Raw genomic sequence first — 115,343 nt, forward strand, 5'->3', positions numbered from 1 at the left:
AGGCAGACGGCAGCCGTGGAGCGTAAGAACCTCAAGCTGTCATTACTCATGCTGAGTCTCCTTTAGCCGGACGAAGCGGGGGGGAGAATGCAGAGCGTTTAGCCCCACTCATAATGTCAGCATCAGGCTGACCCAAACGCTTTACTGCATCAATGCCGGCAGGGGTTTGCAGTCGAATATCATCACGCGTCGCTGCGACCGAACGGTATTGTTGAACAACACCATAAACCTGGCGAACCCAGTGCCCGCCCTGGCTCAGTAAATCATCACGTTTTTGACGGGAGATCAGCCCATAATGCCAGGCCTGGAAGGCTTTCATCGCCAGTTGGTCAAACCCAACAAGCAACCAAACGCAACGATAACCCAGTGGCGTTCGGCTAAAAACACCGATGTTCAGAGGAGAAACCGACGCCACCTCTGACATTGATACCTGTCCAGGCAAGCTGGACAAGGTTTTTTCCAGGTCGGCAACGGCCGATTGCAGCCGTCCGGTACCGCGCTCGATCGCTTCTTCAAGTAACAACATGGCATGGTCGGCGTAAGGGTTATCATCGTTTGAATCGGCATTGATTTTGCCGGCTCGCGCAATCACCTGCGGCATACCGACGATTTGGGGTTTATTGGCTTCTTTATCTCGCTGGCGCCCTTCCCACAGCAGGATGGCATATTGGGTGTGTAACTGTACCGTCAGCGTGGACTTGAGGGCCCCAGCCTTTGCCGGCGCGGGTTTGCGCTGTGCACTTTCGGTCGTGTCTGCCATTTGTGGCTCCTTCTCCTGTTGAGGATATATCTGGAATGTCTGGCTTGAGATAGTCTCGGCAGCACCTTATTCCAGCAATCCAAAACTCTTTTTGTTCTCTGAATAAAAACGGTTATGCATATCGCACATCACTGCTAACACTGTCAGTACCGAACGCTTTTAAACCACTGCTGACACTGTCAGCACTGAATACTTATTAACCACTGCTGACACTGTCAGCACCGAACACTTATTAACCACTGCTGACACTGTCAGCACCGAACACTTATTAACCACTGCTGACACTGTCAGCACCGAACACTTATTAATCACTGCTGACACTGCCAGCATCGAACGCTTATCGACCACCGCTGACACTGTCAGCACCAAAAGTCATCAAATCGCGCTCCAATGTGAAATTCACTTCCCGCTCCTGGCTCTGGCCATCCCCTGCCGCAGTTTTGCCACAAGGGCACTGACATGCTCGCGGCTTGCAACCTGGCCAGGCGCTTTTCGGGACGCTTCTGCAGGGCGCTGAGGACGTACAGGCTCGGTTTTAGCCGGTTTTGAAGGAGTTGTGGTGACAAACAGAGCCCCGTTACGGGCCCGTTTCATCATGCTGAACAGCCAGCCGGTCGGGTTACTCACCTCTCCACGGGTCAGGGCAACGCTCAGGCTTTCCAGCACCTGGCGAGCAACGTCAGTCGGTAAGGCTTGTAACTGGGCATGGATTTGCTGCAGGTCAGCTTCCGGTATGCGTTGCTGCAATGCTTCAGGCAGTCGCGGAACGTACGTTTTTTTATTCACACTTTGTGTGAAAGAACGTACGTTACAGTTCGGTTTCGCAGGATTGCTGTAACCTGTTGATTTTAGACTTGGTTCGGAATCCGAACTCTGTATTTTCTTACCTCGTATTTCACCCAGTTCGGATACCGAACTCGGCTTAAATTGACTGAGTTCGGTTTCCGAACCGGGGTATTTTTCACTGAGTTCGGTTACCGAACTGCCGGCATTTTCTTCACCCAATGCCATCTGCTCGGCCATCTCTTGAGGGGTTTGAGGAGCACCCAGACGCTGCGCCATCACATTCAGTTGCGAGTGATAATGACGCATCGTCGGGTCGTTTCGGATGTCAGACAACACTGACCAGGCCGTCTGACTGACAGCCCGATTCTTGTGCTGGCAGGCTGCCGCAACCGTATCAAGCCAGGTCGGATCAAGGCTTTCAGCATCACAGGCTGAGAGCGGCTCATCATGCTGAGAATAAATGTTCCCGCGTACCCGCCCTTTACTGTCACGTACGCGGCGACATAGGCTCAACCAGCCCGTCAGGCGCAACATCAATAAAACCCGGCTGACCGTTTCACGCGATGCCTTGCCCTTGAACGGTGACGCTAACTGCAGCTGCAGCTCGTCGTAGGTCGGGAACATGGCTCCCTGATTTTGTTGGTTCTGCTGGGCATAGAGGCGGATCATCATCCACGCCACTTTATCCAGGGGAGACAGGCGCGTGTCGAGCATCAACCGGCGCGGTACCGCATCATGGACGTTTCCTGTGAACAGCAGGCCACTACGCAGATTTGTTAAATCGGCAGAGCCTGCTGGGTTTTCGTCGCATATTCGCTCAGCCAGCCGGGCATTCATCTGCTCAATCGTATAAGTGATCAGGCTGTCATCGGGTCTTTTGCTTATGCTCATCGAATTTGCGCATCCTTATCCTTTCGCCACGCCCGATAAGCGTGGCAACAATCATTTGTCGTGCAGCTGTGCTACACATCGCCAAACGGCACTCAGGCCTGTGCCCGCCAGGCAGGCACAGGGTGAATGTCATCATTTCCATAATTCATTGTTGTAGCGTTCGTGGGTCAGCAGCTCCCAATCAACACCACTGTTTCTGCTAAGCAAACGCCAGCTGTCACTAATATTGATCTTCATCCAGGCACGGCCACTGCGGTGCTTACCCTTTACATGCAGTGCCTTGTAATTCCTTTCCCCCTGGCGAAAACGTCTCACCTGTTCCCGCGCTTTTTTCTGACAGGCAGGAGGGGCGGAACGCGGGGCATATAGCCCCGGCATCAACACTAACGGCTTCATGCTGACCTCCTTACAAGCTCCTCCCCGACACCTGCTTTGTTACGTACGGCCTGGATCGCTTTACGGACCGTGCGAGTCTGTGCTCCATCAAAACTCCGCACGGCGTGCCAGACCGCTGTTAACGACACATCCATCTGCTCGGCCGCGAGCATCATGACGTCCAGGCCGTCAGCGCTGGACGGATCATCGATGTCCGCTTTCTGCCACTGGCGCCACAGCGATGCATTGTCCTCATCACTGAGCGTCGAACAGCGTCCCTGGCGGATTTGGATCCCCGTCATACGCCGGCGTGCAGAGACCTCGACACTGGACAAGCCAAAAAAGTGCTGCATCATCTCGATAGAACCGCCCAGCGCCAGCGCACGGTCGATACGTTGCATCCGCTGCTGTTCTCGACGAGCCTGTTGCAGCATCAAAGCGAAATTCTCGTGATGGATCTGGAACGTGAGCACCGAGACGGAGCTGTTCAGCAGGTAATACAAATCATCGACGGTCAGACCGTTCAGCATCTGCATTTCCTCTGGCGTGAGTCCGAGAGACTCACAGCGGCGGATATAACCGGACTTGAGCTCCATGACGAGCTGCGTGAGCAGGCTGTTTGTTGCCTGTGACAAGCTGTTACTCATTAGTAGTACCCCCTGGTGAACAAATTAATAAGAGCCGCGACCAACACAAAAATCGCCGCCAGAAAAAACAATATAAGAGGCAGCAAAAATAAAAGAGGCTGCAAAAAAAGTTGTCCTTGTCCTTGATGCAACAACGCCACCAATTGCAACGAAAACACAGCACAACACGAACAAAAATACGATATCCATTAGTCCTCCCCGGCGCTGTAGCCAATACCAGCAGGTCCGCAACCGTCAACACCGTGATGCAGACGAGCGTTCTGTCCTGCCAGATAGCCCTGACTACGCGCTATGGCATCACCGCGACATTGTTTTGCCGAGCGGGTTTTCAGCGTGCTCATGCCCTGTTGTTCCAACCACGCAGACATCAGCTCTTGTTCATGCTCCGATACGCTGAAAACATCGACAATTCGGCGGACGCCTTCGACCCAACCCGCACGGAACTGTTCTGCTCGCGCACGGCGCGTCGCCATTTTCAGACGCTTATCCTGGGTTTTCAGGTAAGCTGCCGTAGCGTCCTTGAGCTGGCGACTCAGCACATCAAAGGCGTAAGCAGCAACGGCAGGACGTTCACTGAAGCCGTAGAACGTGACGTTGCGACGCTTTAACCCGGTTCGGCTTTCAAAGGAAGAAAAGTAGTGCCGGCAGCCGAACGCATTGGCGACGGTCCAGGTCAACAGGCTCATCCACTCCGGGATTTTGTCCCATGACTGAGATGGCGCCCCCTTGGTCGGCGCCTGTTGAATAGAGGAGATGTTCGCCTCGAGCTCCGTGATCCCGTACTTCGCCATAAGCTTCTGGGCGCGGGACAATGCCTGTCCTGCTTCATGGGCATTACTATTGCTCCGAGCAAGCTCAAGGAGCTTGCGGACCAGTTTCACCAGCCGATCCTGTCGTTGTGAATGACTCATTTAATTGTTCTCCCAGTTGGCCAAGAGCCCATGGGCTACGCGTGCAATCTCTCTGAGATTATCCGAGTAACCAGAGGTGTTTTTTCTGTTTATCAGGACGTTGCATGTTTCCAAAAGGACACTAAGGCCCTCTTTGGTATAACAGGCGGTAATCGCCCTGACAGCCAACAACTCCGCCGCCATCTCATACTCATCATGACCGGCAGCAGGATCTGCCAAAATGGCCTGCAAACGCTCAATAGTGACTCTCATACTTCCTCCTCAATACCTACATCACGCTGCAGCTCACGCAGACGGCGAAGAACGCGTACAAGACGCAGAAACTTCACAGCATGGATATCATCAAGTAACGGGAACCCGGCGCCATCAGCGGCGCCAATCAACGCTTCACTTAATGAACAGGTATCATTTACCGGTTTCGGCCCAGTCAGTGAGAGAAGCAGTGCAGTGAATGGAGACAACTGCTGTGTGGCCAGGCAGTACCCTGCCGCAGTCAGCGTTGCTTTATCGGCTTTAAGCTCAGTTTCGCAGCCAGCTTGTTCGGCCAGTTCGAAGGCAAGGCGATAAGCCATGCCCTGCAGGTGTTCAATGTCATCCTGCAGGGCCGGGATGGCCCAGACAGAAACCACTGGCTCAAGCCCTTCTTCAGCGAAGGCGACTTCCGATCCCTCAGCATTCGGGGTAACTTCCGGTGCTACAGGACCCGGTTGCGCAGATTGTCCTGCCCCAGCAGTCTTTGTCTCGGAAATGCCTGGTGAGGGTTGTACGTCAACATCTCCGGAAAGAACCGGGGGCGCGCCATATAAATCATCCTGGGTTTCAATCCGAGGTGTACTTGACGTACCTGGCCCAGCAGAAGATGAATCAAGTGTTCCTTCCTCTGCGTTTCCCTGTTCGTCCAGCGCGCTGCTCAACGTCAACGCTTGCGTACCCGGTTCCAGTACATCGGAGGAAAGAGGCGGGATAGATGATCCAACATCAACTGTTGACTCAACCATCGGCTGAGTAGCGAAACTGGAGACGCTTTTCAACGGCTCAATTTCCCCAAGCTGTTGCCGGCGATTTTGTTCTTTTGGATCCAGCTCGAGGAGCCAGCGATCGTAATTCAGAGATGGATGTGGGAGAGCTTTAACCAATGCACCAATCAGTTCATCCCTGAACATTTCAAGAGAATATGCATCAGGATCATCAAAATGTGCGCAAACAGCCCCAAATACTTCCTCAAAATCCTTAACGGGCGCGTTGTCTGAGGAAAAGTTATCCCATGTTTTATATGCATTAACTCGTAACGACAATAGATGTTGTATCTGAGGTCTCCCTAAACCCGATTTAAGAAGATTCGGCATATGAGGATACAAATATTGGATAGTATCTTCCATCCGGCTGATATTAGAGTTATGTACCGGGTAACCTTCTTGACCCAAAAGGTTGGAGAGTTCACGCAAAGAAACCTTCTTACCCAAGTTCTCTTCGAAAAACTCCCGCGCTTGTTTGATACCAAAAGCCTTTTCAATAAAGCTCAGTTCGCCTCGAACTTCATTCTCAGCCAGGTGACCAATCAAACACGAAAGTCGGCCGGGCCACGGTTTAAACATGCAGGAAATACGGAAAAACCGTTCATCTCCCGTTTCCTGCCACAGTTCCGACAAAATTTGAAGGCGAGTATTTCCCCCGTCACTAAAGAAGAAGCCCAGCTCAGGACGCTCAGGATCTGCCGTTATTTTAGGCACCGTATCCAGGCCACGCGCCCGCACTGAAGCTTTGATTTCCTCATACCGTGGATTACGGGAGGTTCTTGGGTTATCCGGGAAAGGACTGACTTCGTTCAGAGTCAGCACCATCGGCATTTCCGTGGCAGGTAAGGCCCCTTCAGCAGGAGCATTACTACTAGTGCCTACTGCAGTCTTGCCCTGCTGAAGCAATGCGCTCCCCAGGTCAATTTTTTTGGTATTGATACGTCCCATGATTAAGCTCCTCCCTCAAATTCAGGCAAGGCCAAATCACGGAATGCCGTGTATTGCTGTTCGTACTGGACGCGCACCATGCCGGTTGGCCCCTGGCGTTGCTTACCGAATATAATCTCAGCCGTGCCAGCATCATCAGAGTCCGGGTAATACACCTCGTCCCGGTAAATAAAGGCGATCACATCAGCATCTTGCTCCAGTGCACCGGAGTCGCGCAGGTCACTGTTCATCGGACGTTTGTCAGCCCGTTGTTCGAGCGTCCGATTCAGCTGCGACAGCGCCAACACTGGGCATTGTGTGTCTTTGGCCAGTGCCTTCAGATTGCGGGAGATTTCCGAGATTTCCTGTGTGCGGTTTTCAAAATCAGGCGCACGCATCAGCTGCAGATAATCGACCATGATGAGCGCCGGCCGGCCATACAAACGTGTATAACGGCGCACCAGTGAACGAAGCTGTGCTGGCGTCAGCGCGGACGTGTCATCAATAATCAGACGGTCATTCCAGGCCGTCATAATTCCCATGGCTTCGGAAATACGCGCCCAATGCTCATCATCAAGCTGACCGTTGCGGAACAGGGTCAAATCCACTCTGCCCAGCATCGCCAGAAAACGCTGCAGCAATTGCTCCCGCGGCATCTCCAGGCTGAAGCAGAATACCGGCCGATCGGTGCCTTCCAGCGCACCGACGCAACACGCCAGTGAAAATGCGGTCTTACCCATACTTGGCCGCGCGGCCAGCAGAGTCAGCTCCCCATCCTGCAGACCACAAGTGATCTCATCAACCAATGACAAGCCTGTTGGGGTTCCGGTCACACCGGTTCCTCCGGTGACGTTTTCCAGTCGGCTGACTACCGCATCCAGGCCATCTATCAGGCAGACGTTTTGCTGGGTATACACCTGTTCCGACAGTTCCAGCAGCTGCTTCTCTACCCGCTCTGTCAACAGTTCAGATTTTGCCTGAGGGGCTACGGCTTCGGCGCTTAACGCTCGCCCCAGATCCAGCAGACGACGTAGTCTGCTGCGCTCTGCGACAATGTTGGCATACGCTTCGATATTCGCTGCACTCGGTGTGTTTTTGGACATCTCAGCGAGATAAGCAAAACCGCCAACCTGCTTAAGTACATTGTTCTTTTCAAGCGACTCAGACAGCGTAATCAGGTCGATAGGCTGATTAACCGCCATCAGTTGCCCCATGGCCTGGAAAACACGGCGATGCGACGGGATATAAAAATCAGCGTCACGCAGGACAGAAACCACGTCATCCCAGCGCGCGTTCTCCAACATCAGCCCGCCCAGTACGGCCTGCTCGGCATCGACAGAATGAGGAATTTTCGTCTCAGCCATGACGCACCTCCGGTTTATCGCCGTCGGCAGTCAGGGAGTGATTAAGGAATGTCGGGCACGAAGAACAAACACCTAACCCTGTCTCGCGGTTGACTTTGAGCCAGCTGCAGGGCGTGCGATTTTCATCAACACAGGCATTGTGGTCGGTACAGCCGCAACCGACGCAGGTCGCTTCTTTCAGCTCAGCGTTCACCGTTTCATCGCCACAGACATACTCAAGCACTGCGGCCGCTTCCAGTGGCGCTTCCGCCATTTCCTGCAGGCATTCAGCATCATAAAAACTGGCTGCATGGTTGGCCTTTGCCATCATCATCTCATGCATTTCCAGCATACGACGCAGGGCATTCCCTGCGGCCACTACGTGGCGGTTGAGAACATGAATATGTGCCAGTAGCAGCGGTGCGGCGGCGGCTAATTGGGCATTGGCTTTTTGCTCCTCAAGGCTCACCTCACGGCTGCCACCTTTCTCCGACCAGTGTTCCAATCCGAGTTTTTCCCAGTCGGGGACTATCGCGACGTTGGGAATTTCCAGGTGCTCAAAACCATTGGCGTCAACCACCGTGGCTTCATCACCATAGATATCAAGAACCGCCCAGGGCGCTCGCGCAGTCAAGTGCTGCTGTTCAGTCAGCAAGACAATAAGTTGCTCGATATTCATTGGTTTGCCTCCTGACGCAGGACGTCGAAATCAGGGGTCCAGTCCGGGAACAGCTCACAGGCCAGGTCATACATCGTGTCTGCTGCCGCGGGCGTGGAGGTGCGCGTGGTGGTTTTTTCCAGGCGGTGAACAGGCTGTCCAGAGGCATGACCAAGTTTGTAGATTTCCAGCTTGGGAATGATGGTATTCAGGAGGGAGACGTCAAAGGCATCGGCCCGCAGATACTTGCCGTTATCAATAATTCCGCTCAGGCTTTTCAGTGTTTGCCAGTCCAGGTTGGTGTATTCCATGCAGTTGGTCAGTATTCGCACCTGAGGCATGGCAATACCGTAAACTGCCAGAGGCAGCAGCCCTTCCATCAGCCCCAGCGTGCCGCGTAAAAATTCACGGGTGTCTGGCAAGATTGGCTTGATGACACCAACAGCAAACGAGGAGCTGGCCAGCAGGATGAGCTCCAACATGATGGATGCTGCGCCTTTGGAGTCGATGATGATGACGTCGTAATTTTGGAATAAGGGATGCTGTAGAACATTGCGCAGACGCATGCGGCCGTCCGGGGCATGCAGCATAGCTGAAGAGAGGCGGTCATGCGGGTCGTTGGAAACGATAATGTCCAGATTGTTAATAACGGAACGGGAGATGATTTGGTCAGCCTGCGCCAAATCGACGGTCTTCATCAGGAGCTCATACAGACCGTTAGGCGCTTCGTATTCCAGGGAGAATATGCTGCTGGCGGTGGGCTGGGAATGGTCACCGTCGATGAGGAGGACTTTTTTGCCGGCGTCGGCCAAAAATCCGGCCAGATTGGCGCTTTGAGTGGATTTCCCTTCACCACCTTTAGTGGAAATGACAGGGACTACTCGTGCTTTATGTTGAGTCTTGGTTACAACGTTTTCCATGTGCACACTCGAATACATTTATTCGATATGCGCAGTCACAACAGACTAATTACAAACGTTACTATTTAACTTGCAATCAACGATCGGATTGAAAATCCCCGTGTCCTTGGTTCGATTCCGAGTCCGGGCACCAAATTCATATAAACGGACCTCCACGGAGGTCCGTTTTTCGTTTCAGGACGCCACGATTTAAGCGTTCTGCCTCCAAATCAATTCTCCCGAACTCAACCAGATTCTCCCCACATCACCAGCAATTTGCGGGCATATCTCAATTCGGGAAAATTTGTTCCTGAGCGATAGCACTAACTGACGTGAAATGTCGTGCGGCCCCGTGATGTTGTTGAACGTCAAATGACGTCATCAGGAGCGTAACGCATCCATAAAGCACAACACCGGTCTGAACGCCGACTGATGAGATTTTCTGAATGAGAACAAAGAGAAATGTATCAGTCCGCTTGCTCATGCAAAGACTAACAATCCATTAAAATAGTAAGCGCTCCGGACAATTTTCCATGGATTATTTTCTGAACATTTTTCTTTGGCAAAGATGATGAATTTTGATGGTAAGGAATATTACTTCTGGTTCTCAGTAAAATCCTTTCTTAATACCATGTAATCAAGAAGTTTATGGCTGGTAAAAATAACGTCTTGCATTCACCAATAATATGTAAATAAACCCATCTATAGATGGTAAAAATAGGTTGGGTGATGCTGCCAACTTACTGATTTAGTGTATGATGGTGTTTTTGAGGTGCTCCAGTGGCTTCTGTTTCTATCAGCTGTCCCTCCTGTTCAGCTACTGACGGGGTGGTGCGTAACGGCAAAAGCACCGCCGGACATCAGCGCTATCTCTGCTCTCACTGCCGTAAAACATGGCAACTGCAGTTCACTTACACCGCTTCTCAACCCGGTACGCACCAGAAAATCATTGATATGGCCATGAATGGCGTTGGATGCCGGGCAACAGCCCGCATTATGGGCGTTGGCCTCAACACGATTTTACGTCACTTAAAAAACTCAGGCCGCAGTCGGTAACCTCGCGCATACAGCCGGGCAGTGACGTCATCGTCTGCGCGGAAATGGACGAACAGTGGGGCTATGTCGGGGCTAAATCGCGCCAGCGCTGGCTGTTTTACGCGTATGACAGGCTCCGGAAGACGGTTGTTGCGCACGTATTCGGTGAACGCACTATGGCGACGCTGGGGCGTCTTATGAGCCTGCTGTCACCCTTTGACGTGGTGATATGGATGACGGATGGCTGGCCGCTGTATGAATCCCGCCTGAAGGGAAAGCTGCACGTAATCAGCAAGCGATATACGCAGCGAATTGAGCGGCATAACCTGAATCTGAGGCAGCACCTGGCACGGCTGGGACGGAAGTCGCTGTCGTTCTCAAAATCGGTGGAGCTGCATGACAAAGTCATCGGGCATTATCTGAACATAAAACACTATCAATAAGTTGGAGTCATTACCCGGTAAGTCTAAGCATTTGAGCCTGATTAAATCTTCGATTTCACTTGCGGCTAATGATGTCGTTATTGCGAAGGAATTTTCATTCAATTGTCGTGGTATCCCATATTCATCAGCCACGATAGAGGAGAAATTCATATCATACATCAATGATCTTAACCTTAAGAACACTGAGGAATAAGATGATGGATAATCAAAAGAAACAACATAAGTATTGAACTTGTTTTTACCTTCCATAATATGACTCCTATCAATATTGAACGCTCTGGGGACGCAAAACTTATTAACCCCGATTGATGATTCTCATATTGGAGATATTCTTTTTTTTGCTCAGTAAAGGGGATGACTTGGGACAAAAAAACGCGCTCTCTGCCCATTCTTTGTGCATCCCCCTACCCTTCAGATGCTCTCCTGCATCACACCGCGGAGAGCATGAAAAATATCGTGAATCTGTACTCTCCCATCAACTGCGAATATCATCATACTCCCGCGTTTTATCAAATTCGTGTTTCGCAAATGGACATAATGGGATAATTTTTCGTTTTTCCCGACGCATTTTTTCCACGACTTTCGCAACCAGCTGTTTACCAATCCCTTGCCCTTTCAGGCTTTCATCGACATCGGTATGTTCGATAATCGCTAAATTCTCTCCGGTCGGCACAAAGACAATTTCAGCGATTTGCTTGCCCTGTTCATCATTAATGTAAAATTTATTGTGGCCTTCGCGTATTTCCATTTTACCCTCGCTTATTTATGACGGTATTTCAGCGCGCCGCTCGGGCACGTATCAATCACTTTAACCACAGTGACGACGTCGACTTCATCCGGCATGATCCACGGCTTACGTTTGAGATTAAATAACTTGCCGTTGCCACGTACGCAATTGCCAGAATGCTGACATATCGCAGTGTTGAAATAGACATCGATCTTTTCGCCGGTATAACAGCGATAACCCCCGTCCAGTAGCGCCTGATCCATGACTTTCCCTCTCTCATCAGTATGATTATCGCTATAAGCATAGCCCTGGAATCTTCATACAGCACTGGCAGTTTCCGTTGCCAGAGTCTCTTCCCCTATATAGCCAATCATTCTTACTCCCTTTGAATTACCCGCCTCATCAGAGATAATGCTTAAGAAATTTGTCACACAAGGAAGCTGATGAGACATTCATTGCCCTACCGCATGTTACGCAAACGTCCGATGAAATTGAGTACCACAGTGATCTTAATGGTCAGCGCGGTACTGTTCTCGGTGCTATTGGTGGTGCATCTGATTTACTTCTCGCAAATCAGTGATATGACGCGAGACGGGCTGGCCAACAAGGCACTGGCAGTGGCGCGTACCCTCGCCGACTCGCCGGAAATCCGTCAGGGCTTGCAGAAAAAACCGCAGGAGAGCGGAATCCAGGCCATCGCGGAAGCCGTGCGCAAACGCAACGATCTGCTGTTTATTGTCGTTACCGATATGCAAAGTCTTCGCTACTCGCATCCTGAAGCCCAGCGTATTGGTCAGCCATTTAAAGGTGATGACATCCTTAAAGCGCTGAATGGCAAAGAAAATGTCGCTATCAATCGCGGTTTTCTGGCGCAGGCTTTACGCGTATTTACCCCCATCTACGATGAAAATCATAAACAAATTGGCGTGGTGGCGATCGGCCTTGAGTTAAGCCGCGTGACCCAACAAATCAATGACAGTCGCTGGAGCATTATCTGGTCGGTATTATTTGGCATGCTGGTCGGACTGATTGGCACCTGCATTCTGGTTAAGGTACTGAAAAAAATCCTTTTCGGCCTGGAACCCTACGAAATCTCCACGCTGTTTGAGCAGCGCCAGGCCATGTTGCAGTCTATCAAAGAAGGCGTCGTTGCCGTGGACGATCGCGGCGAGGTCACGCTGATCAACGATGCCGCACAAGAATTGCTGAATTACCGTAAGTCGCAGGACGATGAGAAACTGTCGACGCTAAGCCACTCATGGTCACAGGTGGTAGATGTCTCGGAAGTGTTACGCGACGGTACGCCGCGCCGCGACGAAGAGATTACGATTAAAGACCGGCTATTACTGATCAACACCGTTCCGGTGCGCAGTAATGGCGTTATCATCGGTGCCATTTCAACCTTCAGGGACAAAACTGAAGTTCGTAAACTGATGCAGCGACTCGACGGTCTGGTCAACTATGCTGATGCACTTCGTGAACGATCCCACGAATTTATGAATAAATTGCATGTGATTCTCGGATTATTGCATCTGAAGAGTTATAAGCAGTTGGAAGATTACATTCTCAAAACAGCCAATAACTATCAGGAAGAGATTGGCTCTCTGCTGGGTAAGATCAAATCTCCGGTTATCGCTGGTTTTTTAATCAGCAAGATTAACCGCGCGACCGATTTAGGCCATACGCTGATTTTAAACAGTGAAAGCCTGCTGCCAGACAGCGGCAGTGAGGACCAGGTCGCGACGCTGATTACCACATTGGGAAATCTGATAGAAAACGCGCTGGAAGCATTAGGGCCGGAACCCGGTGGCAAAATTAGCGTAACATTGCACTACCGTCACGGCTGGCTGCACTGCGAAGTTAACGATGATGGACCGGGGATCGCACCCGACAAAATCGATCACATTTTTGACAAAGGTGTCTCGACAAAAGGAAGCGAGCGAGGCGTCGGTTTAGCACTTGTCAAACAACAGGTAGAAAATCTCGGCGGCAGCATCGCCGTGGAATCGGAACCCGGGATTTTCACACAATTTTTTGTCCAGATACCCTGGGACGGGGAGAGGTCGAACAGATGATCAATGTATTAATTATCGATGACGACGCAATGGTCGCGGAGCTGAATCGCCGATACGTAGCACAAATCCCAGGCTTTCAATGCTGTGGAACAGCCTCGACGCTGGAGAAAGCCAAAGAGATTATCTTCAATAGCGATACGCCTATCGACCTGATATTGCTCGATATCTATATGCAAAAAGAGAACGGGCTCGATTTACTGCCTGTCCTGCATAACGCGCGTTGCAAAAGTGATGTGATTGTCATCTCCTCCGCAGCCGATGCGGCAACCATTAAAGATTCGCTGCATTACGGTGTCGTGGATTACCTGATCAAACCCTTCCAGGCTTCCCGCTTTGAAGAGGCGCTCACCGGCTGGCGGCAAAAGAAAATGGCGCTGGAAAAACATCAGTATTATGACCAGGCCGAGCTTGATCAGCTAATCCACGGCAGCAGCTCCAACGAACAGGATCCTCGTCGCTTGCCAAAAGGCTTAACGCCGCAGACGTTACGCACGCTGTGCCAGTGGATTGACGCGCATCAGGACTATGAGTTTTCAACCGACGAGCTGGCTAACGAGGTTAACATCTCGCGTGTTTCCTGCCGTAAATACCTCATCTGGCTGGTCAACTGCCACATCTTGTTCACCAGTATCCATTATGGCGTCACGGGGCGTCCGGTTTACCGTTACCGTATTCAGGCAGAACACTACTCACTACTGAAACAATATTGCCAATAACGGATCGCTGGTTATCTGTAAGTAATAATTATTACCGTAATGCAAAATACCCCTGGCACAAGTTACATCCTTCATCAGTAAAACTTGTGCCAGATCAAATATAATTATCCCTCCATCATCGCTAAAAATTAATATCTCTTCAGGTGAACGGTGTTTTTAATTTCAAAACGCTAACAAAAGTTAATTAACTATTATGTCACCCGCATTATGTGTATTTTTACCCACAAATGGGTAGATCAGATTAATCTTTAAACCTAATGATATCTGCCCTGAGAACAAAAAATAGACCGATAAATATCAATAAGATAACAGCAAACAAAACATTAACATCTGCGCAGTACAAACTATAAACCCATCGCCAGAGAGTTTTTCTCTCTGAAAAAGCCGCTTATCACAGTGCATAAATTTGCCGCTGCTTTAATCAGCCAATATTTACTGTGAGGTATTTGCTAAAGCCGGTAACGACCAAACGGATATTTAGTCAGGCTCTGAAAACAGTTCATACAAAACAGAACGTGACTGTGATCTATTCAGCAAAAATTTAAATAGGATTATCGCGAGGGTTCACACATGTTATTTACTATCCAACTTATCATAATACTGATATGTCTGTTTTATGGTGCCAGAAAGGGTGGTATCGCGCTGGGTTTATTAGGCGGTATCGGTCTGGTCATTCTGGTCTTCGTCTTCCACCTTCAGCCAGGTAAACCACCAGTTGATGTCATGCTGGTTATCATTGCGGTGGTGGCGGCATCGGCGACCTTGCAAGCTTCGGGCGGTCTTGATGTCATGCTGCAAATTGCCGAGAAGCTGCTGCGCCGCAACCCGAAATATGTCTCAATTGTCGCGCCGTTTGTGACCTGTACACTGACCATTCTTTGCGGTACGGGTCATGTGGTTTACACCATTCTGCCGATCATCTACGACGTCGCCATTAAGAACAACATCCGTCCGGAACGTCCGATGGCGGCAAGTTCTATCGGTGCACAGATGGGGATTATCGCCAGTCCGGTATCGGTTGCGGTCGTGTCTCTGGTTGCGATGCTGGGTAATGTCACCTTTGATGGCCGCCATCTTGAGTTCCTCGATCTGCTGGCAATCACCATTCCATCGACGTTAATCGGTATCCTGGCGATCGGTATCTTCAGCTGGTTCCGCGGTAAAGATCTGGATAAAGACGAAGAGTTCCAGAAATTCATCTCCGTACCGGAAAACCGTGAGTATGTTTACGGTGATACCGCGACGCTGCTGGATAAAAAACTGCCGAAAAGCAACTGGCTGGCGATGTGGATTTTCCTCGGGGCAATCGCTGTAGTCGCACTTCTTGGTGCTGATTCGGACCTGCGTCCATCCTTCGGCGGCAAACCGCTGTCGATGGTGCTGGTTATTCAGATGTTTATGCTGCTGACCGGGGCGCTGATTATTATCCTGACCAAAACCAATCCCGCGTCTATCTCAAAAAACGAAGTCTTCCGTTCCGGTATGATCGCCATCGTGGCGGTGTACGGTATCGCATGGATGGCAGAAACCATGTTCGGTGCGCATATGTCTGAAATTCAGGGCGTACTGGGTGAAATGGTGAAAGAGTATCCGTGGGCCTATGCCATTGTTCTGCTGCTGGTTTCCAAGTTTGTAAACTCTCAGGCTGCGGCGCTGGCGGCGATTGTTCCGGTCGCGCTGGCGATCGGCGTTGATCCGGCATACATCGTGGCTTCAGCACCGGCTTGCTACGGTTATTACATCCTGCCGACTTATCCGAGCGATCTGGCAGCGATTCAGTTTGACCGTTCCGGCACCACCCACATCGGTCGCTTCGTCATCAACCACAGCTTTATTCTGCCGGGGTTGATTGGTGTGAGCGTATCGTGCGTCTTCGGCTGGATCTTCGCCGCGATGTACGGGTTCTTATAAATGCACTTTGCGTGCCGCCCGTGACTACGCGGCACGCCATTTTCGAATAACAAATACAGAGTTACAGGCTGGAAGCTATGTCAAACAAACCCTTTATCTACCAGGCACCTTTCCCGATGGGGAAAGACAATACCGAATACTATCTACTCACTTCCGATTACGTTAGCGTTGCCGACTTCGACGGCGAAACCATCCTGAAAGTGGAACCAGAAGCCCTGACCCTGCTGGCGCAGCAAGCCTTTCACGACGCTTCTTTTATGCTCCGCCCGGCACACCAGAAACAGGTTGCGGCTATTCTTCACGATCCAGAAGCCAGCGAAAACGACAAGTACGTGGCGCTGCAATTCTTAAGAAACTCCGAAATCGCCGCCAAAGGCGTGCTGCCGACCTGCCAGGATACCGGCACCGCGATCATCGTCGGTAAAAAAGGCCAGCGCGTGTGGACCGGCGGCGGTGATGAAGAAGCGCTGTCGAAAGGCGTCTATAACACCTATATCGAAGATAACCTGCGCTATTCACAGAATGCGGCGCTGGACATGTACAAAGAGGTCAACACCGGCACTAACCTGCCTGCGCAAATCGACCTGTACGCGGTAGATGGCGATGAGTACAAATTCCTTTGCGTTGCGAAAGGCGGCGGCTCTGCCAACAAAACGTATCTCTACCAGGAAACCAAAGCCCTGCTGACTCCCGGCAAACTGAAAAACTTCCTCGTCGAGAAAATGCGTACCCTCGGTACTGCAGCCTGCCCGCCGTACCATATCGCGTTTGTGATTGGCGGTACGTCTGCGGAAACCAACCTGAAAACCGTCAAGTTAGCAAGCGCTCACTATTACGATGAACTGCCGACGGAAGGGAACGAACATGGTCAGGCGTTCCGCGATGTCCAGCTGGAACAGGAACTGCTGGAAGAGGCCCAGAAACTCGGTCTTGGCGCGCAGTTTGGCGGTAAATACTTCGCGCACGACATTCGCGTTATCCGTCTGCCACGTCACGGCGCATCCTGCCCGGTCGGCATGGGCGTCTCCTGCTCCGCTGACCGTAACATTAAAGCGAAAATCAACCGCGAAGGTATCTGGATCGAAAAACTGGAACACAACCCAGGCCAGTACATTCCACAAGAACTGCGCCAGGCCGGTGAAGGCGAAGCGGTGAAAGTTGACCTTAACCGCCCGATGAAAGAGATCCTCGCCCAGCTTTCGCAATACCCGGTATCCACTCGTTTGTCGCTCACCGGCACCATTATCGTGGGCCGAGATATTGCACACGCCAAGCTGAAAGAGCTGATTGACGCCGGTAAAGAACTTCCGCAGTACATCAAAGATCACCCGATCTACTACGCGGGTCCGGCGAAAACCCCTGCCGGTTATCCATCAGGTTCACTTGGCCCAACCACCGCAGGTCGTATGGACTCCTACGTGGATCTGCTGCAATCCCACGGCGGCAGCATGATCATGCTAGCGAAAGGTAACCGCAGTCAGCAGGTTACCGACGCGTGTCATAAACACGGCGGCTTCTACCTCGGTAGCATCGGCGGTCCGGCGGCGGTACTGGCGCAGCAGAGCATCAAGCATCTGGAGTGCGTCGCTTATCCGGAGCTGGGTATGGAAGCTATCTGGAAAATCGAAGTAGAAGATTTCCCGGCGTTTATCCTGGTCGATGACAAAGGTAACGACTTCTTCCAGCAAATCGTCAACAAACAGTGCGCGAACTGCACTAAGTAACCTCTTCGGCCCAGCGCCTGGCAGCATGCTGCCAGGTGATCCCCCTGGGCCACCTCTTTTGCGATTGTAATTTCACGCTTGCTGGTGAATAGTCAGTATTTTCCCTGATTTGCGAACTCACCATGACCCGCACACTCAAGCCGTTAATTCTTAACACCGGCGCACTGGCGCTAACATTAATCCTGATTTATACCGGCATTTCGGCCCATGACAAACTCACCTGGCTGATGGAAGTGACACCGGTGATTATTGTCGTGCCGCTACTGCTTGCCACCGCCAGACGTTATCCGTTAACGCCGCTGCTCTATACGCTCATTTTCCTTCACGCCATCATCCTGATGGTCGGCGGACAATACACCTACGCGAAAGTCCCCGTTGGTTTTGAGGTGCAGGAATGGCTGGGGTTGAGTCGTAATCCGTATGACAAGCTGGGGCACTTTTTCCAGGGGCTGGTGCCTGCACTGGTGGCACGAGAAATTCTCGTTCGCGGGATGTACGTGCGCGGACGTAAAATGGTGGCGTTCCTGGTCTGCTGCGTGGCGCTGGCGATAAGCGCGATGTATGAATTAATCGAGTGGTGGGCAGCGCTGGCAATGGGTCAGGGAGCGGATGATTTTCTCGGCACCCAGGGCGACCAGTGGGACACGCAATCCGATATGTTCTGCGCGCTGCTTGGCGCATTAACGACGGTGATATTCCTCGCTCGCTTTCATTGCCGCCAGCTACGGCGCTTTGGCTTGATAACCGGATAACAACTTGCGCTTTGTTGATGCCGGATGCGGCGTGAATTCCTTATCCGGTCTACAAAATTTGCAAATCCAAAGCATTACATTAAGACGTGGCCTGATAAACATATCGCATCAGGCCATTTTCGTTAGCTATTGTCCACGTCAGGCTTTCACATCACTCACTGCACCGACCGGAATATCAGCATGAACAGGCTCGGGCGGTACTTTGCGATATTTATCCAGCAGATGGATCTGGATCCTGCGCAGCGTGTCACCATTGAGGCGATAGAAACGGAAGTAGAGAATCAGCGTTACCATGAAAAACAGAGTTGGTAGAGCAATCATAATAAACTGCATACCTAATAGGGCTTGCGTAGACTGTTCAACATTCGGTACATAGCCAATCATCCCTAACACAACCGCAATGAAAAAAGCCGCAAAGGCTGAACCGCCCTTCACCACCATAGTCTGCACGGAGTAAGCGATACTTTCACAGCGTACGTGCAGTTTATATTCACCGTAATCAACGGTATCTGCCACCATGATGACCTGTAATACCCAGAAAAGCGCCGTTCCCACATTCAGCAAAATACCCGCAATCACAATGAGGACGACGTTGTGATAGCTCATTAATGCCATTAACAGGAGAACACCACAGCTTAACACCGGAAGAATAGATGCTCCGGCCCATAAAATGCGTCGGGATAATGATTTAACTAAGCGTGGGAAGAATACTAACGTCACCAGGTTAGCAGCTCCCGCATACGACAGATAATAGAGGAACAAATCCGCATCACCGATAACATATGAGAAATAATAGATAGCAAAGCCGGTAATAATGTTGCTGGCTACATTATAAGCAAGAGCCATACCCAAGAGGCATGAAAGCTGATCGTTTTTATAAATTAGCGCAACGATGGCTTTAAGTGTCAGATGGCTTCCTTCAGCAGACGGTTGATTGTCTGACGAAAAGACTTCATGCACATTGCGCAGAGTGATGATGGTTGAAACAATAAAAAAGGCGATCAGTACCAGAGTGAACATCTGAAAGCCAAATCCCCGATCGCCACCGCCGACATAATTAACAAATGGTAGCGTCACACCTGCCGTAACAAAGCCTGCCAGACTGGCAAAAAAACGCGGATAAGGAACCAGTTGTTCGCGCTCACGTTTATCGAGCGTTATGGTTGGAACCAGCGACCAGAAGGGAATATCCATAATAGTGTAAGTCATGCCCCAGAGGATGTAGGTCACGCAAACAAAGACAATCTGAGTAGTACCTTCAAACAGATGCGCACTAAAGAGGAGAAATAAGATTACAGAGTTTGCCAACGTACCGATCAGGATCCAGGGTTTGAACTTACCCCATCGCGATCGCGTAGCATTTACAATCCATCCCATAATCGGATCGTTAATAACATCCCAGATCCTCGCCACCAGAAACAAAGTACCGACCAAACCCACAGACAGCCCGACGACATCGGTGTAGTAATACATGAGGTACATATACACAATGCCGATCGCAAAATCCTTCCCGAACGCTCCAAATCCATAACTGAGTTTTGTAGTCATTGAAATGCTCATAGGGTATCGGGTCGCTGTTACCAACGCCCGCCTTCTGTTATTGGTATCGTCAGAGGTGTGCGCCGGAATAAATCCCCCGGCGCAGTAGCGTTTAGTCGCGTTTTAACGGTGCAACCAGCCTGGCAGCCAGTCGCCGTGGGCAGCAATCAGGTCGTCAACAAGAGCATATATTTCGTCAATGCCCAGCACGGCGGCAGTATGCGGGTCCATCATCGCGGCGTGGTAAACACGGTCGCGATTTTCCGTAAGAATAGCTTCGGTCAGCAGCGTCTGTACGTTGATGTTGGTTTGCATCAGGGCGGCCAGATGCGAAGGTAGCGTACCGACTTTGGTCGGCTGAATGCCATTAGCATCAACCAGACAGGCTACTTCCACGCAACATCCTTGTGGCAGGTTATCAATCAAACCATCGTTACGGACGTTGCCGTAAATCACACTCGGCTCGCCAGTCCAGATAGCGTTCATGATTGTGCTGGCATATTCCCGTGACGGTTTAATATCAATCCGGGAGGCTTTTTTATACTCCTCCAGCTCTTTATGCCAGTTCGCCAGCTGCTCGACGCAGCGTTTCGGGTACTCATCCAGCGGTACTTTATAACGCTCAATCAAATCCTCACGACCTGGCTTAATAAACCACGGTGTGTACTCAGCAAAATGTTCTGACGATTCCGTGACGAAATAGCCCAGCTTTTTGAACATTTCGTAGCGCACAATATTCTGGCAGCGAGTATTGCCATGAATATTCGGCTTCGGTGCCTGCCCTGCTTCATAAGCCGCCAGCAGTTCCGGGTAGAGATTCACATAACTGCCGTCGGCGGTTTTGCGCTCCAGCTCCAGGTAAAACGCCATATGGTTGATACCTGCGCAACGGTAACGCAGCGTAGCTGGGTCGATATTGAGGTCACGCGCCAACTCTTCCGCCGTTCCCTGCACCGAATGGCACAGCCCGACCTGTTTGATATGCGGATAGCGGGCATACATCGCCCAGGTATTCATCGCCATTGGGTTAACATAGTTGAGCATGGTGGCATCGGGGCAGACTTCCGTCATGTCCTCGCAAATTTGCCACAGATGCGGAATGGTACGTAGCGCGCGCATAATACCGCCCGGCCCCAACGTATCGGCAATGGTTTGTTCCAGACCATGCCGCTTACAGACCTCGAAATCAGTCACCGTGCAAGGTTCATAACCGCCAATCTGAAATGCCACCACGACAAAATCGGCATCCTCTAAGGCTTCTTTCTGTTGGGTGTGGCAGGTGATTTTGCCGCTGGCCCCTGCTGAATCCATCAGCTTACGCACCACAATATGCGACTCTTCCAGGCGGGTGGGGTCAATGTCCATCAGGGCAATATGCGCCGTTTTCAGCGCCTCGCGATGGAACACATCACCAAGAATATTTTTAACGAAAATCGTCGAACCAGCGCCGATAAATGTAATTTTGGGTGCAGACATCATGCAGATCTCCTGGCTTGCTTGAATAACTTCATCATGGCAGGCGAATCTGCAGAAAACCTCCGGCTTCCAGGTTGAGCATTCCCATAAACTCAGATCCTGCGTGAAGCAGCAGTAAATCTGAGTTTATGGGAATAAATTACCTGAAAAGCAGAGTTTTCGGCCTCATGATACTCGGAGAGTCCCCTCGCCCCTCTGGGAAGAGGGTGAAAACCGTGCTCCCACTCGCAGTCATCCTCCCTCACTCCTGCCATAATTCTGATATTCTAGGAAAGAGAGCCATCCATGAATACAGATACGTTTATGTGCAGCAGCGACGAAAAACAGACCCGCAGCCCGCTGTCGCTGTATTCGGAATACCAGCGGATGGAGATTGAGTTTCGCGCACCGCATATCATGCCCACCAGCCACTGGCATGGTCAGGTCGAAGTGAATGTGCCTTTCGATGGCGATGTGGAATACCTGATCAACAATGAAAAAGTGAATATCAATCAGGGTCATATCACGCTGTTCTGGGCCTGTACACCGCACCAACTAACAGATACCGGAACCTGTCAGAGCATGGCGATTTTTAATCTGCCGATGCATCTGTTTCTCTCCTGGCCGCTGGATAAAGACCTGATTAACCACGTCACTCACGGCATGGTGATCAAATCACTGGCCACACAGCAACTTAGCCCGTTTGAAGTGCGCCGCTGGCAGCAGGAATTAAACAGTCCGAACGAGCAAATTCGCCAGCTCGCCATTGATGAAATTGGCCTGATGCTCAAGCGATTTAGCCTCTCTGGCTGGGAACCGATTCTGGTCAATAAAACCTCGCGCACACACAAAAACAGCGTCTCGCGCCATGCGCAATTTTATGTTAGCCAGATGCTGGGCTTTATTGCCGAAAACTATGATCAGGCGCTGACCATCAACGATGTGGCTGAGCACGTCAAACTTAACGCCAACTATGCAATGGGGATATTCCAGCGGGTCATGCAATTGACGATGAAACAGTACATTACCGCGATGCGCATCAACCACGTTCGCGCGTTACTGAGCGATACCGATAAAAGTATTCTCGATATTGCCCTGACGGCAGGCTTTCGTTCAAGTAGTCGTTTTTACAGCACGTTCGGCAAATATGTCGGCATGTCGCCGCAACAATACCGCAAACTTAGCCAACAGCGCCGCCAGACGTTTCCCGGCTAAAGACGATATCAGTATCAGCCAAAAAAATAGTTTAGCCGTCGATAATAAGCAGTGAAAATAATTTAAAATAATCACATAACGTATTGTTTATAAAACTAAATATTTCAAAAATGTTTGTTTTTCACGCGCTTTACAGCCCGAAAAGGCCGGAAGATACTTGCCCGCAACGAAGATTCCTTCATAACCGGGTAAGCAATGATGAAAGTATTAATTGTTGAAAGCGAGTTTCTCCATCAAGACACCTGGGTCGGTAACGCCGTTGAGCGTCTGGCAGATGCTTTAAGCCAGCAAAATGTTACCGTGATTAAATCCACCTCCTTTGATGATGGTTTTGCCATTCTCTCTTCAAACGAAGCCATTGACTGCCTGATGTTCAGCTATCAAATGGAACATCCGGACGAACATCAAAACGTCAGACAATTGATCGGTAAGCTTCATGAGCGCCAACAAAACGTGCCGGTCTTCCTGTTGGGCGATCGGGAAAAAGCCCTCGCCGCAATGGATCGCGACCTGCTGGAGCTTGTCGATGAATTCGCCTGGATTCTGGAAGATACCGCCGACTTTATCGCCGGACGCGCCGTTGCCGCGATGACCCGCTACCGCCAGCAGCTGTTGCCGCCACTGTTCAGCGCGCTGATGAAATATAGTGACATCCATGAATATTCCTGGGCAGCGCCAGGCCACCAGGGCGGCGTTGGTTTTACCAAAACACCCGCCGGACGTTTCTACCATGACTACTATGGTGAAAATCTGTTCCGCACCGACATGGGCATCGAACGAACTTCCCTCGGTTCTTTGCTTGACCATACTGGCGCATTTGGCGAAAGCGAAAAATATGCCGCACGCGTATTTGGTGCCGATCGCTCCTGGTCGGTAGTCGTCGGTACTTCCGGCTCTAACCGCACCATCATGCAGGCTTGCATGACCGATAACGATGTCGTGGTCGTTGACCGTAACTGCCATAAATCCATCGAACAAGGTTTGATGCTGACAGGCGCGAAACCGGTCTATATGGTGCCAAGCCGCAACCGCTACGGCATTATCGGGCCAATCTATCCGCAGGAAATGCAACCTGAAACCTTGCAGAAGAAAATCAGTGAAAGCCCGCTGACCAAAGACAAAGCCGGGCAAAAACCGTCTTACTGCGTGGTGACCAACTGCACCTATGACGGCGTGTGTTATAACGCTAAAGAAGCGCAGGATCTGCTGGAAAAAACCTCCGATCGTCTGCACTTTGACGAAGCCTGGTACGGCTATGCACGTTTCAACCCGATCTATGCCGATCACTATGCCATGCGCGGCGAACCTGGCGATCACAACGGTCCTACCGTTTTCGCCACCCACTCCACCCACAAACTGCTGAATGCGCTGTCACAGGCTTCTTATATTCATGTACGTGAAGGTCGTGGGGCGATTAACTTCTCCCGCTTCAACCAGGCCTACATGATGCATGCCACCACCTCCCCGCTGTATGCCATCTGCGCATCCAACGACGTGGCGGTGTCGATGATGGACGGCAACAGCGGCCTGTCACTGACACAGGAAGTGATTGACGAAGCGGTTGATTTCCGTCAGGCGATGGCGCGGCTATATAAAGAGTTCACCGCTGACGGTAGCTGGTTCTTCAAACCGTGGAACAAAGAAGTCGTCACCGACCCACAAACCGGCAAAACCTATGACTTTGCTGACGCACCAACCAAACTGCTGACCACCGTTCAGGACTGCTGGGTAATGCATCCGGGCGAAAGCTGGCACGGCTTCAAAGATATTCCGGATAACTGGAGTATGCTCGACCCGATTAAAGTCAGCATCCTTGCTCCGGGAATGGGTGAAGATGGTGAACTGGAAGAAACCGGTGTTCCGGCGGCGCTGGTCACTGCCTGGCTTGGTCGCCACGGCATTGTACCTACCCGCACCACTGACTTCCAAATTATGTTCCTGTTCTCTATGGGCGTAACCCGTGGGAAATGGGGAACTCTGGTTAACACCCTTTGCTCCTTCAAACGCCACTATGACGCCAACACACCGCTGGCGCAGGTGATGCCGGAACTTGTTGAACAATATCCTGACACTTACGCGAACATGGGGATTCACGATCTGGGTGACACCATGTTTGCCTGGCTGAAAGAAAACAACCCTGGCGCACGGTTGAACGAAGCCTATTCCGGCCTGCCGGTGGCGGAAGTCACCCCGCGTGAAGCGTACAACGCGATTGTCGACAACAATGTCGAACTGGTATCCATTGAAAATCTGCCAGGACGCATCGCGGCAAACTCAGTTATCCCGTATCCGCCAGGAATCCCGATGCTGCTGTCTGGTGAAAACTTCGGCGATAAAAACAGTCCGCAAGTAAGTTATTTACGCTCGCTGCAATCCTGGGACCACCATTTCCCTGGATTTGAACACGAAACTGAAGGGACTGAAATTATTGACGGTATTTACCACGTTATGTGCGTGAAAGCGTAACCACTATTCCGCTGAAGGCGTAATTGTTTAAATAACATTACGCCGCCTGGCCTTAGGCCTTTTGAGTATGGCAACGTTTTCATAAAAATTGCTGCAAACAAAAATGTCATACTTTTTGCGCGGCCCCACCCCGCGCTTTTTTTTGCCTGTTATTTATCCTGTAAAAAAATATGTACATGAGAAATTACTATAAAAATTTGTACTATTAGTAAAACTCGTTATTTTTATGCATGTTTATATTCATCATACAATTATATAACCATTTCCCGGTATCGCTTTGCTTTAGCGAGAACTGGTCTTTTATTCGCACTCAGGAGTACATGTATGAGGATTTGCAGCGACCAACCTTGTATTGTTTTATTGACTGAAAAAGATGTCTGGATAAGGGTGAATGGGAAAGAACCTATTAGCCTTAAAGCTAACCATATGGCGTTATTAAATTGTGAAAATAATATTATCGACGTCTCCTCTCTTAACAACACTTTGGTTGCTCATATTAGTCACGACATCATCAAAGATTACCTCCGGTTTCTGAATAAAGATCTCTCGCAAATACCAGTATGGCAACGTAGCGCTACGCCCATACTCACCCTGCCATGCCTGACGCCAGACGTCTTTCGCGTTGCCGCGCAACACAGCATGATGCCCGCAGAAACTGAGTCAGAAAAGGAACGAACACGCGCATTATTATTCACGGTGCTATCCCGTTTTCTCGACAGTAAAAAATTCGTTTCATTAATGATGTATATGTTACGTAATTGTGTAAGTGACAGCGTTTATCAAATTATTGAAAGCGATATTCACAAAGACTGGAATCTTAGTATGGTAGCCAGTTGTTTATGTCTTAGCCCAAGTCTGTTAAAAAAAAAGTTGAAAAGCGAAAACACCAGTTATAGCCAAATAATCACCACCTGCCGCATGCGTTATGCCGTAAATGAATTAATGATGGACGGTAAAAATATCTCTCAGGTATCACAGTCCTGCGGCTACAACAGTACGTCGTACTTTATTTCTGTCTTTAAAGACTTCTACGGTATGACGCCGCTGCATTATGTTAGTCAGCACAGAGAACGCACTGTCGCCTGATTTTTAACCTTAACGAAGAGCTATATTAATAACGGCATCAGCGATAACCCGGTCGATAATAATTCAACTATCGAATGCAGGCGTATGATATGACGTAATTTATTGTCACGAAGCTCGCCTTCGCAGGAGTTTAATTATGTCTTCGGATGCTGATGCTCACAAAGTGGGCTTAATCCCCGTCACCCTGATGGTGTCGGGGAATATTATGGGGTCAGGTGTTTTTCTGTTACCTGCAAACCTGGCCTCTACTGGCGGGATTGCCATTTATGGATGGTTGGTGACGATTATCGGTGCACTGGGGCTCTCGATGGTATACGCCAAAATGTCGTTCCTCGACCCAAGTCCTGGTGGTTCTTACGCTTACGCCCGCCGCTGCTTTGGCCCGTTTCTCGGTTATCAAACCAACGTCCTCTACTGGCTGGCCTGCTGGATCGGCAATATCGCCATGGTGGTCATTGGCGTAGGATATTTAAGTTACTTCTTCCCGATTCTGAAAGATCCATTGGTATTAACCATCACCTGCGTCGTGGTGCTGTGGATCTTCGTCCTGCTGAACATTGTCGGTCCGAAAATGATCACCCGTGTGCAGGCAGTTGCCACCGTGCTGGCGCTGATCCCCATCGTCGGGATTGCCGTATTTGGCTGGTTCTGGTTCCGTGGTGAAACCTATATGGCGGCATGGAACGTCAGCGGCCTGGGCACCTTCGGTGCAATTCAAAGTACCCTTAACGTTACGCTGTGGTCGTTCATCGGTGTGGAAAGTGCCTCCGTTGCCGCAGGTGTGGTGAAAAACCCGAAACGCAATGTCCCTATCGCCACCATTGGTGGGGTATTGATTGCCGCCGTTTGCTATGTACTTTCTACCACCGCGATTATGGGGATGATCCCTAATGCCGCACTGCGCGTTTCTGCTTCGCCATTCGGTGATGCCGCACGGATGGCGTTGGGTGACACCGCCGGGGCCATTGTTTCCTTCTGCGCAGCTGCGGGTTGCTTAGGTTCACTGGGCGGCTGGACGTTGCTGGCGGGTCAAACGGCGAAAGCCGCTGCCGATGACGGACTGTTCCCACCGATTTTTGCCCGTGTAAATAAAGCGGGTACGCCAGTGGCGGGGCTGATTATCGTCGGTATTTTGATGACCATCTTCCAGCTCAGCAGCATTTCACCAAACGCGACCAAAGAGTTCGGTCTGGTTTCTTCCGTCTCGGTCATCTTTACACTGGTGCCATATCTTTACACCTGTGCGGCGTTACTGCTGCTCGGACACGGTCACTTTGGTAAAGCACGCCCGGCATATCTGGCAGTTACTACCATTGCCTTCCTCTACTGCATCTGGGCCGTGGTGGGGTCCGGAGCGAAAGAGGTTATGTGGTCATTTGTCACCCTGATGGTCATCACCGCCATGTATGCGCTGAATTACAACCGGCTACATAAAAACCCGTATCCCTTAGATGCACCAATAAGCAAAGATTAATTCCCCTTAATCCAGCAAACATAAAAGCCAACCTTAAGAACTTAAGGTTGGCTTAATTTTGCTTTGCGAGCATATGCGCACTTTGTTCGATGGAAACACCGTGATGTTGAAGCGCCTACTAAAAAGACCCTCTTTGAATTTACTCGCCTGGCTATTGTTGGCCGCTTTTTATATCTCTATCTGCCTGAATATTGCCTTTTTTAAACAGGTGTTGCAGGCGCTGCCGCTGGATTCGCTGCATAACGTACTGGTTTTCTTGTCGATGCCGGTCGTCGCTTTCAGCGTGATTAATATTGTCCTGACACTAAGCTCTTTCTTATGGCTTAATCGACCACTGGCCTGCCTGTTTATTCTGGTTGGCGCGGCTGCACAATATTTCATAATGACTTACGGCATCGTCATCGACCGCTCGATGATTGCCAATATTATTGATACCACTCCGGCAGAAAGTTATGCGCTGATGACACCGCAAATGTTATTAACGCTGGGATTCAGCGGCGTGCTTGCTGCGCTGATTGCCTGCTGGATAAAAATCAAACCTGCCACCTCGCGTCTGCGCAGTGTTCTTTTCCGTGGAGCCAATATTCTGGTTTCTGTACTACTGATTTTGCTGGTCGCCGCACTGTTTTATAAAGACTACGCCTCGTTGTTCCGCAATAACAAAGAGCTGGTGAAATCCTTAAGCCCCTCTAACAGCATTGTTGCCAGCTGGTCATGGTACTCCCATCAGCGACTGGCAAATCTGCCGCTGGTGCGAATTGGTGAAGACGCGCACCGCAACCCGTTAATGCAGAACGAAAAACGTAAAAATTTGACCATCCTGATTGTCGGCGAAACCTCGCGGGCGGAGAACTTCTCCCTCAACGGCTACCCGCGTGAAACTAACCCGCGGCTGGCGAAAGATAACGTGGTCTATTTCCCTAATACCGCATCTTGCGGCACGGCAACGGCAGTTTCAGTACCGTGCATGTTCTCGGATATGCCGCGTGAGCACTACAAAGAAGAGCTGGCACAGCACCAGGAAGGCGTGCTGGATATCATTCAGCGAGCGGGCATCAACGTGCTGTGGAATGACAACGATGGCGGCTGTAAAGGTGCCTGCGACCGCGTGCCTCACCAGAACGTCACCGCGCTGAATCTACCTGATCAGTGCATCAACGGCGAATGCTATGACGAAGTGCTGTTCCACGGGCTTGAAGAGTACATCAATAACCTGCAAGGTGATGGCGTGATTGTCTTACACACCATCGGCAGCCACGGTCCGACCTATTACAACCGCTATCCGCCTCAGTTCAGGAAATTTACCCCAACCTGCGACACCAATGAGATCCAGACCTGTACCAAAGAGCAACTGGTGAACACTTACGACAACACGCTGGTTTACGTCGACTATATTGTTGATAAAGCGATTAATCTGCTTAAAGAACATCAGGATAAATTTACCACCAGCCTGGTTTATCTTTCTGACCACGGTGAATCGTTAGGTGAAAATGGCATCTATCTGCACGGTCTGCCTTATGCCATCGCCCCGGATAGCCAAAAACAGGTGCCAATGCTGCTGTGGCTGTCGGAGGATTATCAAAAACGGTATCAGGTTGACCAGAACTGCCTGCAAAAACAGGCGCAAACGCAACACTATTCACAAGACAATTTATTCTCCACGCTATTGGGATTAACTGGCGTTGAGACGAAGTATTACCAGGCTGCGGATGATATTCTGCAAACTTGCAGGAGAGTGAGTAAATGAAAATTCTGATTGTTGAAGACGATACGCTGTTATTGCAGGGACTGATTCTGGCGGCGCAAACCGAAGGCTACGCGTGCGATGGCGTGACAACCGCGCGGATGGCGGAACAAAGCCTTGAGGCCGGTCATTACAGCCTGGTGGTACTGGATTTAGGGTTACCCGACGAAGATGGACTGCATTTTCTCGCCCGTATCCGGCAGAAAAAATACACCCTGCCGGTACTGATCCTCACCGCTCGCGATACGCTGACCGACAAAATCGCCGGGCTGGATGTCGGTGCCGATGACTATCTGGTGAAGCCCTTTGCGCTGGAAGAGTTACACGCCCGTATCCGAGCCCTGCTACGACGCCATAATAATCAGGGCGAAAGTGAGCTGATTGTTGGCAATCTGACGCTGAATATGGGTCGCCGTCAGGTATGGATGGGCGGTGAAGAGTTGATTCTGACGCCCAAAGAATATGCTCTGCTGTCACGGTTAATGCTCAAAGCAGGCAGTCCGGTGCATCGGGAAATTCTCTACAACGACATCTATAACTGGGACAATGAACCCTCGACCAACACCCTGGAAGTGCATATCCACAATCTGCGCGACAAAGTGGGCAAAGCCCGTATCCGCACCGTGCGCGGCTTTGGCTATATGCTGGTCGCGAATGAGGAAAACTAATTGAATCTGATGCGTTTTCTGCGCCGACCAATATCGCTGCGCCAACGGCTGATATTGACCATCGGGGCCATTTTGTTGGTGTTTGAGCTGATCAGCGTCTTCTGGCTATGGCATGAAAGTACCGAGCAGATTCAGCTGTTTGAGCAGGCGCTACGCGACAATCGCAACAACGATCGCCACATCATGCGTGAGATCCGCGAGGCGGTCGCCAGCCTGATTGTCCCCGGCGTCTTTATGGTCAGCCTGACGCTATTTATCTGCTATCAGGCGGTACGCCGCATCACCCGCCCGCTGGCGGAGCTGCAAAAAGAGCTGGAAGCGCGCACCGCCGACAACTTAACGCCCATTGCCATTCACAGCGCCACCCTCGAAATCGAAGCGGTGGTTTCGGCGTTAAACGATCTGGTCAGTCGCCTGACCAGCACGCTGGATAACGAAAGGTTGTTTACCGCTGACGTCGCGCACGAACTGCGAACGCCACTGGCGGGGGTGCGTTTGCATCTGGAACTGCTGGCGAAAACGCATCACATTGATGTAGCACCGTTAGTGGCACGGCTTGATCAGATGATGGAGAGCGTCTCCCAGCTGCTGCAACTGGCGCGTGCCGGACAGTCATTTTCTTCCGGTAATTATCAACATGTAAAACTGCTGGAAGATGTCATTCTCCCCTCGTATGACGAACTCAGTACCATGCTCGACCAGCGACAGCAAACCCTGCTATTGCCAGAGAGCGCCGCCGACATCACCGTTCAGGGTGATGCAACCCTGCTGCGGATGTTATTGCGAAACCTGGTAGAAAACGCCCATCGTTACAGCCCGCAAGGCAGCAACATTATGATTAAGCTGCAAGAAGATGACGGAGCGGTCATGGCAGTTGAAGATGAAGGACCAGGTATTGATGAGAGTAAATGCGGGGAGTTGAGTAAAGCGTTTGTACGTATGGACAGCCGTTATGGCGGGATTGGTCTGGGGTTAAGTATTGTCAGCCGCATTACACAGTTGCATCACGGGCAGTTTTTCCTGCAAAACCGGCAAGAGACTTCCGGCACGCGGGCCTGGGTACGGCTGAAGAAAGATCAGTACGTGGCAAACCAGATATAAAGAAAGCTGCTGACCACCAGCGCGCTGAACACGGTAGTTAAACTTTCATAAACACGGTTTTTCATTGCACTCTCCTCCGTTAACCTGGAGGAGAGTATGCGCGTCAGAGATTAAGTGAACCTTAAGAGTTCAATTGGCCTGATAAGACAGCGTCACATCAGGCCATCCGTTTCAGCTTATTCATCAATTCGCGGATGTTGCTGCACCAGGCGGGTACGTTTCGCCTGCAAATCGGCAATCTCGTGGTCAATATTATCGATTTTCTGCTCGATATTATCGTAATGCTCGACGAGAATTTCCTTCGCTTCCTGTATATCTGACGCCGCCGGTGTCGCACCTTTCAACGGACGATTTGCCGTCTCTTTCATGGTTACGCCGGTGATTAAACCAATCACCGCCACTACCATCAGGTAATAGGCAGGCATCATCAGATTCTGCGAGCTTTCGACCAGCCAGGCCGCCAGTGTTGGCGTCAGACCGGCAACCAGCACCGAAATATTAAATGCCGCCGCCAGCGCGCTGTAACGGATATGCGTCGGGAACATCGCTGGCAAGGTAGAAGCCATAACGCCCGTAAAGCAGTTAAGGATCACCGCCAGCATCAGTAACCCGGCAAAAATCAGGCCGATGACGTTACTGTTAATCAGAATAAACGCCGGGATCGCCAACACAAACAGGGCAACACTACCAAGTAGCACAAACGGACGACGGCCAAAACGGTCACTCAGCAAGCCCATCACCGGCTGGACAAACAGCATACCGATCATAATGGCGATAATAATCAGCACCCCGTGGTCTTCGGAGTAATGCAAGTTATGCGACAAATAACTCGGCATATAGGTCAGCAACATGTAGTAAGTCACGTTGGTGGCAATTACCAGACCAATACATGTCAACAGGCTGCGCCAGTATTTAGTGGCAATCTCTTTAAACGAGACTTTCGGGCCATCCTGCAAACCTTCGCGGTCGCCCTGTTCCAGTTTATCAACATGCTGCTGGAACGCCGGAGTTTCTTCCAGCGCATGGCGCAGGTAAAGCCCGATAATCCCTAACGGCAGAGCAATAAAGAACGGAATACGCCAGCCCCAGTCGAGGAAGTTCGCTTCGCCGACAATGGTCGAAATTAACACCACCACGCCCGCACCCAGCACAAACCCGGCAATAGAACCGAAGTCCAGCCAGCTGCCCATAAAGCCACGTTTACGGTCAGGGGAGTATTCCGCAACAAATATCGACGCCCCGGTATATTCACCGCCGACCGAGAAACCTTGTGCCATCTTACAGATCAACAGCAGAATCGGTGCCCAAATACCAATCGTGTCGTAGGACGGTATTAAGCCAATACAGAACGTACTGATCGACATAATCACAATAGTGATAGCGAGGATCTTCTGGCGACCATATTTATCGCCCAACATACCAAAGAAGAGTCCGCCAAGCGGTCGAATCAGAAAGGGAACGGAGAAAGTGGCAAGTGCAGCAACCATCTGCACGCTGGGGTCAGCCCCCGGGAAAAAAACTTTACCTAATGCGTAAGCAACAAAACCATAAACACCAAAATCGAACCATTCCATTGCATTACCCAGTGATGCTGCGGTAATGGCTTTACGCAGTTTACCGTCATCAATAATGGTGACATCACGAAGGGTAATCGGTTTTACTTTTTTCCTTTTCAGCATAGCTTTCCTCGCAGAGTTGGCCCATTTCCGCAAACGCCAGAAAAATCAGCGCGACGGCCGCAAAAGGGGAGCGGGAATTGCAGGATGCAATCTCTGTAACAAGCGTAGCGGGTTTGCTTACACCCTCCGGTTAAGGAATGTACAATCAAACCAGTTGACGCCTGAATTGGGCAGTTAATGACCTTTTTACCCTACCAGTGTTTAAATTTGTGATCAACTTCACACATGGATTTCGTTTAGGACTCATTGATGTAACTGATTATTTACACCAAATTTACAGTGAAGATTTCCTCGAGCATTGCCCCCGCCAGACGCTGCGCTGAACAGAGTCGTGGCATCCCCAGCGCGACAGTTTGCCAGCGTTGGGTCACTGACCAGCAAACGGGTTGTTTATCTGCCGTGGTCCACTTTCCCAGCCAACTTAAAAAATCAGCATGATCCCCGCCCGTCGGAACGGTCGAAGAGGCAAACCACTGATGGTAATAGTGACGCGTAGTCGGGGCCGCATTGATACTCTCTGCCAGATGTTGTGTCGCTTTCACGCGCAAATCACCCAGCAACAACGCCACCGCTTGCGGGCTTCCCAGACGACAGGCATCGCCAAATGCCCCCCAACGCAACTCTTCGAGAACGATAAAACAGCGCCCAGGCAACGACCAGGCGTTATACGCCCCAGCACGCCAGCGGGTAAAAATTTGCTCGCTCTGTTCACCCGCCTGCACCAGTAGGCCTCGTTGCGTTAATGCCTTTTCCTTCCAGCGACAACGGGCTGAAAACCACTCATACAAGGCGGCAATTTGCTGGGGGAGCTCCGGGAAAGCAGAGTGCTGGCGGTGATCCATTTTTTGCAGCAGCGCCAGATGCTGCGCGATCTGCGTCAGTGCCAGATGACCGGGATCCAGCATCGACGCCAGTTTTTCCACCAATGTCAGACGCAGGCTAAGCGGCGCATTTAACATGCCGCCGTTCGTCCATGTCTGAAGCTGCACGCGCGCAAGAAGTTCCTGCATCAGTCGTTCACGAAACTGCTGCTGATGGGCTTGTGGAAGGCGGGCATCATCGCCCTGCGCCAGATCCACTAAAAAGCGGGGATAAACCGACTCCAGCACGCGACCGGGGCCGTCAAGTAACGTCTTGGTCAATATCGTTCTGCCGTGAAAAGTGTTTGAATATCATCGCGTAACAGCTGGGCGTCGGTGTAAATCCAGCCGTGAGTCATCACAGTCTGCTGCAATTGCTGCTGCATCAGCCTGACCACCGATTCATTTTGTTGACGCAGAGCCAGACTTTCGCGTAAACGCATCTGTAATTCCGTCAAACATGAAGCGAACTCAGCGAAAAAAGTATTCATGCCTGCCGTAACAGATTCATCGACCTGCTCTGCCAGAACTTTAGCCATTTGTTGGCAATAGAGATCGACTTCTGCGCTTAATGCTCGTTGCAACACACTGTAATCAACCGTTTCTGTCGGTGATTTCTCATTTCCCCGTCCCCAGTCGGGCTGATTCAACCAGCGCGAAAAAGTCTCACGCACAACGCCTAAACGCGTGCTCTGCTCGTCCGTTGCTTCCTGGCGCGAAATGACTTCACTGAACAGCTGGCGAGTGTTGAAGTGGGGAACTACGCCGTGAAAAACAGGAAAATGAAACCCAGGACGAAACCCTGACTCGCTCAATTCCATTTTGACTTGTTGCTCAATGGGGCGAATAACATCGGTTAACACCCGGCAAAGGGTGGATTCCAGCTCGGCAAAACGCAGCGTAAAGTCGCGACTGATGGTGTTCTGCGCCGTCTGTAACAGTGTCTCACAGCGGGTACGAATCTCGCTTAACGGCTCCGAATCATCCTGAAACAAGGCGGCTAACTGCGCATTCAGCGCATCTTGTTGTTGACGCAGAAAGTGGTTGGCGGAGGTCAGGGCCAGCTCGATTTCATGTTTAATCTCGCCGCTCACCTGCGCCTGATTGAGTTGCAATAGCTGCAAACTTTCTTCGACCTGATGGATATTTTGCCGCAATTGTTCACAAGCGACGTTTAACCCGTGCGCACGAAAATCCAGGTATTCCCGCGCCTGCTGCGCGTAATTCAACAGTTTATGCGCAGCAGATCGCAGAGCATACAACGAGGCGTTAGCGTAAGCGGCATGAAGCAACGCCTGAATTGGCTGGGCGAACAGCGAATCTTCCCACAACTGATCGGCAGCATGACGAATATGTTCGAGGTCCGCCAGATCGTCATGACGCCAGCGCCTGCCGAGCGCGGCATGGGCAAAATCTTCCACCCAGCGTTGTTGCTCTGGCGCTGGTAACTTACCGTTGTTGGCTAACTCATAGCGCGCCCGATTCGCCAGGTAGCCCCACATCGACGACACCGGAAATATCTGCTGTGGCGTAATACAGCCTTTCATCAGCGTCCCGGAAATCAGTGCCCGCACCTGGTCGGCGTCGTCACTGTTACGATCCTGTTGATCGAACTTATTGACCAGCACATACAGCGGCACCGATTGCCCCACCGCCAAAATCGCCTCACGGACCTCTTCATCGGAGATCGATTTCAGTTGCGTATAATCCAGCACCGCCAGTACCGCCGAGGCGCGTGCCAGCTGCTGGTTAAGCATTTTTTGCAGATGCGGTTGCCCGGCTTCATTTGGCCCGGGGGTATCCAGTAACGTCAACTGACCGGGATAACTCTCCAGCCCCGCCAGATGGACAAACTCCACTTCAATCACGGGAATATGCTCAATGGCGGCGTAAGCAGAAAAAGGAAAATCGACGTCCAGCGCCTTCGCCAGTCGCACTAAATCATTCAAACTTTTCAGACAATGAAAAATAGGCTGGGCACCCAGATAATATTTTTCGAAAGCGACGCCATTTTCGATCCGCTGCATAAGCGCACGCATATCTTTATCTATTTCCAGCACATCGGTCAGATGCTTAATATCGCAATCACGCAGGCGCTGTTGTAATTGTTGAATTAAACAATCGATTGGCGCGACATGTGAAAAATGCAGTACCGGTTCCTTTTGCCCGGGCGTATGGCGAATAAGCGTTGGCAGCGCAGTCATAGGGCGATTGCGATTAGGCAGAACCTCCGTACCAACAATGGCATTAATGGTGGTTGATTTCCCTGCTTTCATAGTACCGACAATCGCCAGCACCATTTCCAGTTGGGAAATTTTACGCAACTCATTATTCAGCATCGCGTGACGCTCGGCGATATTAGGCTGACTCCAGGGTAAAGCCAGTTGTGGCGCATCATCTCCGGGTACAGAGAGAGGCATTTTTTCCAGTAACTGCAACTGTTGGCGAGAAAGCTGTAACAGGCGTTCAGCCTCCTGACTTAACTCATACAGGGTCTGTGTGTACATAGAAAATTCTTCCTTAAAGCAAATTTTGTTACTTTTATTTAGCCAGATTGTTTTTGAGTTCTGTTTTCGGCTTTTATAATTACTGCAAGAAATAATTTTATATTTAGCGTGTTGTTTTTTATTATAATAAATAACGTCTTCCGATACGTTTAAAACGTCAGAAAGATAAAAATATCATGTGAATTAAAAAAAGAACAAGTAGAGCATTAACATTATCTTAAATAATAAATAGAGGCAAAAAGATTATTTTCTTTTTGTGTTTCCTTTCAAATGAAAACGATCGTCGTCTAAAATCAGCAGTACCCCCGACAAACTCAGGGATTTTGTGTATAATTGCGGCCTTTTTCGGCAATCTGCCGTTTTTTGGCGCTTTTGCCCTGCTGACTTTTGAGGAAATCCACATGTCATTACCACACTGCCCAAAATGCAACTCCGAATACACCTACGAAGATAACGGCATGTACATCTGCCCGGAATGTGCCTACGAATGGAACGACGCAGAACCTGCACAGGAAAGCGACGAGCTGATCGTTAAAGATGCTAACGGCAATCTGCTGGCTGACGGCGACAGCGTTACCATCATTAAAGATCTGAAGGTGAAAGGTAGCTCTTCGATGCTGAAAATTGGCACCAAAGTGAAAAACATCCGCCTGGTTGAAGGCGACCATAACATCGATTGCAAAATCGACGGTTTTGGTCCGATGAAACTGAAATCTGAGTTTGTGAAAAAGAACTGATTGTATTGTGATCGGTAAGCCGGATAAGGCGCTCGCGCCGCATCCGGCAACGGTGCCAGATGCCTGATGCGACGCTTGCGCGTCTTATCAGGCCTACAAATTCCCGCACCCTCCGTAGGCCGGATAAGGCGTTTACGCCGCATCCGGTAACAGTGCCGACTGCCTGATGCGACGCTCGCGCGTCTTATCAGGCCTACAAATTCCCGCACCCTCCGTAGGCCGGATAAGGCGTTTACGCCGCATCCGGCAACAGTGCCAGATGCCTGATGCGACGCTCGCGCGTCTTATCAGGCCTACAAATTCCCGCACCATCCGTAGGCCGGATAAGGCGTTTACGCCGCATCCGGCAACGGTGCCGACTGCCTGATGCGACGCTCGCGCGTCTTATCAGGCCTACAAATTCCCGCACCCTCCGTAGGCCGGATAAGGCGTTTACGCCGCATCCGGCAACAGTGCCGACTGCCTGATGCGACGCTGACCGCGTCTTATCAGGCTTCCCTCTCATCTGTATAAATTTCGAACTACACTTAACTGGCTTCTCTTAACTGAGGTCACCATCATGCCGTTAAGTCCCTACCTCTCTTTTGCCGGTAACTGTGCCGACGCAATTGCTTATTATCAACGTACGTTGGGCGCTGAACTGCTCTATAAAATCAGCTTCGGCGAAATGCCGAAATCAGCGCAGGACAGCGCCGAGAACTGCCCTTCCGGAATGCAATTTCCCGATACCGCCATCGCCCACGCCAATGTGCGCATTGCCGGAAGCGATATCATGATGAGCGATGCTATACCGTCAGGAAAAGCCAGCTACTCCGGCTTTACGCTGGTGCTCGATTCGCAACAGGTCGAAGAAGGAAAACGCTGGTTTGATAACCTTGCCGCTAACGGAAAAATCGAAATGGCCTGGCAGGAAACTTTCTGGGCGCATGGCTTCGGCAAAGTCACCGATAAATTTGGCGTACCGTGGATGATTAATGTCGTCAAACAACAACCAACGCAATAATCCGCCGGGAGGCCCGCCCTCCCGCACTGTCATCGAATTCCCGTTAACTCTTCATCTGTTAGTCACTTTTAATTAACCAAATCGTCACAATAATCCGCCACGATGGAGCCACTTTTTTAGGGAGGCTGCATCATGCAAACGATTATCCGTGTCGAGAAGCTCGCCAAAACCTTCAATCAGCATCAGGCGCTGCATGCGGTTGATCTGAACATTCATCACGGTGAAATGGTGGCTCTGCTTGGGCCGTCCGGTTCCGGCAAATCCACCCTTTTACGTCACTTAAGCGGTTTGATTACCGGCGATAAATCCGCCGGCAGCCATATCGAGCTGCTGGGCCGCACAGTCCAGCGCGAAGGCCGTCTGGCGCGCGATATCCGCAAAAGCCGCGCCAACACCGGCTACATCTTCCAACAATTCAACCTGGTGAACCGCCTGAGCGTACTGGAGAACGTGCTGATTGGCGCGCTCGGCAGCACGCCGTTCTGGCGCACCTGTTTTAGCTGGTTTACCCGCGAGCAGAAACAACGCGCGTTACAGGCGCTGACCCGCGTTGGCATGGTGCATTTTGCCCATCAACGCGTTTCCACCCTCTCCGGCGGACAGCAGCAGCGTGTGGCGATTGCCCGCGCGCTGATGCAGCAGGCGAAGGTGATTCTGGCCGATGAACCCATCGCCTCGCTGGACCCGGAATCCGCCCGCATCGTGATGGACACCCTGCGCGACATCAATCAGAACGACGGCATCACCGTGGTCGTCACGCTGCATCAGGTGGATTACGCCCTGCGCTACTGCGAACGCATCGTCGCCCTGCGCCAGGGGCACGTTTTCTACGACGGCAGCAGCCAACAGTTTGATAACGAACGTTTTGACCATCTCTACCGCAGCATTAATCGCATCGAAGAGAACGCGAAAGCTGCCTGACATCCCCATCATTGAGGAAAACGAATGAACGCTAAGATAATTGCCTCGCTGGCCTTCACCAGCATGTTCAGCCTCAGCACCCTGTTAAGCCCGGCACACGCCGAAGAGCAGGAAAAGGCGCTGAATTTCGGCATTATTTCAACGGAATCACAGCAAAACCTGAAACCGCAATGGACGCCATTCTTACAGGATATGGAGAAGAAGCTGGGCGTGAAGGTGAACGCCTTCTTTGCCCCAGACTACGCAGGCATTATCCAGGGAATGCGCTTCAATAAAGTGGATATCGCCTGGTACGGCAACCTGTCGGCAATGGAAGCGGTGGATCGCGCCAACGGCCAGGTCTTCGCCCAGACGGTCGCGGCGGATGGATCGCCAGGTTACTGGAGCGTGTTGATCGTCAACAAAGATAGTCCGATCAACAACCTGAACGATCTGCTGGCGAAGCGGAAAGATCTCACCTTCGGCAATGGCGATCCTAACTCCACCTCTGGCTTCCTCGTCCCCGGTTACTACGTCTTCGCCAAAAACAATATCTCCGCCAGCGACTTCAAGCGCACCGTCAACGCCGGGCATGAAACCAACGCGCTGGCCGTCGCCAACAAGCAGGTGGATGTGGCGACCAACAACACCGAAAACCTCGACAAGCTGAAAACCTCCGCGCCGGAGAAGCTGAAAGAACTGAAAGTGATCTGGAAATCGCCGCTGATCCCAGGCGATCCGATCGTCTGGCGTAAAAATCTTTCCGAAACCACCAAAGACAAGATCTACGACTTCTTTATGAATTACGGCAAAACGCCGGAAGAGAAAGCGGTGCTGGAACGCCTGGGCTGGGCGCCGTTCCGCGCCTCCAGCGACCTGCAACTGGTGCCGATTCGCCAGCTCGCACTGTTTAAAGAGATGCAGGGCGTGAAAAGCAATAAAGGACTGAATGAGCAGGACAAGCTGGCAAAAACCACCGCGATTCAGGCGCAACTGGATGACCTGGACCGCCTGAACAACGCGCTAAGCGCGATGAGTTCGGTGAGTAAAGCGGTGCAGTAAATCGTAGGTCGGATAAGACGCCCCGGCGTCGCATCCGACAATGTGCAGGCGTTGATGCCGGATGCGGTGCAAGCACCTTATCCGGCCTACAGACCGGAGCCAAACATGCAAACCATCACCATCGCCCCACCCAAGCGCAGCTGGTTCTCGCTTCTGAGCTGGGCCGTTGTTCTCGCCGTGCTGGTCGTCTCGTGGCAGGGCGCGGAAATGGCCCCGCTCACACTGATTAAAGACGGCGGCAACATGGCAACCTTCGCTGCCGACTTCTTCCCGCCCGATTTCAGCCAGTGGCAGGATTACCTCACCGAAATGGCCGTCACGCTGCAAATCGCCGTCTGGGGCACCGCGCTGGCGGTGGTTCTCTCCATCCCCTTTGGCCTGATGAGCGCCGAAAACCTGGTGCCGTGGTGGGTTTACCAGCCCGTTCGCCGCCTGATGGACGCCTGCCGCGCCATTAACGAAATGGTCTTCGCCATGCTGTTCGTGGTCGCCGTCGGTCTCGGACCGTTCGCTGGCGTGCTGGCGCTATTTATCCACACCACCGGCGTGCTCTCCAAGCTGCTTTCCGAAGCGGTAGAAGCAATTGAACCTGGCCCGGTGGAAGGCATTCGCGCCACCGGTGCCAACAAGCTCGAAGAGATCCTCTACGGCGTGCTGCCGCAGGTGATGCCGCTGCTGATCTCCTACTCCCTCTATCGCTTCGAATCCAACGTCCGCTCGGCGACCGTCGTCGGCATGGTCGGCGCGGGCGGGATCGGCGTCACCCTGTGGGAAGCGATTCGCGGTTTCCAGTTCCAACAAACCTGCGCCCTGATGGTGCTTATCATCGTCACGGTCAGCCTGCTGGATTTCCTCTCTCAACGGTTGCGTAAGCACTTTATCTGATAAGCGAGGCATTGATATCTATGCACTTGTCTACACATCCGACCAGCTACCCAACACGCTATCAAGAGATAGCCGCAAAACTTGAGCAGGAGCTTCGTCAACACTACCGCTGCGGCGACTATCTTCCCGCCGAGCAGCAACTGGCAGCGCGCTTTGAGGTGAATCGCCACACCCTGCGCCGCGCCATCGACCAACTGGTGGAAAAAGGCTGGGTACAGCGCCGTCAGGGCGTCGGCGTGCTGGTGCTGATGCGCCCGTTCGATTACCCGCTCAACGCCCAGGCGCGTTTTAGCCAGAATCTGCTGGATCAGGGCAGCCATCCCACCAGCGAAAAACTGCTTTCGGTATTGCGCCCCGCGTCCGGCCACGTCGCTGACGCACTGGGGATTACCGAGGGGGAGAACGTCATCCACCTGCGCACCCTGCGTCGGGTCAACGGCGTCGCGCTCTGTTTAATCGACCACTACTTCGCGGACCTCACCCTCTGGCCGACGCTGCAACGCTTCGACAGCGGCTCGCTGCACGATTTTCTGCGCGAGCAAACCGGAATTGCGCTGCGCCGCAGCCAGACGCGGATCAGCGCCCGCCGCGCCCAGGCCAAAGAGTGCCAGCGTCTTGAAATCCCGAATATGTCGCCGCTGCTGTGCGTGCGCACCCTTAACCACCGTGACGGTGAAAGCAGCCCGGCGGAGTACTCCGTCAGCCTGACGCGCGCCGACATGATTGAATTCACTATGGAGCACTGAATGCACGCAGATACCGCGACCCGCCAGCACTGGATGTCCGTGCTGGCGCACAGCCAACCGGCTGAACTGGCAGCACGCCTGAACGCGCTAAACATCACCGCCGACTATGAGGTGATCCGCGCCGCTGAAACTGGCCTGGTACAGATTCAGGCGCGGATGGGCGGCACCGGCGAACGTTTTTTTGCCGGCGACGCCACGCTGACCCGCGCCGCCGTGCGCCTGACTGACGGCACGCTCGGCTACAGCTGGGTGCTGGGGCGTGATAAACAGCACGCCGAACGCTGCGCGCTGATTGACGCGCTGATGCAGCAATCTCGCCACTTTCAAAACTTATCAGAAACCCTTATTGCCCCGCTGGACGCTGACCGTATGGCACGCATTGCCGCACGCCAGGCCGAAGTGAACGCCAGCCGGGTCGACTTCTTTACGATGGTTCGCGGAGACAACGCATGACCCTGGAAACCGCTTTTATGCTTCCCGTGCAGGATGCCCAGCACAGTTTTCGTCGCCTGTTAAAGGCCATGAGCGAGCCGGGCGTGATTGTCGCCCTGCATCAGCTCAAACGCGGCTGGCAACCGCTGAATATCGCCACCACCAGCGTGCTGCTGACGCTGGCCGATAACGACACGCCGGTGTGGCTTTCTACCCCATTAAATAACGATATCGTCAACCAGAGCCTGCGTTTTCATACCAACGCGCCGCTGGTCAGCCAGCCGGAACAGGCGACCTTCGCGGTGACGGATGAGGCGATTTCCAGCGAACAGCTCAACGCCCTTTCCACCGGCACCGCCGTTGCGCCGGAAGCGGGCGCGACGCTGATTTTACAGGTCGCCAGCCTGAGCGGCGGGCGCATGTTGCGTCTCACCGGCGCGGGTATTGCCGAAGAACGAATGATCGCTCCGCAGCTGCCGGAGTGCATTCTGCACGAACTCACCGAGCGCCCGCACCCGTTCCCGCTCGGCATCGACCTGATCCTGACCTGCGGCGAACGCCTGCTGGCTATTCCGCGAACCACGCATGTGGAGGTGTGCTGATGTACGTTGCCGTAAAAGGGGGCGAAAAGGCGATCGACGCCGCCCACGCCCTGCAAGAGAGCCGACGCCGGGGCGATACCGATTTGCCTGAACTGAGCGTCGCCCAGATTGAACAGCAGCTTAACCTCGCGGTAGATCGCGTGATGACCGAAGGCGGCATTGCCGACCGCGAACTGGCGGCGCTGGCGCTGAAACAGGCCAGCGGCGATAACGTTGAAGCGATTTTCCTGCTGCGCGCCTACCGCACCACGTTGGCGAAGCTGGCGGTAAGCGAGCCGCTCGACACCACCGGGATGCGTCTCGAACGCCGTATCTCCGCCGTTTATAAAGACATTCCCGGCGGCCAGCTGCTTGGCCCAACCTACGACTACACCCATCGCCTGCTCGATTTTACCCTGCTGGCAAACGGCGAAGCGCCGACGCTGACCACCGCCGACAGCGAACAACAGCCGTCGCCGCACGTTTTCAGCCTGCTGGCGCGTCAGGGGCTGGCGAAGTTTGAAGAGGATAGCGGCGCACAGCCGGATGACATCACCCGCACGCCGCCGGTTTACCCCTGCTCACGTTCTTCCCGTTTGCAGCAGTTGATGCGCGGCGACGAAGGCTATTTGCTGGCGCTGGCCTACTCCACCCAACGCGGTTACGGGCGCAACCACCCGTTCGCGGGCGAGATCCGCAGCGGCTATATCGACGTATCGATTGTGCCGGAAGAGCTGGGATTTGCGGTAAACGTCGGCGAACTGCTGATGACCGAGTGTGAAATGGTCAACGGTTTTATCGACCCGCCGGATGAGCCGCCGCACTTCACGCGCGGCTACGGGCTGGTATTCGGCATGAGCGAGCGCAAAGCGATGGCAATGGCGCTGGTTGACCGTGCGTTGCAAGCCCCGGAATACGGCGAGCACGCGACAGGCCCGGCGCAGGATGAAGAGTTCGTGCTGGCGCATGCCGACAACGTCGAAGCCGCAGGCTTTGTCTCGCACCTCAAACTCCCGCACTACGTCGATTTCCAGGCCGAACTGGAGCTACTCAAACGTCTGCAACAGGAGCAGAACCATGGCTAATCTGAGCGGCTACAACTTTGCCTACCTCGACGAGCAGACCAAACGCATGATCCGCCGCGCCATCTTAAAAGCGGTGGCTATCCCCGGTTATCAGGTGCCGTTTGGCGGGCGCGAGATGCCGATGCCCTACGGCTGGGGAACCGGCGGCATTCAGCTCACCGCCAGCGTGATTGGCGAAAGCGACGTGTTGAAGGTGATTGACCAGGGTGCGGATGACACCACCAACGCCGTGTCGATTCGCAACTTCTTTAAGCGCGTGACCGGGGTAAACACCACTGAACGTACGGACGATGCGACGCTTATCCAGACGCGTCACCGCATCCCCGAAACGCCGCTGACCGAAGATCAGATCATTATCTTCCAGGTGCCAATCCCGGAACCGCTGCGCTTTATCGAGCCGCGCGAAACGGAGACCCGCACTATGCACGCGCTGGAGGAGTACGGCGTGATGCAGGTGAAACTGTATGAAGATATCGCCCGTTTCGGTCATATCGCCACCACCTATGCTTATCCGGTGAAGGTGAACGGGCGCTACGTGATGGACCCGTCGCCGATCCCGAAATTCGATAACCCGAAAATGGACATGATGCCCGCCCTGCAGCTGTTCTGCGCAGGGCGCGAGAAGCGCATCTATGCGGTGCCGCCGTTTACCCGCGTGGAAAGTCTCGATTTCGACGATCACCCGTTCACCGTTCAGCAGTGGGATGAGCCATGCGCCATCTGCGGATCGACCCACAGCTATCTTGATGAAGTGGTGCTGGATGACGCCGGAAACCGCATGTTTGTTTGCTCCGATACCGATTATTGCCGCCAACAGAGCGAGGCGAAAAGCCAATGAATAAACCGTTACTTTCGGTCAATAACCTGACCCACCTTTACGCGCCGGGCAAAGGCTTTAGCGATGTCTCTTTTGATTTATGGCCGGGAGAAGTGCTGGGCATTGTCGGAGAATCCGGCTCCGGGAAGACCACGCTGCTGAAGTCGATCTCCGCGCGTCTGACGCCGCAGCAGGGGGAGATTCACTACGAGAACCGTTCGCTGTATGCAATGAGCGAGGCCGACCGCCGTCGCCTGCTGCGCACCGAATGGGGCGTAGTGCATCAGCATCCACTCGACGGCCTGCGCCGTCAGGTCTCGGCAGGCGGCAATATCGGCGAGCGGTTGATGGCGACCGGGGCGCGTCATTACGGCGACATTCGCGCCACCGCGCAGAAGTGGCTGGAAGAGGTGGAGATTCCCGCCAACCGGATCGACGACCTGCCGACCACCTTTTCCGGCGGTATGCAGCAGCGTTTGCAGATTGCCCGCAACCTGGTGACGCATCCGAAGCTGGTGTTTATGGATGAACCGACCGGCGGGCTGGATGTGTCGGTGCAGGCCCGCCTGCTCGACCTGCTGCGCGGCCTGGTGGTGGAGCTGAACCTCGCGGTGGTGATTGTCACCCATGATTTAGGCGTCGCCCGCCTGCTGGCGGACCGTTTGCTGGTGATGAAGCAGGGGCAAGTGGTGGAGAGTGGGTTAACCGACCGCGTGCTCGACGACCCGCATCATCCGTATACACAGCTGCTGGTGTCATCGGTTTTGCAGAATTGAGCCGGTGCCGGATGCGGCGTAAACGCCTTATCCGGCCTACAAATGCGCTCCCCGTAGGTCGGATAAGACGCGTCAGCGTCGCATCCGACACCCGAACCACGAGGCGAAAAATGATTAACGTACAAAACGTCAGTAAAACCTTCATCCTGCACCAGCAAAACGGCGTGCGCCTGCCCGTCCTCAATCGCGCCTCGCTCACCGTCAACGCGGGCGAATGCGTGGTGCTCCACGGCCATTCCGGCAGCGGCAAATCAACTCTGCTACGCTCGCTGTACGCCAACTATCTACCCGACGAAGGTCAAATCCAGATCAAACACGGTGACGAGTGGGTAGACCTGGTCACCGCGCCAGCGCGCAAAGTGGTGGAAATCCGCAAAACCACCGTCGGCTGGGTGAGCCAGTTTCTGCGCGTCATCCCGCGTATCTCAGCACTGGAAGTGGTGATGCAGCCGCTGCTCGATACCGGCGTTCCGCGTGAAGCCTGCGCCGCTAAAGCCGCGCGTCTTCTCACCCGCCTGAACGTGCCGGAACGCCTGTGGCACCTGGCACCATCGACATTTTCCGGTGGCGAACAGCAGCGCGTCAACATCGCCCGCGGCTTTATCGTCGACTACCCCATTCTGCTGCTTGACGAACCTACCGCCTCGCTGGACGCCAAAAACAGCGCCGCGGTGGTGGAACTGATTCGCGAAGCCAAAACCCGTGGCGCAGCCATCGTAGGCATCTTCCATGACGAAGCTGTACGTAATGACGTCGCCGACCGCCTGCACCCAATGGGAGCCTCTTCATGATTATCAATAACGTTAAGCTGGTGCTGGAAAACGAGGTGGTAAGCGGTTCGCTGGAGGTGCAGAACGGCGAAATCCGCGCCTTTGCCGAAAGCCAGAGCCGCCTGCCGGAGGCGATGGACGGCGAAGGCGGCTGGCTGCTGCCGGGGCTGATTGAGCTGCATACCGATAATCTGGATAAATTCTTCACCCCGCGCCCGAAAGTTGACTGGCCTGCCCACTCGGCGATGAGCAGCCACGACGCGCTGATGGTGGCGAGCGGCATCACCACCGTACTGGATGCCGTGGCAATTGGCGACGTGCGCGACGGCGGCGATCGGCTGGAGAATCTGGAGAAGATGATCAACGCCATCGAAGAGACGCAGAAACGCGGCGTCAACCGCGCCGAGCACCGCCTGCACCTGCGCTGCGAGCTGCCGCATCACACCACGCTGCCGCTGTTTGAAAAACTGGTGCAGCGCGAACCGGTGACGCTGGTGTCGCTGATGGACCACTCGCCGGGCCAGCGCCAGTTCGCTAACCGCGAGAAGTATCGCGAATATTATCAGGGCAAATACTCCCTCACCGATGCGCAGATGCAGCAGTACGAAGAGGAACAGCTGGCGCTTGCCGCACGCTGGTCGCAACCAAATCGCGAATCCATCGCCGCAATGTGCCGCGCGCGACAAATTGCCCTCGCCAGCCACGATGACGCCACCCACGCCCACGTTGCCGAATCACACCAGCTTGGCAGCGTGATCGCCGAATTTCCCACCACGTTCGAAGCGGCGGAAGCCTCGCGCAAGCATGGCATGAACGTGCTGATGGGCGCGCCAAATATCGTGCGTGGCGGTTCGCACTCCGGCAACGTGGCGGCCAGTGAACTGGCGCAGCTTGGCCTGCTGGATATCCTCTCTTCCGACTACTACCCCGCCAGCCTGCTGGATGCGGCGTTCCGCGTCGCCGATGACGAGAGCAACCGCTTTACGCTGCCGCAGGCGGTGAAGCTGGTGACCAAAAATCCGGCGCAAGCGCTTAATCTCCAGGATCGCGGGGTGATTGGCGAGGGTAAACGCGCCGACCTGGTGCTGGCGCATCGCAAGGGCAACCACATTCATATCGACCACGTCTGGCGTCAGGGTAAAAGGGTGTTCTGATGATGGGAAAACTGATTTGGTTAATGGGGCCGTCCGGCTCCGGGAAAGATAGCCTGCTGGCGGAACTCCGCCTGCGGGAACAAACTCAGCTACTGGTGGCGCATCGCTACATCACGCGCGACGCCAGCGCTGGAAGCGAAAACCATATCGCCCTGAGCGAGCAGGAGTTTTTTACCCGCGCGGGGCAAAATCTGCTGGCCTTAAGCTGGCACGCTAACGGTCTGTATTATGGCGTCGGCGTCGAGATTGACCTCTGGCTGCACGCTGGATTCGACGTGCTGGTCAACGGCTCACGCGCCCATCTGCCGCAGGCGCGGGCGCGCTATCAATCGGCGCTGCTGCCCATTTGCTTACAGGTTTCGCCAGAGATCCTGCGCCAGCGCCTGGAAAACCGTGGCCGCGAAAACGCCAGTGAAATTAACGCCCGGCTGGCGCGCGCCGCCCGCTATACTCCACAGGATTGCCATACGCTCAATAATGACGGCAGCCTGCGCCAGTCGGTCGACACGCTGCTGACGCTAATCCATCAGAAGGAGAAACACCATGCCTGCTTGTGAGCTTCGCCCGGCCACGCAGTACGACACCGACGCGGTTTACGCGTTGATTTGCGAGCTAAAACAGGCGGAGTTTGACCACCACGCGTTTCGCGTGGGTTTTAACGCCAATCTGCGCGACCCAAACATGCGCTACCATCTGGCGCTGCTTGATGGCGAAGTTGTCGGCATGATCGGCCTGCATTTGCAGTTTCATCTGCATCATGTCAACTGGATCGGCGAAATTCAGGAACTGGTGGTGATGCCGCAGGCGCGCGGTCTGAACGTTGGCAGTAAGTTACTGGCGTGGGCAGAAGAAGAAGCCCGCCAGGCCGGGGCCGAAATGACCGAACTTTCCACCAACGTGAAGCGCCACGACGCGCACCGTTTTTACCTGCGTGAAGGCTACGAGCAGAGCCACTTCCGCTTCACCAAGGCGCTGTAACATGAGCCTGACCCTCACGCTCACCGGCACCGGCGGCGCACAGGGCGTTCCGGCATGGGGCTGCGAGTGCGCGGCCTGCGCCAGAGCGCGGCGCTCGCCGCAGTATCGCCGCCAACCGTGCAGCGGCGTAGTGAAGTTTAACGACGCAATCACCCTGATCGACGCCGGGCTGCACGATCTCGCCGATCGCTGGTCGCCCGGATCGTTCCAGCAGTTTTTGCTGACGCATTATCATATGGATCACGTCCAGGGGCTGTTTCCGCTGCGCTGGGGCGTTGGCGATCCGATCCCGGTTTACGGCCCGCCGGATGAACAGGGCTGCGACGATCTGTTTAAACATCCGGGCCTGCTTGATTTCAGCCACACGGTGGAACCGTTTGTGGTGTTTGATTTGCAGGGGTTACAGGTCACGCCCCTGCCGCTCAACCACTCAAAACTGACCTTCGGTTATCTGCTGGAAACGGCACACAGCCGGGTGGCGTGGCTGTCTGACACCGCAGGCTTGCCGGAAAAAACGCTGAAATTTTTACGCAATAATCAGCCGCAGGTAATGGTGATGGATTGCAGTCACCCGCCGCGCGCGGATGCACCGCGTAATCACTGTGATTTAAATACCGTGCTTGCGCTGAATCAGGTTATCCGCTCGCCACGGGTGATTCTGACCCATATCAGCCACCAGTTTGATGCGTGGCTGATGGAAAACGCACTACCGTCAGGGTTTGAGGTGGGGTTTGATGGGATGGAGATTGGGGTGGCGTGATGAGAGGGAATGTGCGCGCTGGCCCCCTCACCCTAACCCTCTCCCCAGAGGGGCGAGGGGACCGATTGTGCTCGATATTGAATATTGCGCTCGTTTTCTCCCTCTCCCCATTGGGGTGAGGGGCGATGCCTGCTCCATACCCAACCTCATCGCCCATACTCATCTTCCATTCTCCGCTCTTCATCCTCCAGTTGCCGACGCTCCTGATCAAGCTGGCGCTGGCGATCGTCCAGCTGCCTGCGGCGATCTTCAAACTGGCGGCGGCGGTCGTCATATTGTCTGCGCCGATCGTCGCTCACTTCACGCTGCCAGCCGTCGTCGCGCGAATCTTCATAGTCTCGCCCACGGTCAGGGTTATAAGCGTCATTAATCGCCTGCTGAATATTGCCAATGGTGTCGTCGATAATATCGGCCTGGGCCGGAACGGTGGACAGCGTGAGCAGGGTGAATAAAAGAAATAGCGGAAAGCGTTTCATTAGCCAACCTCAAAAAGAAACTCTATCCACATTAATCATTACTCATCCATGCAAGTAGTGGATGAATCTCAATTTCTCCGCTGCTCTATTGCCGTAATCGCCTCCACGCGTTGTTGATGACGACCGCCTTCGTACTGTGCGCCCAGCCACGCATCCACAATCATTTTTGCCAGTTCGAGGCCAACCACTCGTGAACCAAAAGCCAGCACGTTGGTGTCGTTATGCTGCCGCGAAAGTTGCGCGGAATAAGGTTCGCTACAGACGACCGCGCGAATTCCGGCAAACTTGTTCGCCGCTATCGAAATACCGACGCCAGTACCACAAATCAAAATCCCGCCATCAACCTCTCCGCCAGCAACAGCCAGTGCGACTTGGCTGGCGTAATGTGGATAATCAGTACGCTCTGACGACCAGGTTCCTTTATCAATCACTTCAACGCCACGCTCAACTAAATGTGCCACTATTTCATGTTTTAAAATGAAACCGACATGATCACAGCCAAATGCAATCTTTTTCATTCATCTTCCCCGTCCGTGCAAAACTTCACAATCAAAAAACATTTGTGATGTTAATGAATTAAAAACACCCAAAATCGATGAATTACGCCTTCCTGATCTGTTTTACAGAGTTACATCTGACAGCGCAATAGCGTTAAAGACACTCACCATCCAGCAACATCTATCATCTAAAAAACCAGAAAAACAAATAACATCATGTTTTTAAACTAATTAAATGAAATAAAATTTTAAGCCACTCGCCATTGTTCACAATAAAATAAACTTTATAAATTTTATTTTTTTGTGAAGTCGCCAGCATCTTTTCTGTTCTTGCTGTGGTGATATAGTGGCGTCTTCAATTCAAGGACAAGAGAACGTGATGAGCCAGTCAGAGTTTGATTCAGCGCTTCCGAACGGTATAGGGTTAGCGCCTTACCTGCGAATGAAGCAGGAAGGAATGACAGAAAATGAAAGCCGCATCGTGGAGTGGTTACTCAAACCCGGTAACCTGAGTTGTGCACCCGCAATTAAAGATGTCGCAGAAGCTCTGGCGGTATCTGAAGCGATGATAGTTAAGGTATCAAAGCTGCTGGGGTTTAGCGGCTTTCGTAACTTACGCAGTGCGCTGGAAGATTATTTTTCTCAGTCAGAACAGGTATTGCCTTCCGAGTTGGCTTTTGATGAAGCGCCGCAGGATGTGGTGAATAAGGTATTTAACATCACTTTACGCACCATTATGGAAGGTCAGTCGATCGTCAACGTTGATGAGATCCACCGTGCCGCCCGCTTTTTCTATCAGGCCAGACAGCGGGATTTGTACGGTGCCGGAGGATCAAATGCTATCTGTGCTGATGTACAGCACAAGTTCTTGCGCATTGGCGTACGCTGTCAGGCCTATCCTGATGCTCACATCATGATGATGTCCGCTTCGTTGTTACAGGAAGGAGATGTTGTGCTGGTAGTGACCCATTCCGGGCGAACCAGTGATGTAAAAGCGGCCGTAGAACTGGCAAAAAAGAACGGGGCAAAGATTATTTGTATAACCCATAGCTACCATTCACCGATAGCGAAACTGGCCGATTATATTATTTGCTCACCAGCCCCGGAAACGCCGTTATTAGGTCGTAATGCCTCGGCAAGAATATTACAACTAACTTTGCTGGACGCTTTTTTTGTCTCTGTCGCCCAGCTCAACATTGAACAAGCTAATATTAATATGCAAAAAACCGGCGCAATTGTTGATTTCTTCTCACCAGGCGCGCTGAAATAAGAAAAAGGTAATTCCGCCATCGCGGAGTTACCTGTCCCCTTACCGTGAGAACATTATTATGAATAAATATCTGAAATATTTCAGCGGCACACTCGTGGGCTTAATGTTGTCAACCAGCGCTTTTGCTGCCGCCGAATATGCTGTCGTATTGAAAACCCTCTCCAACCCATTTTGGGTAGATATGAAAAAAGGCATTGAAGATGAAGCAAAAACACTGGGCGTCAGCGTTGATATTTTTGCCTCTCCTTCAGAAGGCGATTTTCAATCTCAATTGCAGTTATTTGAAGATCTCAGTAATAAAAATTACAAAGGTATCGCCTTCGCTCCATTATCCTCAGTGAATCTGGTCATGCCTGTCGCCCGCGCATGGAAAAAAGGCATTTATCTGGTTAATCTCGATGAAAAAATCGACATGGATAATCTGAAAAAAGCTGGCGGCAATGTGGAAGCTTTTGTCACCACCGATAACGTTGCTGTCGGGGCGAAAGGCGCGTCGTTCATTATTGACAAATTGGGCGCTGAAGGTGGTGAAGTCGCAATCATTGAGGGTAAAGCCGGTAACGCCTCCGGTGAAGCGCGTCGTAATGGTGCCACCGAAGCCTTCAAAAAAGCAAGCCAGATCAAGCTTGTCGCCAGCCAGCCTGCCGACTGGGACCGCATTAAAGCACTGGATGTCGCCACTAACGTGTTGCAACGTAATCCGAATATTAAAGCGATCTATTGCGCGAATGACACGATGGCAATGGGTGTTGCTCAGGCAGTCGCAAACGCCGGAAAAACGGGAAAAGTGCTGGTCGTCGGTACAGATGGCATTCCGGAAGCCCGCAAAATGGTGGAAGCCGGACAAATGACCGCGACGGTTGCCCAGAACCCGGCGGATATCGGCGCAACGGGTCTGAAGCTGATGGTTGACGCTGAGAAATCCGGCAAGGTTATCCCGCTGGATAAAGCACCGGAATTTAAACTGGTCGATTCAATCCTGGTCACTCAATAAAACTGAATGATGCCGGATGATGATGCTAATGAAGTGTCTTATCCGGCCAAAAAAATAACCTGAACGTAGACCTGATAAATGTAGCCATCAGGCAATAATACGATATTTCGTGCAGAGAGGTTATTTATGGCCACGCCATATATATCGATGGCGGGGATCGGCAAGTCCTTTGGTCCGGTTCACGCATTAAAGTCGGTTAATTTAACGGTTTATCCTGGTGAAATACATGCATTACTAGGAGAAAATGGCGCGGGTAAATCCACGCTAATGAAAGTTTTATCCGGAATACATGAGCCGACCAAAGGCACCATTACCATTAATAACATTAGCTATAACAAGCTGGATCATAAATTAGCGGCACAACTCGGTATCGGGATTATTTATCAGGAACTCAGCGTTATTGATGAATTAACCGTACTGGAAAATTTATATATTGGTCGTCATCTGACGAAAAAAATCTGTGGCGTCAATATTATCGACTGGCGAGAAATGCGTGTCCGCGCCGCCATGATGTTATTACGCGTGGGCTTGAAAGTTGATCTAGATGAGAAAGTGGCGAATTTATCTATCAGCCACAAGCAGATGCTAGAAATTGCCAAAACGCTGATGCTCGATGCCAAAGTCATCATCATGGATGAACCCACCTCCTCACTCACCAATAAAGAGGTGGACTATCTGTTTCTGATCATGAATCAGTTGCGTAAAGAGGGTACGGCCATCGTCTATATCTCGCATAAGTTGGCGGAAATTCGCCGTATTTGCGACCGCTATACGGTGATGAAAGACGGCAGCAGCGTTTGCAGCGGCATAGTAAGCGATGTGTCAAATGACGATATCGTCCGTCTGATGGTAGGCCGCGAACTGCAAAACCGTTTTAACGCGATGAAGGAGAATGTCAGCAACCTTGCGCACGAAACGGTTTTTGAGGTGCGGAACGTCACCAGTCGTGACAGAAAAAAGGTCCGGGATATCTCATTTAGCGTCTGCCGGGGAGAAATATTAGGCTTTGCCGGACTGGTCGGTTCCGGACGTACTGAACTGATGAATTGTCTGTTTGGCGTGGATAAACGCGCTGGCGGAGAAATCCGTCTTAATGGCAAAGATATCTCTCCACGTTCACCCCTGGATGCCGTGAAAAAAGGGATGGCTTACATCACTGAAAGCCGCCGGGATAACGGTTTTTTCCCCAACTTTTCCATCGCTCAGAACATGGCGATCAGCCGCAGTCTGAAAGACGGCGGCTATAAAGGCGCGATGGGCTTGTTTCATGAAGTTGACGAGCAACGTACCGCTGAAAATCAACGCGAACTGCTGGCGCTGAAATGTCATTCGGTAAACCAGAATATCACCGAACTCTCCGGGGGAAATCAGCAGAAAGTCCTGATCTCCAAATGGCTGTGCTGTTGCCCGGAAGTGATTATTTTCGATGAACCTACCCGCGGCATCGACGTTGGCGCGAAAGCCGAAATTTACAAAGTGATGCGCCAACTGGCGGACGACGGAAAAGTCATCCTGATGGTGTCATCTGAACTACCTGAAATTATCACCGTCTGCGACCGCATCGCCGTGTTCTGCGAAGGACGACTGACGCAAATCCTGACGAATCGCGATGACATGAGCGAAGAGGAGATTATGGCATGGGCTTTACCACAAGAGTAAAAAGCGAAGCGAGCGAGAAGAAACCGTTCAACTTTGCGCTGTTCTGGGATAAATACGGCACCTTTTTTATCCTGGCGATCATCGTCGCCATCTTTGGTTCGCTGTCACCAGAATATTTTCTGACCACCAATAATATTACCCAGATTTTTGTTCAAAGCTTCGTGACGGTATTGATCGGCATGGGCGAGTTTTTCGCTATCCTGGTCGCTGGTATCGACCTCTCGGTTGGCGCGATTCTGGCGCTTTCCGGTATGGTGACCGCCAAACTGATGTTGGCAGGTGTTGACCCGTTTCTCGCAGCGATGATTGGCGGTGTACTGGTTGGCGGCGCACTGGGGGCGATCAACGGCTGCCTGGTCAACTGGACGGGGCTACACCCGTTCATCATCACCCTTGGCACCAACGCGATTTTCCGTGGGATCACGCTGGTGATCTCCGATGCCAACTCGGTATACGGCTTCTCATTTGACTTCGTGAACTTCTTTGCCGCCAGCGTAATTGGGATACCTGTCCCCGTTATCTTCTCGCTAATTGTCGCGCTCATCCTTTGGTTTCTGACAACGCGTATGCGGCTCGGGCGCAACATCTACGCACTGGGCGGCAACAAAAATTCGGCGTTCTATTCCGGGATTGACGTGAAATTCCACATCCTGGTGGTGTTTATCATCTCCGGTGTTTGTGCAGGTCTGGCAGGCGTCGTCTCAACTGCACGACTCGGTGCCGCAGAACCGCTTGCCGGTATGGGTTTTGAAACCTATGCCATTGCCAGCGCCATCATTGGCGGCACCAGTTTCTTCGGCGGCAAGGGGCGCATTTTCTCTGTGGTGATTGGCGGGTTGATCATCGGCACCATCAACAACGGTCTGAATATTTTGCAGGTACAAACCTATTACCAACTGGTGGTGATGGGCGGATTAATTATCGCGGCTGTCGCCCTTGACCGTCTTATCAGTAAGTAAGGAATTGAACATGAAAATCTCCCCCTCGTTAATGTGTATGGATCTGCTGAAATTTAAAGAACAGATCGAATTTATCGACAGCCATGCCGATTACTTCCACATCGATATCATGGACGGTCACTTTGTCCCCAATCTGACACTCTCACCGTTCTTCGTAAGTCAGGTTAAAAAACTGGCAACTAAACCGCTCGACTGTCATCTGATGGTGACGCGGCCGCAGGATTACATTGCTCAACTGGCGCGTGCGGGAGCAGATTTCATCACTCTGCATCCGGAAACCATCAACGGCCAGGCGTTCCGCCTGATTGATGAAATCCGCCGTCATGACATGAAAGTGGGGCTGATCCTTAACCCGGAGACGCCAGTTGAGGCCATGAAATACTATATCCATAAGGCCGATAAAATTACGGTCATGACTGTCGATCCCGGCTTTGCCGGACAACCGTTCATTCCTGAAATGCTGGATAAACTTGCCGAACTGAAGGCATGGCGTGAACGAGAAGGTCTGGAGTACGAAATTGAGGTGGACGGTTCCTGCAACCAGGCAACTTACGAAAAACTGATGGCGGCAGGGGCGGATGTCTTTATCGTCGGCACTTCCGGCCTGTTTAATCATGCGGAAAATATCGACGAAGCATGGAGAATTATGACCGCGCAGATTCTGGCTGCAAAAAGCGAGGTACAGCCTCATGCAAAAACAGCATAACGTCGTAGCGGGCGTGGATATGGGGGCAACGCATATCCGCTTTTGTCTGCGGACAGCAGAAGGTGAAACGCTACACTGCGAAAAAAAGCGGACCGCAGAAGTCATTGCTCCCGGCCTGGTGTCGGGTATCGGCGAAATGATTGACGAGCAACTCAGGCGCTTTAACGCTCGCTGTCATGGTCTGGTGATGGGATTTCCGGCGCTGGTCAGTAAAGATAAACGCACCATTATTTCTACGCCTAACCTGCCGTTAACAGCGGCGGATTTATATGATCTCGCCGATAAGCTCGAAAATACGCTGAATTGTCCGGTTGAGTTTTCCCGCGACGTTAACCTGCAACTCTCCTGGGACGTAGTAGAAAACCGCCTTACGCAACAACTGGTTCTGGCGGCCTATCTCGGTACGGGGATGGGGTTCGCAGTGTGGATGAACGGTGCGCCGTGGACGGGTGCACACGGTGTGGCAGGCGAACTGGGTCATATCCCCCTGGGAGATATGACCCAACACTGCGCGTGTGGCAATCCTGGGTGCCTGGAAACCAATTGCTCTGGAATGGCGCTAAGACGCTGGTACGAACAACAGCCCCGAAATTACCCATTGCGCGATCTTTTCGTCCATGCGGAAAACGCCCCTTTCGTCCAGAGTCTGCTTGAAAACGCGGCACGGGCCATTGCCACCAGCATTAATCTGTTCGATCCCGATGCGGTGATCCTGGGCGGTGGCGTGATGGATATGCCCGCCTTCCCACGCGAGACTCTCGTTGCCATGACCCAAAAGAACCTGCGCCGTCCACTGCCGCATCAGGTCGTGCGCTTTATTGCCGCCTCATCTTCTGACTTTAATGGCGCTCAGGGTGCAGCAATATTGGCGCATCAACGTTTTTTGCCACAGTTCTGTGCTAAAGCCCCATGAGTAAAACGTTGGCACAGTAGCGCAATGTCCCGCTGTGCCAACGACAGGTACAATATATATAATAAACACATAAAACGACTCATATTATTTTCTGCAATGATAGTTTTACTGTAATTTTCCCTCTTCAGCACAAATGCCTAATAAAATGGCGCGTTCCGCTCACACTTCCACTTATTAAAGTCGCAATTTCCCAATTATGATAACGCCAGCTTTAAATGACGTATTTTGCATGGATTACATATTTACGACATAAATGATAAATGGAGATTTATATGAATAACTCTCGGTTATTCCGTTTGAGCAGGATTGTTATTGCGTTAACTGCCGCCAGCGGCATGATGGTAAATACCGCTAACGCGAAAGAGGAAGCGAAAGCCGCCACTCAATATACCCAACAGGTTAATCAGAATTACGCCAAATCATTACCGTTTAGCGATCGTCAGGATTTTGACGATGCCCAGCGTGGATTTATCGCCCCGCTGCTGGATGAAGGTATTCTGCGTGATGCGAACGGTAAAGTTTACTACCGCGCGGACGATTACAAATTTGATATTAATGCCACAGCGCCGGAAACCGTAAACCCCAGCCTGTGGCGTCAGTCGCAAATCAACGGTATTTCTGGCCTGTTCAAAGTCACCGATAAAATGTATCAGGTGCGCGGCCAGGATATCTCTAACATTACGTTCGTTGAGGGCGAGAAAGGCATTATTGTTATCGACCCGCTGGTGACGCCGCCTGCCGCAAAAGCCGCACTTGACCTTTACTTCCAGCATCGTCCGCAAAAACCGATTGTTGCCGTTATCTACACTCACAGCCACACCGACCACTATGGTGGCGTGAAAGGCATTATCTCTGAAGCCGATGTTAAATCCGGCAAAGTTCAGGTGATTGCCCCTGCAGGCTTTATGGACGAAGCCATCAGCGAAAACGTGCTGGCGGGTAACATCATGAGCCGCCGTGCGCTCTACTCTTACGGTCTGTTACTGCCGCACAACGCGCAAGGCAACGTGGGTAATGGCCTTGGCGTGACGCTGGCAACGGGCGACCCGAGCATTATTGCACCGACTAAAACTATCGTCCGAACTGGCGAGAAGATGATTATCGACGGCCTGGAGTTTGACTTCCTGATGACCCCAGGTAGCGAAGCGCCAGCCGAAATGCACTTCTATATTCCGGCCCTGAAAGCCCTGTGTACCGCCGAGAACGCCACGCATACCCTGCACAACTTCTACACTCTACGCGGCGCGAAAACCCGCGACACCAGCAAGTGGACCGAGTATCTGAACGAAACGCTGGATATGTGGGGTAACGACGCGGAAGTCCTGTTTATGCCGCACACCTGGCCGGTCTGGGGCAATAAGCATATCAATGATTATATTGGTAAATATCGCGATACTATCAAGTACATTCACGACCAGACCCTGCACCTGGCGAACCAGGGCTACACCATGAATGAAATCGGCGACATGATTAAGCTGCCGCCTGCACTTGCCAATAACTGGGCCAGCCGTGGCTATTACGGTTCTGTCAGCCACAACGCCCGCGCGGTGTATAACTTCTATCTTGGCTATTACGACGGTAACCCGGCTAACCTGCATCCGTATGGTCAGGTGGAGATGGGTAAACGTTACGTGCAGGCGCTGGGCGGTTCTGCCCGTGTCATCAACCTGGCGCAAGAAGCGAACAAGCAAGGTGATTACCGCTGGTCGGCAGAACTGCTGAAACAGGTGATTGCCGCCAACCCGGGTGACCAGGTCGCGAAGAATCTGCAAGCGAATAACTTTGAACAGCTGGGCTATCAGGCCGAGTCCGCCACCTGGCGCGGTTTCTACCTGACCGGCGCGAAAGAGCTGCGCGAAGGGGTGCATAAGTTCAGCCACGGCACCACCGGTTCCCCGGACACCATTCGCGGGATGTCGGTCGAAATGCTGTTCGACTTTATGTCCGTTCGCCTCGATAGCGCGAAAGCCGCGGGTAAAAATATCAGCCTGAACTTCAATATGGGCAACGGCGATAACCTCAACCTGACGCTGAACGATAGTGTGCTTAACTACCGGAAAACGCTGCAACCGCAAGCCAACGCCTCTTTCTACATCAGCCGTGAAGATCTGCACGCCGTGCTGACCGGACAGGCAAAAATGGCGGATCTGGTAAAAGCGAAGAAAGCCAAAATTATTGGCAATGGCGCGAAACTGGAAGAAATTATTGCCTGTCTGGATAATTTCGATTTGTGGGTGAATATCGTAACCCCAAATTAATGCCACTCGCTTTTGGGGGCGCTGAAGCCCCCAAAAGCATTTATTTTAAAAATATATACAACCAATTAATACATAAAATATATAAGTTATGAATGCGGTGGCTGAATAAAGCTATTTTTATTCATCAAGAAAATAGCCATACTGACGCCTTCAATGGATATTGATATTCACTACAGATATTGTTCGCAGCAGACAGGATGTATTTAATATGCCAACAGTTCTCTCTCGCATGGCGATGCAACTCAAAAAAACAGCCTGGATAATTCCCGTCTTCATGGTTTCGGGATGCTCATTATCTCCGGCAATCCCGGTGATCGGCGCTTATTATCCCAGCTGGTTTTTCTGCGCCATTGCCAGCCTTATTTTGACGCTCATCACGAGGCGAGTTATTCAGCGGGCAAATATCAATCTGGCATTTGTCGGAATTATTTATACCGCCCTTTTTGCTCTCTACGCCATGCTGTTCTGGCTGGCATTTTTCTAATCTATTTGAGACGCGCTCATGGAAAGTACGCCGAAAAAAGCTCCTCGCAGTAAATTCCCTGCTCTGTTAGTGGTTGCGTTGGCGCTGGTTGCCCTTGTTTTCGTTATCTGGCGCGTAGACAGTGCGCCATCAACTAATGACGCTTACGCGTCAGCAGATACCATTGATGTGGTACCGGAAGTCAGCGGCCGCATTGTAGAACTGGCGGTCACCGACAACCAGGCAGTCAAACAGGGCGATTTGCTGTTCCGCATCGACCCGCGCCCGTACGAAGCCAATCTGGCGAAAGCTGAAGCCTCCCTCGCGGCGCTGGATAAGCAAATTATGCTCACCCAGCGTAGCGTTGACGCGCAACAGTTTGGTGCCGACTCGGTTAATGCCACGGTAGAAAAAGCCCGTGCCGCCGCGAAACAGGCCACAGATACATTACGCCGCACCGAGCCATTACTGAAAGAAGGTTTTGTCTCAGCGGAAGATGTTGACCGTGCAAGAACGGCGCAGCGCGCCGCAGAAGCGGATCTTAATGCCGTATTGTTACAGGCGCAGTCAGCCGCCAGCGCCGTCAGCGGCGTGGATGCATTAGTTGCCCAGCGTGCGGCGGTCGAAGCGGAGATTGCCCTGACCAAACTGCATCTGGAAATGGCGACCGTTCGCGCGCCGTTTGATGGCCGGGTCATTTCCCTCAAAACCTCCGTCGGGCAATTTGCTTCTGCCATGCGCCCTATTTTTACCCTAATCGACACTCGTCACTGGTATGTGATCGCCAACTTCCGCGAAACCGATCTGAAAAATATTCGCTCAGGTACACCCGCAACGATTCGCCTGATGAGTGACAGCGGCAAAACCTTCGAGGGTAAAGTGGATTCGATTGGCTACGGCGTGCTACCGGATGACGGCGGCCTGGTGCTGGGCGGCCTGCCGAAAGTGTCTCGTTCTATTAACTGGGTCCGCGTTGCCCAGCGTTTTCCGGTCAAAATCATGGTCGATAAACCTGACCCGGAAATGTTCCGCATCGGCGCTTCGGCAGTCGCTAATCTTGAGCCGCAATAATGAGCGCGCTCAACTCCCTGCCATTACCGGTGGTCAGGCTGCTGGCGTTCTTTCATGAAGAGTTAAGCGAGCGGCGACCAGGTCGCGTGCCGCAGACCGTGCAACTCTGGGTAGGCTGCCTGCTGGTGATTCTGATCTCGATGACCTTTGAGATCCCTTTTGTGGCGTTATCGCTGGCAGTGCTGTTTTACGGTATTCAGTCGAACGCGTTTTACACCAAATTTGTCGCGATCTTGTTTGTGGTTGCCACGGTGCTGGAGATCGGCAGCCTGTTTTTGATCTACAAATGGTCATACGGCGAACCGTTGATCCGATTGATCATCGCCGGACCGATCCTGATGGGCTGCATGTTTTTGATGCGCACCCATCGCTTGGGGCTGGTCTTTTTCGCCGTCGCCATTGTCGCTATTTACGGGCAAACCTTCCCCGCCATGCTCGACTATCCGGAAGTGGTCGTGCGCTTAACGCTGTGGTGTATCGTTGTTGGCCTCTATCCAACCTTGCTGATGACGTTAATCGGCGTGCTGTGGTTTCCCAGTCGTGCCATTTCGCAAATGCATCAGGCGCTTAATGATCGGCTTGATGATGCCATTAGTCACCTGACAGACAGCCTCGCACCGCTACCCGAAACGCGGATTGAAAGAGAGGCGCTGGCGCTACAAAAACTCAATGTCTTTTGCCTCGCGGACGATGCCAACTGGCGAACTCAAAACGCATGGTGGCAAAGCTGCGTGGCAACGGTAACCTACATTTACTCGACGCTGAATCGCTACGATCCCACCTCTTTTGCTGATTCTCAGGCAATTATTGAATTCCGACAAAAATTAGCTTCAGAAATCAACAAGCTGCAGCATGCCGTTGCTGAAGGTCAGTGCTGGCAAAGCGACTGGCGGATCAGTGAAAGTGAAGCGATGGCGGCACGGGAATGTAACCTGGAGAATATCTGCCAGACGTTGTTACAACTGGGTCAGATGGACCCGAATACGCCGCCAACGCCCGCAGCCAAACCGCCATCAATGGCCGCCGATGCTTTTACCAATCCAGACTATATGCGCTACGCGGTAAAAACGCTGCTCGCCTGTTTGATCTGTTACACCTTTTACAGCGGCGTGGACTGGGAAGGCATTCACACCTGTATGCTGACATGCGTGATCGTCGCTAACCCAAATGTCGGTTCGTCGTACCAGAAGATGGTGCTGCGTTTTGGCGGGGCCTTTTGCGGCGCGATTCTGGCGCTGTTATTCACGCTACTGGTCATGCCCTGGCTGGACAATATTGTCGAATTGCTGTTTGTGCTGGCACCGATTTTCCTGTTGGGCGCATGGATTGCCACCAGCTCTGAACGCTCTTCTTATATCGGCACACAGATGGTGGTCACCTTCGCGCTCGCCACGCTCGAAAACGTTTTTGGCCCAGTGTACGACCTGGTGGAAATTCGCGATCGCGCCCTGGGTATCATCATTGGTACCGTGGTGTCCGCGGTGATTTACACCTTTGTCTGGCCTGAAAGTGAAGCGCGCACACTGCCGCAAAAACTGGCTGGCACGCTGGGTATGTTAAGTAAAGTAATGCGGATCCCACGCCAGCAGGAAGTCACGGCTCTGCGCACTTATCTGCAAATTCGTATCGGTCTGCATGCGGCGTTTAATGCCTGTGAAGAGATGTGCCAACGCGTGGCGCTGGAGCGTCAACTGGACAGCGAAGAACGCGCCTTACTGATTGAACGTTCGCAAACGGTTATTCGTCAGGGCCGCGATACTCTTCACGCCTGGGATGCCACCTGGAACTCGGCGCAGGCGCTGGATAACGCACTACAGCCGGACAGAGCAGGTCAGTTTGCCGACGCCCTGGAGAAATACGCTGCCGGTCTGGCAACCGCACTCAGCCGTTCTCCTCAAATAACGCTTGAAGAGACACCCGCCTCGCAGGCCATCCTGCCCACCTTATTAAAACAGGAGCAACACGTCTGCCAGCTTTTCGCCCGCTTGCCAGACTGGACAGCCCCGGCATTAACGCCCGCCACGGAACAGGCACAAGGAGCCACGCAATGATCAATCGTCAACTTTCACGTCTGCTGTTGTGCAGCATTCTCGGCAGCACGACGCTGATTTCCGGCTGTGCCCTGGTACGTAAGGATTCTGCACCTCATCAACAGCTCAAACCGGAACAAATCAAACTGGCCGACGATATTCATCTTGCCAGCTCCGGCTGGCCGCAGGCGCAGTGGTGGAAACAACTCAATGACCCGCAGCTGGATGCGCTGATCCAACGGACGCTAAGTGGTTCACACACCCTCGCCGAAGCGAAACTGCGGGAAGAAAAAGCGCAGTCCCAGGCCGATTTGTTAGATGCCGGTTCACAATTACAGGTCGCAGCGTTAGGGATGCTCAACCGCCAACGCGTCTCGGCGAACGGCTTTTTAAGCCCTTATGCGATGGATGCGCCAGCACTGGGTATGGACGGGCCGTACTATACGGAAGCCACAGTAGGTTTGTTTGCCGGACTGGATCTTGATTTGTGGGGTGTGCATCGCTCAGCGGTTGCCGCCGCCATTGGCGCGCATAATGCCGCGCTGGCAGAAACCGCAGCAGTAGAGCTATCGCTGACCACGGGCGTAGCGCAGCTTTATTACAGTATGCAGGCCAGCTATCAGATGCTCGATCTGTTAGAACAAACTCGCGATGTGATTGATTACGCGGTGAAAGCGCACCAAAGTAAAGTGGCGCACGGTCTGGAAGCGCAAGTGCCTTTCCACGGCGCGCGGGCACAGATTCTGGCGGTCGATAAACAAATTGCTGCCGTTAAAGGGCAAATCACCGAAACGCGAGAATCTCTGCGTGCATTGATTGGCGCGGGAGCCAGCGATATGCCGGAGATCAAACCGGTGGCATTACCGCAAGTACAGACCGGCATTCCGGCGACGCTCTCTTATGAGTTGCTCGCCAGACGCCCGGATCTGCAAGCCATGCGCTGGTATGTTCAGGCGTCATTAGATCAGGTGGATTCCGCGCGGGCGTTGTTCTACCCGAGCTTTGATATCAAAGCGTTTTTCGGCCTTGATGCCATCCACCTGGATACCTTATTCAAAAAAACCAGTCGCCAGTTCAACTTCATCCCGGGTCTGAAATTGCCGCTGTTTGACGGTGGACGGTTGAATGCCAATCTCGAAGGCACTCGCGCCGCCAGCAACATGATGATTGAACGTTACAACCAGTCAGTACTGAACGCGGTGCGCGACGTTGCCGTCAACGGCACGCGTCTGCAAACGCTCAACGACGAGCGAGAGATGCAGGCTGAACGCGTGGAAGCAACGCGCTTCACCCAGCGCGCTGCCGAGGCCGCCTATCAGCGCGGCTTAACCAGCCGCTTACAGGCCACTGAAGCCCGGTTGCCAGTACTTGCCGAAGAGATGTCATTACTGATGCTGGACAGCCGCCGGGTGATCCAAAGCATTCAGTTGATGAAATCGCTGGGCGGCGGGTATCAGGCGGCTCCCGTCGTCGAGAAAAAATAAAATGTCTGCCGCGTGATGGCTGTCACGCGGTATTTCGTTTCGTCACGTCAAAACTGACGACAGCCTGTTTTTCGTCAGAGTTTTGAATAAATAGTGCCCGTAATATCAGGGAATGACCCCAAATAAAATGTGGCATAAAAGATGCATACTGTAGTCGAGAGCGCGTATGCGTGATTTGATTAACTGGAGCGAGACCGATGAAAAAAGTCGTCACGGTTTGCCCCTATTGCGCATCAGGTTGCAAAATCAACCTGGTCGTCGATAACGGCAAAATCGTCCGGGCGGAGGCAGCGCAGGGGAAAACCAACCAGGGTACCCTGTGTCTGAAGGGTTATTATGGCTGGGATTTCATTAACGATACCCAGATCCTGACCCCGCGCCTGAAAACCCCCATGATCCGTCGCCAGCGTGGCGGCAAACTCGAACCTGTTTCCTGGGATGAGGCACTGAATTACGTTGCCGAGCGCCTGAGCGCCATCAAAGAGAAGTACGGTCCGGATGCCATCCAGACGACCGGCTCCTCGCGTGGTACGGGTAACGAAACCAACTATGTAATGCAAAAATTTGCGCGCGCCGTTATTGGTACCAATAACGTTGACTGCTGCGCTCGTGTCTGACACGGCCCATCGGTTGCAGGTCTGCACCAATCGGTCGGTAATGGCGCAATGAGCAATGCTATTAACGAAATTGATAATACCGATTTAGTGTTCGTTTTCGGGTACAACCCGGCGGATTCCCACCCAATCGTAGCGAATCACGTAATTAACGCTAAACGTAACGGGGCGAAAATTATCGTCTGCGATCCGCGCAAAATTGAAACCGCGCGCATTGCTGACATGCACATTGCACTGAAAAACGGCTCGAACATCGCGCTGTTGAATGCGATGGGCCATGTCATTATTGAAGAAAATTTGTACGACAAAGCATTCGTCGCTTCCCGTACAGAAGGCTTTGAAGAGTATCGTAAAATCGTTGAAGGCTACACGCCGGAGTCGGTTGAAGATATCACCGGCGTCAGCGCCAGTGAGATTCGTCAGGCGGCACGGATGTATGCCCAGGCGAAAAGCGCCGCCATCCTGTGGGGCATGGGTGTAACCCAGTTCTACCAGGGCGTGGAAACCGTGCGTTCTCTGACCAGCCTCGCGATGCTGACCGGTAACCTCGGTAAGCCACATGCGGGTGTTAACCCGGTTCGTGGTCAGAACAACGTACAGGGTGCCTGCGATATGGGCGCGCTGCCGGATACGTATCCGGGATACCAGTACGTGAAAGATCCGGCTAACCGCGAGAAATTCGCCAAAGCCTGGGGCGTGGAAAGCCTGCCAGCGCATACCGGCTATCGCATCAGCGAGCTACCGCACCGCGCAGCGCATGGCGAAGTGCGTGCCGCGTACATTATGGGCGAAGATCCGCTGCAAACTGACGCGGAGCTGTCGGCAGTACGTAAAGCCTTTGAAGATCTGGAACTGGTTATCGTTCAGGACATCTTTATGACCAAAACCGCGTCGGCGGCGGATGTTATTTTACCGTCAACGTCGTGGGGCGAGCATGAAGGCGTGTTTACTGCGGCTGACCGTGGCTTCCAGCGTTTCTTCAAGGCGGTTGAACCGAAATGGGATCTGAAAACGGACTGGCAAATCATCAGTGAAATCGCCACCCGTATGGGTTATCCGATGCACTACAACAACACCCAGGAGATCTGGGATGAGTTGCGTCATCTGTGCCCGGATTTCTACGGTGCGACTTACGAGAAAATGGGCGAACTGGGCTTCATTCAGTGGCCTTGCCGCGATACTTCAGATGCCGATCAGGGGACTTCTTATCTGTTTAAAGAGAAGTTTGATACCCCGAACGGTCTGGCGCAGTTCTTCACCTGCGACTGGGTAGCGCCAATCGACAAACTCACCGACGAGTACCCGATGGTACTGTCAACGGTGCGTGAAGTTGGTCACTACTCTTGCCGTTCGATGACCGGTAACTGTGCGGCACTGGCGGCGCTGGCTGATGAACCTGGCTACGCACAAATCAATACCGAAGACGCCAAACGTCTGGGTATTGAAGATGAGGCATTGGTTTGGGTGCACTCGCGTAAAGGCAAAATTATCACCCGTGCGCAGGTCAGCGATCGTCCGAACAAAGGGGCGATTTACATGACCTACCAGTGGTGGATTGGTGCCTGTAACGAGCTGGTTACCGAAAACTTAAGCCCGATTACGAAAACGCCGGAGTACAAATACTGCGCCGTTCGCGTCGAGCCGATCGCCGATCAGCGCGCCGCCGAGCAGTACGTGATTGACGAGTACAACAAGTTGAAAACTCGCCTGCGCGAAGCGGCACTGGCGTAATACAGTCCTTTCTACAGCCTCCTTTCGGAGGCTGTTTTTTTATCCATTCGAACTCTTTATACTGGTTACTCCCTACCCAATCGTATTATCAAAATGAAAAAAATTATCGCATTGATGTTGTTTTTGACATTCTTTGCCCACGCCAACGACTCCGAGCCTGGCAGCCAGTATTTAAAGGCAGCAGAGGCCGGGGACCGACGCGCACAATATTTTCTTGCCGACAGCTGGTTTAGCTCCGGCGATTTGAGCAAAGCCGAATATTGGGCACAGAAAGCCGCCGACAGCGGTGATGCTGATGCCTGCGCGCTGTTGGCGCAGATCAAAATCACCAATCCGGTCAGTCTGGACTATCCACAAGCAAAAGTTCTTGCAGAGAAAGCGGCGCAAGCGGGCAGTAAAGAAGGTGAAGTAACGCTGGCGCATATTCTGGTAAATACTCAAGCGGGTAAACCGGATTATCCAAAGGCGATTTCGCTGTTAGAAAACGCCTCGGAAGATCTGGAGAACGACTCTGCCGTCGATGCCCAAATGCTGCTTGGTTTGATTTACGCCAACGGCGTGGGCATTAAGGCCGACGATGACAAGGCAACCTGGTATTTCAAACGCAGCTCCGCAATTTCCCGAACCGGTTATTCCGAGTACTGGGCGGGAATGATGTTCTTAAACGGTGAAGAAGGTTTTATCGAGAAGAACAAGCAAAAGGCGCTGCACTGGTTGAACCTGAGCTGTATGGAAGGGTTTGATACCGGGTGTGAAGAGTTTGAAAAATTAACCAACGGTTAAGATAGGCCTGATAAGACGCGTTAAGCGTCGCATCAGGCGTTGATGTCGGATGCGGCATAAACGCCTTATCCGACCTACAAAATCACGCTAAATCAGGCTATTGCGCTGTCTGGCGTAGGCCTGATAAGACGCACCAGCGTCGCATCAGGCATCCACACATTGCCGGGTGGATATCCCCGGCAATCTTCAATTATTGATCCGCAGTTTTATCAAATTTGCCCAGCACTTCACGCTCATAAGCCAGCGCCTTTTTGCGGTCAAATTTGTGTTCCCACTTGGCAATCACCAGCACCGCCAGCGCATTACCCACCACGTTCAGCGCAGTACGCGCCATGTCGAGGATACGGTCAACACCAGCAATAAACGCCAGACCTTCCAGCGGAATACCTACGCTACCCAGCGTTGCCAGCAACACCACAAACGACACGCCCGGCACGCCAGCAATCCCTTTCGAGGTCACCATCAGCGTCAGCACCAGAATGATTTCCTGCCAGATGGACAGGTCAATGCCATACAGCTGAGCGATGAAAATAGCGGCAATACTTTGATACAGCGTCGAACCATCAAGGTTAAAAGAGTAACCGGTCGGCACCACGAAGCTGGTGATCGACGCCGGTGCTCCGTAGGCTTCCATCTTCTCAATAATTCGCGGCAGTACGCTTTCAGAGCTGGCAGTGGAGTACGCCAGAATCAGCTCATCTTTCAGAATACGAATCAGGATCCAGACGCTTAACCCGCACAGGCGCGCCACAATTCCCAGCACTACCAGCGCGAAGAACAGAATGGCGAAATGCACCAGCAGCACCAGTTTCGCCAGTGGCCACAGAGAAGAGAAACCAAAGTTAGCCACCGTCACCGCAATCAGCGCAAACACACCCACCGGTGCATAACGCATCACCATGTGAGTCACTTTAAACATGGTTTCAGAGATGGAGCGGAACACGGTCACCAGCGGTTCACGATGCGTCGCGGGCAGGGAGGAAAGCCCCAGACCAAACAGCACCGAGAAGAAGATGATCGGCAGCATTTCGCCTTTCGCCATCGACGCCACAATGTTCGTCGGCACCAGCGACAAAATCGTGCCCATAATGCCGTGGGAACTGCTTTGTACCGCTTCCGTAGTGCTCTGATATTTCGAGATATCGACGGTCGCCAGCTGCGACATATCCACCCCGGCACCGGGCTGGAAGACGTTCGCCAGAGTGATCCCCAAAATGATGGCGACGGTGGTTATCACCTCGAAGTAAATAATGGTTTTCGCGCCAATACGCCCGAGCTGTTTGGCATCACCAACACCCGCGATACCCACCACCAGCGTGGAGATCACAATCGGCACAACAATCATTTTGATCAGATGGATGAAGATATCACCCGCCGGAGAGAGCAAATTGACGACCAGCCAGTCGCGGCTGTCGCTATGGTAGTGCAGGTAGCTTCCCAGGAGAATGCCCAGCACCATAGCAAACAGAATCTGCCAGGCCAGGCTGAATTTTATATTTTTCATCAGAATAACTTCCTCAATGGAGCGCCGTTCCCCGTTCAGAAACGCGAGAACGTGACATACTGCCAGGGCATGAATTGTGTTGCGTTGGTTTGTAGATTTTTTTAACGCTTATGATCAGTATCATTTGCGCGGTAGGTTGCGCAACCCTTTAACAACAGAGCTTTTCGCTGCATTAATGCATAATAACGCGAGTTTATGGCAGGATTAATGAATAACCATTTGTTATGGAAAGATTTTTATTTGTTTAATCTGCAATAATACTGATTGGTGATTATTTTTGGCATATGTTCATTCGATTATTTTTTATACAACTCAATAACATAATCTTCATCACCAGATGATTAATCTGATCTCCGCTGCAACAATTTCGCCATATTAATCGACTCGACCAGCTGTGTCCGGTTGATCCGGGGTGAGTTGAGATCCATCACTTTTTGCCATAGTTCGATGGCTTGCGCGTAATTCGCCTGCATAAACGCATCGGAAGCCAGCAGCATCAGAGCGGTGATTTCGTTAGAGTCCAGCGCGAGGGCTTTGTCGATTATTGCACGAGTCTGGGCGGTCATATGCTGGCTGGCCTGGTAATAAAGCACCGTCGCCAACGCCGCATACAGTTCAGCGTTCTCACCACGTAGTTGCAACGCCTGACGGTACGCCAGCAGCGAATTGCTGTAATCGTTTTGCCACAGATAGTACTCGCCCAGTAACGCCCATTGTTCGCTGTTTTGTGGATTAGCGCGGATTTTATCCTGCAATGCCTGAAGCTGCGCTTCCGGGGTTTGCTGGCTGGCAAACTGATGTAGCGGATCGCGCTGACGCTGATATTCCGCACGTACCGCCTGCCATTTTGGACTTAACAGATAACTGCCGACACAGAGAAATACCATCAAAATCGTGAGTGTTGTCAGCATTTTCACCGGTATTTTGGGCTGTTTCATCGCTTCGCCCTCACTCGCCAGAGGATCAGTGCCATCAGCAGTAACAACACCACTGGCAGCGCCCACAACACCAGCGTCTGACCGGTTAACGGTGGGTTATAGCGAACAAAATCTCCGTAGCGTTCGGTCATCCAGCCAATGATTTCGACTTCGTTCTTCCCCTCCGCCACCATGCTGTAAACCTGATGGCGCATACTGACTGCCACCGGCGCGTTGGATTCCAGTAAGTTTTGATTCTGGCACTGCGGACAACGTAACTGGCTGGCAATTTTTAACGCCTGTTGCTGTTGTTGCGGATTGGCGAATTGCCAGGTGTCTACGACCTGAGCGCGCGCAAAACAGGTAAATAACAGCAGTAGCGTGAGAAGTCCTTTATTCATCGCGCTTCCTCTCCCGCCATCCGCTTAATAATGCGCCTGCAATCATCAACAATCCTCCCCCCCAGATCCAGCGCACACCGCTTTGTACATACAAACGAAAAGCGTAACGATCCGGCCCAGTTTTCTCCCCCATGACCGCATACCAGTCATGGATGCCGTTCCAGCGAATTGACGGTTCCATCATTTGCTGACGGCGTGCTTCATAAAAACGCCGCTCCGGCGTCAGTTCACCAATACGTTGCTGATGGTCAAACAGTGCCACTATCGCTTTTTCGCTGGTGTAATTGCCTCTGGCTTACAGATCGAGTCGCTCAAAACGGAAGGTGTATCCTGCCAGCGTCACCTGCTGACCCGGCTGTAAATTCAGGCTGATCTCCTGACGACTGACGCTGGAAACCACGATCCCCGCGGCAAATAACAGCACGCCAGCATGAGCTACCAGCGCCGGAAGCTGCACGCGTTTGCCAGAGACAAACGTCGCCAGCACAATCACCACCAGCATCAACAGACCAAACGGTAACGTCGCGCGGTTAAAATACGGCGCGCCAACGGAGAGGCGTCCCCAGCCCAGCAGACCGTAAATCATCGGATAAAGAGTTCCCACCAGCACGATCAGTAGCACTGCGCAAAATAGCAACAGCGTAGCGAGGATTAACATTTCCCGCGATAACCCCGAAAAACGCACCGCCGGGCCACCGTCCCGCGCTCGCCAGCCATACAGAGCCAGAGACGCAAGGCTAATCAGTGCAAACAGGCTGAACAACGGCACGGCGCGGACGTTATCCAGCGCGAACGCATGAACCGAAACCAGAATGCCAGAACGGACAATTAAGGTGCCCAGCAGCGACAGCATCAGAGTAACTATCGCCAGCAACAGCGACCAGTGGCGGAAAATCCCCCGCTGGCGTGTCAGGGACAAACTGTGCAGCAGCGCAGTGGCAGAAAGCCAGGGTAATAAAGAGGCGTTTTCCACCGGATCCCAGAACCACCAGCCGCCCCAGCCCAGTTCGCAATAGGCCCACCAGGAACCGAGAATGATCCCCGCCGTTAATGCGCTCCAGCCAGGTAGTGCCCAGCGCCAGCAAATTCGGGCGCAGGCACCATCAAACTCGCTGCGCAGTAAACTCGCCAGCGCCACGCTCGCCGCCACCATCAAACCGCCATACCCGAGATAAAGCAGCGGTGGATGAAAGATAAGACCGGGATGTTGCAGCATCGGATTGAGATCGCGGCCTTCGATTGCTGGTGGAAATATCCGCACGAAGGGATCGGACCACAGCACCACAAACAGTAGCAGTGCGGCGAGCATGAGAGATAAAACGGCTAGCGTCAGCGGAAATAGCGGATCGGTTTGCTGCCAATAATGCCAGGCAAACAGCGCGCTCCAGGCGGAAAGCAGCAGCACCCAAAGCAGCAGCGAACCTTCATGGCCGCCCCACACCGCCGCCAGTTTGAGTTCCCACGACAGCAGGCTGTAGCTATGTTGCGCGACATAAATGACCGAGAAATCGCTGATGAGAAAACAATACGTCAGTACGCCAAAGGCGAGCAGCAGGAGCGCGAACTGCGCCAGAATGCCGATGCAAGTAAGTCGCATCATGGCAGGCCAGCGCAACCGCACTCCCGCAAAGGCCGTCAACGGGGTCAACACGTTGACCCCGAGACTTAACAACAGCGCCAGAAAACCGACTTCAGGAAGGAATACGTCCAGAAACCACCTCTTTTCTGGCTTACGCCACCGTTAACTGCCCGGCGTAGAGAATGAAAAATCGCAACATCAACACGCCGACCAGACTGGCCCCACACGCCGCCAGCACGGCAGGAATGCCGGAACTGCGATTGACCCACGGTTTGAGCAACATTGGCACAATCAGCCCCAGCCCGGCGACACCAAGCCAGAACCACCACGTCCAGAAACCGCCGCCCAATGCTGCCACCAGCGCACGCACTTTACCGTCATCGCCCAGGGCCAGACCGACAAAAAACGCCACCAGCAGGAAGATTTCGCCCCATACCACAGGGATTTCCATCCGGTGTACAAAGTGCGCTTCCGTGGAATGCGGGTTACTGCGTTGGCGTATCGCCATGGCGATCAGCGCCACCGCCGCACCGGACGAGATGCCGGAGAAGAGGAACAGCACCGGCAGGATCGGGTTATTGAGGAACGGATACGATTTCAGCGCCGATAGCAGAAAGCCGGTATAAGCCCCCAGCAGCACCGCCAGCACCAGCATCAATGTTTCCAGTCCGCGATGAACGGGCGTCAGCAGGCTCAGAACCTTTTGCACGATCCCCAGCTTCGGCAACCAGCGTTGTTGCAGGGCAAGCAAATCATGTTCAAAGATTTTCGCCAGCCACAGCACCAGCACCACCATGTAGAGCTGAAACAGCATCACCCCCATCGACATCACCGAGGTAAAACTGTAGTGGAACATCAGCTTCCAGAAGGTCCACGGCTTTGTCAGGTGGAAGACGAGGATCAACAGACCGAGGATCACCGCGCCAGGCCCGACAATCAGCGTGGTGCGCAGCAACGTACTGTCTGCACCGCCCGCCTGCGGGTAGAAGCGACGTAACAGCACGGCCAGCGTCACCAGACCGGCAGAAATACCAATCAAAAACAGGTAGATGGCAATCGGCCAGTCCCACACCAGTGATTCAAAATGAAATGCGGAAGTCTGCGTCATTGGCTCACCTCCCCGTATTTAAACGGTACGCGGTACAGCTTCGGTTTGGTTCCCAGCGCCAGCTTGTAGCGGTAAGTAGGCTTCTGGCGCAGCACTTGCGAAATCTCACTGTTAGGATCGTCCAGATTGCCAAACGTCAGCGCCTTGGTCGGGCAAGCCTCAACGCACGCGGGCAGCTTACCGGCCTGCAAATTGGTCTTACGGCAGAAATCGCATTTGTCCGCCGTCTTCGTGACCGGATGGATAAAGCGCACGCGGTACGGACAGGCGGCGATGCAGTACTGACAACCGACGCAGAGATCCGGATTAACATCGACAATCCCACTGGCAGCATCGCGAAAAGACGCACCGGTCGGGCAGACGTCAACGCACGGCGCATGATCGCAGTGCTGGCAAGACTTACGGAAGAAGCGATATTTCACATCAGGAAATTCGCCCTGTGGCTCGCTACGAATAATTGTCAGGCGCGAGACGCCTTCCGGCACCTTGTTCACTTCCCGACAAGCATCCATACAGGCGGTACAGCCGATGCATAACGACTCGTCATGCACCATGCCGTAACGCACCCCATTGATATTCAACGTTTTCGCCACCACGCGTCCTGCGGTGCCGCTGACGGCTGCAAGCACGCCGACGCCGGTGAGAAACTGGCGACGAGACCAGGTCATGGCTGCTCCTTAAGCAACGGAACAGACGCCGGGTTAAAGTTCGGATTGGTGCGCTGATCGCTGTGGCAATCGACGCAAATCTTAATCCGTCCTTTGTCACTTAACGTCTGCATCGTATCTTGCTGTGGATGCAGGGAATGGCAGCTGGCGCACGCCACTTTGGTTACGTGGACATCGTGCGGCCAGAACGCTTTTTGCAACTGTTCCGGCAGATGACAGGACATACAGACGCTGTTCTGCTCTCCAACCTTGTACATCGGCTCGTTAAAGCGCATCACATCTTTCACCCCTTCGCGGTGTTGCGGTGATGGCTGGCCGTGACAGTTGGTGCAGGTGACCGGCAGTTTGTTATTCGGGTTGATAACGGAAGCATGTTTGCCATGCATACCTTCGGTATCTGGCTTATGACAGTCCAGACAGGCGGCATCCGGGTTACGCTGCTGGGTAACTTCGTAGCGATCACCAGATGCCTGCGCCGCAGGGGTAGCGGTAATTCCGTTCAGGCTCCACAACAGGCCCGACGCCAGCACCCCAGCAGTTAATAACGAACGTAATACGCTCATATTCACTCCATTGTGTTTTCCGCCCCTTGCGAGGCGGAACGGGGTTATTGGCTTAACAGACCATTTTTACGTGCCTGTTCTTCCCACTGCGGGATCACCGTTTTGATGAAGTCCTGCTTCTCGGCCTTGATTTGTTCCATGTTCAGGCCAATGGCCTGCTGGGCTTTCTCTTTGGTCGAGATATCCGGGATCTGGATTTCATGGGTGATGCCTTTGGTCGCCAGCAGGCGCGCCAGTTTGGTGCGCGCATCCGCCGCTTTATCCATCGCCGTACCGAGCATCCTCAGACCTTCTTCCGGTGCGTGCATATGAATGCCGTGGGAAGCGATCGCCAGATCCCAACGCCACTGGGCATGACGGATATCGTCCTGAATCGGCTTCATTTCGGCTTCCGTCGCGCCTGCATCCAGCGCCGCTTTCGCTTCGAAGTGAGCGTGAACCAGTTGATCTTCAACCTTGATTTTCAGGTCGTTAATCGACTGCTTACGTTCCGCGACCACTTTTTGCAAGGCAGCTTTGTCCTGGGTATGGCAGTTCGCACAAGTCTGGGCGAAGTTATCAAACGGATTACCAATTTTATGGTCGGTGTAGAGTTTGCCTTCGGCGTTCTGCACTTTTGGCATATGGCAGTCGATACAGGTCACGTTGTTTTTACCGTGAATGCCCGCTGTCCAGGTTTCATATTCCGGGTGCTGCGCTTTCAGCATTGGCGTTTTCGACAGGGAGTTAGTCCAGTCAGAGAAGGCAATTTTGTCGTAATACTGCTCCATATTTTCGACTTTCATGCCGTCATCCCACGGGAATTTAACCGCTTTGTTTTTGCCGTCGAAGTAATACTCCACATGGCACTGACCGCAAACCATCGATTGCTGGTCGAAACGTCCGGCTTTCTCAAAAGGTTTACCAATGGCTTCCATCGCGCGAGCCGCATACGGACGGGAAAGGGTTAACTCCGGTTTGCCTTTGGCGAACTCTGGTGAGGCGGTGTTATGGCAGTCGGCACAACCTAAGTTGTTGACGATTTCCGGGCCGCCGCGCGCCCACTTACCGTGGAAGTAGCCATCTTCGCCGTCTTTCTGGATCAGACGCGCCACATCCGGGCTTTTACAACTCCAGCACGCCATCGGTAGCGGACCATCTTCAGCGTTTTTCGGCGCACCGGTACGCAGGGTTTCACGCACATCGGTCACAGCAAAGGCATGTCCACGCGGCTTGTTGTAATCGCGCGAGAAGGGATACCCCGCCCACAGGATCACCAGCCGTGGATCTTCCGCCAGGGCGTCAACACGCTCTGACTGTTCCGAGGTGGCTTTCCAGGAGAGATATTGATCGGGATGCTGCGGGGCAAAGGTTTCATTCTTCGCTTCCACAGTTACAGGTTTTGCGGGAGCAGCCGTTTGTTCAGCGTGAACAGAAGTGAAAAAGAAAAAAGGAATCAATAAGCTGAAGATACGGCGTGCGTTTATTTTTATCCTTGTCATAGGGGCTTCATCCGAATTGCGCCATTGTTGCAATGGCGGTTTTTATTGTTTTTCACGACAGTAACCGCACCTACACTGTCATGACATTGCTCGCCCCTATGTGTAACAAATAACCACACTGTGAATGTTGTCTTTAATCAATTGTAAGTGCATGTAAAATACCACTTTAGAGTTAGTCAGTATCTTCCTCTTTTTCAACAGCATGCATAACTGCATGTTCCTCAAAGAATTAATCAACTTTTGTTGCTGACCTTCAAAAATTACCCTGCCGTTTATTTGCACAATTCTACTTTTGCGTGATCTGTCGCCCAAATACTAAACAAAACTGCCAATACCCCTACATTTAACGCTTATGCCACATATTATTAACATCCTACAAGGAGAACAAAAGCATGAGCCAAATTCACAAACACACCATTCCTGCCAACATCGCAGACCGTTGCCTGATAAACCCTCAGCAGTACGAGGCGATGTATCAACAATCTATTAACGTACCTGATACCTTCTGGGGCGAACAGGGAAAAATTCTTGACTGGATCAAACCTTACCAGAAGGTGAAAAACACCTCCTTTGCCCCCGGTAATGTGTCCATTAAATGGTACGAGGACGGCACGCTGAATCTGGCGGCAAACTGCCTTGACCGCCATCTGCAAGAAAACGGCGATCGTACCGCCATCATCTGGGAAGGCGACGACGCCAGCCAGAGCAAACATATCAGCTATAAAGAGCTGCACCGCGACGTCTGCCGCTTCGCCAATACCCTGCTCGAGCTGGGCATTAAAAAAGGTGATGTGGTGGCGATTTATATGCCGATGGTGCCGGAAGCCGCGGTTGCGATGCTGGCCTGCGCCCGCATTGGCGCGGTGCATTCGGTGATTTTCGGCGGCTTCTCGCCGGAAGCCGTTGCCGGGCGCATTATTGATTCCAACTCACGACTGGTGATCACTTCCGACGAAGGTGTGCGTGCCGGGCGCAGTATTCCGCTGAAGAAAAACGTTGATGACGCGCTGAAAAACCCGAACGTCACCAGCGTAGAGCATGTGGTGGTACTGAAGCGTACTGGCGGGAAAATTGACTGGCAGGAAGGGCGCGACCTGTGGTGGCACGACCTGGTTGAGCAAGCGAGCGATCAGCACCAGGCGGAAGAGATGAACGCCGAAGATCCGCTGTTTATTCTCTACACCTCCGGTTCTACCGGTAAGCCAAAAGGTGTGCTGCATACTACCGGCGGTTATCTGGTGTACGCGGCGCTGACCTTTAAATATGTCTTTGATTATCATCCGGGTGATATCTACTGGTGCACCGCCGATGTGGGCTGGGTGACCGGACACAGTTACTTGCTGTACGGCCCGCTGGCCTGCGGTGCGACCACGCTGATGTTTGAAGGCGTACCGAACTGGCCGACGCCTGCCCGTATGGCGCAGGTGGTGGACAAGCATCAGGTCAATATTCTCTATACCGCGCCCACGGCGATTCGCGCGCTGATGGCGGAAGGGGATAAAGCGATTGAAGGCACCGACCGATCGTCGCTGCGCATTCTCGGTTCCGTGGGCGAGCCAATCAACCCGGAAGCGTGGGAGTGGTACTGGAAAAAAATCGGCAACGAGAAATGTCCGGTGGTCGATACCTGGTGGCAGACCGAAACTGGCGGTTTCATGATCACGCCGCTGCCTGGCGCTACCGAGCTGAAAGCCGGTTCGGCAACACGTCCGTTCTTCGGCGTGCAACCGGCGCTGGTCGATAACGAAGGTAACCCGCTGGAAGGCGCTACCGAAGGCAGCCTGGTGATCACCGACTCCTGGCCGGGTCAGGCGCGTACGCTGTTTGGCGATCACGAACGTTTTGAACAGACCTACTTCTCCACCTTCAAAAATATGTATTTCAGCGGCGACGGCGCGCGTCGCGATGAAGATGGCTATTACTGGATAACCGGGCGTGTGGACGATGTGCTGAACGTCTCCGGTCACCGTCTGGGAACGGCGGAGATTGAGTCGGCGCTGGTGGCGCATCCGAAGATTGCCGAAGCCGCCGTAGTAGGTATTCCGCACAATATTAAAGGTCAGGCGATCTACGCCTACGTCACGCTTAATCACGGGGAGGAACCGTCACCAGAACTGTACGCAGAAGTCCGCAACTGGGTGCGTAAAGAGATTGGCCCGCTGGCGACGCCAGACGTGCTGCACTGGACCGACTCCCTGCCTAAAACCCGCTCCGGCAAAATTATGCGCCGTATTCTGCGCAAAATTGCGGCGGGCGATACCAGCAACCTGGGCGATACCTCGACGCTTGCCGATCCTGGCGTAGTCGAGAAGCTGCTTGAAGAGAAGCAGGCTATCGCGATGCCATCGTAACCCACAATTGCCGGATGCGAGTCGGTAACGGTTTGTAGGCCTGATAAGACGCGACAGCGTCGCATCAGGCATTGATTGCCGGATGCGGCGTATAACGCCTTATCCGGCCTACATTCGGCAAGGGTTACCCGAGCGTTAACCTTCTCCCATAAGGGAGCGGGAATTAAAACAATCCCTACATTACCTCTGGAGAATCTGTGATGAATGGTACGATTTATCAGCGGATAGAAGACAATGCGCATTTCAGGGAGTTAGTCGAAAAACGGCAACGGTTTGCCACCATCCTGTCGATTATTATGCTGGCAGTTTATATCGGCTTTATTTTACTGATCGCCTTCGCGCCCGGCTGGCTGGGCACCCCGCTGAATCCGAACACCAGCGTCACACGCGGTATTCCGATTGGTGTTGGAGTGATTGTGATCTCCTTTGTTCTCACCGGTATCTACATCTGGCGGGCGAACGGCGAATTCGACCGTCTTAATAACGAAGTCCTGCATGAGGTACAAGCATCATGAAAAGAGTTCTGACGGCGCTTGCCGCCACACTCCCTTTCGCAGCTAACGCCGCGGATGCTATTAGCGGGGCCGTAGAGCGCCAGCCAACGAACTGGCAGGCGATTATTATGTTCCTGATTTTCGTCGTGTTTACGCTCGGCATTACTTACTGGGCATCAAAACGCGTACGTTCTCGTAGCGACTACTACACGGCAGGCGGCAATATCACAGGCTTCCAGAACGGGCTGGCGATTGCCGGTGACTATATGTCCGCCGCCTCATTTTTGGGGATCTCCGCACTGGTGTTTACCTCCGGCTATGACGGCTTAATTTACTCGCTGGGCTTCCTGGTGGGCTGGCCGATCATTTTGTTCCTGATTGCCGAACGTCTGCGTAACCTGGGACGCTACACCTTTGCCGATGTAGCCTCTTACCGCCTGAAACAAGGGCCGATTCGTATTCTTTCGGCCTGTGGTTCTCTGGTGGTGGTGGCGCTTTACCTTATCGCTCAGATGGTAGGCGCAGGTAAACTGATCGAGCTGCTGTTTGGCCTTAACTATCACATTGCGGTGGTGCTGGTCGGCGTGCTGATGATGATGTATGTCCTGTTCGGCGGCATGCTGGCGACCACCTGGGTGCAAATTATTAAAGCCGTGCTGTTACTGTTCGGTGCCAGCTTTATGGCCTTTATGGTGATGAAACACGTTGGCTTTAGCTTCAACAATCTGTTCAGCGAAGCGATGGCGGTACACCCGAAAGGGGTCGACATCATGAAGCCGGGCGGGCTGGTGAAAGATCCGATCTCCGCGCTCTCTCTGGGTCTGGGACTGATGTTTGGTACGGCGGGCTTGCCGCACATTCTGATGCGCTTCTTTACAGTCAGCGATGCCCGCGAAGCACGTAAGAGCGTGTTCTACGCCACCGGGTTTATGGGCTACTTCTATATTCTGACCTTTATTATCGGCTTCGGCGCGATCATGCTGGTTGGTGCGAATCCGGAATATAAAGACGCGGCGGGCCATCTGATTGGTGGTAACAACATGGCGGCCGTTCACCTGGCGAATGCAGTGGGCGGCAACCTGTTCCTCGGTTTTATTTCAGCGGTTGCTTTCGCCACTATCCTCGCGGTGGTTGCGGGTCTGACGCTGGCGGGCGCATCCGCGGTTTCGCATGACTTGTACGCTAACGTCTTCAAAAAAGGCGCGACCGAACGTGAAGAGCTGCGGGTATCAAAAATCACCGTACTGATCCTCGGCGTGATTGCGATTATCCTCGGCGTGCTGTTTGAGAATCAGAACATCGCCTTTATGGTGGGGCTGGCGTTTGCCATCGCGGCGAGCTGTAACTTCCCGATCATTCTGCTTTCTATGTACTGGTCGAAACTGACCACGCGTGGCGCGATGATGGGTGGCTGGCTGGGGCTGATTACCGCAGTAGTACTGATGATCCTCGGCCCGACGATTTGGGTACAGATCCTTGGTCACGAAAAAGCCATCTTCCCGTATGAATACCCGGCGCTGTTCTCTATCACCGTGGCATTCCTCGGCATCTGGTTCTTCTCGGCAACCGATAACTCAGCGGAAGGGGCGCGCGAGCGTGAACTGTTCCGCGCGCAGTTTATCCGCTCCCAGACCGGCTTTGGCGTTGAGCAAGGCCGCGCACATTAATCTCTCCCCTTCCCCGGTCGCCTGACCGGGGAATACTCTTCATCTCCAGCATGCATCACCTTTTCCCAAAATATTAAACAAATAAACTCATTAAAAAATGAGCGATTTTTGACAGTCGTAGAAAATGATAATGCAGAGAATACGCCTTTTCTTTCTTGTTAATTATAAGGATATTTTATGTGCTACAATGGTTTAAATAATATGTTTTTCCCTCTTTGCCAGATTAACGATAACCACTCTGTCACAAGTCCATCACATACAAAGAAAACAAAATCAGATAATTACAGAAAACATCATAAAAGCACGTTAATTGACAATAAAGCCCTCTCTCTTTTCAAGATGGATGATCATGAAAAAGTGATAGGCTTGATTCAGAAAATGAAAAGAATTTATGATAGTTTACCATCAGGAAAAATCACGAAGGAAACGGACAGGAAAATACATAAACATTTTATAGATATAGCTTTATATGCAAATAATAAATGTGACGATAGAATTACGAGAAGAGTTTACCTTAGTAAAGAAAAGGAAGTATCCATTAAGGTGGTATATTATTATAAATAATGTCGCCGTCCATAATAATACTATCGAAATTCCACAGACAGTAAATGGTGGTTACGATTTTTCACACCTTAGCCTGAAAGGTATCGTGATTAAAGATGAAGATTTATCCAATTCGAATTTTGCAGGTTGCAGACTACAAAACGCTATTTTCCAGGACTGTAATATGTATAAAACGAATTTTTATTACGCCATAATGGAAAAAATACTTTTTGATAATTGTATTCTCGATGACTCAAATTTCGCTCAGATAAAAATGGCCGACGGAACTCTAAATGCATGCTCCGCTATGCATGTTCAATTCTACAATGCAGCAATGAATAGAGCCAATATTAAAAATACCTTTCTTGACTATTCAAATTTTTATATGGCGTACATGGCTGAGGTAAATCTTTATAAAGTAATAGCGCCATATGTTAATTTATTTAAAGCCGACCTTAGTTTCTCTAAACTCGATTTAATTAACTTTGAACATGCTGATCTGTCTCGCGTCAATCTGAACAAAGCAATCCTCCAGAATATAAACTTAATTGATAGCAAACTCTTTTGTACGTGGCTAACAAATACATTCCTCGAAATGGTTATATGTACCGACTCTAATATGGCTAATGTTAATTTTAATAATGCCAATTTAAGCAATTGCCATTTCAACTGTTCTGTTTTAACAAAAGCCTGGATGTTTAATATCCGTCTCTATCGTGTTAATTTCGATGAGGCTAGCGTCCAGGGAATGGGTATTACCATTCTCCGTGGTGAGGAAAATATCTCCATTAATAGTGATACCCTGGTAACACTACAGAAATTCTTTGAAGAAGATTGTACCTCTCATACTGGCATGTCACAAACTGAGGATAATATTAATGCAGTCGCTATGAAGATTACTGCAGATATTATGCAACACGCAGATTGAGGTTAAGTCGAAGAACAGCCAATGAGTTGACTTTACAAGAGAGATAACTTATTTGTTTTAGAATCATGAATGTTAGCCCGAGCTAACCTGTTAAAGGTGCAAAAGATTGCACCTTTTTCAGATTACCTCGGGCCTGGTTACGTCGCTTTCGGCTTACTGATTTTCCTCAATTAGCAACGCTTCAAGCAAATCGAGATCGTGCAGTAATTTTTGCAGCGTTTCGTTGCTGATCTCCCGCGTGGCGCGCAGGTGGTAAAGTTCAGCACGTTCAGAACGCAATGCCGCCAGACGGAAGCGACGCTCAAGGTTCTCTTCCTGCACGGAACTTTCAACGTCGTTACGTCCATCGGCGCGACGACGCAGGTTACCAATGACGCGAGAACTGACCTCCGTAAGCAGCTGGTTATCGATATTCTCTTCGGTATCCGCCGCCAGACGCTCCTCCATTTTCTGGATCGCCACAATCGCCACTTCTGCCGTTGCCGCTCGCGCAATACGTTCCTCTTTCAATTGTTGCGAATGGTCCGCGACTTCAATGTGTTGTAGCAGAATAGGCAACATCACCACGCCGACAAACAGCGAGAAGAGAATGACGCCAGCCGCCAGGAACACCAGCTCATAGCGCGCCGGGAAGACGTTACCATCCGGCAAGAGCAGCGGGATAGAGAGCACACCGGCCAGAGTGATCGCCCCACGCACCCCGGCGAAAGACGCGATCAGGATTTCTCGTGTGGTCCACGAACCAAACTCCATCGGCTTCTTCTTCAGGAAGCGGTTGCTGAACTTTTTCATCGTCCACAGCCAGCCGAAACGGACCAGCATCAGCGCCGCATATATCAGAATAATATCGGTAAACAGCATCCAGATTTCGACGTTAGGGTCGATTTCTGCCGCCATCAGCGACGTCTCCAGAATACCCGGCAGCTGCAGACCTAACAGCAGGAACACCATGCCGTTAAAGACAAATTCCAGCATCGCCCAGGTGCTGTTTGCACGCAGGCGCATTGCCAGCGGCGCACGGCGCATCACACCGGAGCGGGTGATGGTCATCCCGGCGGCAACCGCAGCGAGGATGCCCGAAACGCCAATATGTTCGGCAATCAGATAAGAAGCGAATGGCAGCAAGAACAGCAGAACGATCTGCGTCGCGGGTTCATCACCGCCCCAGCGGCTGAGGAATCGCAGCGAGCGACCATACAGCCAGCTCACCACAAAACCAGCGAGAATACCGCCAATGGCTACTTTCATAAATTCGACCGTTGCACCGCCAACGGTGAAGATCATCGTCCCCATCGCCACTGCCACGGCAAACTTCAACGACACCAGGCCGGAGGCGTCATTCATCAACGCTTCGCCCTGCAAAATGCCCATGATTTTTTTCGGGATGCGCCCTTCGCCAACAATCCCGGAGAGCGCCACAGCATCGGTCGGAGAAAGCACCGCCGCCAGCGCAAAGGCGGGGATCAGCGGAATGCCCGGCACCACCCAGTAAATAAGGAAGCCAATGCCGACCACGGTGACCACCACCAGCGCCAGTGCGAGGCCGAAAATCTCTCGACCATGTTCAAGAAATTCACGGGTCGGCGTTTTCCAGCCATCAGCGAACAGCAACGGCGGGATAAACAAGACTAAAAAGAGTTCAGGATCAAACTCCACATGCAAACCAAACGTCGGCCACGCCAGTAGCGCACCGATGGCGATTTGCATAAGCGGAAGCGGGATCTGAAAGGGCATGACACGAGTGACCACCCCGGACAGCGAGACCACGAGGGTCATTATCAGTATGGTGAAGAAGATTTCCATGCGTTCCCTGTTTGCGATGTTTTTTTATGACCTGAGAAAAGCGTTATGCCTGAATTCTCATTTTTTCAGAATATCGCAAAAGCTCACACAATGTGCGGAGAAAATAAAAACGGGCAGCCATTGCCACCCGTTTTCAGAATCCGATGAAAGATTAGATAGCCCAGCCACCCGCATAGAAGGTCACCAGCGCCACGGCGATAACGACCGTACCGATGTTCAACTTGCGCCATTCGCCGGAAACCAGACGCCCAATCACCAGAGTCGCGAAGCCGATCATGATGCCTGTTACGATGTTACAGGTCAGCACGATGAATACCGCCGTAACCAGACCCGCCATCGCATCAACAAAATCAGCAAAGTCGATTTTCGCCACGTTGCTCAGCATCAGCAGGCCAACGTACATCAGCGCCGGAGCCGTTGCATACCCCGGAACGAGGTAAGAGAGCGGAGAGAGGAACAGAATCAGCAGGAACAGCACGCCAACGGTGATAGCCGTCAAACCGGTTTTACCGCCCGCCGCCGTACCCGCCGCAGACTCGATGTATACCGCTGCCGGAGCTGCACCCACCAGGCCAGAGAAAACGCTGCTCATGGAGTCAGTGGTCAGTGCTTTCCCACCGTCGATAATTTGCCCATCTTTATCCAGCAGGTTCGCCTGGCCGGCGACGGCACGGATAGTTCCGGTGGCATCAAATACTGCCGTCATTACCAGCGCCAGAACGCTTGGCAGGACTACAGGATTCAGCGCGCCCATAATGTCCAGGCTGCCAATCAGTGAGTTGCCGTTTTCATCGCTCAATGAAGGCATGGCGAAAACGCCGGAGAAATGGACGTTAGGATCGAAGATCAAACCGACAATTGAGATACCGATAATGGTCAGCAGAATGCCACCAGGGACTTTCAGTTTTTCCAGGCCGATGATCACCGCCAGACCTACCAGTGACATAATCACCGGGAAGGTCGCGAAATCACCCAGCGCAACGGGCAGACCATCAAGCGGGTTTTTAATCACCAGACCGACACCGTTAGCGGCAATGAGCAGCAGGAACAGACCGATACCAATCCCCGTGCCGTGCGCCACACCGTGCGGCAAGTTGCGCAAAATCCAGCTACGGATACCCGTGGCAGAAATTACCGTAAACAGCACACCCATCAGGAACACGGCACCCAGCGCGACAGGTACGCTAATATGTTGCCCCAGCACCAGGCTGAATGCGGTAAATGCCGTCAGGGAGATGGCGCAACCAATCGCCAACGGCAGATTAGCCCACAGACCCATCACGATAGAACCGAGTCCGGCAACCAGACAGGTTGCAACGAAAACTGCCGCAGGCGGGAAGCCTGCTTTACCCAACATACCTGGAACGACGATGACCGAGTAGACCATCGCCAGAAACGTTGTTAACCCGGCAACCACTTCCTGACGGACAGTGCTTCCACGTTGTGAAATTTTAAACCAGGCGTCGAGTGAACCGCCGGTACGCGCTGATGGCGTAGACATAAGAAAACATCCCCTGAGAGTTTAATTTTCGTCAAGATGCGTGGCGGACAATCCCCTGCCAGCGAAACGTTATCTTCCTGCTCCAGGTTTGCGACAATTTGCTGCGTCGCAAAAAAGCAAACGTTTAGCTCCGCGCATACAAAACGGGTGGTAAAAAAAGCAAACGATTATCCGGCGATCATAGCGGCTTTTTCAACCGAAGTTTGCTGCTTTTTTCTCTTTTATTGTCTTGACGATGAAAAACCAGGCAATTGATGCGCAAACGTTATCGTCGGTGCGCAAGATTGCAGCGTTATCGAGCCGTATACCGTTCAGGATTGCGATAAAAAATCGTCTGAGATGACAAAAATATTGCGGTTAAAAAGTATACTTTTACACTGGCGAAGAAACGTCGGTGACATACAATTAAAGCATCAACACCAACCGGAACCTCCACCACGTGCTCGAATGAGGTGTGTTGACGTCGGGGGAAACCCTCCTGTGTACCAGCGGGATAGAGAGAAAGACAAAGACCGGAAAACAAACTAAAGCGCCCTTGTGGCGCTTTAGTTTTGTTCATCTTCCAGCAAGCGTGCGCCGGTACCTTCTTCTCCTAAGCGGTCGCCCGGGTTACGCAACGGGCAATCACTGCGCGAAAGGCAGCCACAACCAATACATCCGTCCAGTTCGTCACGCAGCGCCACTAAGGTATGAATGCGCCGATCCAACTCTTCTCGCCATTGGGACGAAAGCTGTTTCCACTCTTTCGCACTTAACGTATGCCCTTCGGGCAACACGCCAAACGCTTCACCAATGGTCGCCAGCGGAATGCCAATACGCTGAGCAATTTTGATAATTGCAACATATCGCAACACATCACGTTTATATCGCCGCTGATTGCCGCTGTTACGGATACTGGTAATCAACCCTTTACTTTCATAGAAATGCAGCGCCGATACCGCCACACCGCTGCGTTTCGCCACTTCGCCGGGGGTTAGCAGCGCTTTAATGCGGGGTAATTTCTTTTCCATAAATCGCTTTACCTCAAGTTAACTTGAGGAATTATACTCCCCAACAGATGAATTAACGAACTGAACACTGAAAAGAGGCAGATTTATGTCCCATCAGAAAATTATTCAGGATCTTATCGCATGGATTGACGAGCATATTGACCAGCCGCTTAACATTGATGTAGTCGCAAAAAAATCAGGCTATTCAAAGTGGTACTTGCAACGAATGTTCCGCACGGTGACGCATCAGACGCTTGGCGATTACATTCGCCAACGCCGCCTGTTACTGGCCGCCGTTGAGTTGCGCACCACCGAGCGTCCGATTTTTGATATCGCAATGGACCTGGGTTATGTCTCGCAGCAGACCTTCTCCCGCGTTTTCCGTCGGCAGTTTGATCGCACTCCCAGCGATTATCGCCACCGCCTGTAATTTTATTGCCCGCGCGTTAACTCCCGCGCGGGTAATTGCTCCATCCATTGCATAAACACCTGCGGCGGCATCGCCTTCGCAAAGAACCATCCCTGGCAATAGCGCACGCCGCGTTTGCGCAGCCAGTTAACCTGCTCCTCAGTTTCGACGCCTTCAGCGATCGTTTTTAACCCCAGGCTGTGCGCCAGCTCGATGATGTGTTCCGCAATCAAATGACTGGTTTTGTGGGTGGTCAGCGTTTCAACAAACGATTTGTCGATTTTCAAAATATCGACATTCAATGATTTAAGGTTATGCAAGTTAGAGTAGCCAATACCAAAATCATCAATTGCCACTTCGTAACCTGCCTGGCGGAAAGCCAGAATAATCGGCGTCATTTTGTCAACATCAAGAAATGCATGCTCAGTCACTTCAAATTTAATTTGCTGCGGACGCACCGCGTATTGCTCTGTTTTCTGATTGATTCGCGCTATCAACCGTGACGTATGAAAATCGGAGGCCGACAGGTTAATAGAAACATAGCGATCTGCATGTGTTGCCAGGTAATCGCCCAGATCGCGGAAGACATTATCAATAACATAATCAGTTATCTGTTCTATCATCCCCTCCTTTTCTGCCAGCGGAATAAACTCTGCCGGATTCATTATTTGCCCCTGCTCACCAGGCCAACGTAACAACGCTTCAGCGCCGATACATTTTTCTGTTTTGATATCGATTATTGGCTGGTAATAAAGACAAAGTTGATGTTTTTCGAGGGCGCGTTGCAATTTACGTTTGGGAGATAAATAGTTTTGTCGAATACGTAGCCAGAGTAATAGCAGAACAAGACTCCCCAAAATACCGGCGGGCAACGCAAAAATAAGATGATTATAAAAATGGGTTATAAGACGTTGATATGAAGTCGCAACAATGGCTGCAATTGGGCGTTTTGTCGAATAAACTGTCGCATATAAATAGCCATTTCTTTGTACGGTTAAATCCTTCAAATGAATCAGCGGAGAAAACGTTGCTGCCGAGGCCTCTTTGCTTAACGAGAAAAAGGTTTTCGTCACCGTATCATACACACCCCATTGCAATGTCGGGTCATCAGACATCACTTCACTCCAGAAGAGAGGGTTGATAACCGCCACATAATTTCCCCGCTGCATATAGGTCATTTTATAGCCAGAGAAAAAAGGCGTATCGCGGTAATAATAGATAGAAACGTTAGGTTCACGCTTATAATCGGCCGGTGCAATCGTATAGCCGTTTCCAGGCGCTATCAGCGATGAGCATAAAAAATGGTTATCACGGGCATAGATCAATTCATTAATATAAAGATAGCCACGAATAATATTCAACATTCGCTTTTGATGGGCTGGAGTGCAAACTTGCCCCTGATAGCGTTCAGCTGCATCGCTCACTAAATCTGCCTGGCGAATGACCAGCTCGGATTTATCCAGTGCCAGTTGAGCAAAGGTTCGGAGCTGATTATTCACTTCTGATTTTGCCCAAAGGAAGGCAATCCATAGCGAAAGAATGATGGGAAAGAGAACTAAAAAGATAATGCCCGGCAACGCCAGTAATTGGTGTCGTGCACGATGACTCATTGCTATCAATTTCCTGCCTGTTTATACCCGGCCATTGCAAGGTGAAAACCCTGGGTACCGACGTCTTTAGATAAATCTTACGGTATAAATAGCACTTTTGCCTGATTTGAAATTGATACCTTTCTAATCGTCACCTGGATGAAAATAATTCATTGATATTCAAAATTAATTTCCTACAGGAATGCAGAGGCGGCGGGAAGATATGCCCTTAATGCCACTGAAAAACCACATAATCTGTACAGCAATAAAAGTCACGGCCTAATATGGCTAACAAACAATCAATTGTGATATAGTTCACAAAATTAATGAAACAAACAGAGTGTTTCATTTTTGTGTTCTGCAAGCCCCGCGATAGCCAGAGTGTACCACGCCTCCCGTGAACAACGCCGCGCTGTCCAGGGCATCGGCTCTTTTCAGAGGAATTGTTTGATGGCTACCCTCACCACTGGCGTGGTTCTTCTTCGCTGGCAACTTCTTAGTGCCGTAATGATGTTTCTGGCCAGCACACTCAACATCCGTTTTCGTCGGTCTGATTATGTCGGGCTTGCGGTGATCAGCAGCGGTCTGGGCGTTGTTTCCGCCTGTTGGTTCGCAATGGGGTTGCTTGGCATCACAATGGCGGACATCACCGCTATCTGGCACAACATCGAGTCGGTGATGATAGAAGAGATGAATCAGACACCGCCACAATGGCCAATGATTTTGACCTGATACGTAGAAGCCTCCATAACGGAGGCTTCTTTTTTATGGCTGGCAGATGCTTTAATCATCCACCTTAAAACAATATAACCTATTGTTTTAATGACAAATCAGAACGGAATGTCATCATCAAAGTCCATCGGCGGCTCGTTAGACGGCGCTGCCGGAGCGGACTGCTGCGGGCGAGACTGCGCGCCGCCGCTGAACTGATTGCCACCCTGCGGCTGCTGAGGCTGACCCCAACCGCCCTGCGGCTGACCACCACCGATATTACCACCTGCCGGAGCGCCACCACCCTGACGACCACCCAGCATCTGCATGGTGCCGCCAACGTTCACCACGACTTCTGTGGTGTAGCGATCCTGACCGGATTGATCGGTCCATTTACGGGTACGCAGCTGACCTTCGATATAAACCTGAGAACCTTTACGCAGATATTCGCTGGCCACTTCTGCCAGTTTGCCGAACAGCACAACGCGGTGCCATTCAGTCTGCTCTTTCATCTCGCCGGTCGCTTTATCACGCCAGGATTCGGAAGTAGCCAGCGTAATGTTGGCAACTGCGCCACCATTTGGCATGTAGCGTACTTCCGGGTCCTGACCCAGATTACCAACGAGAATAACCTTGTTTACGCCTCTGCTGGCCATGTTCGTGTCTCCTGAAAAAAAATCGTTCTGAATAAGTGTAAACGCGCGATTGTACCATTACCAATAGCGCTTTTACTATGTTGTGACCTCGGTTCCGGGAAACAAACCTGGCCAGACATTGTTACACAACACTCCGGGTAATGCATTCCAATACTGTATATTCATTCAGGTCAATTTGTGTCATAATTAACCGTTTGTGATCGCCGGTAGCACCATGCCACCGGGCAAAAAAGCGTTTAATCCGGGAAAGGTGAATGGATAAGATCGAAGTTCGGGGCGCCCGCACCCATAATCTCAAAAACATCAACCTCGTTATCCCCCGCGACAAGCTCATTGTCGTGACCGGGCTTTCGGGTTCTGGCAAATCCTCGCTCGCTTTCGACACCTTATATGCCGAAGGGCAGCGCCGTTACGTTGAATCCCTTTCCGCCTACGCGCGGCAGTTTCTGTCACTGATGGAAAAGCCGGACGTCGATCATATTGAGGGGCTTTCTCCTGCCATCTCAATTGAGCAGAAATCGACGTCTCATAACCCGCGTTCTACGGTGGGGACAATCACCGAAATCCACGACTATTTGCGTTTGTTGTTCGCCCGCGTTGGCGAGCCGCGCTGTCCGGACCACGACGTCCCGCTGGCGGCGCAAACCGTCAGCCAGATGGTGGATAACGTGCTGTCGCAGCCGGAAGGCAAGCGTCTGATGCTACTCGCGCCAATCATTAAAGAGCGCAAAGGCGAACACACCAAAACGCTGGAGAACCTGGCAAGCCAGGGCTACATCCGTGCTCGTATTGATGGCGAAGTCTGCGATCTTTCCGATCCGCCAAAACTGGAACTGCAAAAGAAACATACCATTGAAGTGGTGGTTGATCGCTTCAAGGTGCGTGACGATCTTACCCAACGTCTTGCCGAGTCATTTGAAACCGCGCTGGAGCTTTCCGGTGGTACCGCGGTAGTGGCGGATATGGACGACCCGAAAGCGGAAGAGCTGCTGTTCTCCGCCAACTTCGCCTGCCCAATTTGCGGCTACAGTATGCGTGAACTGGAGCCGCGACTGTTTTCGTTTAACAACCCGGCGGGGGCCTGCCCGACCTGCGACGGCCTTGGCGTACAGCAATATTTCGATCCTGATCGAGTGATCCAGAATCCGGAACTGTCGCTGGCTGGTGGTGCGATCCGTGGCTGGGATCGCCGCAACTTCTATTATTTCCAGATGCTGAAATCGCTGGCAGATCACTATAAGTTCGACGTCGAAGCGCCGTGGGGCAGCCTGAGCGCGAACGTGCATAAAGTGGTGTTGTACGGTTCTGGCAAAGAAAACATTGAATTCAAATACATGAACGATCGTGGCGATACCTCCATTCGTCGTCATCCGTTCGAAGGCGTGCTGCATAATATGGAGCGCCGCTATAAAGAGACGGAATCCAGCGCGGTACGCGAAGAATTAGCCAAGTTTATCAGTAATCGTCCGTGCGCCAGCTGCGAAGGGACGCGTCTGCGTCGGGAAGCGCGCCACGTGTATGTCGAGAATACGCCGCTGCCTGCTATCTCCGACATGAGCATTGGTCATGCGATGGAATTCTTCAACAATCTCAAACTCGCAGGTCAGCGGGCGAAGATTGCAGAAAAAATCCTTAAAGAGATCGGCGATCGTCTGAAATTCCTCGTTAACGTCGGCCTGAATTACCTGACGCTTTCCCGCTCGGCAGAAACGCTTTCTGGCGGTGAAGCACAGCGTATCCGTCTGGCGAGCCAGATTGGTGCGGGCCTGGTTGGCGTTATGTACGTGCTGGACGAGCCGTCTATCGGCCTGCACCAGCGTGATAACGAGCGCCTGTTGGGTACGCTTATCCATCTGCGCGATCTCGGTAATACCGTGATTGTGGTGGAGCACGACGAAGACGCAATTCGCGCCGCTGACCATGTGATCGACATTGGCCCGGGCGCAGGTGTTCACGGCGGTGAAGTGGTCGCAGAAGGTCCGCTGGAAGCGATTATGGCGGTGCCGGAGTCGTTGACCGGGCAGTACATGAGCGGCAAACGCAAGATTGAAGTGCCGAAGAAACGCGTTCCGGCGAATCCGGAAAAAGTGCTGAAGCTGACAGGCGCACGCGGCAACAACCTGAAGGACGTGACGCTGACGCTGCCGGTGGGTCTGTTTACCTGCATCACCGGGGTTTCAGGTTCCGGTAAATCGACGCTGATTAACGACACGCTGTTCCCTATTGCCCAACGCCAGTTGAATGGTGCGACCATCGCCGAACCGGCACCGTATCGCGATATTCAGGGGCTGGAGCATTTCGACAAAGTGATCGATATCGACCAAAGCCCAATTGGTCGTACTCCGCGTTCTAACCCGGCGACCTATACCGGCGTGTTTACACCTGTGCGCGAACTGTTTGCGGGCGTACCGGAATCCCGTGCGCGTGGTTATACGCCAGGACGTTTCAGCTTTAACGTCCGTGGCGGACGCTGCGAAGCCTGTCAGGGCGACGGTGTGATCAAAGTGGAGATGCACTTCCTGCCGGACATTTACGTACCGTGCGACCAGTGTAAAGGTAAACGCTATAACCGTGAAACGCTGGAAATTAAGTACAAAGGCAAAACCATCCACGAAGTGCTGGATATGACCATCGAAGAGGCGCGTGAGTTCTTTGATGCCGTACCTGCACTGGCGCGTAAGCTGCAAACGTTGATGGACGTTGGCCTGACGTACATTCGCCTGGGGCAGTCCGCAACCACCCTTTCTGGTGGTGAAGCCCAGCGCGTGAAGCTGGCGCGTGAGCTGTCAAAACGCGGCACCGGGCAGACACTGTATATTCTCGACGAGCCGACCACCGGTTTGCACTTCGCCGATATTCAGCAACTGCTCGACGTGCTGCATAAACTGCGCGATCAGGGCAATACCATTGTGGTAATTGAGCACAATCTCGACGTGATTAAAACCGCTGACTGGATTGTCGACCTGGGACCGGAAGGCGGCAGTGGCGGCGGCGAGATCCTCGTCTCCGGTACGCCAGAAACCGTCGCGGAGTGCGAAGCTTCGCATACGGCGCGCTTCCTCAAGCCGATGCTGTAATCGTTAAGGCCGCTTTCTGAGCGGCCTTTTCCTTTCAGAGTTGCACCAGCAATTTACGTTTTTCTTCCGGCAGCAAATTCACCGCCTGCTGATAAGACGCATCCACCAGATAATAGATTTGCGAATCTGGCAGCGAACCGTCGAGATACACGGTGCTCCAGTGCGCTTTATTCAGATGGCGGCTTGGACGCACATCGCTGTGCTGCTGACGTAGCAGCTCCGCCAGCTCCGGGCTGGTTTTCAGCGAAACAGCTGGGCGATTTTCTACTTCTTTCACCATCGCAAACAGTACATCTTCCACTTTGATCTGCGTCGCTTTCCAGTCGTTATGCACGCTCTGTTCTGCGCCTGGTTTTGCCATGCAATATTGTAGCAACTCCGAAATGGTCATTTTTTACTCCCCTTGTAGTGTCGCGATGATGCGACGCGATCCGCCGTGGATGCGATGTTCCCCCAGCCAGATGCCTTGCCAGGTGCCGGTCTGAATACGCCCTTTATGTACCGGCAATACAAGCGATGTTCCCAGCATTGAGGATTTGATATGAGAAGGCATATCGTCTGCTCCCTCATAGTCATGCTCATAATTTCCGTTGTCGGGAACGGTGCGGAGGAAAAAACGCTCCATGTCGTGGCGTACGGTGGGATCGCAGTTCTCATTAAGTGTCAGAGAGGCGGAGGTATGTTGCAGCAACAGATGCAGTAAGCCGATGTTAACGCGCGGCATATCAGCCAGCTGATTCAGAATTTCATCCGTTACCAGATGAAACCCACGAGATTTGGCGCTAAGCGTGAGCGTCTTTTGATACCACATGTGCTGCTCCTTGATAAAACTCTCTTAATCAGTTTGCAGCAAGACAGCGAAAGGATAAAGGTGTGATTAAAAAAACAGCATTCGGGAGAGCATCACGCTCTCCCGCTCTGTCAGTATTCTGAATTGACGATCACCTCTTCACCAAACGCACCCGCTTGTGGCAAGGGTTTGTAGGTAGAGTTGGAGGCGCGCAGAATGCGGATACCACGAGCGCCGATATCGCGTGCGGCGGTAATATCGTTATCGGAATCGCCATAAAAAATTCGGATATTTTTATCCTGCAGCCATTGCGATTTTGTATTTTGCCCTGGTTTATCGCCCGCAAAGATTACTGGATTCATGTTGGTGGCAGGAATATGAAAATTATCCGCCAGCGTTTTTGAAACCGTTTCTGTTTTCGTCGGGCTACGACCAGTCACAAAGAAGATCGCGTCACCGCGGCGTACATGCATATCAATCAGCTGGCGAGCGACCTCTTTTGGAATGCTGAATTCATCCCAGCCATTGTTCATTTTTTCCCAGAACACAGGATTTTTCAGATAATCTTCGCTTTCTGGTGAGAAGGTTTTTTTGCCGCGCCAGAAGCCCGGGCTGGAAAAAAGTACCGTGTCATCGATATCAAACCCCACCGCCATTGGCGGACGCCCTGCGAGGCTATTTTCAATTTGTGCGACCGAAACCCAATGAATTGGTGCCTGTTCAGCAAGCCTGGCAACGTTAGTCCCAGGGTTAAGCGGTGAAGGAGATGAGGCCAGGGCAACAGCGGAACTGTTTAGAGCGAACAATAAGCAAACGGCACTGATTGCCTGTGTGATCTTGCGCATATTTTTCCCTAAATAGTCAGTATGTTGAAACTTTTTATTGTGAGATTTGTTGCAAAAACCATCTGACCATAACGCCAGCTGCCGGGGAAAGGAAGGATTATCTGCGGTTTTTGTGATGAAAAGCAGGATGATTATATTTAACCCAGTAAATACGTTCCTGTCTTTTTTTGTATAAAAAATGTTTATTACTCGATGTAAGGATACATTAATTTTACGTTTATTATGATGAATCCTCTGCAAATGAGCAAAATTTGAAAGAACATTTATCTGCTGTACGATTTAATGAACTTAATGATACAGCATTACAAAAACAATCGAAGTTTATAAAGATGATTCCTGATTGACCAGAACCCTATCCTACAATGGTGACTAATTTTATTACTCCCGATGGAGATGATGATATGAATATATCATATGTGAATAGCAACAAAACGACATCTTTACCTGTTGAGCTAGATGCACTAAATAATAAAGATACCTCTTATGCCAAAGATTTTTCTTATGCTAAAGATTTCTTTTTATACATAGAAACACAGTTAAAAATTGCAAAAGATTTTTGTAGACCTGGAGAAGAAGTATCAAGTTCTATTGCAAGTAAAGTTTTTCACGCATTTATTGATTTAGTTAACAAAATCAGGGGTAAGAAAGACTTTATGTATATTTGCACGCTTTGCTGTTTTGCCGAGGAGGTTAAAGGTGATTATTCTCATTACAGGACCTTTTTATTTGATATTGGTAATCAATATAAGGTTAAACTGGTAATGACTCCAACTTATTGATAGTGTTTTATGTTCAGATAATGCCCGATGACTTTGTCATGCAGCTCCACCGATTTTGAGAACGACAGCGACTTCCGTCCCAGCCGTGCCAGGTGCTGCCTCAGATTCAGGTTATGCCGCTCAATTCGCTGCGTATATCGCTTGCTGATTACGTGCAGCTTTCCCTTCAGGCGGGATTCATACAGCGGCCAGCCATCCGTCATCCATATCACCACGTCAAAGGGTGACAGCAGGCTCATAAGACGCCCCAGCGTCGCCATAGTGCGTTCACCGAATACGTGCGCAACAACCGTCTTCCGGAGCCTGTCATACGCGTAAAACAGCCAGCGCTGGCGCGATTTAGCCCCGACATAGCCCCACTGTTCGTCCATTTCCGCGCAGACGATGACGTCACTGCCCGGCTGTATGCGCGAGGTTACCGACTGCGGCCTGAGTTTTTTAAGTGACGTAAAATCGTGTTGAGGCCAACGCCCATAATGCGGGCTGTTGCCCGGCATCCAACGCCATTCATGGCCATATCAATGATTTTCTGGTGCGTACCGGGTTGAGAAGCGGTGTAAGTGAACTGCAGTTGCCATGTTTTACGGCAGTGAGAGCAGAGATAGCGCTGATGTCCGGCGGTGCTTTTGCCGTTACGCACCACCCCGTCAGTAGCTGAACAGGAGGGACAGCTGATAGAAACAGAAGCCACTGGAGCACCTCAAAAACACCATCATACACTAAATCAGTAAGTTGGCAGCATCACCGGTTAAACTTACACAAAGCGGAAAAAATAGCTCTCTTTAACATTAGAATTTAACGATACTATAATTGAATCTCAGAAAGTCACAGGTAATAAGGCAAAGCATATTCTTGAGGATATAGAAATATTCTATCGTAACAAACCCGATACTTATTATTAAATTTAATAATGGTTAGATGTGCAGAAATTATTACTCCACACGAAAAAATAGGGAAAGGAATTCCAGATAATTGGGATAAACTTAACAATAAAAGAACTGACAACGTTTTATTATCTCTCACGTAGAACAACGGCATCAAAAAAATCATCTACAAAGAAATAGTGAAAGCGACGACAGTTTAATTTCACTGCAGGCTGGGTAACTCCAGCCTGCTTTCCTGCATTACATCACCGCAGCAAACGCCTTTGCCACACGTTGTACATTTGCCGTATTTAACCCGGCGACACACATGCGACCGCTGGCGATGAGATAGACACCAAATTCTTCACGTAGTCGGTCAACCTGAGCGGCACTTAAACCGGTATAACTGAACATGCCGCGCTGATTAAGCAGATAATCGAAATTGCGTTCTGGCATCTCTGTGCTTAATACCTTCACCAATTCCTGACGCATTGCCAGAATGCGAGTACGCATCTCTTCTACTTCCGCCAGCCAGCTGGCTTTCAATGCCTCGTCATTCAGCACTGCAGCCACCACCTGCGCACCAAAATTCGGCGGGCTGGAGTAGTTGCGGCGAACTGTTGCTTTCAATTGCCCCAGTACGCGGCCAGCGGCTTCGGCATCTTCACACATAACAGAAAGTCCGCCGACGCGCTCGCCGTAAAGGGAGAAAATTTTCGAGAACGAATTGCTCACCAGAGCGGGTAATCCAGCGCTGGCAATGGCGCGAATAGCGTAGGCATCCTCTTCCATACCGGCACCAAATCCTTGATAGGCAATATCGAGGAATGGAATAAGCTCGCGGGCTTTGAGAATTTCAATCACCGCATCCCACTGATCATTAGTGAGATCGGCACCCGTTGGGTTGTGGCAACATGGATGCAGCAACACAATACTGCGGGCAGGTAATGTTTTCAGCGTCGCCAACAGGTCATTAAAGCGCACGCCGTTAGTCGCTTCGTCATACCAGGGGTAAGTACTCACTTCGAATCCAGCCCCGGCGAATATTGCTACGTGGTTTTCCCAGGTAGGATCGCTGACCCAGACGCCTGATTCCGGGAAGTAGCGTTTCAGGAAATCCGCGCCCACTTTCAATGCCCCGGAGCCGCCAAGGGTTTGAATGGTTGCTACGCGCTGTTGTTTCAGTACCGGATGGTCCGCACCAAACAGCAGCGGCGCAATGGCATGGCGATAGCTGTTAAGCCCTTCCATCGGTAAATAAAGCGAAGCGCCATGAGGCTGCGCATTCAGGCGCGCTTCCGCCTCCGCCACGGCTTGCAGTTGTGGAATAATTCCGTCTTCGTTGTAGTACAGACCGATACTTAAATTCACTTTGTCGCTGCGAGGGTCTTCTTTAAAACGCTCCATAAGCGTAAGAATCGGGTCGCCAGCGTAGGCGTCAACTTTTTGAAACACGCGATGGTTCTCCAGGTTTACGGGCAGGTGGTTAAAACACAATAAACCGGAAGAAGGCGAAGATCGAGTGGATGTTCAGGAGCGAACGGCAATTAGCAACAGAGTGAGACTCATGACAAACGTACATCCGCCAGAGGCACGACCTTTATAAGAGCATGAAAGAACATCAACTTATTGAATTTTTAGGATTTTATTGGCCGGATAAGGCATTCACGCCGCATCCGGCACAGACAATCAAATATTACAGAACGATTAATCCACGTATTTCATCGCGACCCTTGAAGTCAGGCGCGTAATAAGTTCGTAAGCGCTTACTTTCGTCATTTCAGCGATACGTTCTACGGGCAAACCTTCGCCCCATAAAATGACCGGATCCCCGGCTTTGTCCTGCGCCTGTGGACCTAAGTCTACGCAGATCATATCCATCGCCACGCGCCCGACAATCGGTACTTCGCGACCGTTCACCAGCACTGGCGTACCGGACGGCGCGGCGCGCGGATAACCATCGCCATAGCCCATCGCGACTACGCCAAGACGGGTATCACGTTCGCTTACCCAGGTTCCACCATAACCAACAGGTTCTCCGGCTTTATGCTCACGCACGGCAATCAGGCTGGAGGTTAGTGACATCACTGGCTGACAGCCAAAATCGGCACCGGTGGAGCGATCTTCCAGCGGCGAGACGCCATAAAGAATGATGCCCGGGCGCACCCAGTCAAAATGCGACTGTGGCCACAGCAGAATGCCACCCGATGCGGCAATGGAACGTTGACCAGGTTTGCCTTCGCAAAAGGCATTAAAGATAGCGAGTTGTTTCTCGGTTGCGCCACATTTTGGTTCATCCGCGCGCGCAAAATGGCTGACGATATTCACCGGCTGACGAACGTTTTTGCACTGGGTCAGGCGATGATAAAACGCCTCAGCCTGTTCCGGCCTTACGCCCAGACGGTGCATACCGGTATCGAGTTTCATCCAGACGGTAACCGGCTCGTCCAGGCTAGCCTCTTCCAGCGCAGCCAGCTGTTCTTCGTTATGCACGGCGGTATGAAAATGTTGCGCAGAAATCGTCGGCAGATCTCTGGCATCAAAAAAGCCTTCGAGTAACAGTACAGGTTTGGTGATTCCCCCCGCACGCAGTCGCAGAGCTTCTTCGAGACGGGCTACGCCAAAGGCGTCAGCATCGGGGAGCGTTCGCGCGGTCTCAAGAAGACCGTGACCATAAGCGTTCGCTTTCACCACCGCAACCATTTTACTGGCAGGGGCCAGTTCACGAAGACGTTGCAGGTTGTGTCGCAGAGCGCGGCGGTTAATCACAACAGTTGCCGCTTGCATTTGTGTTCCTTGATAAGTGTTTGCTTTAATTACCTAATTCATAAAATAATTATTATTCGTCGTCGTACTGCGGCCCCGCATAGTTGTCGAAGCGCGACCATTGACCGTTAAAGGTCAGGCGTACCGTCCCGATTGGGCCGTTACGTTGTTTACCGATAATAATTTCCGCGATGCCTTTTAAATCACTGTTTTCGTGATACACCTCATCACGATAGATAAACATGATCAAGTCCGCATCCTGCTCGATAGAGCCAGATTCACGCAGGTCGGAGTTGACCGGGCGTTTGTCGGCACGTTGTTCCAGAGAACGGTTCAACTGGGACAGCGCCACCACCGGCACGTTCAGTTCTTTCGCCAGTGCTTTCAGCGAGCGAGAGATTTCTGCAATTTCCAGCGTACGGTTATCGGAAAGCGCCGGTACGCGCATCAGTTGCAGGTAGTCGATCATGATAAGCCCGATGCCGCCGTGTTCACGGGCAATACGGCGTGCGCGGGAACGCACTTCCGTTGGCGTCAGGCCGGAGGAGTCATCGATATAGATATTGCGTTTTTCGAGCAAAATACCCATGGTGCCGGAAATGCGCGCCCAGTCTTCATCATCGAGCTGCCCGGTACGGATTTTAGTCTGGTCAACGCGCGACAGCGACGCCAGAGAACGCATCATAATCTGTTCTGAAGGCATCTCCAGCGAGAAGATAAGTACTGGTTTATCCTGCAACATCGCCGCGTTTTCGACGAGGTTCATCGCAAATGTTGTTTTACCCATCGACGGACGCGCGGCGACGATGATCAAATCCGACGGCTGCAAGCCAGCGGTTTTTTTGTTGAGATCGTCATAACCGGTGTTTACTCCGGTAACGCCATCGTGTGGCTGCTGAAACAACTGCTCAATACGCGCCACGGTTGCGTCGAGCACATCGGCGATGTTCTTCGGCCCTTCGTCTTTGTTTGCACGACTTTCGGCAATTTTAAAGACGCGGGATTCAGCAAGGTCCAGCAGATCTTCGCTGGTACGCCCCTGCGGATCAAAACCGGCTTCAGCAATCTCATTCGCAACCGAGATCATCTCACGGACAACGGCACGTTCACGCACGATGTCAGCATAAGCACTGATGTTCGCCGCACTTGGCGTATTTTTTGACAGCTCTGCCAGATAAGCAAAACCACCGACGCTATCGAGTTGCCCCTGGCGTTCCAGCGATTCCGCAAGAGTAATTAGATCGATAGGGCTACCGCTTTCCTGCAAACGCGCCATTTCAGTAAAGATATGACGGTGTGGGCGGGTGTAAAAATCGTCTGCTACCACACGCTCGGCTACATCATCCCAGCGTTCGTTATCTAGCATTAAACCGCCCAACACCGACTGCTCCGCTTCGATCGAGTGCGGAGGCACTTTCAGCCCGGCAACTTGTGGATCGCGTTCGCGGGGTTCAGCCTGCTGTTTGTTGAAGGGTTTATTTCCTGCCATAGTGAATGGAGTTACCGAGATAAAGAATGGGTCGAAACTTTACCATATGAAGCAGACCCTGACGATACGTTCTGGAGGACACATGGCAACACGAATTGAATTTCACAAGCACGGTGGCCCGGAAGTACTTCAAGCCGTAGAGTTCACTCCTGCCGATCCGGCGGAGAATGAAATCCAGGTCGAAAATAAAGCCATCGGCATCAATTTTATCGACACATATATCCGCAGCGGCCTTTACCCGCCGCCATCGCTACCCAGCGGATTAGGCACCGAAGCAGCAGGCATCGTGAGTAAAGTCGGCAGTGGTGTAAAGCATATTAAGGCAGGCGATCGTGTAGTCTATGCGCAGTCGGCGTTAGGCGCTTACAGCTCTGTGCATAACATTATTGCGGATAAAGCGGCGATTCTGCCTGCGGCAATTTCTTTTGAGCAAGCTGCGGCATCCTTCCTGAAAGGCTTAACGGTTTATTATCTGCTGCGCAAAACCTATGAAATTAAACCCGATGAGCAGTTCCTGTTCCACGCAGCAGCTGGCGGCGTTGGCTTGATTGCCTGCCAGTGGGCAAAAGCCCTGGGCGCGAAACTTATCGGCACCGTAGGAACCGCGCAAAAAGCGCAGAGCGCGCTAAAAGCGGGCGCGTGGCAGGTTATTAACTATCGTGAAGAGAATCTGGTCGAGCGGTTAAAAGAGATCACCGGCGGTAAGAAAGTGCGCGTGGTGTACGATTCCGTGGGCAGAGACACCTGGGAACGGTCGCTGGATTGCCTGCAACGCCGCGGCTTAATGGTGAGTTTTGGCAACTCATCAGGTGCGGTTACCGGTGTGAACTTAGGCATTCTCAATCAGAAAGGCTCGTTGTATGTGACACGCCCTTCCCTGCAAGGCTATATCACCACGCGGGAGGAATTAACCGAGGCCAGTAATGAACTGTTCTCTTTGATTGCCAGCGGTGTGATTAAGGTCGATGTCGCCGAGCAGCAGAAATATCCGCTGAAGGATGCGCAGCGTGCGCATGAAATTCTGGAAAGCCGGGCAACGCAAGGTTCCAGCCTGTTGATTCCATAAAAGAAATAGGGCTTCCACCTGGGAAGCCCTTTCTTTTTATAGTTCGGCTGTATGTAGGGTACAGCACGATGAATCTGTTAGAGGCGCAATAGTGACAGATTTGATTATCAATTCCTATTTTGTTCTAAGGATAAAACCTTAGGTTGTGATCATCCGCACAATCCCTTAGTAACGCCAGCGGTCATAACGCTGATATTTCGGCACTTTTGGTGCTTTAATCGCCTTAATAACCCACACCACCGCAATCGCCAGTAGTAACCACGGCAGCAACTTAATCATCAATGCCAGCATACCGCCGAGGAACATAATGGCCGTCGCCACAACCAGCGCGGCGATAATGCCCAGCAACGAAACGCCGGTGACCATCAGCATGACAAAAAAGCCAATCACAAAAAGTAGTTCCAGCATGATGCACTCCCAAATATGAAATCTCTTGCTGGCATTACAAGAATCATGCCAAAAATAATCTATTGATTTAACAGCAAAACGCCCCGCGACGGTGCGCAGGGCGTGGTGAATTTGACTATTTTTTGGTGAAAAGTTAACGCTTATCCGCCACCAGTTTGAGCGCGTGTTCCAGCACATTAATGTCTGCACCCGCTTTATGGGCATTTTCACTTAAATAACGCCGCCACTGCCGCGCGCCAGGAATACCCTGGAACAAGCCCAACATATGCCGGGTAATATGACCGAGATACGTCCCCTGGCTGAGTTCACGCTCAATGTACGGATACATGGCGCGCACTACCGCCACCGGATCGGCATCGATATCCGAGGAACCAAAGATCTCCCGGTCTACCGCCGCCAGAATACCCGGATTCTGATACGCCTCGCGCCCGACCATCACGCCATCCATATGTTGCAGGTGTGCTTTGGCCTCTTCCAGCGACTTGATACCACCGTTAATCGACATTGTCAGATGCGGAAAGTCACGCTTCAGTTGATACACACGCGGATAATCGAGCGGCGGGATCTCACGGTTTTCTTTCGGACTTAACCCCGAAAGCCAGGCTTTACGTGCATGGATGATGAACATCTCACACTCGCCTTTGCCGGAAACGGTGTTGATGAAATCGCAGAGAAATTCATAGCTGTCCTGGTCGTCGATGCCAATACGCGTTTTCACCGTCACCGGAATCGACACCACATCGCGCATCGCTTTCACGCAGTCGGCAACCAGCTGCGCATTACCCATCAGACACGCACCAAACATGCCGTTCTGCACCCGGTCAGACGGGCAGCCGACATTCAGGTTGATCTCATCATATCCACGCGCTTCTGCCAGCTTCGCACACTGTGCCAGCGCCGCCGGATCGCTACCGCCGAGTTGCAACGCTACCGGATGTTCTTCTTCACTGTACGCCAGGTAATCACCTTTACCGTGAATAATCGCCCCTGTGGTCACCATTTCGGTATACAGCAACGTATTGCGGGAAAGCAGACGCAAGAAATAGCGGCAATGTCTGTCCGTCCAGTCGAGCATTGGTGCAACGCTAAACCGACCACTCCAGTGAACGTCAGTTTTTTCAGGCATTGCGCTGGTTTGGTTGATTTTTTGCATTTCAGAATTACCGTGCATTTTCAAATGTAGAGATTATTTTATCGATATATCATGGGGTTATGTTATTCAGCATCACTGTTCAGGAGGCTCAATAACGGGGTACTATACCATAACAACAGGAAGCGCCTGTCTCATTGCAAAAGAAAATTGAGATCCTCTCAAGGCATGAAGCTCTCACGAAGTGATGGAAATAATCTTATTAGCCGTTAGCTTTGTTAAGGCCAATGATAAACAATCCAGGTTCGACGATAAATAAAAATCACACATTAAACTCCGGTGATATCTCTCCCTGCTAATAGCACTGATAGAGAAAAAAAGAACCCAATAAGCATTGGGTTCTTTTATGTAATGCCTTCCATACCATCGAAGAACTTCACATATTATTTCTCCGATTTAACCCCGAATAAATCATAAATTAATTTAGAAGTGTCTGTATATATTTTAATCTTTTCCTTTGAGTTTGGGTCAAACGACTTAGCAAAGTCAATTAATTTCGGTGCAGCATCTCGCATTTTGCTTAAAATATCAGGGGCGAGCTTTCCTTCATTCACCAGATGTGACATCTTATCCAGATAGCCATCAAAATTCATTTCTCCCCCATCTGCCAGACGCTTCATCTCTCCCAGGTACTTCTTCATATCACGTTGAGATAACTCTTCAAACTGAGCTGTCAGATAGTTCTCATTATCATCATTAATATTCACTTTTTCTGCTCCTGCTAAATCTGTGTAGGCACTAGAGTATGAAAGTGAAATCAACAGCGAAGCGAATAATTTTAAGCTGTTGTCATCATATTCCTGACATGCATTAACAAACGTTAAAAAACCAGAACCTATTGCTTGCAAATGTATATTCGCTAAAGGTTCATTATCTTTAGATTCCTCATAAAAAAGCTGAACCGTGGAGGGAAGGCCATTCTTGGTTTCTACATCAAAAGTATATCGTTCTATGGGCGTTGCATCTTTATTATCCTCAGGATTACATATACTATTAATCGCAAAATGAAAAATAGCCCGATCAACAACTGATGCAATAAATTCACGATCGTTTAATTCCTCATCAGTGCAATCTCCAATATACTTATTAACCCACTCTTTGAGATTAGTTATTTGCTCAATTAAAAACACATTTTTTTACGTGCATGCCATAAATTATGAGTGATTCTTTGAATAAACAAATCTATTTTTGCAATAATTATATCCCGATGACGCAGCGCTGAATAATCAATAGACTTACCATATATATTATTTAATTTATCTTTGATTGTACCTCTATTATCTAATTTATCGTTGGTTGCATCTATATTATCTAATTTATCTTTGGTTGCATCTTTATTATCGAATTGATTTGAATTGAGTGTTTTATTAAAGTATCCAGTTGCACCGGGTATTATCTTCAACATGATTCATCTACCTTTTTTGTCGTACCGTGTCCTCCTTATAAGTGTTTTGCCATCTGGTAACTATCAAAAATCGCTCATAATTTTCTGAACTACAGGTATGCGAACAACCCCAGTTAAATAAATAGCGAGTTAACTTGAAGCAATTTATTTAAAAATGAATTATTAATTATTATCGTGTTGATAATGGTACGACCAGGCAACACAACACCTTACGTACAAAACAGAAAAGCAACATTACGGCAACAATAAGGGTTCTCGGTGTTTTTCCTGGAACATGGTAAAGTAAGGACATTCTTAACCCCCACTTTGAGGTGCCCGATGGAAAAGACCACAACGCAGGAGTTATTAGCGCAGGCTGAAAAAATCTGCGCGCAGCGTAATGTGCGCCTGACCCCACAGCGCCTGGAAGTGTTGCGCCTGATGAGTCTGCAGGATGGCGCTATCAGCGCTTATGATCTGCTTGATTTGCTGCGCGAAGCTGAACCGCAAGCCAAGCCGCCAACGGTTTATCGCGCGCTGGATTTTCTGCTTGAGCAAGGTTTTGTGCATAAGGTGGAATCCACCAACAGTTATGTGCTCTGCCATCTGTTCGACCAGCCCACCCATACGTCAGCTATGTTTATTTGCGATCGCTGCGGCGCGGTGAAAGAAGAATGTGCAGAAGGCGTGGAAGACATCATGCATACGCTGGCGGCAAAAATGGGGTTTGCCCTGCGGCATAATGTGATTGAAGCACATGGGCTCTGTGCGGCATGCGTGGAAGTGGAAGCGTGTCGTCATCCTGAACAGTGCCAGCATGATCACTCTGTGCAGGTGAAAAAGAAACCGCGTTAAGAGGGCGTACATCCTTGTACACGTCGGGCAGGAGGGATTAATTACCAGCGATATTCATTGCGGGTTTCCCAATCCACGACCTCTTTTTCTGCCTGATCTTTCTGATAACCATAACGTTCCTGGATTTTACCGACCAGTTGATCACGTTTACCTTCAATGATCGTCATATCATCATCGGTCAGTTTGCCCCATTGCTCTTTCACTTTACCTTTAAACTGTTTCCAGTTACCGCCGGCTTCATCTTTATTCATAATCAAGACCTCATCGTTAGGTTGTGAATGAGAGTACGTTCACTTTTCTTCTGAACGTGAGATTAAGTGTAGTCAGCAATTTGGCTTAGGATAATTTATTCAGAATTTTTAACCGTCACGTTGCGGCAAACCAGGTACCGTTACGCCAGTGACGCCGCCAGATAGCCGCCAGAGAAAGCCCGCGCAACGCCAGAAAGACGGTTAATGCCAGCCACAAACCATGATTACCCAGCCACGGCAGCGTAAGGAGCGTCAGCGCAAAACCTGCGGCGGCCACCGCCATACTGTTACGCATTTCGGCGGCACGCGTTGCGCCTATAAACATGCCGTCCAGCAGATAACACCAGACGCCAACCAACGGCAAAATCACCTGCCAGATAAGATAGCGGTCAGCCAGCTGCTGAATCTGGGTTAACGACGTCAGCAACGCAATGATGTGTTCCCCTGCCAGCAAATAAACCACCGAAAACAGTAACGCTACAATCCCCGACTGGCGGCACGCTGCCCGCCATACATCCAGCAACTGGCTACCGTCGCGCGCACCGTATGCCTGACCGGAGTGCGCTTCAACCGCGTAGGCAAAACCATCAAGCGCATAGGCGGTAAAGGTGAGTAGCGTCATCAGAACCGCGTTAACAGCGATAATGTCACTCCCCAGTCGCGCACCAAGTACGGTGATCGCGCCGAAACAGAGTTGCAACAACAGCGAACGCAGCATGATATCGCGGTTAAGCGCCAGCAAGCGACGGAAGTTTCCTCGCCAGGCAGTTTTCAGCATTTCGCCGGAAATTCCGCGTAGTTTGAGGATTTTACGCACCATTAGCAGACCAATCAGCAATGTTGCATATTCCGCAATAACCGTCGCCAGCGCCGCGCCCTGCACGTTCATATGCAGCCCCATCACTAGCCAGACATCCAGCACAATGTTGAGGATATTGCCGACCACTAACAAAATTACTGGCGCACGGGCATATTGCACGCCGAGTAACCAACCGAGTAATACCAGATTCGCCAGCGACGCCGGTGCGCTTAACCAGCGGATTTCAAGAAAGCGCCGCGCCTGTTCCAGGACTGCTTCACTACCGCCAACAATATGCAGAGCCAGATCGATAATCGGTGTACGCAGCAGCGCAATTAACGCCCCAGCCCCCAACGCCAACAGCAACGGTTGCACCAGCGCACGGGCTAATGCCTGAGGATTTTTGGCACCATAAGCCTGCGCAGTCAGCCCGGTGGTGCTCATGCGTAAAAACAGCAACAGCATAAAGAGAAAGCTGGTCGCCGTTGCACCAACCGCCACGCCGCCCAAATAAACCGGGCTATCAAGATGACCAATTACCGCCGTATCGACCAGTCCCAGCAACGGAACGGTGATATTGGAGAAAATCATGGGTAAGGCGAGATGCCAGAGTGCTTTATCAGATGAAGTGAGGAATGCCATGCAGACAAGCCTGATGAAGAGAGATGAAAAACAAACCGCGACGCCTGGCGGCATCGCGGTCTCAGAGATATGTTACAGCCAGTCGCCGTTGCGAATAACCCCAACCGCCAGCCCTTCAATGGTGAAGCTCTGCTGACGAAGGTCAACGACAATTGGTTTAAACTCGCTATTTTCTGGCAACAGTTCGACTTTATTGCCCTGTTTTTTCAGGCGCTTAACGGTAACTTCGTCATCAATACGTGCGACAACGACCTGACCGTTACGTACATCCTGAGTTTTATGCACTGCCAGCAAGTCACCATCCATAATGCCGATATCTTTCATCGACATCCCGCTGACGCGCAGCAGGAAATCAGCATTCGGCTTGAACAAGGAAGGATCGACCTGATAATGACCTTCAATATGCTGTTGCGCCAGAAGCGGTTCACCGGCAGCCACACGACCTACCAGCGGCAACCCTTCTTCCTCTTCCTGCAACAGACGAATCCCGCGTGATGCGCCGGAAACAATTTCAATAACGCCTTTGCGTGCCAGCGCCTTCAGATGTTCTTCAGCCGCGTTTGGGGAACGGAACCCCAAACGCTGCGCGATTTCCGCACGCGTCGGCGGCATACCTGTCTGGCTGATGTGATCACGGATGAGATCAAACACCTCTTGTTGCCTGGCCGTTAACGCTTTCATTCCGCCCCCTGGGTGTATATACAGTTATGCTGTGAGTATATACAGCAAAAGGCGATTTTGGAACCATAAACTGCACAATAAACCAGAGATTTATCGAAATCTGGAAGGGTTATCCAAAATGCGACCATAACAGGATGCACCAGGTTATCACGGCGACGATAATCGCAATCAGCACCGCGGCGGATCCCATATCTTTAGCGCGTCCGGAAAGCTCATGGTATTCAGAGCCAATTCGGTCAACCACTGCTTCGATGGCGCTATTGAGGATTTCCACAATCATCACCAGCATCACGGAGCTGATAAGCAGCACGCGGGTAATTGCGTCCACATCCAGCCAGCAGGCGATGACCACCGCCAACAATACCGCTACGCCTTCCTGACGGAATGCCGCTTCGTTGATCCATGCAGCGCGTAAACCTTTCCAGGAATAGCCAGCAGCTTTGATAATTCGGGTGAATCCAGTGGTATTATTGGCCATTGAAAGAACCTTTTTACATTATGAGCGTCAATATCAGTGTACCGTTAAATCCGATGATTCGGGTTTGCGTAACGCTGCGCGAAACATGAGCGGATACCACAGAATTTCCCATGACTTTCTGCTATCCTTGCCGCGCATTTGCATTATTAACCAGAGGCTTTACATCGTTTATGTCCGGCTGGCCACGAATTTACTACAAATTACTGAATTTACCATTAAGCATCCTGGTAAAAAGCAAGTCTATTCCGGCAGATCCTGCCCCGGAACTGGGGCTGGATACCTCTCGTCCAATTATGTACGTTTTACCGTACAACTCGAAAGCAGATTTGCTGACGTTACGCGCCCAGTGTCTGGCTCATGACTTGCCTGACCCGTTAGAGCCGCTGGAAATCGACGGCACGCTACTGCCGCGCTATGTGTTCATTCACGGCGGGCCGCGTGTATTCACCTATTACACGCCGAAAGAAGAGTCTATTAAGCTGTTCCACGACTATCTCGATTTGCACCGTAGCAACCCAAATCTGGATGTGCAGATGGTGCCAGTATCGGTGATGTTTGGTCGCGCGCCGGGGCGTGAAAAAGGCGAAGTAAACCCGCCGCTGCGTATGCTTAACGGCGTACAGAAATTTTTCGCCGTACTGTGGCTCGGTCGCGACAGTTTTGTGCGTTTCTCGCCGTCAGTTTCGCTGCGCCGTATGGCGGATGAACACGGCACGGATAAAACTATCGCACAGAAACTGGCGCGCGTGGCGCGTATGCACTTTGCCCGTCAACGTCTGGCTGCTGTGGGCCCACGTCTGCCTGCTCGTCAGGATCTGTTTAATAAGCTGCTCGCCTCCCGCGCCATTGCCAAAGCGGTAGAAGATGAAGCGCGCAGCAAAAAAATCTCCCATGAAAAAGCGCAGCAGAACGCGATTGCGCTGATGGAAGAGATTGCGGCGAATTTCTCTTACGAGATGATTCGCCTGACTGACCGTATTCTGGGCTTCACCTGGAACCGCCTTTACCAGGGCATCAACGTCCATAACGCCGAGCGCGTTCGCCAGCTGGCCCACGACGGTCATGAGCTGGTATATGTGCCTTGCCACCGCAGCCACATGGACTACCTGCTGCTTTCTTACGTGCTGTATCACCAGGGGCTGGTGCCGCCGCATATCGCCGCTGGGATCAACCTGAACTTCTGGCCGGCCGGGCCGATTTTCCGCCGTCTGGGGGCGTTCTTTATTCGCCGTACTTTTAAAGGCAATAAACTTTATTCCACCGTTTTCCGTGAGTATCTCGGCGAACTGTTCAGCCGTGGTTATTCCGTCGAGTACTTCGTGGAAGGCGGTCGTTCCCGCACGGGGCGTTTGCTGGATCCGAAAACCGGTACGCTGTCGATGACCATTCAGGCGATGCTGCGTGGCGGCACGCGTCCGATTACGCTGATTCCGATCTACATCGGTTATGAGCACGTCATGGAAGTGGGTACTTACGCCAAAGAACTGCGCGGCGCGACGAAAGAGAAAGAGAGCCTGCCGCAGATGCTGCGCGGTTTAAGCAAGCTGCGTAATCTCGGTCAGGGTTACGTCAACTTCGGTGAACCAATGCCGTTGATGACCTACCTTAACCAGCACGTACCAGACTGGCGTGAATCTATCGATCCCATCGAAGCGGTGCGTCCGGCATGGTTAACGCCGACGGTCAATAATATTGCTGCCGATCTGATGGTACGCATTAACAACGCAGGCGCGGCAAACGCCATGAACCTGTGCTGTACTGCGCTTCTGGCGTCACGTCAGCGCTCACTCACCCGCGAGCAGTTAACCGAGCAACTCAACTGCTACCTGGATCTGATGCGCAACGTACCTTACTCCACGGACTCTACCGTTCCTTCAGCCAGCGCCAGCGAGCTTATCGATCACGCGCTGCAAATGAACAAGTTTGAAGTCGAGAAAGACACAATCGGCGACATCATCATTCTGCCGCGCGAGCAAGCGGTGTTGATGACCTACTATCGCAACAACATTGCGCATATGTTGGTGCTGCCTTCGCTGATGGCGGCAATTGTCACCCAGCATCGCCACATCTCCCGCGACGTATTGATGGAGCACGTCAATGTGCTTTACCCAATGCTGAAAGCGGAGCTGTTCCTGCGCTGGGATCGCGACGAGTTGCCGGACGTTATCGATGCGCTGGCAAATGAGATGCAACGTCAGGGGCTGATTACCCTGCAAGATGATGAGTTGCATATCAACCCGGCGCATTCTCGCACACTACAGCTGCTGGCCGCAGGCGCGCGCGAAACGCTGCAACGTTATGCCATTACCTTCTGGCTGTTGAGCGCCAACCCGTCGATTAACCGCGGTACGCTGGAGAAAGAGAGCCGCACTGTCGCGCAACGTCTCTCCGTGCTGCACGGCATCAACGCGCCGGAGTTCTTCGACAAGGCGGTGTTCAGTTCTCTGGTGCTGACGCTGCGTGATGAAGGGTATATCAGCGATAGCGGCGACGCCGAACCGGCAGAAACGATGAAGGTTTATCAGTTACTGGCGGAGTTGATTACATCAGACGTGCGTTTGACGATTGAGAGTGCGACGCAGGGCGAAGGGTAATCAGAGAGAATTGCCGGATGCGGCGAAAACGCCTTATCCGGCTTACCATGATCTGCAAATTCAATAAATTGCGATCTGTTGTGTAGGCCTGAGAAGCGCAGCGCATCAGGCAACCCAGAAGAAAGCCGGATGATCATCCGGCTTTTTTACATCATCAGAAATGCCAGTAACTCATTGCCAGCCCTAAAAACAGTACCAGACCAACATAGTTATTATTCATAAATGCTTTAAAGCAGGCTTCACGCTCGCGGTTGGCAATCAGTTTTTGTTGATAAACAAACAGCGCGCCAGCCACCAGAATTGACCAGTAATATCCCCAGCCTAAGCCATTTAACTCACCGATGATCGCCATCAGCGCCAGTACGCCAATCTGCAAAATACCAATAATCAATTTATCGTATTGGCCGAACAGGATTGCGGTGGATTTAATGCCAATCTTCACATCATCATCGCGGTCAACCATCGCATACTGCGTGTCGTAAGCCACCGCCCAGAGAATATTGGCGAGGAACATTAACCAGCAACTCAATGGCACCGACTCACTCACAGCGGCAAAAGCCATTGGAATCGACCAGCCAAACGCCGCGCCCAGCACCACTTGCGGTAGATGGGTATACCGCTTCATAAACGGGTACACCCACGCCAGCGCTAGCGCGGCAATCGACAACAGAATGGTCATCGTATTCAGCGTCAGCACCAGTAAAAACGAAATCAGTACCAGCACGACAAACAGCGCGCGCGCCTCTTTCTCTGTTACCGCGCCGCTGGGAAGTGGTCGGTTCGCCGTGCGCTTAACATGACCATCAAACTTGCGGTCAGCATAATCATTCACCACACATCCGGCAGCGCGCATCAGCCAGACACCCGCGACAAACACCGCCAGGATCCAGAGCTGGGGAACGCCCGGTGTCGCCACCCACAACGCCCATAATGTTGGCCAGAGCAGCAGTAACGCGCCAATTGGCTTATCCGTACGCATTAAGCGATGAAACGCCAGCAGCTTATTCTGCGTCAGACTCCACTCCATATTTTTTTCCTCTTAGTACAACGGTGACGCCGGTAAAAACAGTTCTGTTAGCAACAGCGGTTTACCGCTTAATCGCAGGCGGGAACGTCGCCCCCACAGCCCGGCATCACGGCCTATCTCAATAAAGTCCCGGGTTAATGTCGATGATGTGAACAGATAGCGTCCTAACGGCGTTTTACCCAATTTTTGTAACGCCAGCTCCGGCCCGCTTAACGTTGACACAGGAACGACGGTACGACCGGCAAGCCACGGTTCACCATCGGCACATAACAAAATTTCACGTAACCAGTAACGAGACTCTTTCGGCAGCAGCGGCAGTTCTTCGGGGATTTCATTCTGCTCGACAAACCCTTCGCGGATCATCGTCACGCTTACCGTTTTTCCCTGCTGTTCAAAACGTTTTGTCATGGAATCCTCCAGCAACAGCCAGTCGAGCAGTTGCGGATCCAGGGCAGGGATCTCTTTAAAATAGCGCAGCGCACGCAGTTGCGTTAACGCGGGGTGTGACATGCCGAACTCTCCGTTACATAACGTAAAGGCATTGTATCGCAGAAAAGTGTTTACGGGAGATGTAAAGCAAATTAAGTGATCTAATACGCAACAAAAACGCAACAATCGCATGAAGTGGTAAAACGATGTTGAACCTTACGCTTTACCGATGCCCGTGCTGGCGAGGGCAACCGTAGGGGCATCACCGTCCAGGATGCCAGGAACGGTGATGTTTTCCTTTACTTAAACACCCTTATTCATTATACGATGAGCTCGCCAACTCGCAGTAAAAATTGGGAAAAGCGCATATTTACCATGAGATTTGGAGCTAAAAAGTGTTTCCTGAGTAAGATTAACAGGCAACATCTCATGTCTGGATTTGTAGATATACGTGGAATTCCAATTGGTATCTTTTGTAGGATTCAACATATCATGTAAGCGCTGGGAGCTTACCACCATAACTGGCCCATCATCGACTGAGGAGAACAGGATAAAGATATTATCGTTTCGTGTTAATTCATTCGTGTTAAAGGTTCTTAAATTATCTTCAGTTTCTATAAATATAGGTGAAACATCATCACTACGAATCCACTCTTTATAAAGATGCCAAACATTTGCTTTGATCATATCATCCGTTGATCGTAAGGCCTGATCGATAAGTTGGATAAAAAAATTGTTATTTTTATCAATTAGCCATTTATTCGTATTAAATCTGTTAATAAAATCGATCATCTGTTGGGTATCGAAATTCACCTCACTGAATCGATGTTGACGCATAAAATCATCGAACTTGTTATCTTCATCAGAATGGATATAACTGCGTATAATGGGATCTTTTATATAAGGACAATGGCTAAATATTTTCTTCATATTCTCAATAAAGTTTTTATTAACAATATTAAGTATTTTTAATTGCATCACCAGTTTTACGGCCAGAACGGATTTCAATATCATTGCATTATCTGGCAATGTATCAATCATTTTTATAATGTTATTGATATAACCATCGAGATCTTCATTCCAAAATATATCTGAATAATCAATAGTTAATTCCAATTGTTCTGTAATGCAATCTTTAAAATTCCCTGTCGACATTCGCACATAATCAAACATAACAGCTGTCAAATTCGATTTAATAAATGATATTTCTTTGGCAGACAGAAACTCTGCTCTGGTGAAGTGCGAAGCGTAAAGATAACAATTATCGAAGTTTGAATTTCTAATCTGACATTCGCGAAAATTACTATGACCAAGTTGACTCTGCGAGAAGTCAACTGTATCAAGAATATTTTTGCTGAAATCGACACATTCACCACTCGCTTTGATAAAAATCACATTGTGTAAACGTCGACATCTAAATATGACATTATCAACTATTGCAGTAGTAAAATTGCAATCCCCAATTTCTTTACATTCGAATGTTACATGTTGTAGATTTGATGATAAAAAAGACACCTTCGATATAACGTCACCTTTAAAATGACAACTTGTTAAATCCAAATCAGACAGGTCGATATACCCCTGCGCATCTTTATCCATCAGAAAATTGCAAGCGCATTCAATTTTTTTCATTTCTGTAGAATTTTACACTTATAGTATCATTACTGATTGAGACTTCACGAAACATATTTATTGCATGATTTTTTCGTTCCGTTGTTTTATATTTGAAAAAACATTGCTGATATAAATAAAGTTATCTATGTTTAAACCTGGCACCCCATTTAAATTACGTAGTAAATCAAGATCTACTATATTATTTCCTTGCACCACATCATGTTTCATCAAAGAGTTATTGCCGCCAGAATTTAGGATATGACTTATCATAAAACCTCTGCATAACAGAAATAAAATAACCTGGAAAAGTAGCCTGAATGTCCAGACACTACCGGCGAAAGGAAAAGAATCTCTGATAAGGCATTGAGATAATGGATATTCTTAGTGAAGAAGAAGTGAGTTACTATAAAAAATCGCTCATATCCCAGGAAGGAAGCATAAAAAAAGGTGCGCCAGGAGACGCACCAGTTGTTGCAAAATCAGCACTGTGGGGCGTAATTACCCCTTGCCTTTTACACTGCTGATAAAGGTGGAACGGGCAGATGTCGATCCCAGGCGTTCAGCTTCATCAAGCAGTTTTAACGCCTTATCAACATCACCTTTCGCGACAGCGTTTTTGATCGCGGTATTAAAATAACTTTCCGTGTCGTTGAGCATCGGCTCGCTTTTCTTCACCGGTGCCGGAGCGGGTGCAGCCACAGCTGGTGCCGCCGTGTTACCTACCGTAACCGGAGCTGGAGCGGAAGAACCAAATAAAGGTCCTACCAACACGCTGGAGCTGGAGTTCGTTTTCACTTTCAGTTTCAGTAAGCCATCGGTGGTATGACGAGCAACCGGATCGGGGATATCCGGGATCGAGTTACCGACGCCCTTGGCATAGGCTTTAGCCGGGTCGAGCAGTTGGGTCGTCTGCTGGAGATCTTTTTCCGTGGTAAAGACCAGAACATAAAGTTTTTGCTGCCCCAACGCCGGTGTCAGGCGCATAACGCCTTCCAGCCGATCTGCACTCATCACGCCTGGTTCCTGGTAGGTGAAATAACTGCTGGGGAAGAAGGCTGATGGGGTCATGTTCTGATCAAGAATCAGCACGTTCGGCGCAAAAACGCTGGTTTGTTTGTTCACTTCGCTGGTCAGCGTCAGGGTCAGTTCGCCAATGTTTGCCGGGACGCTGTACGCAGCAACCGGACCACTGATGCCGGGAACGTTCAGTTGTTGGCCGCCGGTCGCCAGTTGGGTGGTCTGGGTTTTAGATTGATCGACCGGTGTCCAGGTGAGTTGTTGCAGCGCAGCAGATGGAATGGCTGGCGCGTCGCTGGTGTTTTGCGGTACGTAGTTAACATCGGCAAGGCTAATTCCAGGCGCGCTTGCCAGTAACCCTGCTGATAAACAGAGGGCGATGAGACTTTTATTCATTTTCATTGTTTTCACCTCAAAATCTGGAGCTCAGCGGTAGCCAGGCAATAGCGCGCTAAACCCGATAATCAGAGGGGCTTTCGCCCCTTTCAGATAATGACAACCTGTTTTTATGCCGGATGCGGCGTAAACGCCTTATCCGGCCTACATTTGACAGCCGTTGTAGGCCTGATAAGACGCGCAAGCGTCGCATCAGGCGTTGGTTGCCGAATGCGGCGTAAACGCCTTATCCGGCCCAGGTTTTGCTATTACCACCAGATTTCCATCTGGGCACCGAAGGTCCACTCGTCGCTGTCGCCACGACCGAAGCTGCCGCCGTTGAAATCAGCAGGAACGGCTTTGCCGTAGTTCGGGTTAACCTTGCTATCGCCGTTGTAGTCATAACCCCATTTCTCATCCCACTTGGCGTAGGTTGCGAAGACACGAATAGCCGGGCGTGACCAGATGCTGTCGCCAGCCTGCCATTGTTGTGCGAGGGTAATTTTGTACTGATTGTTCTTGTCGCCGGTGCGCTGGGATTCGACGTTGTCGTAGCCGATTTCCATCACGGTGCTCATGATTGGCGTCCACTTGTACATCGGGCGAATACCAACGGTCCACCACTTGGTGCCGTTGTCGTTATCCCAGTTGATATCCTGGTACATACCCACGTACATCATGTCCCAGTTGTCGCCCATGGAGATCGCACCGTGGTCGAGGATACGCAGCATGTGACCGTTGTTGTTGATATTGTAGGCAAATTTTTCGTTATCAAACGCGACGCCAGAACCCTGCGACAGACCTTTACCCTGCGAGGTCATCGAGTCAGTAGCGTACTGAACAACAAACTTGTTAAAGCCCTTCAGGACACTCTGAGTATGTTCAGCAGTGAATAACCAGCCGTCTTTCGATGCGCCATCAACCAGACGATAGTTATCACGCAGGTTGGCACGACCGTAGTCGACACCCAGTTCTAATGTGCCGCCCGGGTTGATTTCCATCTGCGCTAAACGCACATCGAAAACGTCGTTCGCGGTTTCGTTGGTATAGTCATAAATATTGTTGCTGGCAAAAGAGGAAGAACCACCAGCTTCAGAGGAGCGGGTTGCTGCCAGAGA

Annotated in this window: 104 protein-coding genes and 5 pseudogenes (2 of these 109 running past the window's edge); 54 read left to right on the top strand and 55 right to left on the bottom strand. The window is 51.5% G+C overall.

The window, feature by feature from the left end:
• The 12 genes from ACU8XX_RS22365 to ACU8XX_RS22420 form a co-directional block, all read right to left on the bottom strand.
• Positions 1 to 50, bottom strand: the start of a protein-coding gene (locus ACU8XX_RS22365) for a hypothetical protein (protein ID WP_446908370.1). 526 nt of this gene lie to the left of the window's left edge; the window shows 50 of its 576 coding nt (coding positions 1-50); it begins with the start codon at positions 48 to 50; the stop codon falls past the left edge of the window.
• Positions 47 to 760: a PFL_4669 family integrating conjugative element protein gene (locus tag ACU8XX_RS22370; protein ID WP_446908371.1), complete on the bottom strand. Its 714-nt coding sequence runs from the start codon at positions 758 to 760 to the stop codon at positions 47 to 49. The genes ACU8XX_RS22365 and ACU8XX_RS22370 overlap by 4 nt, the downstream gene beginning before the upstream one ends.
• 399 nt (positions 761 to 1,159) lie before the next feature.
• On the bottom strand, positions 1,160 to 2,437 hold the full coding sequence (locus ACU8XX_RS22375) for an STY4528 family pathogenicity island replication protein (RefSeq protein ID WP_446908372.1): 1,278 nt from the start codon (positions 2,435 to 2,437) through the stop codon (positions 1,160 to 1,162).
• 132 nt (positions 2,438 to 2,569) lie between these two features.
• Positions 2,570 to 2,833 carry a ParE family toxin-like protein gene (locus tag ACU8XX_RS22380; protein ID WP_197950786.1) on the bottom strand — a complete coding sequence of 88 codons (264 nt, stop codon included), beginning with the start codon at positions 2,831 to 2,833 and terminating at the stop codon, positions 2,570 to 2,572.
• A complete protein-coding gene (locus tag ACU8XX_RS22385) occupies positions 2,830 to 3,459 on the bottom strand; it encodes a DUF2857 domain-containing protein (protein ID WP_160029922.1) in 630 nt (209 codons plus the stop codon). The genes ACU8XX_RS22380 and ACU8XX_RS22385 overlap by 4 nt, the downstream gene beginning before the upstream one ends.
• Positions 3,460 to 3,483: 24 nt before the next feature.
• Positions 3,484 to 3,648 (bottom strand): hypothetical protein, encoded by a 165-nt coding sequence (locus ACU8XX_RS22390; protein ID WP_446908373.1) that lies wholly within the window; start codon positions 3,646 to 3,648, stop codon positions 3,484 to 3,486.
• Positions 3,648 to 4,370: a DUF2786 domain-containing protein gene (locus tag ACU8XX_RS22395; RefSeq protein WP_446908374.1), complete on the bottom strand. Its 723-nt coding sequence runs from the start codon at positions 4,368 to 4,370 to the stop codon at positions 3,648 to 3,650. Before ACU8XX_RS22395 ends, ACU8XX_RS22390 begins: the two co-directional genes overlap by 1 nt.
• Positions 4,371 to 4,622 (bottom strand): hypothetical protein, encoded by a 252-nt coding sequence (locus tag ACU8XX_RS22400; RefSeq protein ID WP_446908375.1) that lies wholly within the window; start codon positions 4,620 to 4,622, stop codon positions 4,371 to 4,373.
• Entirely contained in the window at positions 4,619 to 6,334 is a 1,716-nt protein-coding gene (locus ACU8XX_RS22405; RefSeq protein ID WP_446908376.1) for a ParB family protein, read from the bottom strand. Before ACU8XX_RS22405 ends, ACU8XX_RS22400 begins: the two co-directional genes overlap by 4 nt.
• 2 nt (positions 6,335 to 6,336) lie before the next feature.
• Entirely contained in the window at positions 6,337 to 7,677 is a 1,341-nt protein-coding gene (gene dnaB-PI, locus ACU8XX_RS22410; RefSeq protein WP_446908377.1) for an SPI-7-type island replicative DNA helicase, read from the bottom strand.
• Positions 7,670 to 8,335, bottom strand: a complete 666-nt coding sequence (locus ACU8XX_RS22415; protein WP_446908378.1) for a hypothetical protein — start codon at positions 8,333 to 8,335, stop codon at positions 7,670 to 7,672. The genes dnaB-PI and ACU8XX_RS22415 overlap by 8 nt, the downstream gene beginning before the upstream one ends.
• A complete protein-coding gene (locus ACU8XX_RS22420) occupies positions 8,332 to 9,234 on the bottom strand; it encodes a ParA family protein (RefSeq protein ID WP_446908379.1) in 903 nt (300 codons plus the stop codon). Before ACU8XX_RS22420 ends, ACU8XX_RS22415 begins: the two co-directional genes overlap by 4 nt.
• Before the next feature lie 330 nt (positions 9,235 to 9,564).
• On the opposite strand from ACU8XX_RS22420, the pseudogene ACU8XX_RS22425 reads away from it, so the two are divergent.
• A pseudogene (locus ACU8XX_RS22425) lies at positions 9,565 to 9,724 on the top strand (tyrosine-type recombinase/integrase); the annotation flags it as partial.
• Between the two features lie 269 nt (positions 9,725 to 9,993).
• Positions 9,994 to 10,691 (top strand): IS1-like element IS1A family transposase gene (locus ACU8XX_RS22430; RefSeq protein ID WP_103215986.1). Its coding sequence is split into 2 segments (ribosomal slippage): positions 9,994 to 10,243 and positions 10,243 to 10,691, totalling 699 coding nucleotides; the frame shifts between segments, so codons are not numbered across the junction.
• Here the strand turns inward: ACU8XX_RS22430 and ghoS are convergent.
• From ghoS to yjdI, 3 genes are all read right to left on the bottom strand, one after another.
• A complete protein-coding gene (ghoS, locus tag ACU8XX_RS22435) occupies positions 10,626 to 10,940 on the bottom strand; it encodes a type V toxin-antitoxin system endoribonuclease antitoxin GhoS (protein WP_097466773.1) in 315 nt (104 codons plus the stop codon). The genes ACU8XX_RS22430 and ghoS overlap by 66 nt on opposite strands.
• A gap of 226 nt (positions 10,941 to 11,166) precedes the next feature.
• Positions 11,167 to 11,439 (bottom strand): GNAT family N-acetyltransferase, encoded by a 273-nt coding sequence (locus ACU8XX_RS22440; protein ID WP_000405647.1) that lies wholly within the window; start codon positions 11,437 to 11,439, stop codon positions 11,167 to 11,169.
• A gap of 11 nt (positions 11,440 to 11,450) precedes the next feature.
• Positions 11,451 to 11,681: a 4Fe-4S mono-cluster protein YjdI gene (yjdI, locus tag ACU8XX_RS22445; RefSeq protein WP_016241784.1), complete on the bottom strand. Its 231-nt coding sequence runs from the start codon at positions 11,679 to 11,681 to the stop codon at positions 11,451 to 11,453.
• Positions 11,682 to 11,861: 180 nt separating this feature from the next.
• Between yjdI and ACU8XX_RS22450 the strand changes: the two genes are divergently transcribed.
• From ACU8XX_RS22450 to ACU8XX_RS22470, 5 genes are all read left to right on the top strand, one after another.
• On the top strand, positions 11,862 to 13,493 hold the full coding sequence (locus ACU8XX_RS22450) for a sensor histidine kinase (protein ID WP_446908380.1): 1,632 nt from the start codon (positions 11,862 to 11,864) through the stop codon (positions 13,491 to 13,493).
• Positions 13,490 to 14,209 carry a two-component system response regulator DcuR gene (dcuR, locus tag ACU8XX_RS22455; protein ID WP_000611288.1) on the top strand — a complete coding sequence of 240 codons (720 nt, stop codon included), beginning with the start codon at positions 13,490 to 13,492 and terminating at the stop codon, positions 14,207 to 14,209. Before ACU8XX_RS22450 ends, dcuR begins: the two co-directional genes overlap by 4 nt.
• Positions 14,210 to 14,779: 570 nt before the next feature.
• Entirely contained in the window at positions 14,780 to 16,120 is a 1,341-nt protein-coding gene (dcuB, locus tag ACU8XX_RS22460) for an anaerobic C4-dicarboxylate transporter DcuB (RefSeq protein ID WP_000899522.1), read from the top strand.
• A 77-nt stretch (positions 16,121 to 16,197) separates the two neighbouring features.
• A complete protein-coding gene (gene fumB, locus ACU8XX_RS22465) occupies positions 16,198 to 17,844 on the top strand; it encodes a class I fumarate hydratase (RefSeq protein WP_000066681.1) in 1,647 nt (548 codons plus the stop codon).
• 122 nt (positions 17,845 to 17,966) lie between these two features.
• Complete coding sequence (locus ACU8XX_RS22470) at positions 17,967 to 18,596, top strand: DUF2238 domain-containing protein (RefSeq protein ID WP_000198754.1); 630 nt, start codon at positions 17,967 to 17,969, stop codon at positions 18,594 to 18,596.
• A 138-nt stretch (positions 18,597 to 18,734) separates the two neighbouring features.
• Here ACU8XX_RS22470 and melB read toward each other — a convergent pair whose 3' ends face one another.
• Together melB and melA are read right to left on the bottom strand one after the other, a co-directional pair.
• Positions 18,735 to 20,156 carry a melibiose:sodium transporter MelB gene (melB, locus tag ACU8XX_RS22475; RefSeq protein ID WP_032170301.1) on the bottom strand — a complete coding sequence of 474 codons (1,422 nt, stop codon included), beginning with the start codon at positions 20,154 to 20,156 and terminating at the stop codon, positions 18,735 to 18,737.
• Between the two features lie 102 nt (positions 20,157 to 20,258).
• The gene (gene melA / locus ACU8XX_RS22480; RefSeq protein WP_000986601.1) at positions 20,259 to 21,614 is read right to left on the bottom strand and encodes an alpha-galactosidase; all 1,356 of its coding nucleotides are present in this window, start codon (positions 21,612 to 21,614) and stop codon (positions 20,259 to 20,261) included.
• 282 nt (positions 21,615 to 21,896) lie between these two features.
• On the opposite strand from melA, the gene melR reads away from it, so the two are divergent.
• The 7 genes from melR to pmrB all read left to right on the top strand — a co-directional run bounded on the left by melR (position 21,897) and on the right by pmrB (position 31,344).
• Positions 21,897 to 22,805 (top strand): transcriptional regulator MelR, encoded by a 909-nt coding sequence (melR, locus tag ACU8XX_RS22485; RefSeq protein WP_001090758.1) that lies wholly within the window; start codon positions 21,897 to 21,899, stop codon positions 22,803 to 22,805.
• A 198-nt stretch (positions 22,806 to 23,003) separates the two neighbouring features.
• Positions 23,004 to 25,271 (top strand): arginine decarboxylase, encoded by a 2,268-nt coding sequence (gene adiA / locus ACU8XX_RS22490; RefSeq protein WP_001381593.1) that lies wholly within the window; start codon positions 23,004 to 23,006, stop codon positions 25,269 to 25,271.
• Between the two features lie 324 nt (positions 25,272 to 25,595).
• Positions 25,596 to 26,357 (top strand): DNA-binding transcriptional activator AdiY, encoded by a 762-nt coding sequence (adiY, locus tag ACU8XX_RS22495; protein WP_001217060.1) that lies wholly within the window; start codon positions 25,596 to 25,598, stop codon positions 26,355 to 26,357.
• A 136-nt stretch (positions 26,358 to 26,493) separates the two neighbouring features.
• Positions 26,494 to 27,831, top strand: coding sequence for an arginine/agmatine antiporter (gene adiC / locus ACU8XX_RS22500; protein ID WP_000093154.1), 1,338 nt, complete (start codon positions 26,494 to 26,496; stop codon positions 27,829 to 27,831).
• Positions 27,832 to 27,934: 103 nt separating this feature from the next.
• Complete coding sequence (eptA, locus tag ACU8XX_RS22505; RefSeq protein WP_001295384.1) at positions 27,935 to 29,578, top strand: phosphoethanolamine transferase EptA; 1,644 nt, start codon at positions 27,935 to 27,937, stop codon at positions 29,576 to 29,578.
• Entirely contained in the window at positions 29,575 to 30,243 is a 669-nt protein-coding gene (gene basR, locus ACU8XX_RS22510) for a two-component system response regulator BasR (protein WP_000697915.1), read from the top strand. Before eptA ends, basR begins: the two co-directional genes overlap by 4 nt.
• Complete coding sequence (gene pmrB, locus ACU8XX_RS22515; RefSeq protein ID WP_001052132.1) at positions 30,244 to 31,344, top strand: two-component system sensor histidine kinase PmrB; 1,101 nt, start codon at positions 30,244 to 30,246, stop codon at positions 31,342 to 31,344.
• Here pmrB and pmrR read toward each other — a convergent pair.
• The 4 genes from pmrR to crfC all read right to left on the bottom strand — a co-directional run bounded on the left by pmrR (position 31,320) and on the right by crfC (position 36,390).
• The gene (pmrR, locus tag ACU8XX_RS22520) at positions 31,320 to 31,409 is read right to left on the bottom strand and encodes an LpxT activity modulator PmrR (RefSeq protein ID WP_016241779.1); all 90 of its coding nucleotides are present in this window, start codon (positions 31,407 to 31,409) and stop codon (positions 31,320 to 31,322) included. The two genes, pmrB and pmrR, sit on opposite strands and share 25 nt — an antisense overlap.
• 111 nt (positions 31,410 to 31,520) lie before the next feature.
• Entirely contained in the window at positions 31,521 to 33,023 is a 1,503-nt protein-coding gene (gene proP / locus ACU8XX_RS22525; protein ID WP_001295385.1) for a glycine betaine/L-proline transporter ProP, read from the bottom strand.
• A 263-nt stretch (positions 33,024 to 33,286) separates the two neighbouring features.
• A complete protein-coding gene (locus tag ACU8XX_RS22530; RefSeq protein WP_016241778.1) occupies positions 33,287 to 34,165 on the bottom strand; it encodes a YjcZ-like family protein in 879 nt (292 codons plus the stop codon).
• Positions 34,162 to 36,390, bottom strand: a complete 2,229-nt coding sequence (gene crfC, locus ACU8XX_RS22535; RefSeq protein ID WP_240765303.1) for a clamp-binding protein CrfC — start codon at positions 36,388 to 36,390, stop codon at positions 34,162 to 34,164. Before crfC ends, ACU8XX_RS22530 begins: the two co-directional genes overlap by 4 nt.
• A gap of 401 nt (positions 36,391 to 36,791) precedes the next feature.
• On the opposite strand from crfC, the gene ACU8XX_RS22540 reads away from it, so the two are divergent.
• From ACU8XX_RS22540 to phnP, 16 genes are all read left to right on the top strand, one after another.
• Positions 36,792 to 37,127: a zinc ribbon domain-containing protein YjdM gene (locus tag ACU8XX_RS22540; protein WP_001300891.1), complete on the top strand. Its 336-nt coding sequence runs from the start codon at positions 36,792 to 36,794 to the stop codon at positions 37,125 to 37,127.
• Between the two features lie 559 nt (positions 37,128 to 37,686).
• On the top strand, positions 37,687 to 38,130 hold the full coding sequence (gene yjdN, locus ACU8XX_RS22545) for a VOC family metalloprotein YjdN (RefSeq protein WP_001131318.1): 444 nt from the start codon (positions 37,687 to 37,689) through the stop codon (positions 38,128 to 38,130).
• A gap of 132 nt (positions 38,131 to 38,262) precedes the next feature.
• Positions 38,263 to 39,051, top strand: a complete 789-nt coding sequence (gene phnC, locus ACU8XX_RS22550) for a phosphonate ABC transporter ATP-binding protein (RefSeq protein WP_001193397.1) — start codon at positions 38,263 to 38,265, stop codon at positions 39,049 to 39,051.
• Between the two features lie 24 nt (positions 39,052 to 39,075).
• On the top strand, positions 39,076 to 40,092 hold the full coding sequence (gene phnD, locus ACU8XX_RS22555; RefSeq protein ID WP_000992000.1) for a phosphonate ABC transporter substrate-binding protein: 1,017 nt from the start codon (positions 39,076 to 39,078) through the stop codon (positions 40,090 to 40,092).
• 105 nt (positions 40,093 to 40,197) lie between these two features.
• Positions 40,198 to 40,977, top strand: coding sequence for a phosphonate ABC transporter, permease protein PhnE (gene phnE / locus ACU8XX_RS22560; protein ID WP_001193500.1), 780 nt, complete (start codon positions 40,198 to 40,200; stop codon positions 40,975 to 40,977).
• 20 nt (positions 40,978 to 40,997) lie between these two features.
• Positions 40,998 to 41,723, top strand: a complete 726-nt coding sequence (phnF, locus tag ACU8XX_RS22565; protein ID WP_001295387.1) for a phosphonate metabolism transcriptional regulator PhnF — start codon at positions 40,998 to 41,000, stop codon at positions 41,721 to 41,723.
• Positions 41,724 to 42,176 (top strand): phosphonate C-P lyase system protein PhnG, encoded by a 453-nt coding sequence (gene phnG / locus ACU8XX_RS22570; RefSeq protein ID WP_000542785.1) that lies wholly within the window; start codon positions 41,724 to 41,726, stop codon positions 42,174 to 42,176.
• Positions 42,173 to 42,757: a phosphonate C-P lyase system protein PhnH gene (gene phnH / locus ACU8XX_RS22575; protein WP_000171628.1), complete on the top strand. Its 585-nt coding sequence runs from the start codon at positions 42,173 to 42,175 to the stop codon at positions 42,755 to 42,757. The genes phnG and phnH overlap by 4 nt, the downstream gene beginning before the upstream one ends.
• On the top strand, positions 42,757 to 43,821 hold the full coding sequence (gene phnI / locus ACU8XX_RS22580) for an alpha-D-ribose 1-methylphosphonate 5-triphosphate synthase subunit PhnI (protein WP_001300601.1): 1,065 nt from the start codon (positions 42,757 to 42,759) through the stop codon (positions 43,819 to 43,821). Before phnH ends, phnI begins: the two co-directional genes overlap by 1 nt.
• On the top strand, positions 43,814 to 44,659 hold the full coding sequence (gene phnJ / locus ACU8XX_RS22585) for an alpha-D-ribose 1-methylphosphonate 5-phosphate C-P-lyase PhnJ (RefSeq protein WP_016241775.1): 846 nt from the start codon (positions 43,814 to 43,816) through the stop codon (positions 44,657 to 44,659). Before phnI ends, phnJ begins: the two co-directional genes overlap by 8 nt.
• The gene (gene phnK / locus ACU8XX_RS22590) at positions 44,656 to 45,414 is read left to right on the top strand and encodes a phosphonate C-P lyase system protein PhnK (protein ID WP_001039799.1); all 759 of its coding nucleotides are present in this window, start codon (positions 44,656 to 44,658) and stop codon (positions 45,412 to 45,414) included. The genes phnJ and phnK overlap by 4 nt, the downstream gene beginning before the upstream one ends.
• A gap of 110 nt (positions 45,415 to 45,524) precedes the next feature.
• Positions 45,525 to 46,205: a phosphonate C-P lyase system protein PhnL gene (gene phnL, locus ACU8XX_RS22595; RefSeq protein WP_000611405.1), complete on the top strand. Its 681-nt coding sequence runs from the start codon at positions 45,525 to 45,527 to the stop codon at positions 46,203 to 46,205.
• Positions 46,202 to 47,338 (top strand): alpha-D-ribose 1-methylphosphonate 5-triphosphate diphosphatase, encoded by a 1,137-nt coding sequence (gene phnM, locus ACU8XX_RS22600; protein ID WP_016241774.1) that lies wholly within the window; start codon positions 46,202 to 46,204, stop codon positions 47,336 to 47,338. The genes phnL and phnM overlap by 4 nt, the downstream gene beginning before the upstream one ends.
• The gene (gene phnN, locus ACU8XX_RS22605; RefSeq protein WP_000971883.1) at positions 47,338 to 47,895 is read left to right on the top strand and encodes a ribose 1,5-bisphosphokinase; all 558 of its coding nucleotides are present in this window, start codon (positions 47,338 to 47,340) and stop codon (positions 47,893 to 47,895) included. Before phnM ends, phnN begins: the two co-directional genes overlap by 1 nt.
• Entirely contained in the window at positions 47,882 to 48,316 is a 435-nt protein-coding gene (gene phnO, locus ACU8XX_RS22610) for an aminoalkylphosphonate N-acetyltransferase (RefSeq protein WP_001110490.1), read from the top strand. The genes phnN and phnO overlap by 14 nt, the downstream gene beginning before the upstream one ends.
• Before the next feature lies 1 nt (position 48,317).
• A complete protein-coding gene (phnP, locus tag ACU8XX_RS22615) occupies positions 48,318 to 49,076 on the top strand; it encodes a phosphonate metabolism protein PhnP (RefSeq protein ID WP_000059908.1) in 759 nt (252 codons plus the stop codon).
• Between the two features lie 146 nt (positions 49,077 to 49,222).
• On the opposite strand, the gene yjdP is transcribed toward phnP, so the two are convergent.
• The gene (yjdP, locus tag ACU8XX_RS22620) at positions 49,223 to 49,552 is read right to left on the bottom strand and encodes a DDRRRQL repeat protein YjdP (RefSeq protein ID WP_000819746.1); all 330 of its coding nucleotides are present in this window, start codon (positions 49,550 to 49,552) and stop codon (positions 49,223 to 49,225) included.
• A gap of 68 nt (positions 49,553 to 49,620) precedes the next feature.
• On the bottom strand, positions 49,621 to 50,070 hold the full coding sequence (gene rpiB, locus ACU8XX_RS22625; protein ID WP_000716794.1) for a bifunctional allose-6-phosphate isomerase/ribose-5-phosphate isomerase RpiB: 450 nt from the start codon (positions 50,068 to 50,070) through the stop codon (positions 49,621 to 49,623).
• Between the two features lie 358 nt (positions 50,071 to 50,428).
• Here rpiB and ACU8XX_RS22630 point away from each other — a divergent pair, with 358 nt between their 5' ends.
• The 13 genes from ACU8XX_RS22630 (at position 50,429) to yjcO (ending at position 66,984) form a co-directional block, all read left to right on the top strand.
• Complete coding sequence (locus tag ACU8XX_RS22630) at positions 50,429 to 51,319, top strand: MurR/RpiR family transcriptional regulator (RefSeq protein WP_000083216.1); 891 nt, start codon at positions 50,429 to 50,431, stop codon at positions 51,317 to 51,319.
• Positions 51,320 to 51,377: 58 nt separating this feature from the next.
• Positions 51,378 to 52,313, top strand: coding sequence for a D-allose transporter substrate-binding protein (gene alsB / locus ACU8XX_RS22635; protein ID WP_001046187.1), 936 nt, complete (start codon positions 51,378 to 51,380; stop codon positions 52,311 to 52,313).
• A 126-nt stretch (positions 52,314 to 52,439) separates the two neighbouring features.
• A complete protein-coding gene (gene alsA / locus ACU8XX_RS22640) occupies positions 52,440 to 53,972 on the top strand; it encodes a D-allose ABC transporter ATP-binding protein AlsA (RefSeq protein ID WP_000235257.1) in 1,533 nt (510 codons plus the stop codon).
• On the top strand, positions 53,951 to 54,931 hold the full coding sequence (alsC, locus tag ACU8XX_RS22645) for a D-allose ABC transporter permease (protein WP_016241772.1): 981 nt from the start codon (positions 53,951 to 53,953) through the stop codon (positions 54,929 to 54,931). The genes alsA and alsC overlap by 22 nt, the downstream gene beginning before the upstream one ends.
• A gap of 10 nt (positions 54,932 to 54,941) precedes the next feature.
• A complete protein-coding gene (alsE, locus tag ACU8XX_RS22650; RefSeq protein WP_001311314.1) occupies positions 54,942 to 55,637 on the top strand; it encodes a D-allulose-6-phosphate 3-epimerase in 696 nt (231 codons plus the stop codon).
• Positions 55,621 to 56,550, top strand: coding sequence for an allose kinase (alsK, locus tag ACU8XX_RS22655; RefSeq protein ID WP_001171686.1), 930 nt, complete (start codon positions 55,621 to 55,623; stop codon positions 56,548 to 56,550). The genes alsE and alsK overlap by 17 nt, the downstream gene beginning before the upstream one ends.
• Before the next feature lie 272 nt (positions 56,551 to 56,822).
• Positions 56,823 to 58,808 (top strand): alkyl sulfatase YjcS, encoded by a 1,986-nt coding sequence (gene yjcS / locus ACU8XX_RS22660; RefSeq protein WP_001066030.1) that lies wholly within the window; start codon positions 56,823 to 56,825, stop codon positions 58,806 to 58,808.
• Positions 58,809 to 59,016: 208 nt separating this feature from the next.
• Positions 59,017 to 59,292: a YtcA family lipoprotein gene (locus ACU8XX_RS22665; protein ID WP_001295389.1), complete on the top strand. Its 276-nt coding sequence runs from the start codon at positions 59,017 to 59,019 to the stop codon at positions 59,290 to 59,292.
• Between the two features lie 18 nt (positions 59,293 to 59,310).
• A complete protein-coding gene (gene mdtN, locus ACU8XX_RS22670; protein ID WP_240765305.1) occupies positions 59,311 to 60,342 on the top strand; it encodes a multidrug efflux transporter periplasmic adaptor subunit MdtN in 1,032 nt (343 codons plus the stop codon).
• Complete coding sequence (mdtO, locus tag ACU8XX_RS22675; protein ID WP_089640283.1) at positions 60,342 to 62,393, top strand: multidrug efflux transporter permease subunit MdtO; 2,052 nt, start codon at positions 60,342 to 60,344, stop codon at positions 62,391 to 62,393. The genes mdtN and mdtO overlap by 1 nt, the downstream gene beginning before the upstream one ends.
• Complete coding sequence (gene mdtP, locus ACU8XX_RS22680; RefSeq protein WP_000610564.1) at positions 62,390 to 63,856, top strand: multidrug efflux transporter outer membrane subunit MdtP; 1,467 nt, start codon at positions 62,390 to 62,392, stop codon at positions 63,854 to 63,856. Before mdtO ends, mdtP begins: the two co-directional genes overlap by 4 nt.
• 197 nt (positions 63,857 to 64,053) lie before the next feature.
• Complete coding sequence (gene fdhF, locus ACU8XX_RS22685; protein ID WP_001300547.1) at positions 64,054 to 66,201, top strand: formate dehydrogenase subunit alpha; 2,148 nt, start codon at positions 64,054 to 64,056, stop codon at positions 66,199 to 66,201.
• A gap of 93 nt (positions 66,202 to 66,294) precedes the next feature.
• The gene (gene yjcO / locus ACU8XX_RS22690; protein ID WP_000719886.1) at positions 66,295 to 66,984 is read left to right on the top strand and encodes a Sel1 family TPR-like repeat protein YjcO; all 690 of its coding nucleotides are present in this window, start codon (positions 66,295 to 66,297) and stop codon (positions 66,982 to 66,984) included.
• Between the two features lie 190 nt (positions 66,985 to 67,174).
• Here the strand turns inward: yjcO and gltP are convergent, their stop codons facing one another.
• From gltP to nrfA, 8 genes and pseudogenes are all read right to left on the bottom strand, one after another.
• Entirely contained in the window at positions 67,175 to 68,488 is a 1,314-nt protein-coding gene (gltP, locus tag ACU8XX_RS22695; RefSeq protein ID WP_000789589.1) for a glutamate/aspartate:proton symporter GltP, read from the bottom strand.
• A 341-nt stretch (positions 68,489 to 68,829) separates the two neighbouring features.
• Positions 68,830 to 69,426 (bottom strand): heme lyase NrfEFG subunit NrfG, encoded by a 597-nt coding sequence (nrfG, locus tag ACU8XX_RS22700; RefSeq protein ID WP_000812893.1) that lies wholly within the window; start codon positions 69,424 to 69,426, stop codon positions 68,830 to 68,832.
• Positions 69,423 to 69,806 carry a heme lyase NrfEFG subunit NrfF gene (gene nrfF, locus ACU8XX_RS22705; protein WP_001032544.1) on the bottom strand — a complete coding sequence of 128 codons (384 nt, stop codon included), beginning with the start codon at positions 69,804 to 69,806 and terminating at the stop codon, positions 69,423 to 69,425. Before nrfF ends, nrfG begins: the two co-directional genes overlap by 4 nt.
• Positions 69,799 to 71,517: pseudogene (locus ACU8XX_RS22710) on the bottom strand (heme lyase CcmF/NrfE family subunit). The gene nrfF and the pseudogene ACU8XX_RS22710 overlap by 8 nt, the downstream one beginning before the upstream one ends.
• 19 nt (positions 71,518 to 71,536) lie before the next feature.
• Positions 71,537 to 72,493, bottom strand: coding sequence for a cytochrome c nitrite reductase subunit NrfD (nrfD, locus tag ACU8XX_RS22715; RefSeq protein WP_000195154.1), 957 nt, complete (start codon positions 72,491 to 72,493; stop codon positions 71,537 to 71,539).
• Positions 72,490 to 73,161 (bottom strand): cytochrome c nitrite reductase Fe-S protein, encoded by a 672-nt coding sequence (gene nrfC / locus ACU8XX_RS22720; protein ID WP_089640284.1) that lies wholly within the window; start codon positions 73,159 to 73,161, stop codon positions 72,490 to 72,492. Before nrfC ends, nrfD begins: the two co-directional genes overlap by 4 nt.
• Positions 73,158 to 73,724: a cytochrome c nitrite reductase pentaheme subunit gene (gene nrfB, locus ACU8XX_RS22725; protein ID WP_001296647.1), complete on the bottom strand. Its 567-nt coding sequence runs from the start codon at positions 73,722 to 73,724 to the stop codon at positions 73,158 to 73,160. The genes nrfC and nrfB overlap by 4 nt, the downstream gene beginning before the upstream one ends.
• Before the next feature lie 44 nt (positions 73,725 to 73,768).
• On the bottom strand, positions 73,769 to 75,205 hold the full coding sequence (gene nrfA, locus ACU8XX_RS22730) for an ammonia-forming nitrite reductase cytochrome c552 subunit (RefSeq protein WP_000196875.1): 1,437 nt from the start codon (positions 75,203 to 75,205) through the stop codon (positions 73,769 to 73,771).
• A 392-nt stretch (positions 75,206 to 75,597) separates the two neighbouring features.
• Here nrfA and acs point away from each other — a divergent pair, with 392 nt between their 5' ends.
• The 4 genes and pseudogenes from acs (at position 75,598) to ACU8XX_RS22750 (ending at position 81,188) form a co-directional block, all read left to right on the top strand.
• On the top strand, positions 75,598 to 77,556 hold the full coding sequence (gene acs / locus ACU8XX_RS22735; protein ID WP_000078239.1) for an acetate--CoA ligase: 1,959 nt from the start codon (positions 75,598 to 75,600) through the stop codon (positions 77,554 to 77,556).
• Positions 77,557 to 77,756: 200 nt separating this feature from the next.
• Complete coding sequence (locus ACU8XX_RS22740) at positions 77,757 to 78,071, top strand: DUF485 domain-containing protein (RefSeq protein WP_001014565.1); 315 nt, start codon at positions 77,757 to 77,759, stop codon at positions 78,069 to 78,071.
• A complete protein-coding gene (actP, locus tag ACU8XX_RS22745; protein ID WP_000832573.1) occupies positions 78,068 to 79,717 on the top strand; it encodes a cation/acetate symporter ActP in 1,650 nt (549 codons plus the stop codon). The genes ACU8XX_RS22740 and actP overlap by 4 nt, the downstream gene beginning before the upstream one ends.
• A 177-nt stretch (positions 79,718 to 79,894) precedes the next feature.
• Positions 79,895 to 81,188: pseudogene (locus tag ACU8XX_RS22750) on the top strand (pentapeptide repeat-containing protein).
• Between the two features lie 153 nt (positions 81,189 to 81,341).
• Here ACU8XX_RS22750 and ACU8XX_RS22755 read toward each other — a convergent pair.
• From ACU8XX_RS22755 to soxR, 3 genes are all read right to left on the bottom strand, one after another.
• The gene (locus ACU8XX_RS22755) at positions 81,342 to 82,991 is read right to left on the bottom strand and encodes a Na+/H+ antiporter (RefSeq protein ID WP_000402207.1); all 1,650 of its coding nucleotides are present in this window, start codon (positions 82,989 to 82,991) and stop codon (positions 81,342 to 81,344) included.
• Between the two features lie 151 nt (positions 82,992 to 83,142).
• Positions 83,143 to 84,492 (bottom strand): guanine/hypoxanthine transporter GhxP, encoded by a 1,350-nt coding sequence (gene ghxP / locus ACU8XX_RS22760; RefSeq protein WP_000106882.1) that lies wholly within the window; start codon positions 84,490 to 84,492, stop codon positions 83,143 to 83,145.
• A gap of 545 nt (positions 84,493 to 85,037) precedes the next feature.
• Positions 85,038 to 85,502: a redox-sensitive transcriptional activator SoxR gene (gene soxR / locus ACU8XX_RS22765; RefSeq protein WP_000412428.1), complete on the bottom strand. Its 465-nt coding sequence runs from the start codon at positions 85,500 to 85,502 to the stop codon at positions 85,038 to 85,040.
• A gap of 85 nt (positions 85,503 to 85,587) precedes the next feature.
• On the opposite strand from soxR, the gene soxS reads away from it, so the two are divergent.
• A complete protein-coding gene (gene soxS, locus ACU8XX_RS22770; protein WP_000019358.1) occupies positions 85,588 to 85,911 on the top strand; it encodes a superoxide response transcriptional regulator SoxS in 324 nt (107 codons plus the stop codon).
• A gap of 2 nt (positions 85,912 to 85,913) precedes the next feature.
• Here the strand turns inward: soxS and pdeC are convergent, their stop codons facing one another.
• Positions 85,914 to 87,500, bottom strand: a complete 1,587-nt coding sequence (gene pdeC / locus ACU8XX_RS22775; RefSeq protein ID WP_016241768.1) for a c-di-GMP phosphodiesterase PdeC — start codon at positions 87,498 to 87,500, stop codon at positions 85,914 to 85,916.
• 429 nt (positions 87,501 to 87,929) lie between these two features.
• Here pdeC and ACU8XX_RS22780 point away from each other — a divergent pair, with 429 nt between their 5' ends.
• A complete protein-coding gene (locus tag ACU8XX_RS22780; RefSeq protein ID WP_001295689.1) occupies positions 87,930 to 88,211 on the top strand; it encodes a YjcB family protein in 282 nt (93 codons plus the stop codon).
• A gap of 98 nt (positions 88,212 to 88,309) precedes the next feature.
• On the opposite strand, the gene ssb1 is transcribed toward ACU8XX_RS22780, so the two are convergent.
• Positions 88,310 to 88,846 (bottom strand): single-stranded DNA-binding protein SSB1, encoded by a 537-nt coding sequence (gene ssb1 / locus ACU8XX_RS22785; protein ID WP_000168305.1) that lies wholly within the window; start codon positions 88,844 to 88,846, stop codon positions 88,310 to 88,312.
• A gap of 254 nt (positions 88,847 to 89,100) precedes the next feature.
• Between ssb1 and uvrA the strand changes: the two genes are divergently transcribed.
• The gene (uvrA, locus tag ACU8XX_RS22790) at positions 89,101 to 91,923 is read left to right on the top strand and encodes an excinuclease ABC subunit UvrA (RefSeq protein ID WP_000357740.1); all 2,823 of its coding nucleotides are present in this window, start codon (positions 89,101 to 89,103) and stop codon (positions 91,921 to 91,923) included.
• A 34-nt stretch (positions 91,924 to 91,957) separates the two neighbouring features.
• Here the strand turns inward: uvrA and ACU8XX_RS22795 are convergent, their stop codons facing one another.
• The 3 genes from ACU8XX_RS22795 to aphA all read right to left on the bottom strand — a co-directional run bounded on the left by ACU8XX_RS22795 (position 91,958) and on the right by aphA (position 93,558).
• Positions 91,958 to 92,314, bottom strand: a complete 357-nt coding sequence (locus ACU8XX_RS22795) for an MmcQ/YjbR family DNA-binding protein (RefSeq protein WP_000155657.1) — start codon at positions 92,312 to 92,314, stop codon at positions 91,958 to 91,960.
• A 3-nt stretch (positions 92,315 to 92,317) separates the two neighbouring features.
• Positions 92,318 to 92,734 (bottom strand): secondary thiamine-phosphate synthase enzyme YjbQ, encoded by a 417-nt coding sequence (locus ACU8XX_RS22800; protein ID WP_000270375.1) that lies wholly within the window; start codon positions 92,732 to 92,734, stop codon positions 92,318 to 92,320.
• A gap of 110 nt (positions 92,735 to 92,844) precedes the next feature.
• Positions 92,845 to 93,558 (bottom strand): acid phosphatase AphA, encoded by a 714-nt coding sequence (gene aphA / locus ACU8XX_RS22805; RefSeq protein ID WP_001315956.1) that lies wholly within the window; start codon positions 93,556 to 93,558, stop codon positions 92,845 to 92,847.
• Between the two features lie 401 nt (positions 93,559 to 93,959).
• Between aphA and ACU8XX_RS22810 the strand changes: the two genes are divergently transcribed.
• Entirely contained in the window at positions 93,960 to 94,337 is a 378-nt protein-coding gene (locus tag ACU8XX_RS22810) for a hypothetical protein (protein ID WP_032174472.1), read from the top strand.
• Here ACU8XX_RS22810 and ACU8XX_RS22815 read toward each other — a convergent pair.
• The 4 genes from ACU8XX_RS22815 to dnaB form a co-directional block, all read right to left on the bottom strand.
• Positions 94,331 to 95,028 (bottom strand): IS1-like element IS1A family transposase gene (locus ACU8XX_RS22815; protein ID WP_103215986.1). Its coding sequence is split into 2 segments (ribosomal slippage): positions 94,331 to 94,779 and positions 94,779 to 95,028, totalling 699 coding nucleotides; the frame shifts between segments, so codons are not numbered across the junction. The genes ACU8XX_RS22810 and ACU8XX_RS22815 overlap by 7 nt on opposite strands.
• Before the next feature lie 433 nt (positions 95,029 to 95,461).
• Positions 95,462 to 96,655, bottom strand: coding sequence for an aromatic amino acid transaminase (tyrB, locus tag ACU8XX_RS22820; protein WP_000486988.1), 1,194 nt, complete (start codon positions 96,653 to 96,655; stop codon positions 95,462 to 95,464).
• 252 nt (positions 96,656 to 96,907) lie between these two features.
• Entirely contained in the window at positions 96,908 to 97,987 is a 1,080-nt protein-coding gene (alr, locus tag ACU8XX_RS22825) for an alanine racemase (RefSeq protein WP_016241767.1), read from the bottom strand.
• A gap of 52 nt (positions 97,988 to 98,039) precedes the next feature.
• On the bottom strand, positions 98,040 to 99,455 hold the full coding sequence (dnaB, locus tag ACU8XX_RS22830) for a replicative DNA helicase (RefSeq protein ID WP_000918363.1): 1,416 nt from the start codon (positions 99,453 to 99,455) through the stop codon (positions 98,040 to 98,042).
• Positions 99,456 to 99,537: 82 nt separating this feature from the next.
• Between dnaB and ACU8XX_RS22835 the strand changes: the two genes are divergently transcribed.
• Entirely contained in the window at positions 99,538 to 100,521 is a 984-nt protein-coding gene (locus tag ACU8XX_RS22835; protein ID WP_000235509.1) for a quinone oxidoreductase, read from the top strand.
• Between the two features lie 165 nt (positions 100,522 to 100,686).
• Here the strand turns inward: ACU8XX_RS22835 and pspG are convergent, their stop codons facing one another.
• The 3 genes and pseudogenes from pspG to ACU8XX_RS22850 all read right to left on the bottom strand — a co-directional run bounded on the left by pspG (position 100,687) and on the right by ACU8XX_RS22850 (position 103,484).
• Positions 100,687 to 100,929, bottom strand: coding sequence for an envelope stress response protein PspG (gene pspG, locus ACU8XX_RS22840; RefSeq protein WP_000891404.1), 243 nt, complete (start codon positions 100,927 to 100,929; stop codon positions 100,687 to 100,689).
• A 133-nt stretch (positions 100,930 to 101,062) separates the two neighbouring features.
• Positions 101,063 to 102,100 carry a tRNA dihydrouridine(20/20a) synthase DusA gene (gene dusA, locus ACU8XX_RS22845; protein WP_001329186.1) on the bottom strand — a complete coding sequence of 346 codons (1,038 nt, stop codon included), beginning with the start codon at positions 102,098 to 102,100 and terminating at the stop codon, positions 101,063 to 101,065.
• Between the two features lie 362 nt (positions 102,101 to 102,462).
• Positions 102,463 to 103,484 (bottom strand): annotated as a pseudogene (locus ACU8XX_RS22850) (DUF2713 family protein).
• A 318-nt stretch (positions 103,485 to 103,802) separates the two neighbouring features.
• Here ACU8XX_RS22850 and zur point away from each other — a divergent pair.
• Positions 103,803 to 104,318 carry a zinc uptake transcriptional repressor Zur gene (gene zur, locus ACU8XX_RS22855; protein ID WP_001295691.1) on the top strand — a complete coding sequence of 172 codons (516 nt, stop codon included), beginning with the start codon at positions 103,803 to 103,805 and terminating at the stop codon, positions 104,316 to 104,318.
• 41 nt (positions 104,319 to 104,359) lie between these two features.
• On the opposite strand, the gene ACU8XX_RS22860 is transcribed toward zur, so the two are convergent.
• The 4 genes from ACU8XX_RS22860 to dgkA all read right to left on the bottom strand — a co-directional run bounded on the left by ACU8XX_RS22860 (position 104,360) and on the right by dgkA (position 107,169).
• Entirely contained in the window at positions 104,360 to 104,569 is a 210-nt protein-coding gene (locus ACU8XX_RS22860; protein ID WP_001030593.1) for a CsbD family protein, read from the bottom strand.
• A 115-nt stretch (positions 104,570 to 104,684) separates the two neighbouring features.
• Positions 104,685 to 106,010: an MATE family efflux transporter DinF gene (gene dinF / locus ACU8XX_RS22865; RefSeq protein WP_001301116.1), complete on the bottom strand. Its 1,326-nt coding sequence runs from the start codon at positions 106,008 to 106,010 to the stop codon at positions 104,685 to 104,687.
• A 72-nt stretch (positions 106,011 to 106,082) separates the two neighbouring features.
• Positions 106,083 to 106,691, bottom strand: coding sequence for a transcriptional repressor LexA (gene lexA / locus ACU8XX_RS22870; RefSeq protein ID WP_000646078.1), 609 nt, complete (start codon positions 106,689 to 106,691; stop codon positions 106,083 to 106,085).
• A 109-nt stretch (positions 106,692 to 106,800) separates the two neighbouring features.
• Positions 106,801 to 107,169 carry a diacylglycerol kinase gene (gene dgkA / locus ACU8XX_RS22875; protein ID WP_000002907.1) on the bottom strand — a complete coding sequence of 123 codons (369 nt, stop codon included), beginning with the start codon at positions 107,167 to 107,169 and terminating at the stop codon, positions 106,801 to 106,803.
• Positions 107,170 to 107,339: 170 nt separating this feature from the next.
• Here dgkA and plsB point away from each other — a divergent pair, with 170 nt between their 5' ends.
• Positions 107,340 to 109,763 (top strand): glycerol-3-phosphate 1-O-acyltransferase PlsB, encoded by a 2,424-nt coding sequence (gene plsB, locus ACU8XX_RS22880; RefSeq protein WP_000017354.1) that lies wholly within the window; start codon positions 107,340 to 107,342, stop codon positions 109,761 to 109,763.
• Between the two features lie 154 nt (positions 109,764 to 109,917).
• Here plsB and ubiA read toward each other — a convergent pair whose 3' ends face one another.
• The 5 genes and pseudogenes from ubiA to lamB all read right to left on the bottom strand — a co-directional run.
• A complete protein-coding gene (ubiA, locus tag ACU8XX_RS22885) occupies positions 109,918 to 110,790 on the bottom strand; it encodes a 4-hydroxybenzoate octaprenyltransferase (RefSeq protein WP_000455227.1) in 873 nt (290 codons plus the stop codon).
• A 12-nt stretch (positions 110,791 to 110,802) separates the two neighbouring features.
• Complete coding sequence (gene ubiC / locus ACU8XX_RS22890; protein WP_001295693.1) at positions 110,803 to 111,300, bottom strand: chorismate lyase; 498 nt, start codon at positions 111,298 to 111,300, stop codon at positions 110,803 to 110,805.
• Positions 111,301 to 111,522: 222 nt separating this feature from the next.
• Positions 111,523 to 113,103 (bottom strand): annotated as a pseudogene (locus tag ACU8XX_RS22895) (SopA family protein).
• Between the two features lie 228 nt (positions 113,104 to 113,331).
• Positions 113,332 to 114,252 (bottom strand): maltose operon protein MalM, encoded by a 921-nt coding sequence (gene malM, locus ACU8XX_RS22900; RefSeq protein WP_000783444.1) that lies wholly within the window; start codon positions 114,250 to 114,252, stop codon positions 113,332 to 113,334.
• 242 nt (positions 114,253 to 114,494) lie between these two features.
• A protein-coding gene (gene lamB, locus ACU8XX_RS22905) for a maltoporin LamB (protein WP_000973658.1) crosses the window boundary here: on the bottom strand, positions 114,495 to 115,343 show its 3' portion. Its footprint extends 492 nt past the window's final position; only the last 849 of its 1,341 coding nucleotides appear in the window; its start codon lies off the right edge, out of view; it ends in the stop codon at positions 114,495 to 114,497.

This window comes from Escherichia sp. MAL-1 (assembly GCF_052948035.1).

What these genes read in the sequence shown, in the direction of transcription:
- nrfF (WP_001032544.1), bottom strand. Translation starts at nt 69,806, where the DNA reads ATGAATAAAGGACTTCTCACGCTACTGCTGTTATTTACCTGTTTTGCG.
- mdtO (WP_089640283.1), top strand. Translation starts at nt 60,342, where the DNA reads ATGAGCGCGCTCAACTCCCTGCCATTACCGGTGGTCAGGCTGCTGGCG.
- ACU8XX_RS22390 (WP_446908373.1), bottom strand. Translation starts at nt 3,648, where the DNA reads ATGGATATCGTATTTTTGTTCGTGTTGTGCTGTGTTTTCGTTGCAATT.
- dgkA (WP_000002907.1), bottom strand. Translation starts at nt 107,169, where the DNA reads ATGGCCAATAATACCACTGGATTCACCCGAATTATCAAAGCTGCTGGC.
- nrfA (WP_000196875.1), bottom strand. Translation starts at nt 75,205, where the DNA reads ATGACAAGGATAAAAATAAACGCACGCCGTATCTTCAGCTTATTGATT.
- alsK (WP_001171686.1), top strand. Translation starts at nt 55,621, where the DNA reads ATGCAAAAACAGCATAACGTCGTAGCGGGCGTGGATATGGGGGCAACG.
- alsA (WP_000235257.1), top strand. Translation starts at nt 52,440, where the DNA reads ATGGCCACGCCATATATATCGATGGCGGGGATCGGCAAGTCCTTTGGT.
- ACU8XX_RS22780 (WP_001295689.1), top strand. Translation starts at nt 87,930, where the DNA reads ATGGCTACCCTCACCACTGGCGTGGTTCTTCTTCGCTGGCAACTTCTT.
- alsC (WP_016241772.1), top strand. Translation starts at nt 53,951, where the DNA reads ATGGGCTTTACCACAAGAGTAAAAAGCGAAGCGAGCGAGAAGAAACCG.
- phnP (WP_000059908.1), top strand. Translation starts at nt 48,318, where the DNA reads ATGAGCCTGACCCTCACGCTCACCGGCACCGGCGGCGCACAGGGCGTT.
- phnN (WP_000971883.1), top strand. Translation starts at nt 47,338, where the DNA reads ATGATGGGAAAACTGATTTGGTTAATGGGGCCGTCCGGCTCCGGGAAA.
- fumB (WP_000066681.1), top strand. Translation starts at nt 16,198, where the DNA reads ATGTCAAACAAACCCTTTATCTACCAGGCACCTTTCCCGATGGGGAAA.
- nrfD (WP_000195154.1), bottom strand. Translation starts at nt 72,493, where the DNA reads ATGACGCAGACTTCCGCATTTCATTTTGAATCACTGGTGTGGGACTGG.
- dnaB-PI (WP_446908377.1), bottom strand. Translation starts at nt 7,677, where the DNA reads ATGGCTGAGACGAAAATTCCTCATTCTGTCGATGCCGAGCAGGCCGTA.
- ACU8XX_RS22860 (WP_001030593.1), bottom strand. Translation starts at nt 104,569, where the DNA reads ATGAATAAAGATGAAGCCGGCGGTAACTGGAAACAGTTTAAAGGTAAA.
- ghxP (WP_000106882.1), bottom strand. Translation starts at nt 84,492, where the DNA reads ATGTCTACGCCATCAGCGCGTACCGGCGGTTCACTCGACGCCTGGTTT.
- nrfB (WP_001296647.1), bottom strand. Translation starts at nt 73,724, where the DNA reads ATGAGCGTATTACGTTCGTTATTAACTGCTGGGGTGCTGGCGTCGGGC.
- phnI (WP_001300601.1), top strand. Translation starts at nt 42,757, where the DNA reads ATGTACGTTGCCGTAAAAGGGGGCGAAAAGGCGATCGACGCCGCCCAC.
- phnH (WP_000171628.1), top strand. Translation starts at nt 42,173, where the DNA reads ATGACCCTGGAAACCGCTTTTATGCTTCCCGTGCAGGATGCCCAGCAC.
- ACU8XX_RS22810 (WP_032174472.1), top strand. Translation starts at nt 93,960, where the DNA reads ATGAATATATCATATGTGAATAGCAACAAAACGACATCTTTACCTGTT.
- phnE (WP_001193500.1), top strand. Translation starts at nt 40,198, where the DNA reads ATGCAAACCATCACCATCGCCCCACCCAAGCGCAGCTGGTTCTCGCTT.
- ubiC (WP_001295693.1), bottom strand. Translation starts at nt 111,300, where the DNA reads ATGTCACACCCCGCGTTAACGCAACTGCGTGCGCTGCGCTATTTTAAA.
- phnC (WP_001193397.1), top strand. Translation starts at nt 38,263, where the DNA reads ATGCAAACGATTATCCGTGTCGAGAAGCTCGCCAAAACCTTCAATCAG.
- ssb1 (WP_000168305.1), bottom strand. Translation starts at nt 88,846, where the DNA reads ATGGCCAGCAGAGGCGTAAACAAGGTTATTCTCGTTGGTAATCTGGGT.
- phnD (WP_000992000.1), top strand. Translation starts at nt 39,076, where the DNA reads ATGAACGCTAAGATAATTGCCTCGCTGGCCTTCACCAGCATGTTCAGC.
- phnK (WP_001039799.1), top strand. Translation starts at nt 44,656, where the DNA reads ATGAATAAACCGTTACTTTCGGTCAATAACCTGACCCACCTTTACGCG.
- aphA (WP_001315956.1), bottom strand. Translation starts at nt 93,558, where the DNA reads ATGCGCAAGATCACACAGGCAATCAGTGCCGTTTGCTTATTGTTCGCT.
- melR (WP_001090758.1), top strand. Translation starts at nt 21,897, where the DNA reads ATGAATACAGATACGTTTATGTGCAGCAGCGACGAAAAACAGACCCGC.
- phnF (WP_001295387.1), top strand. Translation starts at nt 40,998, where the DNA reads ATGCACTTGTCTACACATCCGACCAGCTACCCAACACGCTATCAAGAG.
- ACU8XX_RS22800 (WP_000270375.1), bottom strand. Translation starts at nt 92,734, where the DNA reads ATGTGGTATCAAAAGACGCTCACGCTTAGCGCCAAATCTCGTGGGTTT.
- nrfG (WP_000812893.1), bottom strand. Translation starts at nt 69,426, where the DNA reads ATGAAACAGCCCAAAATACCGGTGAAAATGCTGACAACACTCACGATT.
- phnJ (WP_016241775.1), top strand. Translation starts at nt 43,814, where the DNA reads ATGGCTAATCTGAGCGGCTACAACTTTGCCTACCTCGACGAGCAGACC.
- acs (WP_000078239.1), top strand. Translation starts at nt 75,598, where the DNA reads ATGAGCCAAATTCACAAACACACCATTCCTGCCAACATCGCAGACCGT.
- alsE (WP_001311314.1), top strand. Translation starts at nt 54,942, where the DNA reads ATGAAAATCTCCCCCTCGTTAATGTGTATGGATCTGCTGAAATTTAAA.
- ACU8XX_RS22375 (WP_446908372.1), bottom strand. Translation starts at nt 2,437, where the DNA reads ATGAGCATAAGCAAAAGACCCGATGACAGCCTGATCACTTATACGATT.
- crfC (WP_240765303.1), bottom strand. Translation starts at nt 36,390, where the DNA reads ATGTACACACAGACCCTGTATGAGTTAAGTCAGGAGGCTGAACGCCTG.
- ACU8XX_RS22665 (WP_001295389.1), top strand. Translation starts at nt 59,017, where the DNA reads ATGCCAACAGTTCTCTCTCGCATGGCGATGCAACTCAAAAAAACAGCC.
- pmrR (WP_016241779.1), bottom strand. Translation starts at nt 31,409, where the DNA reads ATGAAAAACCGTGTTTATGAAAGTTTAACTACCGTGTTCAGCGCGCTG.
- ACU8XX_RS22400 (WP_446908375.1), bottom strand. Translation starts at nt 4,622, where the DNA reads ATGAGAGTCACTATTGAGCGTTTGCAGGCCATTTTGGCAGATCCTGCT.
- melA (WP_000986601.1), bottom strand. Translation starts at nt 21,614, where the DNA reads ATGATGTCTGCACCCAAAATTACATTTATCGGCGCTGGTTCGACGATT.
- yjdP (WP_000819746.1), bottom strand. Translation starts at nt 49,552, where the DNA reads ATGAAACGCTTTCCGCTATTTCTTTTATTCACCCTGCTCACGCTGTCC.
- gltP (WP_000789589.1), bottom strand. Translation starts at nt 68,488, where the DNA reads ATGAAAAATATAAAATTCAGCCTGGCCTGGCAGATTCTGTTTGCTATG.
- ACU8XX_RS22540 (WP_001300891.1), top strand. Translation starts at nt 36,792, where the DNA reads ATGTCATTACCACACTGCCCAAAATGCAACTCCGAATACACCTACGAA.
- yjdI (WP_016241784.1), bottom strand. Translation starts at nt 11,681, where the DNA reads ATGGATCAGGCGCTACTGGACGGGGGTTATCGCTGTTATACCGGCGAA.
- yjcO (WP_000719886.1), top strand. Translation starts at nt 66,295, where the DNA reads ATGAAAAAAATTATCGCATTGATGTTGTTTTTGACATTCTTTGCCCAC.
- ACU8XX_RS22405 (WP_446908376.1), bottom strand. Translation starts at nt 6,334, where the DNA reads ATGGGACGTATCAATACCAAAAAAATTGACCTGGGGAGCGCATTGCTT.
- dnaB (WP_000918363.1), bottom strand. Translation starts at nt 99,455, where the DNA reads ATGGCAGGAAATAAACCCTTCAACAAACAGCAGGCTGAACCCCGCGAA.
- adiY (WP_001217060.1), top strand. Translation starts at nt 25,596, where the DNA reads ATGAGGATTTGCAGCGACCAACCTTGTATTGTTTTATTGACTGAAAAA.
- adiA (WP_001381593.1), top strand. Translation starts at nt 23,004, where the DNA reads ATGAAAGTATTAATTGTTGAAAGCGAGTTTCTCCATCAAGACACCTGG.
- nrfC (WP_089640284.1), bottom strand. Translation starts at nt 73,161, where the DNA reads ATGACCTGGTCTCGTCGCCAGTTTCTCACCGGCGTCGGCGTGCTTGCA.
- ACU8XX_RS22630 (WP_000083216.1), top strand. Translation starts at nt 50,429, where the DNA reads ATGAGCCAGTCAGAGTTTGATTCAGCGCTTCCGAACGGTATAGGGTTA.
- rpiB (WP_000716794.1), bottom strand. Translation starts at nt 50,070, where the DNA reads ATGAAAAAGATTGCATTTGGCTGTGATCATGTCGGTTTCATTTTAAAA.
- ACU8XX_RS22440 (WP_000405647.1), bottom strand. Translation starts at nt 11,439, where the DNA reads ATGGAAATACGCGAAGGCCACAATAAATTTTACATTAATGATGAACAG.
- ACU8XX_RS22385 (WP_160029922.1), bottom strand. Translation starts at nt 3,459, where the DNA reads ATGAGTAACAGCTTGTCACAGGCAACAAACAGCCTGCTCACGCAGCTC.
- melB (WP_032170301.1), bottom strand. Translation starts at nt 20,156, where the DNA reads ATGAGCATTTCAATGACTACAAAACTCAGTTATGGATTTGGAGCGTTC.
- yjcS (WP_001066030.1), top strand. Translation starts at nt 56,823, where the DNA reads ATGAATAACTCTCGGTTATTCCGTTTGAGCAGGATTGTTATTGCGTTA.
- phnO (WP_001110490.1), top strand. Translation starts at nt 47,882, where the DNA reads ATGCCTGCTTGTGAGCTTCGCCCGGCCACGCAGTACGACACCGACGCG.
- ACU8XX_RS22795 (WP_000155657.1), bottom strand. Translation starts at nt 92,314, where the DNA reads ATGACCATTTCGGAGTTGCTACAATATTGCATGGCAAAACCAGGCGCA.
- soxS (WP_000019358.1), top strand. Translation starts at nt 85,588, where the DNA reads ATGTCCCATCAGAAAATTATTCAGGATCTTATCGCATGGATTGACGAG.
- ACU8XX_RS22380 (WP_197950786.1), bottom strand. Translation starts at nt 2,833, where the DNA reads ATGAAGCCGTTAGTGTTGATGCCGGGGCTATATGCCCCGCGTTCCGCC.
- yjdN (WP_001131318.1), top strand. Translation starts at nt 37,687, where the DNA reads ATGCCGTTAAGTCCCTACCTCTCTTTTGCCGGTAACTGTGCCGACGCA.
- lexA (WP_000646078.1), bottom strand. Translation starts at nt 106,691, where the DNA reads ATGAAAGCGTTAACGGCCAGGCAACAAGAGGTGTTTGATCTCATCCGT.
- ACU8XX_RS22835 (WP_000235509.1), top strand. Translation starts at nt 99,538, where the DNA reads ATGGCAACACGAATTGAATTTCACAAGCACGGTGGCCCGGAAGTACTT.
- soxR (WP_000412428.1), bottom strand. Translation starts at nt 85,502, where the DNA reads ATGGAAAAGAAATTACCCCGCATTAAAGCGCTGCTAACCCCCGGCGAA.
- dinF (WP_001301116.1), bottom strand. Translation starts at nt 106,010, where the DNA reads ATGGCATTCCTCACTTCATCTGATAAAGCACTCTGGCATCTCGCCTTA.
- malM (WP_000783444.1), bottom strand. Translation starts at nt 114,252, where the DNA reads ATGAAAATGAATAAAAGTCTCATCGCCCTCTGTTTATCAGCAGGGTTA.
- phnM (WP_016241774.1), top strand. Translation starts at nt 46,202, where the DNA reads ATGATTATCAATAACGTTAAGCTGGTGCTGGAAAACGAGGTGGTAAGC.
- adiC (WP_000093154.1), top strand. Translation starts at nt 26,494, where the DNA reads ATGTCTTCGGATGCTGATGCTCACAAAGTGGGCTTAATCCCCGTCACC.
- alsB (WP_001046187.1), top strand. Translation starts at nt 51,378, where the DNA reads ATGAATAAATATCTGAAATATTTCAGCGGCACACTCGTGGGCTTAATG.
- eptA (WP_001295384.1), top strand. Translation starts at nt 27,935, where the DNA reads ATGTTGAAGCGCCTACTAAAAAGACCCTCTTTGAATTTACTCGCCTGG.
- mdtN (WP_240765305.1), top strand. Translation starts at nt 59,311, where the DNA reads ATGGAAAGTACGCCGAAAAAAGCTCCTCGCAGTAAATTCCCTGCTCTG.
- ACU8XX_RS22755 (WP_000402207.1), bottom strand. Translation starts at nt 82,991, where the DNA reads ATGGAAATCTTCTTCACCATACTGATAATGACCCTCGTGGTCTCGCTG.
- basR (WP_000697915.1), top strand. Translation starts at nt 29,575, where the DNA reads ATGAAAATTCTGATTGTTGAAGACGATACGCTGTTATTGCAGGGACTG.
- dusA (WP_001329186.1), bottom strand. Translation starts at nt 102,100, where the DNA reads ATGCACGGTAATTCTGAAATGCAAAAAATCAACCAAACCAGCGCAATG.
- ACU8XX_RS22415 (WP_446908378.1), bottom strand. Translation starts at nt 8,335, where the DNA reads ATGAATATCGAGCAACTTATTGTCTTGCTGACTGAACAGCAGCACTTG.
- actP (WP_000832573.1), top strand. Translation starts at nt 78,068, where the DNA reads ATGAAAAGAGTTCTGACGGCGCTTGCCGCCACACTCCCTTTCGCAGCT.
- phnG (WP_000542785.1), top strand. Translation starts at nt 41,724, where the DNA reads ATGCACGCAGATACCGCGACCCGCCAGCACTGGATGTCCGTGCTGGCG.
- proP (WP_001295385.1), bottom strand. Translation starts at nt 33,023, where the DNA reads ATGCTGAAAAGGAAAAAAGTAAAACCGATTACCCTTCGTGATGTCACC.
- dcuR (WP_000611288.1), top strand. Translation starts at nt 13,490, where the DNA reads ATGATCAATGTATTAATTATCGATGACGACGCAATGGTCGCGGAGCTG.
- dcuB (WP_000899522.1), top strand. Translation starts at nt 14,780, where the DNA reads ATGTTATTTACTATCCAACTTATCATAATACTGATATGTCTGTTTTAT.
- ACU8XX_RS22370 (WP_446908371.1), bottom strand. Translation starts at nt 760, where the DNA reads ATGGCAGACACGACCGAAAGTGCACAGCGCAAACCCGCGCCGGCAAAG.
- phnL (WP_000611405.1), top strand. Translation starts at nt 45,525, where the DNA reads ATGATTAACGTACAAAACGTCAGTAAAACCTTCATCCTGCACCAGCAA.
- uvrA (WP_000357740.1), top strand. Translation starts at nt 89,101, where the DNA reads ATGGATAAGATCGAAGTTCGGGGCGCCCGCACCCATAATCTCAAAAAC.
- ACU8XX_RS22420 (WP_446908379.1), bottom strand. Translation starts at nt 9,234, where the DNA reads ATGGAAAACGTTGTAACCAAGACTCAACATAAAGCACGAGTAGTCCCT.
- ubiA (WP_000455227.1), bottom strand. Translation starts at nt 110,790, where the DNA reads ATGGAGTGGAGTCTGACGCAGAATAAGCTGCTGGCGTTTCATCGCTTA.
- mdtP (WP_000610564.1), top strand. Translation starts at nt 62,390, where the DNA reads ATGATCAATCGTCAACTTTCACGTCTGCTGTTGTGCAGCATTCTCGGC.
- zur (WP_001295691.1), top strand. Translation starts at nt 103,803, where the DNA reads ATGGAAAAGACCACAACGCAGGAGTTATTAGCGCAGGCTGAAAAAATC.
- ACU8XX_RS22470 (WP_000198754.1), top strand. Translation starts at nt 17,967, where the DNA reads ATGACCCGCACACTCAAGCCGTTAATTCTTAACACCGGCGCACTGGCG.
- pdeC (WP_016241768.1), bottom strand. Translation starts at nt 87,500, where the DNA reads ATGAGTCATCGTGCACGACACCAATTACTGGCGTTGCCGGGCATTATC.
- ACU8XX_RS22395 (WP_446908374.1), bottom strand. Translation starts at nt 4,370, where the DNA reads ATGAGTCATTCACAACGACAGGATCGGCTGGTGAAACTGGTCCGCAAG.
- ghoS (WP_097466773.1), bottom strand. Translation starts at nt 10,940, where the DNA reads ATGGAAGGTAAAAACAAGTTCAATACTTATGTTGTTTCTTTTGATTAT.
- pspG (WP_000891404.1), bottom strand. Translation starts at nt 100,929, where the DNA reads ATGCTGGAACTACTTTTTGTGATTGGCTTTTTTGTCATGCTGATGGTC.
- ACU8XX_RS22450 (WP_446908380.1), top strand. Translation starts at nt 11,862, where the DNA reads ATGAGACATTCATTGCCCTACCGCATGTTACGCAAACGTCCGATGAAA.
- alr (WP_016241767.1), bottom strand. Translation starts at nt 97,987, where the DNA reads ATGCAAGCGGCAACTGTTGTGATTAACCGCCGCGCTCTGCGACACAAC.
- ACU8XX_RS22740 (WP_001014565.1), top strand. Translation starts at nt 77,757, where the DNA reads ATGAATGGTACGATTTATCAGCGGATAGAAGACAATGCGCATTTCAGG.
- plsB (WP_000017354.1), top strand. Translation starts at nt 107,340, where the DNA reads ATGTCCGGCTGGCCACGAATTTACTACAAATTACTGAATTTACCATTA.